Below are 111873 nucleotides of genomic sequence, written 5' to 3' on the forward strand. Positions count from 1 at the left end.
TGAGCTTCTTCGCCGCGGTCGTGGAGATGCCGAGGACGGTGCCGAGCTCGGCGACGCAGAACTCGGCGACCAGGGGACACCCGTCGCCGGCGATGGGTTCCTCGTGCTCGGTGCCGCGGACCTCGAACGCGGCGGCGGTGTGGGTCGACTCCGGTGGGTGGAGGTCGGCCCACCGTGCGGCGAGGTCGAGCTGACGGGCGGCAGCCGCGTTCTCAACTGCACGTTCGCTCCGGATCGAGTCGAGCAGGTCGGAGGCGGTGGGGGCGTCTGCCTCACCCGCTTCGAATCCTGCCAGCGCATCGATCATGTGTTCGATTCTAGACGAGAGCACCGACATCCGGGTCGATCTCCACAAGGGAGCTCGACGCATGCTGCGGAGGTGGGACTCGACGCGACGTCGTCGCTCGTCCACCAACCAAAGAGCCGGAGTTCCGGCGTCACCCCCCGTGCGGAGAGGTGCCCGCCTCGATCAGCGCCAGCACCTCAGCCGTCGGACGTACGTCGCCGTAGGAGCGGTAGACGACGTGGAGCGTCGCGTTGTGGTCGCGGTCGCGGGTGGCGGCGCAGGCGTCGGCGACCAGGATGACGCGGAGGCCGGCGGCGCTGGCGCCGCGGACCGTGTCCTCGACGCAGACGTTGGTGACCGTGCCCGTGACGATGACCGTGTCGACATTGCCCGCGGCCAGGAGCGACGGGAGCTCGGAGGAGCCGGGTGTCCAGGCGCTCCGTGCGGTCTTCTCGACCGCGAGGTCGGACGGAGCCACGTCCAGTCCTGACGCGAGGCGCGACCTCACCGGCCCGGACCCTCCCGACCCGGCGTAGAGCGCGGCCACCTCGTCGCCGAAGAACTCGCGGTCCTTGTCGCTGGGCACGGTGTACCCCGGCACGACCCACGCCACCGTGCCGCCAGCCGACCGCACGGACGCGGCCAGGGCGTTGACCCGCGGCACGATCCCGCGGACGTACGCCGACTCGAGCGCGAAAAACGGCACGATGTCGACGACCACGAGCGCGGTCCGGCGGGGATCGAGGTGCTCGAAGGCGTACCGGCGCCCTCGTCGGGCCTCGTGGCGGGCGTACTCCCGCTCCTCGATCCGCCAGTCGTGGTCGGCGACGTCCGAGGGCGAGGTCATCGGGCGAGGCTACTGTCCAGCCATGCCACCGTCGGTGCTGCGCGCGATGCGAGTCGAGGACGTGCCCGCCGTGATGGCGGTGCAGGAGCCCGCGTCGATCGCCGGTCTGTCCTTGGTGTTCCCGCAGGACTCCCACCCCTTCCCTCTGGACGTGCTGGCCGACCGGTGGCGCGCGGAGATCGCTGACCCGGCCGTCGACTGCTTCGTGATCGTCCGCGAGGCCGAGGTCGCCGGGTTCGCCGCGACCTCCGGAGCGGAGCTGAAGCACTTCGGCGTCGCGGTGGAGGAGTGGGGGAGCGGCCTGGCGCGGGCGGCGCAGGACGAGCTCGTCGTGCGCATGGCGGATGCGGGGTACGAGCGGCCGTGGCTCCGTGTCTACGCCGCCAACCCACGCGGGCGCGCCTTCTGGGAGAAGGTCGGTTGGTCCGACACCGGCAAGCGGGAAACCGGGGCCATGCCGCCGCACGCGGAGCAGCTCATCTACGCCTACGACCCCGCATCGTCCGGAACCGCGCCTAACGTCACGCCATGACCTACGAGACCCGGCTGCTGACCCCTGACACCTGGGACGACTTCGCCGAGCTCGTCGAGGCCAACAACGGGGTGTGGGGCGGCTGCTGGTGCATCGGCTTCCACCCCGAGGGGCTCGGCGGCACCCGGCAGGACCACCGCGACGCCAAGGAGCGCCACACGCGCGAGGGCACCGTCCACCAGGTGCTGGTGTACGACGGCGGCAGCTGCGTCGGGTGGTGCCAGTTCGGGACGCCCGACGAGCTGCCGAACATCAAGAACATCAAGGCCTACGAGAAGGAGCTCGTCGAGCTGCCGCGGTGGCGCATCGGCTGCATCTTCACTGGTGGCAAGCACCGCGGGAAGGGCGTCGCTCGCGCCGCGGTGACGGCGGTCCTCGAGGAGATCCGCAAGGCCGGCGGGGGCGTCGTCGAGGCGTACCCGGAGCAGGTCGACGGCCGCAAGCCCCAGCGCGGGGCGTACCTCCACACCGGTCCCGAGACGCTGTACGCCGACCTCGGGTTCGTCCGCGACCGGCAGGTCGCCACGTGGCGCTGGGTCATGCGCCGCACGGTCGAGGCGTGAGAGGCGCCGATAGGCTGCACCCTCCGACCCCACGACCCGAAGGATCGCCCATGGCCGGTGGACTGTTCGCCCTTCTCGACGACGTCGCCGCCCTCGCGCGCATCGCCGCAGCCAGCGTGGACGACGTGGGTGCCGCCGCGGCGCGGGCGAGCGCGAAGGCCGCGGGCGTCGTGGTGGACGACACGGCCGTGACGCCGCAGTACCTCCACGGGTCGGCCGCGGACCGCGAGCTGCCGATCATCAAGAAGATCGCCCTCGGGTCGCTGCGCAACAAGCTCCTCTTCATCCTGCCCGCGGCGGTGCTGCTGGGTCAGTTCCTGCCGTCCCTGCTGCCGGTGATCCTGATCTTCGGTGGCGCGTTCCTCGCCTACGAGGGCGCGCACAAGGTCCACGAGAAGCTGACCGGGCACGGTGGTGCCGAGGCCGAGGTCTCGGACGCCGGCGAGTTCACCCCCGAGCACGAGCAGCGGACCGTCGCCAACGCGATCCGCACCGACTTCATCCTGAGCGCCGAGATCATGGTCATCGCGCTCAAGGAGGTCGTCGGCTCCGACGCCGACGCCAGCATCTGGATGCGGGCCATCGTGCTGGCCGTGGTCGCGGTGCTGATCACGGTGCTCGTATACGGGGTGGTCGCGCTCATCGTGAAGATGGACGACGTCGGGCTGCGCCTCGCCGAGAAGCCGTCGAAGGGTTCGCAGCGCCTCGGCCTCGCGCTCGTCTCGGCGATGCCGCGGCTGCTCGCGGCGATTTCGTTCATCGGCACGCTCGCGATGCTCTGGGTCGGTGGCCACATCTTCCTGGTGAGCCTCTACGAGATCGGCGGCCACGACGGCCTGCTCGAGGGCACCGCGATCGGCGACGCCCTGCACGCGCCGTACGACCTCGTGCACCACTGGGAGGTGGACGTGCACGACGCCGTCGGCGGGGTCCTCGGCGCCCTCGCCGGCTGGCTCCTCAACACCGTGCTGTCTGCCATCGTGGGCCTCGTCGTCGGCGGCATCGTCCTCGCCGTGCTGAGGGCCGTGGGGGTGGGCGGCCACCGCGGCGAGCACGGGGTCGAGCACGGCGACGAGCACCCGTCGGACGGCTCCGGCGGTGACCACGGTGAGCCGGCTCACGAGGATTCTCCGAATCGCTGATCGCGGTTTTACGCTCTCTGGTGTCCGCGCGGGAGATCCCGACTACGCACAGATGTGCGGCGCAGACCGCCTCTTCCGCACCAGGAGAATCTGATGGACTTCAAGGTCGCTGACCTCACCCTCGCCGCCTACGGCCGCAAGGAGATCGAGCTCGCCGAGCACGAGATGCCGGGCCTGATGGCCATGCGCGAGCGCTACGGCAAGGAGCAGCCGCTCGCCGGCGCCCGCATCGCCGGCTCGCTCCACATGACGATCCAGACCGCCGTGCTGATCGAGACCCTCGCGGCTCTCGGCGCGGACATCCGCTGGGCCACCTGCAACATCTTCTCGACGCAGGACCACGCCGCCGCGGCGGTCGTCGTCGGCCCGCCCGCCAAGGGCGGCACCCCCGAAGACCCGAAGGGTGTCCCCGTCTTCGCGTGGAAGGGCGAGTCGCTCGCCGAGTACTGGGACGAGGCCGAGAAGGTCTTCGACTTCGCCGAGGGCGGCCCCAACATGCTCCTCGACGACGGCGGCGACATCACCATGCTGCTCCACCTCGGTGTCGAGTACGAGAAGGCCGGCGCCGTGCCGTCCCAGGACTCCACCGACAACGAGGAGTTCAAGGAGGTGCTGCGCGTCCTGGCCCGTTCGCTGGAGAACGACCCGCAGCGCTGGACCAAGCGCGCCCCGATGGTCAAGGGCGTCTCGGAGGAGACCACCACCGGTGTCCTGCGCCTCTACGAGCGCTTCAAGGAGGGCACGCTCCTCTTCCCGGCGATCAACGTCAACGACTCGGTCACCAAGTCGAAGTTCGACAACAAGTACGGCTGCCGCCACTCGCTCGTCGACGGCATCAACCGCGCCACCGACGTCATGATCGGCGGCAAGGTCGCGGTCGTCTGCGGCTACGGCGACGTCGGCAAGGGCTCGGCCGAGTCGCTGCGCGGCCAGGGTGCCCGCGTCATCGTCACCGAGATCGACCCGATCTGCGCGCTGCAGGCCGCGATGGACGGCTACGAGGTCAAGCGCCTCGAGTCGGTGGTCGAGACCGCCGACATCTTCATCACGACGACCGGCAACTTCGACATCATCACCGTCGAGCACTTCCACAAGATGAAGCACCAGGCGATCGTCGGCAACATCGGTCACTTCGACAACGAGATCAACATGGCCGGTCTGGCCAAGATCCCCGGCATCGTCAAGGACGAGATCAAGCCGCAGGTCCACCAGTGGATCTTCGAGGACGGCAAGAAGATCATCGTCCTGTCGGAGGGCCGCCTGCTCAACCTCGGCAACGCGACGGGCCACCCGTCGTTCGTCATGTCGAACTCCTTCACCAACCAGGTGCTGGCCCAGATCGAGCTGTTCTCGAAGGCCGACGACTACGAGCTGGGCGTCCACGTGCTGCCCAAGCACCTCGACGAGGAGGTCGCCCGCCTGCACCTCGACGCCCTCGGTGTCGAGCTGACCGAGCTCACCAAGGAGCAGGCCGCCTACCTCGGCGTCCCGATCGAGGGCCCCTACAAGTCGGACCACTACCGCTACTGAGCGACCCGTCGGACCTGGCCTGACCCGCGGACCCCTGTCCGTAGACTGGACACCATGACGGACCTTGCCGAACCGGCGCGCGGCAGCGTGCTCGTCGTCGACGACGACGCCTCCCTGGCGGAGATGCTCTCCATCGTCCTCCGCCAGGAGGGGTTCGACAGCCGGATCGTCGGGCGCGGCGACGTCGCGCTCGATGCCTTCCGTGACTACAAGCCCGACCTGGTGCTGCTCGACCTGATGCTGCCCGGCAAGGACGGCATCGACGTCTGCAAGGAGATCCGCGCCGAGTCCGGCGTGCCGATCGTGATGCTGACGGCGAAGGGCGACACGGTCGACGTCGTGGTCGGCCTCGAGTCCGGCGCCGACGACTACATCGTCAAGCCCTTCAAGCCCAAGGAGCTCGTCGCCCGGGTCCGGGCGCGCGTACGACGCAACGACGTCGCCAACGACGAGGGCCTGACGATCGGTGACGTGTCCATCGACGTGGCCGGGCACTCGGTCACGCGGGGCGGAGACCCGATCAACCTGACGCCGCTCGAGTTCGACCTGCTCGTCTGCCTGGCGCGCAAGCCCTGGCAGGTGTTCACCCGCGAGGTGCTGCTCGAGCAGGTCTGGGGCTACCGGCACAGTGCCGACACCCGCCTGGTCAACGTCCACGTGCAGCGGCTGCGCTCCAAGGTCGAGCACGACCCGGAGAACCCGGAGGTCGTGGTGACCGTGCGCGGCGTGGGTTACAAGGCCGGCAAGTCCTAGGCAGCCCGCGACCGATGAGCACCTGATGAGCAGCCGATGAGCAACGGCTGGCGCGACCGGCTGCCGCCGGTCCTCCGTCACGGGCCGACCTTCTGGCGGCGGTCCGTGCAGGCCCGGGTGGTGGTGAGCACGATGCTGCTCAGCGCCCTCGTGGTCGGGGTCGTCGGTGCGTTCCTCATCCACCAGACCCGCGACGGCCTGCTCAACAGCCGCGTCGACGCGGTGGTGCAGGAGGCCGAGGGCGAGACCGAGACGGCGCGCCAGCAGCTCGCGGCCGCGCCGCCACTCGACCTCGACGAGTCCGCCCAGCAGCAGGCCCTCGTGGAGCCGATCATCGCCCGCGGGTCGAGCCGCGGGTTCGCGGTGGTGCTGTCGCCCCCCATCGCCGAGGGCGTGCGCCTGGCCGACGGGGGCGCGAAGTTCACCGAGGGCCTCGATCTCGCGAGCGTGCCGGAGTCCCTCCAGGCCCGCTTCGAGTCGGTGTCCTCGACGGCATGGACCTACACCGACATCAAGACCACCGCGGAGATCAGCGGCCTGCCCGCCGGCCCCGGCGTCGTGGTCGGCAGCCAGGTGCGACTCCCGGCCGACAACCGGACCTACACGCTCTACTACCTCTACTCCCTCGACGAGCAGCAGCGCACGCTCGCGCTCGTGTCCCGCGCGATGCTCGTCGCGGGCGTCCCGCTGCTGCTCCTCGTCGCCGGCCTCACCTGGCTGGTGACCCGCCAGGTGGTGACGCCGATCCGGATGGCTCGACGCGTCGCCGAGCGGCTCGCGGCAGGACAGCTGCAGGAGCGGCTCCGCGTGCGGGGCGAGGACGACCTCGCCCGCCTCGCGACGTCGTTCAACCAGATGGCGTCCAACCTGCAGAAGCAGATCCGCCAGCTCGAGGAGCTGAGCCGGCTCCAGCGGCGGTTCGTCTCCGACGTCTCCCACGAGCTGCGCACGCCGATCACGACGGTGCGGATGGCCAGCGACGTCATCCACGACGCGCGGCCGTTCCTCGACCCCGTCACGGGACGCGCGGCCGAGCTGCTGCAGAAGGAGCTCGACCGCTTCGAGACGCTGCTCGCCGACCTGCTCGAGATCAGCCGCTTCGACGCCGGTGCCGCGGTGCTCGAGGCCGAGGACGTGGACCTCGTCGACGTCGCCCGCCGGGTCGTCGACATGACCTCGGCGCTCGCCGCGCAGCGCGACACCCGCGTCATCGTGCACGACCCCGGGGTGCCCTGCGTCGCGGAGGCCGACGTACGCCGCGTGGAGCGCATCGTCCGCAACCTGGTCACCAATGCGATCGACCACGCCGAGTCGCGCGACGTGGAGATCTTCGTCGGCGCCGACAGCCAGTCGGCGGCGATCGCCGTGCGCGACCACGGCATCGGGCTGGGCCCGGGGGAGTCGGCCATGGTCTTCAACCGGTTCTGGCGGGCCGACCCCGCCCGCGCCCGCACCAGCGGCGGCACCGGGCTGGGCCTGTCGATCTCCCTGGAGGACACCCACCTGCACGGCGGCTGGCTCCAGGCCTGGGGCCGCCCCGGTGAGGGCGCGCAGTTCCGGCTCACGCTCCCGCGCCACCTCACCTCGCAGCTGCGCCACTCGCCGCTGCCGCTCGTCCCCGACGACGCCCGGGAGACGGCATGACCTCACGTCTCGGGCGTGCGCTTGCATCCGTGACCGGCTGCGCCCTCCTCGCGGCATGCACCTCCATGCCGACCGACGGGCCGGTGCGCGAGCCGCAGGTCTCCACCGCGACCGATGACGCCCCCGGCATCTCGTTCGACCCTCGCCCGCCGCAGGCGGGTGAGTCGCCGACCGACATCGTCGAGGGCTTCCTCGAGGCGATGAAGGCGACCCCGATCACCACGACGGTTGCGCGCCAGTTCCTGACCAGCGACGCGGCCGACGCCTGGGCACCCGAGGAGCAGGTCATCACCTACGCCGAGCCCGGGCCGCCGTCGGGCGAGGCCTTCGTGCAGGTGCCGCTGACCGACATCAACTTCTACGACGACCGCGGCGCGTGGCAGCGCTCGAGTCCCGGCCGCACCCTCGAGCTGGGGCTGGTCCAGGAGGACGGCGAGTGGCGCATCGATGCGCTGCCGGACGCGTTGATCGTGCCCGAGTCGTGGTTCGGCGACCAGTACCAGCGGGAGTCGCTCTACTACCTCGACCCGACGGCGGAGGTCCTGGTCGCCGAGCCCGTCTACGTGCCGCGAGGCGACCGCTCGGCCTCGTCGCTGGTCCGTGGCCTGGTGACCCCGCTGCCGGCCGAGCTCACCGGCGTTGCCACCACCTTCTTCCCGGCGGGCACCCGCGACGGTCTCTCGGTGCCGATCATCGGCGGGATCGCCGTGGTCGACCTGTCGGGTGACCCCGCTGCGGTCGACGAGGAGACCGGCCGACGCATGCTCGCGCAGCTGGCCTGGACCCTGCGCCAGGACCCGCGGGTGCGGGCGATCCAGCTCAGCGTCGGCGACCGCGCGATCACCGTCCCCGAGGGGTCCTCCGAGGGAGGGCTCGACGCCGGCAACCCGTTCGACCCGGACGGCCAGCGGCCGGACCCCGACCTGTACGCCCTCGAGGACGGCCGCGTCGTGAGCGGCACGATCGACGCGTTGGCGGGCACCCTCGGCCCGCTCGGCGGCGACGGCTACGACGTGCGCTCGATCGGCGTGAGCATCTCGGGGTCGCACGTGGCGGCGGTCTCCACCAGCGGCACCGACCTCCTCCTCGCGCCCACCCAGGCGCCCGACGGCGAGGTGTCCACGCCCGTCCAGGGGGCGACGGACCTCGACACGCCCCACTGGGACTACCGCGACCGCATCTGGGTGCTCGACCGCGGTGCCGGCCGGGCCCGGGTCCTCGTCGTCACCGACGGGGTGGCGGGCGAGGTGACGGTGCCGGGGGTCACGGGCCGGTCCGTGAAGAAGATCCTCGTCTCGCGCGACGGCAGCAGGCTGGTCGCCGTCGTCCGCGGGCGCGCGGCCGACCGCGTGGTGTCGACCCGGATCCTGCACGACGCCACCGGGACCGTCCTCGGCGCCACCCCGCTCCAGCAGCTCCCGCTGCCCGCCGAGGCCAGCCCCCGCGTCCGTGACGTCGGCTGGCGCTCGCCCACGTCGATCGCCGTGCTGCGCAAGATCAACGCGGACTTCTCGCTCGTGCGCACGGTCGCCGTCGAGGGGGCGCCCGGCGACGTCGAGACCGGGGGCGCCAACCTGGTCCGCGGCCCGACCCGCAGCCTCGTCTCGGCGCCGGTCGAGGGCAGCGACGTGTACGCCCTCGGGCCGAACCTGTTCGCCAACGTGGTCCGCCCCGAGCGGCCGGTCCCGACGCTGCCCGAGGGCCTGTCCGCCCTGACCTACGTCGGCTGATCCACAGGTCGCACCCGCCCGGTTGCCGTCGTACGTCCGTGGCTGCTGGCATGGTGAGGTGCTCGACGCCGCGCTCGACCTGTTCCTCGGGAGCCGGTGCGTCGGCTGCGACCAGCCCGGCCGGATGCTCTGCGGCCGCTGCCGCTCGGCCTTGTCCACCAGCGCACGCGTCGCCTGGCCGACCCCGGTCCCTGACGGCCTCGTGACGCCGTGGGCGACCGAGGTGTACGACGGTGCCGTCCGTGCGCTCGTCGTCGGGCACAAGGACCGTGGCCAGTGGGGCCACCGCCGGGTGCTCGGCGACCTGCTCGCCACGGCGGTGCTGGGAGCGACCGCCGCCCTCGACCCCGACGTCCCCGTGCTGCTCGTCCCGGTGCCGTCGCGGCCCGGCGCCGGGCGCCAGCGCGGTTACGAGGCGACCGCGGCCATGGTGCGTGCCGCGGCGGACGTCGTACGACGACAGCGGCCGGTCGCGGTCGCCCCGCTGCTCGTCTCCCGCGGCGCGGCCGACCAGGCCGGGCTCGACGCGGGTGGCCGGGCGGCCAACGTCGGGCACTCGATGACGTGCCCGGCGACGTCACTGGCACGCGCCGCCCGGCGCTGGCCGCGCGGTCACGTGGTGGTCTGCGACGACGTCGTCACCACGGGATCGACCGCCCGAGAGGCGCAGCGCGCGCTCGAGGCGGTGGGCCTGTGGCCCGTCGCCGTCGCGGCCGTCGCGGCCACCAGGCGGAGAGGTCGGGAGGTGGGGCCGGAGGTGGGTCGAGGCGTGGTCCCGACGGTTGGCCCGGGGGCCCGGAACGGCTAGCGTCATGTCATGGAGTCCGCCTGGGTCCGTGGTTGCGTCGCGAGGAGCTGTTCCTCGCGGCAAGCCGATGCCAGTCGCAGGCGAAACGGTCCACGTAAGTCCCTCGCGGGACGATCACGGTGCGGCTTAGAAGTAAGTCCTGCCTCGTCGTCGGCGTCATATGCGCCGGCAGCCGGGAGAAGGCCAGTAGTGGCGGAGAAGCTGCGAACGCCTCAGCAGGCGGTTGTGGGGTCGAAGACCAGGTCGGCCGGGCGGGCTCCATCCCACCCTGCCCCGGCGTACGCCCTCGCTGGGTGTGCGTCCGGGACCAATGGAGGGGTGCGGACGTTCGCTAGTTGAGGAGGTTCACATGGAGGTTGTGGTCACGGGACGGCACTGCGAGGTGTCCGATCGCTTCCGCGAACATGTCTCGGAGAAGCTCAGTCGTCTGGAGAAGCACGACCACCGCATCATGCGGGTCCAGGTGGAGGTGGAGCTCGAGAAGAACCCCCGTCAGCACGACCGCGCGACGAAGGTCGAGCTCACCGCCTTCTCCAAGGGGCCGGTGATCCGGGCCGAGGCGGCCGCCGAGGACAAGATGGGCGCGCTGGACCTCGCCGTCGACAAGATGCAGGCCCAGATGCGCCGGGCGGCGGACCGACGCCGCGTCCACAAGGGTCGCAACGCCCACGTCGCCCTCGGCGAGGCGCTCGCGGGCATGCCCGAGGTGGAGGACGCCGCCGAGGACGACGGCGTCGTCGAGCGCCAGGTCGGCCCGATCACCGTCACCGGTGACGGCCCCCTCGTCGTCCGCGAGAAGTCGCACGGGGCGAGCCCGATGACCCTCGACCAGGCCCTCTACGAGATGGAGCTCGTGGGGCACGACTTCTACCTCTTCGTCGACAAGGAGAGCGAGCGCCCGTCGGTGGTCTACCGCCGCCGCGGCTACGACTACGGCGTCATCTCGCTGGACGTCGACGGCGATTCGCCCGCCTGAGGCCAGCGTTCCTGCCACGCCCTGGTCACGCGCGCATGACATGATGCGCGCGTGACCGAGGCACAAGGAACACCGTCAGGCACCGAACCCGTCCGCGTCCTGGTCGTCGACGACCAGGAGCTGTTCCGCCGCGGCCTGATCATGCTGCTGAGCGGTGACACCGACATCGAGGTCGTCGGCGAGGCGTCCGACGGCATCACCGCCACCGAGCTGGCGGTCAAGACCGCGCCGGACGTGATCCTCCTCGACGTCCGCATGCCGCGCCGCACCGGCGTGGAGGCCTGTCGCGGCATCAAGGAGGCCGTGCCGTCGGCCAAGATCATCATGCTCACCGTCTCCGACGAGGAGGCCGACCTCTACGAGTCGGTCAAGAACGGCGCCTCGGGCTACCTGCTGAAGGACTCCTCGATCGAGGAGGTCGCGCAGGCGATCCGCGTCGTCAACGAGGGCCAGTCGCTGATCAGCCCGTCGATGGCGGTCAAGCTGATCGACGAGTTCAAGCAGATGTCGAAGCCCGAGCGCGAGCAGGGACCGGCGCTGCGCCTCACCGACCGCGAGCTCGAGGTGCTGCGACTGGTGGCCAAGGGGCTCAACAACCGCGAGGTGGCCAAGGAGCTCTTCATCTCCGAGAACACCGTGAAGAACCACGTGCGCAACATCCTGGAGAAGCTCCAGCTCCACTCGCGCATGGAGGCCGTCATGTACGCCATGCGCGAGAAGCTCCTCGACCTGCCCTGAGGTCCTCGTGGACCAGCTGACCCGGCGCCAGGCCCGCCGCATCGCGCTCGCCGCGCAGGGCTTCACCGACCGTGCGCACGCCACGCCGGCGGCGAGGACGCTCGAGCGTACGGTCGCGCGCACCGGTGTGCTCCAGGTCGATTCGGTCAACGTGCTGCAGCGCGCCCACTACATGCCGCTCTACTCGCGGATGGGTCCCTACGACGTCGACCTCCTGCGTCGCGCCTCCACCACGGGCGGGCGGCGTGCGCGCCACCTCGTGGAGTACTGGGCGCACGTCCAGGCGCTGATGCCGGTCGAGCTGTGGCCGCTCATGCGCCACCGGATGGAGAAGTACCGCGCCGAGCGCGGCAAGTGGGGCTTCGTGGCCTCCGACCCCGGCCTCGAGCGGCGGGTGCTCGACGCCGTACGCGACCGCGGTCCGGTGACGGCCCGCGACCTCGAGGACGAGTTCAGCACCGGCCCGCGGACCAAGGAGCACTGGGGCTGGAACTGGTCGGAGGCCCGCAAGGTCCTCGACTACCTCTTCCTCGTCGGTGACGTCGCGATCGGCGGGCGCACCAGCCAGTTCGAGGTGGTCTACGACCTGCCCGAGCGCGTCCTGCCCGCCGCGGTGCTCGACGCCCCGACCCCGTCGCCGCAGGACGCCGTCACCGAGCTGGTCCGCCGGGCGGCCCGCTCGCACGGCGTGGCGAGCGGCGCCGACCTCGCCGACTACTACCGCCTGCGCCTCCAGCCCGCCCCCGGCAAGCCGAGCACCAAGGTCGCGATCGATGAGCTGGTGGAGTCCGGGGAGCTGGTGCCGGTCAAGGTGCAGGGCTGGAAGCGGCAGGGCTACCTCCACCGTGACGCCCGGCTGCCACGCCGCGTGGGCGCCCGCACGCTGCTCAGCCCGTTCGACCCGGTCGTGTGGGAGCGCGAGCGCACCGAGGCGCTGTTCGACTTCTTCTACCGCATCGAGATCTACGTCCCCGCCGACAAGCGGGTCCACGGCTACTACGTGCTGCCCTTCCTCCTGGGCGACGAGCTCGTGGCCCGGGTCGACCTCAAGGCGGACCGGGCGGCCCGGGTGCTCCTGGTCCCGGGGGCGTTCGCCGAGGACGGTGCGCCCGCCGACACCGCCGAGGAGCTGGCGGCCGAGCTGCACCGGCTGGCCGGGTGGCTGGATCTCGACGACGTGGTCGTCGGGGGCCGCGGTGACCTCGCGGAGCCCCTGCGGCACGCATTGGGAGCCGCGTTGAGGCGGTAGGTACAGTTACCACTCGTGCCTGCCATCATCGACAAGCTGCTCCGCATCGGCGAGGGCAAGATCCTCCGAGAGCTCGACGCCATCGTCAAGGCGGTCAACGCCATCGAGGACGACTTCGTCAAGATGAGCGACGACGAGCTCCGCGGGATGACCGCCGAGTTCAAGGAGCGCCTCGAGGCCGGCGAGACCCTCGACGACATCATGCCCGAGGCCTTCGCCACCGTCCGCGAGGCGAGCAAGCGCGTGCTCGGGATGCGTCCATTCGACGTGCAGGTCATGGGTGCGGCCGCGCTCCACCTCGGCAACATCGCCGAGATGAAGACCGGTGAGGGCAAGACCCTCGTCGCGGTCCTCCCGTCCTACCTCAACGCGCTGGCCGGCAAGGGCGTCCACGTCGTCACGGTCAACGACTACCTCGCCAAGTTCCAGTCCGAGCAGATGGGCCGCGTGCACCACTTCCTCGGCCTGACCGTCGGCGTGATCCTGCCGTCGATGCGTCCCGCGGAGCGCCGTGAGGCCTACGCCTGCGACATCACGTACGGCACCAACAACGAGCTCGGCTTCGACTACCTGCGCGACAACATGGCCGACTCCGTCGAGGAGTGCGTGCAGCGCGGCCACTTCTTCGCGATCGTCGACGAGGTCGACTCGATCCTCATCGACGAGGCCCGCACCCCGCTCATCATCAGCGGCCCGACGCAGGACGAGGTGAAGTGGTACGCCGAGTTCGCCAAGCTCACGCGCCACCTCGTCAAGGACGTCGACTACGAGGTCGACGAGAAGAAGCGGACGATCTCGGTGCTCGAGCCGGGCATCACCAAGGTCGAGGACCACCTCGGGATCGACAACCTCTACGACTCGGTCAACACCCCGCTCATCTCGTTCCTGAACAACTCGATCAAGGCCAAGGAGCTGTTCCGCAACGACAAGGAGTACGTCGTCATGGACGGCGAGGTGCTCATCGTCGACGAGCACACCGGCCGCATCCTCGCGGGTCGCCGCTACAACGACGGCCTGCACCAGGCCATCGAGGCCAAGGAGAGCGTGACCGTCCGCGAGGAGTACCAGACCCTCGCCACGATCACGCTCCAGAACTACTTCCGTCTCTACGAGAAGCTCTCCGGCATGACCGGTACGGCCATGACCGAGGCCTCGGAGTTCGACAAGATCTACAAGCTCGGCGTCGTCCCGATCCCGACCAACCGCCCGATGCAGCGAGTCGACAACGTCGACCTCGTCTACCGGACCGAGGAGGCGAAGTACGAGGCCGTCGCGGACGACATCGCCGAGCGCCACGAGAAGGGCCAGCCGATCCTCGTCGGCACCGTCTCGGTGGAGAAGTCGGAGTACCTCTCCAACCTCCTGCGCAAGCGCGGCATCCCGCACACCGTCCTCAACGCCAAGCAGCACGCCGACGAGGCCAAGGTCGTCGCGCTCGCCGGCCACAAGGGTGCGGTCACGGTCGCCACCAACATGGCCGGTCGAGGCACCGACATCATGCTCGGTGGCTCGGTCGACTTCCTGGCCGACCAGGAGCTCCGCAAGCAGGGGCTCGACCCGGTCGAGACCCAGGAGGAGTACGACGCCGCCTGGCCCGCCATGGTCGAGCGGATCAAGGCCCAGGTCGCCGCCGAGCACGACGAGGTCCGCGACCTCGGCGGGCTCTACGTCATCGGCACCGAGCGCCACGAGTCGCGTCGCATCGACAACCAGCTGCGTGGTCGTTCCGGCCGTCAGGGCGACCCGGGTGAGTCCCGGTTCTACCTGTCGCTGCAGGACGAGATGATGCGGCTGTTCAAGTCGGAGTGGGTCGACCGCATCCTCACCGTGCTCAAGGTCCCCGACGACGTGCCGATCGACGCCAAGCGCGTCAGCAACGCCATCGCCGGCGCCCAGGCCAACATCGAGTCGCAGAACTTCGAGTCGCGCAAGAACGTCCTCAAGTACGACGACGTGATGAGCCGCCAGCGCGAGGTCATCTACGCCGAGCGCCGTCGCGTCCTCGAGGGGGCCGACCTCGGCGAGCAGATCCGCGGCTTCATCGACGACGTGATCACCGGCTACGTCCGCGGTGCCACCGAGGGCTACGCCGAGGACTGGGACCTCGACGCGCTGTTCACGGCGCTCGGCCAGCTCTACCCGGTCGGGCTGACCAAGGAGGGCGTGATCAAGGAGGCCGGCGGCCTCGAGAACATCAGCCGGGACAAGCTCATCGAGGACCTGCAGAAGGACGTGCAGGAGGCCTACGACCGCCGCGAGGACGAGATGGGCGAGGAGGTCCAGCGCGAGCTCGAACGTCGCGTGGTCCTGTCCGTGCTCGACCGCAAGTGGCGCGAGCACCTCTACGAGATGGACTACCTCCGCGAGGGCATCTACCTGCGGGCCTACTCGCAGCGCGACCCCCTCGTCGAGTACCAGCGCGAGGGCTTCGACATGTTCGCCGCGATGATGGACGGCATCAAGGAGGAGTCGGTCGGCTTCCTGTTCAACCTCCAGGTCGAGGTCGAGGACGACGAGCCCGACACCGCCGAGGCCGAGGAGGTCCCGGCAGCGCCGGTGACCCCGCAGGTCTCCGCGGCCACCCCTCAGATCGACTTCGCCCAGGCGCAGGCGCACGCCCACCCGCAGATCCGGGCCAAGGGCCTCGAGAAGCAGAAGCGTCCGCAGAACCTGTCCTACAGCGCGCCGTCCGAGGACGGCGACGCCGAGGTGCGCGCCGCCGCGACCGAGGTGGACGACGAGTTCGCCGGCATCGGACGCAACTCGCTGTGCCCCTGCGGGTCGGGACTGAAGTTCAAGCGCTGCCACGGCGCCCCCGGCGGGGCCTCCGGCCGCGCCACCATGGGCGGATAGGTCAGCCCCAGGCGATCGCGACGCACTGCCAGCGGTCCCGCACGACCTCGAAGCGTGCGGCGACCGCCCGCGAGCGGCGGCCGTAGCGCACGTGGGCGCTCGCCTCGACGGCGTCGGTGCGGACCATCGCGGTGCGTACGCCGACCACGACGGGGCGGGCCGGGTGGGGTCCTCGGACCTGACCGGGGGCCGTGCCGAGGGCGGTCGTGATCGCGCGCGAGCGCGCCGTGAGGTCGTCGTACACCTCGGGGACGCAGTGGCGCAGCACCTGCGCGACCGGCCGGTCGCCTGCGGCGATCTCGACGGTCGCCTGGAGGTAGCGCCCGACGAACGCGTCGACGTGGCTTCGCTCGGCGGCCGCGACGGGCACCAGGTCGAGGGTGCGGGTGCTGCGCACCCGCAGGCGTGGGGGAGCGGTGCGCGGGGTGAGGTCGAGTGCGAGCGATCCCTGCACGCTCGTCATCGGTGCGGGCGTGCGCAGCGGGATCACCCGTGCGTGCTCGCAGTGCGTGTCGCTCATGGTCGGTCTCCGTCCTGGTCGATCGAGGTGTGGGTGGGTCCGGGCAGGCGGAGCACCTGTCCCGGGAGGATGAGGTCGGGGTCGTCGCCCACGACGTCCCGGTTGGCTCGCCAGATGAGGCGCCACCGCTCGTCGAGCGAGCCGGTGCCGGGGTGGGCCAGCGCGATGGAGGAGAGCGAGTCGCCGGGGCGTACGACGTAGGTGGCGCCGGTCGCCGGTGACGCTGCCTGCTGCGGTGGCGGCCGAGGTGACGTGCGGTGACGCGCGGGGGCGGCCGCTCGCTCGGGGAGCGGTAGGCCGGCCAGCAGCTCGCTCCCGTCCCCTCCGGCCGCCATCGCGGGCACGCTGGTGCCGGCCACGACCGCCACGCCGCACGCGACGAGCACCAGGCGCCTCGTCGCCCCGCCGGCCGACACCCGGCCGCGGAGCAGGTCGACGACCGTGGCCGTCGTGACGAGCCACAGCCAGCCGAGTGCGAGCGCCAATGCGGTCGCGCACGCGGCGACCACGACCTCGTCGACCTCGGCGACCCCGTCGACCGCCGCGGCCGAGCGGGTCGCCGCCCACGCGCCGGGCACAGTGGCGACCGCGAGCACGGCCGCGCCGCTGACGGCCAGCCAGACGGCGAGCGGTCGGAAGAGCGGAGCCGGGACCCGAGACATCACACGAACCTTTCGTTTGCGTGTGTTTGCCTCATTCAACGTGCTTTAGCGACAGCCGTCAACGGCTTGCCGGAGGCTGTGGATGGACGCGCCACGGCCGCCTCCGCCAGTGCCGTGTTGACGACCGGGGGATCATCTGTGACAATAGAACGCATGTTCGATTAGCGAGGAGGCGAGATGGCGAACAGGTCGAACAGCGTGGGCGAGCTCCACGCAGTTGCCGACCTCCTGGCGACGCTCGTTCCCTCGGGCGACGGCGGTGTCGACCTCCTCGACCAGCTCGACGCCCTCGAGCGCGTCAAGTCGGCGGCCGCGGCGGCCCAGGTCGTCGTGACGGCCGCCTTCGCCGATGCCGCGGACACCGAGGCAGAGACGGTTCCCGGTCGACGTACGCCACCGCGGGCGATGTCGATCGGCGCCGAGGTCGCGCTCGCCACGCTGGCCAGCCCCTACTCCGGCGAGCAACGAGTTCTCCTCTCGCGTCGCCTGCGCGACGACCTCCCCCTCGCCTTGGCCGCACTCCGGCGAGGCGAGCTGACCGAGGACCGAGCCTTCGCGATCGCTCGCGAGGTCGCACACCTCGATCCCGAGCAGCGGCGTCGTGTCGACCACGACCTCGGTCCGCAGCTTCCCGGCCTCGGCGACCTCCGGCTCCGGCAGGCCGTACGCCGCTCCTGCCTGACGGTCGCGGCCGACGCCGAGACTCGTCGATACCGCCGCGCCCGCGCCGACCGTCGCGTGGGGAGCCGCCAGCTCGATGACGGCACGGGACAGCTCGTCGCCACGCTCCCGCTCGAAGACCTCGCCGCCGTGCGTGCCGCGCTCGACGCCGCCGCGGCGAAGGCCCGGGCAGACGCCGACGAGCGCACCGCCGGGCAGGTCCGCGCCGACACCCTTGTCGCCCGCATCACCGGGACCGATCCCGCCACCGACGTCGCCTCGGTGCGGGTCAACCTCGTCATCGGAGTCGAGTCACTGCTCGGCGCCGGCACCGAACCCGGACTCCTCCCGGGTGTGGGGCCTCTGCCGGCCGCTCTCTGCACCGACCTGGTCCGCAGCGCCAGCGCCGCGGCGAAGGCCACCCTGCGCAGGCTGTTCGTGGCGCCTGGCGAGCGTGCCCTGGTGGCAATGGAGTCGACCAGCCGCACCTTCGACGGCCTCCTCGCCGAGTTCCTCGACCTCCGCGACGGCGGCACCTGTCGCACCCCGGGCTGCAACGCAGCGATCCGCCACCACGACCACGTCGCCCGCGCCGCCGACGGCGGACGCACCACGTCCGACAACGGCCAGGGGTTGTGCGAGCGCTGCAACTACGTCAAGGAGACCCCCGGCTGGACCTCCTGGGTCGTCCACCCCGGCCACGCCGGCCTCCACGAGGTCCACGGGGTCACCGAGCACCTCCGGATCATCAGGTCCACCTCGCCACCGCTACCCGGCGGTGCCGCGGGGGCGCCCGCCTACTCGCCCGCCGAGCTGCAGCTCGCCAGCACGCTCACGCTGGTGGCCTGATCGGGACGACTCGGTCGCACACGTCAGTCGTGTGTCCCGCCCGCCTGTCGGCGCACCCTCGCGGTCATGGCGGCAGATCCGGATGTTCTCCGCTTCGACTGGGACACTCATCTCATGTCCAAGTATCAAGTGGGCTCGCGCGTTCAGGCGATACAAGACCCGGACTTCGGGCCAGGACCTTGGCCTGCGGAGCCCACCGGAGAGATCACGTCGTCGCCTGATGGTTCGGCCTTCACCGAGGTTGACACGAGACAGGGCACCGAGCGGATGTGGTGGGTCACGTTTGATGAGCCACAGCATGACGCTGACGGCGACGGTCCGTACAAGTCAGCGCAAGTTCTTGAGCGGTATCTACGCCCTGCCTGACATCGCTGGAGTCCGGGAGGATGATCGCGGCAGAACCGGATGCTTAGGTCGCGCTGGCGGGGTCGGCTCCGAGGAGGCGCACGAGACCGCTTCGATTGGCGTCACGCTGCTCGACGTATATGACGAAGGTCTGTTGCGACCGCGCCCTGTCTCTTGCCCAGTCGACGACCTCGATGACGTCAGCCACGTTGCTCAACCGGTACTCGTCGCAGTGCCACATCGCATGCTCTGGCGCGACGCCCGGAGGTGCGGGCGGCCGATGCCAGAAGTAGACGCGGTAGACCGGTCGGTCGTCTACCCACTCAGTGTCCCGAGGATCGACGCGTTCGACTTCCATGTGACCGAACCTAAGGGCGGGGACATCCGCTCATCGGCACGATGAGCCGATGCATCTCGGCATATCCACACATTCGGCCAGTCCGGAACAGCGCGCAGTTCACTCCAGTTCCGGACATCGTAAGCGCCAAGGTCCTGGCGGTGGCTCACATCGAGCGGCCGCCGCACCGGATGCGCGCACGACGTGGGCGTGCTGCGTCACTGGGGGCGGCGCATGTCGAACCGGTTGCTGGTGTCGATGCCGAAGTACGCCGACGGCCCACCGGCCCGCATGATCGGCTCCGCACGGGCGGTGTCGTAGATGCCGTCCACGAGCAGGTCCTCGTCGATGTGCACGCCGACCACCTCGCCGACCGTGAACCACGCGCCGCTTGCCTCGCCCGACGCCGTCTGCAACTCGATGATCTGGGTGACGCGGCACTCGAACGTGACCGGCGCGGCGGCGACCCTCGGTGCCGAGACCTCCCGCGAGGCGGCGGCCTCGAGCCCCGCCGCCTCGAACTCGTCGAGGTCCTGGGTGGTCGAGGTGGCGTTCATCTGCTCGGCCAGGGACCGGGTGACCAGGTTCCAGGTGAACTCGCGCGTCGCCTCTGCATTGGCCACGGTCCCCTTCCAGCCGTTGCTGGAGAACCCCACCAGCGGTGGGACGTAGTTGAGCGCGTTGAAGAAGCTGTACGGCGCGAGGTTGCGGCGGCCCTCTGCGTCGAGTGTCGCGATCCAGCCGATCGGGCGGGGGGCCACGATGGAGTTGAAGGGGTCGTGCGGCAGCCGATGGCCGTCCGCGGGGCGATAGAAGTGTTCACTCACCCCTGCATCACAGCAGACCGCCCCGCATAGGCTCGGCCCATGTCCTGGGAGCACGACCTCTTCGCGCTGTTCGACGACCTCGAGGGGCAGGCGGCCGCGGCGTGGGAGGAGGAGAGGGAGGCCGAGCTCGCGGACCGGGCGCGGGCGGAGTACGGCTCGGTCACCTTCGCCAGCCGGCTGATGGCCTCGCGCGGTCGCCAGGTCGCGCTCGAGCTGCCGCACGTCGGCCGTGTCGAGGGGACCCTCGACCGCGTCGGCGACGGCTGGTGCCTGGTGGGTGGCGCGGGTCAGGACTGGATCGTGCCGGTCCACGCGATCGCGGTCGTGCACGGGGCGAGCGGGCGCTCGGTGCCCGAGGTCGCCTGGTCGGCGATCGACCGGCTCGGCCTGCGCTCCGCGCTACGGCGGCTGGCCGACGCCGACGAGCGCTGCCTGGTCCACCTCACCGACGGCACCCGCCTCGAGGCGTACGTCCAGCGCGTCGGCGCCGACTTCCTCGAGGCGCGCGGACCGGTGGGGGAGCGGCTGCTCCTGCCGTACGCCGCCCTCGTCGCGATCCAGCGTCGCGACGACTGACTGCCCGGTGTGACGCTCAGGTGGCCTCGACGTCGTAGGGCGGAACCTGGCCAGGAGGCAGCTTCTCCTCCTCGGCGGCCTGGGCCTGCTCGCGGTCCACCTCGGCCATCGCCTCGGAGATGTGCTTGCGGACGATCGCGCGCGGGTCGAGGTCGCGCAGCTGGAGGTCGGCGTACTCCGGGCCGAGCTCGGTGCGCAGCTCGTCGCGGGCGTTGGTGGCCATCCCGCGCAGCCGGTGGAGCAGCTGGGCGGCCTGGCGGGCGAGGTCGGGCAGGCGCTCGGGTCCCAGCACGACGACCGCCACCAGGGCGATGACGGCGATCTCGAGGAACCCGATGTCGAACATGCCCTAGAACCTACTGGTCAGAACCTGCTCGAGGGGGTGAGCCCGAGCTGCATCCCGGCGAGTCCGCGACCACGGCCCGAGAGCGTGCGGGCGACGCGGGTGAGCTCGCGGGCGGCCAGCGAGGTCGGGTCAGCCTCCACGATGGGCTTGCCGACGTCGCCGCCCTCGCGCAGCGAGATGTCGAGCGGGACCTGCGCCAGCACCGGTACGTCGTACCCGAACCGCTCGGAGAGCGTGGCCGCGACCCGCGCGCCGCCGCCGGTGCCGAACACCTCGAGGCGGTGGTCGTCCTCGGCGGGGCAGTGGGGGCAGGGGAGGTAGCTCATGTTCTCGACGACGCCGACGACCCGCTGGTGCATCATCGAGGCCATCGTGCCGGCGCGCTCGGCGACCTCGGCCGCCGCCTCCTGCGGGGTCGTGACGACGACGACCTCCGCGCTGGGCAGGTGCTGGCCGAGCGAGATGGCGACGTCGCCGGTGCCGGGCGGCAGGTCGAGCAGGAGGGCGTCGAGGTCGCCCCAGTAGACGTCGGCCAGCATCTGGACCAGCGCCCGGTCCAGCATGGGGCCGCGCCAGGCGACGACCTGGTCGCGGCGGGGCTTGAGCATCCCGATCGAGATCACCGAGACGCCGCTCGGGGTGGGCACGGGCATGATCAGGTCGTCGACCTGCGTGGGACGGGTGTCCGCCACGCCGAGCATCGCGGGCACCGAGTGCCCGTAGATGTCGGCGTCGACGATGCCGACCTTCAGGCCCTCGGCGGCGAGTGCGAGGGCGAGGTTGACGGTGACCGACGACTTGCCGACCCCGCCCTTGCCGCTGGCGATCGCGTAGACCTTGGTGAGCGAGCCGGGCTGGGCGAAGGGGATCTCGCGCTGGGCGCGGCCGTCGCTGAGGATCTCCTTGAGGCCGGCGCGCTGCTCGGCGGTCATCACGCCGAGGCTGAGGTCGACGGCCGTGACGCCCTCGACGGCGGTCACGGCGGTCGTCACGTCACGGTCGATCGTGTCCTTGAGTGGGCACCCTGCCACCGTCAGCAGCACGTGGACGGCGACCGAGCCGTCGCCCGCGACCTCGACGGAGTCCACCATCCCGAGCTCGGTGATCGGACGCTTGATCTCCGGGTCGTTGACGGTCGCCAGGGCGTCCATCACCTGCTGCTGCGTGGGGGTGCTCATGATCCCTGAGTCTACGAGCAGCCCTGTGGGACTAGGTCCCCGACCGGGGACCGGGCTCGTCCGGTGTGGGCGGCGTCTCGTCGGACGCCTCGTCGCGGGGATCGTGCTGCATCTGCTCGATGTCGTTGAGCAGGCCGCGCAGCTCGGAGCGGAGGAAGTCGCGGGTGGCGACCTCGCCGACCGACATGCGCAGGGAGGCCACCTCGCGGGCGAGGAACTCCATGTCGGCATGGGCCCGCGCGTTGGCCTGCCGGTCCTGCTCGGCGACCACCTTGTCGCGCTGCTCCTGCCGGTTCTGCGCGAGCAGGATGAGGGGTGCGGCGTAGGACGCCTGCAGGCTGAGCATCAGCGTCAGGAAGATGAACGGGAACTTGTCGAACCGCAGCTCACGAGGCGCCAGCACGTTCCAGCAGATCCAGATCGCGACGAACGCGGTCATCCAGAGCAGGAACTTCGCGGTGCCCATGTAGCGCGCGAACGACTCGGCGAAGACGCCGAACGCGTCGGCGTCCACCGTCGGTCGCCGCACGATCTGGCGCCGGGTGTCACGCGGGGTGTCGAGGCGCTCCCGCCGGGCGTCGCTCATCCGGCCCGCCCTGCCGTGGGCCCGCCGTTGATGGAGCCGGGCCGGGGGGCCCGGTCACGCCAGTTCTCGGGGAGCATGTGGTCGAGCAGGTCGTCGACAGTGACGGCACCGAGCAGGCGGCCCTCGTCGTCGACGACGGGCGCCGCGACCAGGTTGTAGGTCGCGAGGTGCGCGGCCACCTCGTCCATCGACGCGTCCGGGCGCAGCGGGTCCATGGAGTCGTCGAGCGCCGCAGCGACGAGCGTCGACGGCGGCTCGCGCAGCAGCCGCTGGATGTGTGCGGCGCCGAGCAGCTTGCCGGTCGGGGTCTCCAGCGGCTGGCGGCAGACGTAGACGAGCGCGGCGAGCGCCGGGGTGAGCTCGGGGTTGCGCACGTGGGCGAGGGCGTCGGCGATGGTCGCGTCGGGGGACAGTATCACCGGCTCGGGCGTCATCATCGCGCCCGCCGTGTTGTCGTCGTACGACATCAGGCGGCGCACGTCCTCCGCCTCTTCGGGCTCCATCAGCCCGAGCAGGGTGGCCGCGGTCTCGGGATTGAGGTCGGCGATCAGGTCGGCTGCGTCGTCGGCCGACATCTCCTCGAGGATGTCGGCCGCGCGCTCGGAGTCGAGGTGCTCGAGGATCTCGACCTGGTCCTCCTCGGGCAGCTCCTCCAGCACGTCGGCGAGCCGCTCGTCGTCGAGCGCCGCCACGACCGCCGTACGGCGCTCTGCCGGCAGGTCGTGGATCATGTTGGCCGCGTCGGCCGGGCGCATGTCGTTGAGCGCGGCGATGAGGTGCGTGGCGCCCTGGGTGGGCTCGTGCCTGGTGAGCCCGGTGACGTCGCGCCACTCGACGACGTGCGTCTGGCCGCGTCGTCGGAAGCCCTTGCTGGGCTCCTGCAGGGCCACCCGGGAGAGCACCCAGTCGCGGTTGCGGGCCTGCTCCATCGCGACGTCGTAGACCACGCCGGTGACGCCGCCGTCGCGGGCGGAGTCCTTGATGGTCACGGTGCGGTCGAGCATCTGGCCCATCACCAGGGTCTCGGTCGAGCGCTGCTCGAACCGGCGCATGTTGAGCAACCCCGTGGTGTGCACCTGGCCGCTGTCGATCGCGGTGATCCGGGTCATCGGCACGAAGATCCGTCGCCGGCCGAAGACCTCCGCGACCATGCCGAGCACGCGCGGCTGGCTCGTCTCGGTCCGCATCGCGACGACCAGGTCGCGCACCTTCGCCACCTGGTCACCCTGGGGGTCGAAGATCGGGAGTCCGACGAGCCGGGCCACGAAGACGCGGGTCGGGGTGGTGCTCACGACGGCAACGGTAGCGTGCGCCTCGTCCGCAGCACGGCGGGCGCGCAGCCTTCCGGAAGGACGGTTCGCAGGGGGGTGGTTGGTGTACCCTCGAAGCGCAGGAGTCACTCCTGTCACATCGATCGGGTTCGGGGCACACGCTCGAGGGGCCGCGGTCGCACCCCTCCACGACGCCAAGACTTCCCCGTACGACGACTTGTGAGGCCGCCGCCATGCCCGCCAGCACCACCACGTCCTGGAACTCACGCCTGATGCTGCGCGTGGGTGCGATCTCTGCCGCTCTGGCGGTCGCCGCCACGGTCGCCGTGGCCTCCGGTTCCGATCCCGTGGGCCCCGCAGCGCCCGCTGCGGCCACGACCGTCGCCTCACCGACGGCGACCCCGACGACGTCCAGCACGTCGACGACGACTGCCGCTCCCAGGCAGGCCGCGCTCACGGTGCCGCAGACCACGCCCGCGACGTTCTTCCGACCGGCGACCTTCAACGTGCTCGGTGCCGACCACACCGCGCCCGGCGGCAACCGCAAGGGCTGGGACTCGGGTGTCGTACGTATCGAGCGGGTCGTCCAGATCATCCAGCAGAACTCCGTCGACGTCGTCGGCTTCCAGGAGTTCCAGCCGCCGCAGGCCCTGCGCTTCCAGGAGCTCACCGGCACGTCGTGGCAGACCTACCCAGGAGCGAACAACGCGGCCGGTCCGTCGGTGAACTCGATCGCGTGGCGCACCGACGTCTGGCAGCTGCTCGAGTCCCGCACGCTCCCGATCCCCTACTTCGACGGCGTCCCGAGCCGCATGCCAGCCGTCCTCCTGCAGAACATCGAGACCGGCCGCCGGGTCTGGTTCTTCAACACGCACAACCCTGCCGACGTGCGCGGCCCGGCGCAGCAGTGGCGCGACGCCGGCTTCGCGATGGAGGCGGCGCTCGCCAACGAGCTGCGCACGACCTACCCCGACGCCCCCTTCATCTCCTTCGGCGACAAGAACGACCGGGCGCGCTACTACTGCTCCGTCGCCCCCGTCGCGGACATGTGGTCGGCGAGCGGCGGCTACGTCGACGGCGGGACCTGCTCGGCCCCGACCGGTGGCGCGATCGACTGGATCATGGGCACCAAGAACGTCTTCTTCAACGGCTACACCCGCTACTGGAACGACTTCGTCGCCCAGACCAGCGACCACCCCCTCTACTACGCCAACGCCGTCGTTCCCGCGTCGCGTCCCGCCGGCGTCGACCACGTGGTCGTCGTTGCGGTCCCGGGCCTGACCTCGACGGTCGTGCGCAAGATGGGCACGCAGCTCAGCGAGCTCGACCGGATGGTCCAGGGCGGAGCGTCGACGCGCAACGCCCGCACTGCTGCGGAGTCCACCTCGCCGGATGCGGGCATCGTGTCGCTGCTCACCGGTCGGCGGGTTTTCCCGAAGCGCGGCGGCCACGGCGTCGGCTCGAAGCCCACCCTCCCGAGGACCGTCCACGACTCGGCGGGGCAGTACGTCTCGAGCGTCTTCGACCTCGCGCACAACATGTCGCGCCGCACGAGCTTCGTCTCGAGCCGGCCGCAGAGCAAGCTCGTGCGCGAGAGCTGGAACAAGAAGTCCGGCGGCAAGGACCCCTACGGCGTCGACGACGGCACCGCCAAGTTCGACCAGGTCAAGACGCTGCGCGACGACGCCGCGGTCGTGGGCTGGTGGAAGGGCAAGATGTCGAGCAGCCCCGCCGCGCTCAGCGTGGTCGAGCTGTCCGGTGCCGAGCGCGCCGGGACGGCGTCCGGCTGGACGAGCGACACCTACGAGAAGGCGGTCAAGAAGGTGTCCCGCCGGGTGGCGGCGATCCGTCGCGGCATCCAGCGCCAGCCGGAGATGAACGGCACCACGCTGCTGGTCGTCACGGGCACCAGCGGAGCCCAGAAGACGAAGGGCTCCTCCCGGACGTGGGTGGAGAGCTACCGGGTGCCGATGTTCATCACCGGCCCGGGCGTCCCGGCCGGTGCCGACCTCTACGGCCTCAACCCGTCGCGGGCCTACCCGGGCAAGGCGCAGGTCGGCTACTCCGGCCCGCAGCCGATCCGCCTCGGCGACCTGGCCAACCTGGTCGACCGGACGCTCGGCCTGCCCCCGGTCCCGGGATCGACCCACGACCCCGAGCAGCTGTTCCAGGTCTTCGATCCACTCTCCGTGCCGGGATCCTGATCGCCGGTTAGGCTTGGCCTCCCCCGAGCCACCCGTCGAACAGTCCTCGGTGCACGTCGGCTCCCGTTCCTCCCGAAGGTGGCCGTGAACCCCAACCAGCGCCCGACCCGCCCGCGCGCCCTCCCGGTGCCGCGCGTGGCGGTGGCGGTCGTGGTCGCCGTGCTCGTCGGCCTGCTCGCCGTCGCCGCCACCTGGGCGGTCACTGACGACGGTGACGCCACCTCAGGCACCGCGCCCGAGGCGCAGGGGCAGCCGACCGGTGCGTACGACGGGTCCGGGACGGACGCCTCGGACGACGACGGCGACGGTGGCACGACCGACGACGAGGGCACGGGTGACGACGGCGGGACGACCGGCGCCAAGGGTGACCGAGGCTCCGGCTCCGGCACGGCGGGCGCGAACCGCGACGAGAAGCTCGAGAAGTCCGTACGCCGCTTCCGCGCCGCCCAGCGCAGGCTCGCGCAGCGGGTGGCCAAGCAGCTGACCCGCCGCATGGCGACCGTGGAGCTCAACGTGGCGTCGTTCAACGTGCTCGGCGCCTCCCACACCGGCGCCGGTGGCAACAAGCCGGCGTACTACCCGGACGCCTCCGCCCGCATGAACATGGCCATCGGCGTGCTGCGCTCCCAGGCCATCGACGTGGTCGGGTTCCAGGAGTTCGAGGCCTCGCAGTACGGCATGTTCGCGGCGCGGGCGGGGGAGTACTCGCTCTACCCGGGGCTCTCGCTGGGCGACAAGTCGGTGCGGTTCAACATCGCGTGGCGCTCGAGCGCGTTCCAGCTGGTCGAGGCGCACACCCTGTCCATCCCCTACGCCGGCGGCAGCCGCATCGAGATGCCGGTCGTGCTGCTGGAGTCGACCACCACCGGGCGCCGGGCCTGGTTCGCCAACTTCCACAACCCGGCCGACACCCCCAGCCTCGGCAACAACGCCCGCTGGCGCGCCGAGGCGGCGGGCATCGAGATCGCCCACCTGACCGCGCTGCACCAGCAGGACGGCACGCCCGTCATCGTCACCGGCGACTTCAACGAGCGCGCGGAGATCTTCTGCCGCTTCACCGCCTCGGGCGTCTTCGCGGCGGCCGCGGGTGGGAGCGGCGTCGGGGGGTGCGCCCCGCCGCCGAGCATGCAGGTCGACTGGATCTTCGGGTCCAGCGGCGTGACCTTCGACAGCTACGGCGTGATCCCCACCGGCCGGGCCAGCGACCACAGCATGGTGCGGGCCCGTGCGACGCTGGTCGCCGTCGAGTGAGCCGGGTCCCCCTCGATATAGTGCGCGCCGTGAAAGCCCTGTCCCAGCTGCGACGATCCGGCCCGCTGGACGTCCGCCGGGTGGGGGTCGACGGACTGGTGATCGGGCCGCAGCGCGACCGCCTGGTCGACGTGGCGTTCGACGGTCGCCGCATCTGGAGCTTCTGGCTGATGCGCGACGGCGAGGAGACCGACGACGGGGTTCTCCTGACCTGGCCCAAGCCGCTGCGGCCCTTCCTCGACGGGGTCACCGACCTGACCCTCACCGACCCCGGCACCGAGGACGTGCTCCACGCCGAGACCGTCCGGTTCGGAGAGGGCACCGGGCGCATCGACGTCGTCAACGCCGCGGGCCGTCCGCTCGCCATCGACAAGTCGCTCAAGCTCGTCGAGACCTTCGACACCCGCGACGCCGCGCAGGTCGAGCCGCTGCTCGACGCGATCGAGGAGGTCCTCGGCGCGCTCGACAAGGTCGGCGTCCGCGCCTTCCTGGCGTACGGCACCGCGCTGGGCGCCATCCGCGACGGGGGCCTGATCGGCCACGACAGCGACGCCGACCTCGGCTACGTCAGCGACCACGACCACCCGGTCGACGTGATCCGCGAGTCCTTCCGGATCCAGCGCGCGCTGACCGACATGGGCTACCGGGTCACCCGCTACTCCGCCATCGCGCTCAAGGTGCACGTCACGGAGAGCGACGGTCTCGACCGCGGGCTCGACGTCTTCGGCGGGTTCATGCGCGACGGCAGGCTCTACCTCATGGGCGAGATCGCCGTCCCGTTCGAGCGGTCGTGGATCTACCCCCTCGGCTCGGCCACCCTGGAGGGTCGCGAGCTCCCGGTGCCGGCCGACAAGGACCGGTTCCTGACCGCCACCTACGGGCCCGGCTGGCGCACGCCCGACCCGGCCTACAAGTTCACGACCCCCGCCAGCACGATCGAGCTCTTCAACGGCTGGTTCCGGGGGATGCGCACGGGCCGCGCGGGGTGGCACGGCTACCACAAGCGCACGGCCGACCACGCGCGCGCGGTGTCAGCCGTCGCGCGCGAGGTGGCCGAGCGGCACCCCGACCTGGCGACGTACGTCGACATCGGCTGCGGCCGCGGCACGGACGTGGCGTGGTTCGCCGACCGGGGCACCTCCGCGGTCGGGCTGGACTTCCAGCCATACGCCTACGAGCCCGAGGCCGAGCGCCGCGCCGACGACCCGCGCGTCACCTTCCAGCTCTTCAACCTGCTCGAGCTGCGACACGTGCTCGCCGTATCGGCCTGGGTCGCGCGCATGCCGGGCCCGCGCGCCGTCGGCTGCGTCCACGTGATCGAGCGGCTCGGCCACCGCGGGCGGCTCAACATGCTGCGTGCCGCGAGGATGATGGTCGCCGGGACCTCGGGGACGCTGCACCTGCAGTTCCTGAGCGAGAAGGGACGCGACAGCTACGCCCGGCGCACCGGCGCCCGCAAGCCGCTGTCGCCCGAGGTCGTGCTGGCGGAGGTCGCCGAGTCCGGCGGTCACGTGCTGGAGCTGGTGCGCGAGCACGTGTCCGACGACCCGCAGAGCTCGCAGGTGTGTCGCATGACGATCGACTTCCAACCACACTGATTTCTGGCACCCGGAAGGGTAGGGACATCCACATGTTCGGACGACGCACCACGCAGGCCCACGGCGACGACCTCGCGGCGCGGGTCACCGCGCTCGAGGAGGCCGTGCAGGAGAACCGCGCGCTCAACGTGAGGCTGGCCGAGCTCACCGACGTCGTCACCGAGCTGCTGCTGCCCGTCGCCGCCCGCGACGAGCAGAAGCTGGAGGCGCTCCTCGAGAAGTACCGCGGGGACTTCTCGTGAGCCCGGGCCGGGTGCTGCTGCACATCGGCCTACCGAAGACCGGCACCACCTACCTCCAGCAGGTCGTGTGGCGCAACCGGGACCGACTGGCGACCGACGGCGTCCACCTCCCCGGGTTCGGGCACCGTGAGCACCTGTGGGCCGCGCTCGACCTGCAGGAGCGTCCGCGCCTGGCCAAGCGGCACCGCGACGCCCCCGGCGCGTGGGGCCGCCTCGTCGAAGAGGCCAACGGGCAGTCGCGCGACGTGCTCCTGACCCACGAGTTCCTCTGCGGGGCGACCGCGGAGCAGGCGGCCCGCGCGATCGAGGCCTTCCCCGGGTCCGAGGTGCACCTCGTCGTCACCGCCCGCGACGCCGCGAGCGTGGTGTCCGCGGGGTGGCAGGAGTCGGTCAAGAACGGCGGCACCGTCGACCTGCCGGCGGTGCTCGCCGGCAAGTCGGCGGGAGGACCCGAGTTCAGCATGCGCACCTGGGACCTCGCCGGGGTGCTGGAGCGGTGGACGCCCGCCCTGCCGTCGGACCGCGTCCATGTCCTGGTGATGCCCGGCAGCGGTCAGCCGCACGACCAGCACTGGCGCCACTTCGCCGACGTGCTCGGGGTGGACCCGGACGCCTACGACCTGCCCACCGACGCGGTCAACCCCGCCCTCGGGATCGTGCAGATCGAGATGCTGCGGCAGGTCAACGCCCACCTGCCGTCGTACTCCGCCCATGACCGTGGCGTGTGGATCCGCGGCTACCTCGCCGAGGACCTGCTCGCCCGGCAGCCGCGCGAGCGCGGGGCGATGCCGGCCGAGCACCGCGCGCGGTTCGCCGAGCTCGACCGGGCGGCCACCGAGCTGATCACCGAGCGTGGCTTCCACGTCCTCGGCGACCTGTCCGGACTGTCCCCGCAGCAGTCGTCGAGCGCGGGGCGCGAGCCGGGGACGGTCTCGGCGGACGAGCTCGTCGAGTCGGCGGCGCGACTGGTCGCGGACATGGTCGCGGACGTCCGCGCAAGCTCGGGGGACGTGCCGCCGCGCTCGGGTCGGTGAGTCCCGGCCCGCTCAGCCCTCCTGCGTGGGTGCGTCCTCCGCCGGGATGAGGGACTTGGCCAGCTCGGTGACGGTGTCCTGGTCGGCACCCTGCAGGACGACCGTGCTGCCCTTGAGCTCGTGCGTGAGCACCGTCGCGCCGTCGTTGTCCCACGCCGACCAGGTGCCGATGCCCCAGGCGGAGAGGTCGACGTCGCCGGACGACGCGAGGTCGGGCTGGTCGGCGAGCACCGCGTCCGTGTCGCCCGGGAACTGGTCGAGCGTGACGTCTCCGCTGGGCGCGGTGTACTCCATGTGCCACCACTGCGGCTTCGCCCGGTAGCCGCCGCCCGCCGTGGTCCAGCCGTCGGGGAGCGTGGAGGGCACCATCGTGATGAGGTCGTCGGCGACGGCCCGCAGCGCGGCGTTCTTGTACTGCGCCTTCACCGCCGGCTCGTCACCGAAGTCGATGAGCATCGCCGCTGCGGGGGTCTCGGTGGTCGTCTCGCTGGGCGTCTCCGACGGCGTGGTCGAGGTTGAGGCGTCCGCGGACGGGTCCTCGGCGCGGGACGAGTCGTCGCCGCATCCCCCCACGAGCAGGACGAGCGATGCCCCGAGGGCCGGAACGGTCAGGCGGGTGGCTCGCATGCACTCCAGTGTCTCACGCGCGCCCCCACCGGGGTGTGACAACAGTCTCGGAGCCGGACCCTGCCCAGGTGAACGACCGATAACTAGACTCCCCGGGAGCTCGACCCCGCGTCCGCGACTGCACAGGAGCCCGCCCATGCCTCGCCTCTGCCAGACCGACGGCCTCACCGAGGACCAGACCGACATCCTCAAGGCGGTCCGCCAGTTCGTGGACGAGAAGATCATCCCGGTCGCCACGGAGCTCGAGCACGCCGACGAGTACCCGACCGAGATCGTCGAGGGCCTCAAGGAGCTCGGCATCTTCGGGCTGATGATCCCCGAGGAGTACGACGGCCTCGGCGAGTCGCTGCTGACGTACGCGCTGTGCGTCGAGGAGATCGCCCGCGGCTGGATGAGCGTCTCCGGCGTCATCAACACCCACTTCATCGTTGCCTACATGCTGATGCAGCACGGCACGGAGGAGCAGAAGAAGAAGTACCTCCCGCGGATGGCCGCCGGCGAGGTCCGCGGTGCCTTCTCGATGTCGGAGCCGGGCCTCGGGTCGGACGTCTCCGCGATCTCGACCAAGGCCGTCAAGGACGGCGACGACTACGTCATCAACGGCCAGAAGATGTGGCTGACCAACGGTGGCTCGTCGACCCTGATCGCCGTGCTGACCAGGACCGACGAGGGCGCCGAGTCGGTCTACAGGAACATGACGACCTTCCTGGTGGAGAAGGAGCCCGGCTTCGGCGAGACCGCTCCGGGGCTCACGATCCCCGGCAAGATCGACAAGATGGGCTACAAGGGCGTCGACACGACCGAGGCCGTCTTCGACAACCACCGCATCTCGGCCGAGCAGGTCCTCGGTGGTGAGCCCGGCAAGGGCTTCTACCAGATGATGGACGGCGTCGAGGTGGGCCGGGTCAACGTCGCGGCCCGCGCCTGTGGCATCGCCAACCGGGCCTTCGAGCTCGGCATCGCCTACGCCCAGCAGCGCGAGACCTTCGGCAAGCCGATCGCCGAGCACCAGGCGGTGCTGTTCCGCCTCGCCGAGATGGCCACGAAGGTCGAGACCGCCCACACGATGATGGTGAAGGCCGCGCGCCTCAAGGACTCCGGCCAGCGGATGGACGTCGAGGCCGGCATGGCGAAGATGCTCGCCAGCGAGTACTGCAACGAGGTCGTCGAGGCGTCGTTCCGCATCCACGGCGGCTACGGCTACTCCAAGGAGTACGAGATCGAGCGCCTCTACCGCGAGTCGGCCTTCATGCTCATCGGCGAGGGCACCTCCGACATCCAGAAGATGATCATCGGCCGGAGCCTGCTGAAGGACTACGCCCTGCGCTGAGGTCGTACCTCAGGCGCGCTCGGCCGCGGCGTCCGCCGCGGCCAGGGCCTCGCTGGCCGCCTCGACGACGTCGGGGGAGAGGACGTGCTCGATCGCCATGGCCGAGGCGCCCAGCACGGCCGCCTCGGCGCCCGCGCGCGAGGTGACGATGCGCAGGTGCTCGGTGGCGAGCGGCAGCGAGCGCTGGTAGACCGACTCGCGGATCCCCGCGAGCAGGTGCTCGCCGGCACCGGCGAGCTGGCCGCCGATGACCACGACGGACGGGTTGATCAGGTTGGTCATGGTGGCGACGACCTCGCCGATGTCACGACCGGCCTGCCGTACGACGGACATCGCCACGAGGCTGCCCGCGCGCACGAGGTCGACCACGTCGCCGCCCGACTTCGCGTCCTCGCCCTGCGCGCGGACGGCGGCGGCCAGGGCGGGCCCGGCCGCGACGGCCTCGAGGCACCCGGTGTTGCCGCACCGGCACAGCGCCTCGTCGTTGTCCCGGACGCGCACGTGCCCGAGGTCGCCCGCCGTGCCACGGGCGCCGCGCTGCAGCACCCCGCCCGACACGATGCCGGCGCCGATGCCCGTGGCGACCTTGATCAGCACCAGGTCGTCCACGTCGCGCAGGAAGGCGCGGCGCTCGCCCAGCGCCATGATGTTCACGTCGTTGTCCACGAGCACGGGGACGGGGTAGTCGGCGCGCAGGCGGGCCGGCACGTCGTAGCGGTCCCAGCCCGGCATGATCGGGGGGTTGATCGGCAGCCCGGTCGAGTGCTCGACCGGTCCGGGGAGCCCGATGCCGATCGCCGCGAGGTCCGCGATGTCGCGCCCGCTTCCCTCCACGAGCTCGCGCACGGTCTCCACGACCCAGCCGAGCACCGGCTCCGGTCCGGCCGCCACCTCGAGCTGGGCGTCGGTCTCGCCGAGGATCTTGCCGTCGAGGTCGGTCAGCGCGACCCGCGCGTGCGTCGCGCCGATGTCGGCACCGATGACCATCTTGGCGCTCGGGTTGAGCGCGAAGAGGGCCGGCGGACGGCCACCGGTGGACCGCGCGCCGCCGTAGGGAGCGACCAGGCCGAGCCGGATCAGCGTGTCGATGCGCATGGTCACGGTGGACCGGGCGAGGCCGGTCGCTTCGGCCAGCTGGGCGCGCGTCCACGGCCTTCCGTCACGGAGGAGGTCGAAGAGCTCGCCGGTTCGCACGAACGGAGTGTGACACATTCCCCTACTTTCCACACTGCCTCAGAAACTTTTGTCCGGTGCTCGACAAAAGTGCGTGACGCGTGCCACAGTTCCCCCCGTGAACTCCCAGCCGACCTCGGCACCGCTCCTCGAGATGCGCGGCATCGTCAAGCGTTTCCCCGGCGTGCTCGCGCTCGGTGGCGTCGACCTCGACGTCCGTCCCGGCGAGGTGCACTGCCTCCTCGGCCAGAACGGCGCCGGCAAGTCGACCCTGATCAAGGTGCTCTCCGCGAGCTACCAGCCCGACGAGGGCGAGATCCTCTGGGAGGGCGAGCCCGTCGCCCTCGGCACGCCGCAGGCGGCGATGAAGCTCGGGATCTCGACGATCTACCAGGAGCTGGACCTCGTGCCCGGCCTCTCGGTGGCGGAGAACATCTTCCTCGGCCACGAGCTGTCGTCGGCGGGGGTGAGCCAGCGCGGTCGCACCAACCGCGAGGCCGCCGCGCTGCTGGCCCGGCTCGGCCACAGCGAGATCTCCCCGACCCGCGAGGTCGGACGGCTCACGCCGGCCGCCCAGCAGGTCGTGAGCATGGCGCGCGCGCTCTCGCAGAACACCCGCCTCCTCGTCCTCGACGAGCCGTCGGCCGTGCTCGACCAGGGTGAGGTCGACAACCTCTTCCGGGTCATCGCCGACCTGACCGCCGAGGGCGTGGCCATCGTCTACATCTCCCACCGCCTCGAGGAGATCCGGCAGATCGGCGACCGGATCACCGTGCTCAAGGACGGCAGCACCGTCGCCACCGGCCTCGCCGTGGCCGACACGCCGACCGCCGAGCTCATCAAGCTGATGACCGGCCGCTCGATCGAGTACGTCTTCCCGCCCCGCGGCGACGCAGCAACCACCCCCCGCGAGCCCGTCCTCGAGGTCAGCGGCCTCGAGCTGCCCGGCGTGTTCTCCGGCGTCGACCTGACGGTCCACGCGGGGGAGATCGTCGGGCTGGCCGGGCTCGTCGGCGCCGGCCGCTCCGAGATCATCGAGACGGTCTACGGCGCACGTCGCCCGACCGCGGGCGTCGTACGGGTCAACGGCAAGGAGCTGCGCCGCGGATCGGTCACCGCCGCGGTGAAGGCCGGCCTCGGCCTGGCCCCCGAGGAGCGCAAGAGCCAAGGCCTCCTGCTCGACCAGGCCATCTACAGCAACATCACGGTCTCGACGATGGGCCGCTTCGCGCGCCTGGGCTTCCTCGACCGCGGCGAGGAGCGCCGCAGGTCCCGGGAGATCACCGAGTCCCTCGACGTCCGTCCGGCAGGGGTCGACCGCCTCGTGCGCCTCCTGTCGGGCGGAAACCAGCAGAAGGTCGTCCTGGCCCGCTGGCTGCTCCGCGAGTGCAAGGTGCTCCTGCTCGACGAACCCACCCGCGGCGTCGACGTGGGCGCCCGCGCCGAGATCTACACCGTCGTACGCGCCCTGGCCGACTCCGGCGTCGCCATCGTCGTCGTGTCCAGCGAGGTCGAGGAGGTGCTCGGTCTCGCCGACCGGGTGCTGGTGGTCCGTGAGGGCCGCGTCGTGCACGAAGGACCCGCCACAGAGATCGACGAGTCGCGAGTCCTCGACCTCGTCATGGAAGGAAGCGCCGCATGAGCGAGCACAGCACCACCCCGGGAACGGGTCCGGACCTGACCGGTGTGGAGAACACCGTCGGCCCCACGAGCGACACCGTCAAGGTGGAGCAGGCGGCCGCTGAGTCCGAGCGGACCTCGCACGGGGGCGGCCTGATGAGCGGCGCCTTCGGGCGCAACATCGGCCTCGTCGTCGCCCTGCTCGTGATCTGCGTGGTCGGCGTCGCGACGGCCGGCGACCGGTTCGCCAGCGTCGACAACCTGGTCACGATCCTGCGCCTCGCCTCGATCGTCGGCGTGGTCAGCATCGGGATGACCTTCGTGATCATCTCCGGCGGCATCGACCTGTCCGTCGGCGCGATCGTCGCCCTCGCGTCCGTCTGGGCCAGCACCTACGCGACCCAGAACATGGCCGAGGACACGTCCTGGCTGGTCATGGTGTTCGTGGCGCTCGCGGTGGGTGGCGCCTGCGGCCTCGTCAACGGTGTCTTGATCGCCTACGGCAACGTCGTCCCGTTCATCATGACGCTCGCGATGCTGGCCTCGGCGCGAGGCCTCGCGGAGATCATCTCCGAGCGGCGCACGCAGATCGTGCGGGTGGAGGGCTTCAAGGACTTCTGGTCGGCCGACGTCCTGGGCATCCCGCTGCTCGTGGTGATCTTCGCCCTGGTCGCGGTCGCCGGCTGGCTCCTGCTGAACCGGACGACGTTCGGGCGCCGCACCCTCGCGGTCGGCGGCAACCCGGAGGCAGCTCGCCTGGCCGGCATCAACGTCAAGCGCCACACCACCCTCGTCTACGTCCTCGTCGGCGTCTGCTGCGGCCTCGCCGCGCTGATGTACCTCGCCCGTACGTCGACCGGGAGCTCGACCCACGGCACCCTGCTCGAGCTCGACGCGATCGCCGCCGTCGTCATCGGCGGCACCCTGCTGACCGGCGGCCGCGGCACGATCGTCGGCACCGTGTTCGGCGTGCTGATCTTCAGCACGTTGAGCAACGTCTTCGTCCTCAACAACCAGGACAGCTCGACCCAGGCCGTGGCGAAGGGCCTGATCATCGTCGTCGCCGTGCTGCTCCAGCAGCGCCTGGCCCGGCGCTCGGTCTCGACCTGAGCCCACCCCGTACTCGGAATCGCACCACCCGCACATCCCGCACACCACGAAACGCAGCCCCAAGAACAAGGAGCACAACCCATGCGACTGCGCACCACCACCTCACGGCAGAAGAGCCGCCGCTACCCCGGCCTCGTGGTCGGCGCGGTCGCCGTCCTGGCACTCACCGCCTGCACCGGGAGCGCCGAGGACGCCGCCAACGACGACAACGACAGCTCGTCGGACGCTGCTCCCGCGGCTGCCGCCGGCAGCAACGACGAGTCCGGCGACACGGTGACCATCGGCTTCTCGGCCCCGGCCGCGGACCACGGCTGGATGGCGGCCATCACCAACAACGTCCGCGACCTCGCCGACCAGTACGACGACCTCGACCTGCAGATCGCCGAGGGCACCAACGACGTCAACCTGCAGATCAGCCAGGTCGAGACCTTCATCAACGACGGTGTCGACGCGATCGTGCTGCTGCCCTTCGACGGCGCCGCGATGACGCCGGTCGCGCTCAAGGCGATGGAGGCCGGCATCCCGGTCATCAACGTCGACCGCGAGTTCGACGACCCCAACGCCGCCCGTGTCACCGTCCTCGGTGACAACTACGGCATGGGCGTCTCGGCCGGCCAGTACGTCTGCGAGCAGGCCGACGGCAACACCGACGCCGTCGTCGCCGAGATCGCCGGCATCGACTCGCTGCCCCTGACCCAGGACCGCAGCCAGGGCTTCGAGGACGCGCTCGCCGAGTGCGGTCTCGACGTCGACGCCCGCCAGGCCGCCGAGTTCACCGTCGAGAGCGGCGAGGAGGTCGCGTCCAACCTCCTGCAGGCCGAGAAGAAGATCGACTTCCTGTGGAACCACGACGACGACCAGGGCGTCGGCGTCCTGGCCGCGATCGAGAGCGCCGGACGCGACGAGTTCACCATGATCGGTGGTGCCGGCTCGGCCAACGCCATGCGCGAGATCCAGGACGGCAGCGGCGTGCTCAAGGCGACGGTCATCTACCCGTCGACCCAGGGCGCCGACGGCGTCAAGCTCGCCCGCCTGCTCGTGCAGCAGAAGGCGATGAGCGACCTGGTCGAGGTCGAGGTCCCGCGCGAGGTGCAGCTCTTCGCACCCGTCGTGACCGCCGACAATGTCGACCAGTACATCGACAGCGCGTTCGAGTCCTGAGCCGCTGACCCGGCCGGCGCCCCCGCGGGGGCGCCGGCCGGGTGCGTGCCGTTCCAGACCACCTCGTCTCCAGCCGGGCCGACCACAGAACAGGAATCCCAGATGACCGCAGAGCACGACACCCTGTCCGTGGGGATGGCGGGCTACGCCTTCATGGGCGCCGCCCACTCCCAGGCCTGGCGCAACGCGCCCCGCTTCTTCGACCTCCCGCTCAAGGTGCGGATGGCCGCCGTCGCCGGGCGCGACGAGGCGAAGGTCAAGGCCGCCGCCGAGCAGCTCGGGTGGGACTCCACCGAGACGTCGTGGCGCGCACTCGTCGATCGCGACGACGTCGACCTGATCGACGTCTGCACGCCGGGGGACACGCACGCCGAGATCGCCATCGCGGCCCTCGAGGCGGGCAAGCACGTGCTGTGCGAGAAGCCGCTCGCCAACACCGTCGAGGAGGCGGAGGCCATGGTGGCCGCCGCCGAGAAGGCCCGGGCCAACGGCGTCCGGTCGATGGTGGGCTTCACCTACCGCCGCGTGCCGGCCATCGGGCTGGCCCGCCAGCTCGTCGCCGAGGGGCGCCTCGGCACCATCCACCACGTCCGTGCGCAGTACTTGCAGGACTGGATCATCGACCCCCAGGCCCCGCTGTCGTGGCGCCTGGACAAGTCGAAGGCCGGCTCCGGCGCGCTCGGCGACATCGGCGCGCACATCGTCGACCTCACGCAGTACATCACCGGCGACACCATCGCCACCGTCACCGGCCGGCTCGAGACCTTCGTCAAGGAGCGTCCGCTCCCGAGCGAGCACTCCGGGCTCTCCGGCACCGCGGGCAGTGGCACCGGTCCCGTGACCGTCGACGACGCCGCCGCCTTCCTCGCCCAGTTCCGCGGCGGGGCGATGGGCGTCTTCGAGGCGACCCGCTTCGCCAACGGGCGCAAGAACGCCATCCGCATCGAGATCAACGGCTCGCGCGGCAGCCTGGCGTTCGACTTCGAGGACATGAACGTCCTCCACTTCTTCGACGGCGACGACTCGTCGACGACCGCCGGCTTCCGCCGGATCCTGGCCACCGAGGCCGACCACCCCTACGTCGCCGCGTGGTGGCCCCCTGGCCACCTCCTCGGCTACGAGCACGGCTTCACCCACCAGGTCGTCGACCTCGTGACCGACATCGCGAAGGGTGCCGACCCCGCACCGTCCTTCGCCGACGGCCTCCAGGTCCAGCGCGTCCTGGCCGCCGTCGAGGCGAGCTCCCAGAGCTCGTCCTGGCAGGACATCCCTGCCTGACCGCCCGACTCATCCGATCCACCGACGAAGGGACCCCTGATGCCTCGCCCTGTCACCCTGTTCACCGGCCAGTGGGCCGACCTGCCCTTCGAGGAGATGTGCAAGCTCGCCTCCGGGTGGGGCTACGACGGCCTCGAGCTCGCCTGCTGGGGCGACCACTTCGACCCGTGGGCCGCAGTGGAGGACGAGTCCTACGTCCCGGCCAAGCTGGAGATGCTGAAGAAGTACGACCTCCAGGTCTTCGCGATCAGCAACCACCTCAAGGGCCAGGCCGTCTGTGACGACCCGATCGACGAGCGCCACCGCGGGATCCTCCCCGACAAGATCTGGGGCGACGGCGACGCCGAGGGCGTGCGTACGCGTGCCGCCGAGGAGATGAAGATGACCGCCCGCGCGGCGCGCAAGCTCGGCGTCGACGTGGTGGTCGGGTTCACCGGCTCCTCGATCTGGAAGTACGTCGCGATGTTCCCGCCGGCCACCCAGGACATGGTCGACGCCGGCTACCAGGACTTCGCCGACCGCTGGAACCCGATCCTCGACGTCTTCGACAGCGAGGGCGTGAAGTTCGCCCACGAGGTGCACCCCTCGGAGATCGCCTACGACTACTGGACGACCGTCCGCGCGCTGGAGGCCGTGGACCACCGCGAGGCCTTCGGCCTCAACTGGGACCCGAGCCACTTCGTCTGGCAGGACCTCGACCCGGTCGGGTTCCTGTGGGACTTCAAGGACCGGATCTACCACGTCGACTGCAAGGACGCGAAGAAGCAGGTCGGCAACGGCCGCAACGGCCGCATGGGCTCCCACCTGCCGTGGGCCGACCCGCGCCGCGGCTGGGACTTCGTCTCGACCGGCCACGGCGACGTGCCGTGGGAGCAGTCCTTCCGGATGCTCAACACGATCGGCTACGACGGCCCGATCTCCGTCGAGTGGGAGGACGCCGGGATGGACCGCCTGATCGGTGCGCCCGAGGCCCTCGAGTTCGTCCGCCGGTTGGCGTTCGACGCTCCCGATGCCGCCTTCGACGCCGCGTTCAGCACCACCGACTGACGGGCCTTTCCCGCCCTAGACTCCCGGCATGAGGGGATTCCGGGCCAAGGACGAGGACCGTGACCGCTTCGTCGAGCTGATCGAGGCGGCCTACGTCGACGGGCAGCTCAACTCCGCCGACCGGGACCTCCGCGTCGGCCGGGCGCTGTCCGCAGAGACGCTCGACGAGCTCCAGACGCTCACCCGTGACCTCCAGCCGCCACCGGGCGCCGTGACCACCACAGTGCCCGGTGTGCGCGCCCCGGGACCGCGCATGCCACTCCTCGCGAGGCTGGTCGGCGGGTTCGTCGCGTTCAGCTTCGTCGGCGTCGCGCTCGTCATCGGGCTCATCGTGGTGACGATGTTCGTCGCCTTGGGTGACGGGTCCACGTCGTCGGAGAGCGGTTCCGGACCCGTTTTCGAGTCGGGGCTCGCCGACCCGGAGGTCGTCTCGGAGGACCCGCCGGCCACGCCGACGTTCGAGATGACTCCCGGCCAGGTCCGGGCGTTCATGCGCGCCTACGAGGAGCAGTTCGGCACGCTCGAGGTCTACGAGGCCGGGTTCTACCCCCATCGGGTCGGTGTCCAGGTGCCGGTGCGTGGCTCGCGTCCACGGATGGAGCGCTGGTCGTGGACCGGCGAGTGGACGCAGGACACCGACGCGTCCGCGGTCACCGGTCCCACCGAACGGGTCGACCTCGGCACGGTCGACGTCCGTCGGATGTTCGCCAACATCGAGACGGCCAGGAAGACCCTGAACGTCGAGCGCGGCAGGCTCACCCACGTGCTGGTGAACCGCTGGTTCGACGACCAGCCGTCGGTGAACATCTACATCGGCAACCAGTTCAACGAGAGCGGCTACCTCAAGACCGCACCCGCCGGTGACGTGGTGCGCGCGTTCCCGTACGAGACCTGAGGCGTGGACCTAGACTCCGCGTCGTGGGGGGATACCGCGCCAGGGACGCCGACCGTGAGCGCTACGTCGACGTCATCCAGACGGCGTACGTCGACGGGCAGCTCGGTGAGGCGGACCGCGAGCTGCGGGTCAGCCGCGCGCTGGTCGCCGAGACCCTCGACGAGCTCGACCTGCTCACCCGCGACCTGCAGAACCAGCCAGCACCCGTCGTGGTCCAGCCGCCGGCGCCCCGTGTCGTCGTGCCGGAGCAGGTGGCGCTCCCCGAGCCCGTCCCGTGGCCGGTCCCGCCGAGGCGCCGCTCGGAGACGGCGTTCCTCGGCTGGGTCGCGGCCGCGATCGTGGTCATGGCGATCGCCGGGTTGGTGATGGCTCCGGCGGACGAGCCGGAGTCGATCTACGGCGGGGGAACGTTCTCGGTCGACGCGGGCGTCCCAGCGGCGGACTACGAGCTGACGGACGCGGGCGTGCGGCGATTCATCCGCCGATACGGGGCGAAGTTCGGCACGACGGAGGCCTACCGCGTCACCTTCGTCTCGTACCGCGTCGTCGTGCACGTCCCCGTCGAGCAGGCACGCTACGAGGTGTGGACGTGGGACGGTGACTGGGTGCGCGAGGGGAGGCCGCTCGACGTCGACGGCCCGACTGCCATGGTCGACCTCGGCACCCTCGACGTGGTGAGGCTGTTCGACAACCTCCGGGTCGCCAGACGGGAGCTCGGGGTGCCGGACGCCGACGTCCAGCGCGTGGAGGTCCTCCCGGAGTCCGACGGGGGCGGGACCGTCGAGATCCACGTCCGCAACGGCAGGTCGGACCGGGCGGTGCTCGAGACGACCCTGCAGGGCGACCCCGCGTGACACGTCCTGCGTGACACATCCCACGTGAGCAGCCGGACCGCGCCGGGCCCGGCTGCGGCACGATGGCCGGCATGACTGCGGCCAAGACGAACCCCGGCAACTTCTTCGAGGACTTCGCCGTCGGGCAGGTCATCGACCACGCCACGCCCCGCACCATCACCGAGGGCGACCGCGCGTTGTACGGGGCGATCTACCCGACGCGCTTCGCGGTCCCGTCGTCCGCCGAGTTCGCCGCCTCGGTCGGCTTGGCGCCGCACCCCGTGGAGGAGCTCGTCGGCTTCCACGTCGCCTTCGGCAAGACCGTGCCGGACGTCTCGCTCAACGCCGTCGCCAACCTGGGCTACGCCGAGTGCCGCTTCCACCTGCCGGTCGTGCCCGGCGACACGCTGAGCACGCGCTCGGAGGTCATCGGCCTCAAGCAGAACTCGAACGGGAGGACCGGCGTCGTCTGGGTGCGGTCCACGGCGACCAACCAGCGGGGCGAGGTGGCGATCGACTGGGCGCGCTGGGTGATGGTGCACAAGCGCAGTGCCGTCGAAGGGGGAGCGGAGTCACCTGCCCCGGAGACCGTCGTGCCCGCGCTGGCTCCTGCCGTCGAGGCGGGAGACCTGGTCGTGCCGGCGGGCCTCGACTTCTCGTCGTACGACGACGCGGCGGCCGGCTCGCCGCACCGGCTCGGCGACTACGAGGTGGGGGAGCGGATCGACCACGTCGACGGCGTCACCCTCACCGACGCCGAGCACATGATGGCCACGCGGCTGTGGCAGAACACGGCGAAGGTGCACTTCTCCACCGACGCCCGCCCCGACGGCCGCCGACTGGTCTACGGCGGGCACGTGATCTCGCTGGCGCGGGCGCTGTCGTTCAACGGCCTGGCCAACGCACAGCTGATCGCGGCCATCAACGCGGGTGCGCACGTGTCCCCGGCCTTCGCCGACGACACCGTCCACGCGTGGTCGGAGGTGATCGACGTCGCCGAGCTCGATGCGCCCGGCGTAGGGGCGCTGCGGCTGCGGCTGGTGGCGACCCGCGGTCGCGACGAGTCGATGACGCTGCGCACGGAGGACGGAAAGTACGCCGACGGCGTCCTGCTCGACCTCGACTACTGGGCCCTCATCCCGCGCTGAGCAGGTGCCCGGCGAGGTCGGTGAGCGCCGCGTCGAGCGATCCCGCGGGCGGCAGGCCCAGCCGGTCCAGCACCACCTCGGCGGCAGCGAGCAGCTCGGTGTCGGTGACCTGGTCGGGCGTGCGACCGTCGGTGGCCACGAAGGGCTCCAGGTCCCGGAGGTCGCCGACGACGTCGTAGGAGCCCTCACGGAGCGCCACGACGACGCCCTCGGCCGCCTCCTCGATCCACGCCACGTGGTTGTCCGGGACGGCGAAGGAGTCGCGCGGCGCACTGCCGACGAGGGCCGTCGGCACGAAGGTGCGCTTGACGCGGCGTGAGTACGCCAGGTCGCGCCGCTCGCGCGGCACGGCGTCGTTGACCCGCCGCAGCAGCTCGGCCTCGACGACACCGAGGGAGTCGTTGGCGCGCTGCGCCTCGATGTCGAGCCCGGTGACGTCGATGCCCAGCACCGACGCCGTACGGGTCCAGAGCTCGTCGCGCGGCGCCCCCGGTGCCGGTACGACGACCACGTGCACGCGCCCTCCGGGAAGGCCGGCGGACCAGATGCGGAGGATGGCGGGCACGTCCTGGTAGCGCCAGAACTTCTGGTCGCCGTCCTCGCGTCGCACGCTGCCGAGGAACTTCCGGTAGGGCATCCGGGCGCCCATCTTGACCCGCTGCTGCCACGCCGAGGGGAGCACCCGGCCGAGGTCGCGCGCGGTGACCAGGACGTGTACCTCGTCGGCGGCGGACGCGAGGTCCGACAGCGCTGCCACTGCCGCCTCTGCGGGGGTGTCGGCGAAGTGCTCGTTGCTGACGAGGACATCCCCGTCCCACGTGCGCGTCTCGTCGACGAGCCGGCTCCAGACCTCACGGTCGCGCTGGTCGAGGTCGTCGACGACGGCGGTCATCCCCTTGACGAGCGCGGCGGCGGTGAAGTGGTCGCGCCGTCCGCGACCGGGCAGCAGGAGCCCCTGCGCCTGCAGCTCGTCACGGTGCCGCCACCAGAGGTCCTGGAGGTAGCTGGTGCCCGACTTGGCGGTCCCGACGTGGAGGAACGCGCGGCGGGCCATGCGGGGGACCCTACTCAGGGCAGACTCACGCTGTGGCCTGGGACCGAGACTTCCTCTACGACCGCTACCCGCGGCTCGAGGAGGCGTTCGCGGCGCGCCTCGACGAGAGCCTGTCCCCGCGCGGGCCGTCGATGCTGCTGCAGGTGGTGCGCGAGCTCGACCTGCCGCCTGACAGCCGCGTGGTCGACGTCGGCTGTGGCGGGGGTGCGCACGCGTTCCGGCTCGCGACGCACTTCGGCTTCCGCGTCCTCGGGATCGATCCCGTGCAGCGCCACCTCGACCTCGCCCGCGAGGCCCGCCGGTCGGAGGTGCCCGAGATCGCGTCGCGGGTCTCGTTCGAGCGCGGCACCGCGACGCGGATCCCCGTGCCCGACGCCTCGATCGACCTGGTCTGGTGCCGTGACGTGATGGTGCACGTCGAGGACCCGGCGGAGGCGATGCTCGAGCACGCCCGCGTGCTGCGCCCAGGCGCGTACGTCGTCGCCCACCAGGTGGTCGCCACCGACCTGCTCGCCCCCGAGGAGGCCGACGAGCTCTTCGACGTGAGGGGAGTGGTGCCGGCCTCGGCCGACCCGCGGGTGCTCGACGACGCGATCGCGGCGTCCGGGCTCGAGGTCGTCGGGACCATCGACCTGGCCGGCGAGTGGGCCGAGTGGGCCGAGGAGCACGACGGCCAGGGCGGCCGGGCACTGCTCCGCCTGGCGCGGCTCCTGCGCGACCCGGAGCGCTACCGCGCCGAGTTCGGCGACGCGGCGTACGACGTCATGGTGAGCGACTGCCGCTGGCACGTCTTCCAGATGTCCGGGAAGCTGGCCGGACGGATCGACGTCCTGCGGCGACGCCGGTAAACGCCTCGACCGGGGGTGGACGTGTTTGGCAGGGTGGCAGGGCACACGAGAGAAGCGACCGCTCGGATCCAGGAGGACCCATGGCTGACCAGGACCCCAACGCAGACCTCAAGGCGAAGATGCGCGAGGCCCTCGACCGCAAGAAGGGCCACCGGCACCCGGACGACAGCGCGGGCTCGCGCGAGAAGGCGCACGGCTCGGAGGTCAACGACAAGAACGTCGCCAAGCCGATGCACCGCCGCAAGGCGGGCGGTGGCGGCGTCTAGGACCGGTCGTGAGCGCCGGCGGACAGCTCGTCCGCCGGCGCGAACGCCGTCGCCAGCCAGAACAGGGCCAGCACCAGCACGAGTGGGACGGCGAAGCCGATGCGCAGCGAGCTCGCACCCACCGCGCCCGTCATCACGGCGCCGAGCAGCGCGCCGGCGTAGTTGAACTGGTTGAACCGCGCCACCACCGCGTCCACCCGCGCCCGCCGCGTCGCCGGGTCGGCGTCGCGTCCGGCGAGTGCCGCGGCTGCGGAGAAGCTCAGCGGGGCGACGACCGCGACCCCGCAGCCGAGCAGCGTGAAGCCAAGGACCGCGACCGGCCATGACGGCGCCGCGACCACGACGGCCAGGGACACGAAGGCGACCAGTGCCCCGACCCGCAGCAGCCTTACGGCCCCGACCTGCTCGGTGAGCCGGTCGCCCACCAGCCGCACCAGTCCGCTCGCCACGAGGTAGGGGAGCGTGGCCAGCGCGACGAGCTCCTCGGGAGCGGCGAACACGTCGTCCAGGTAGACCGGTCCCCAGGTCGCTGCCGCGGTGTCGACCGTGTAGAAAACGACGAGCGCCAGCCCCACCATCACGATCGCCCGCCACGGCACGTCGGTCTCGGTGGCCGTGGCCGCTTCGCCGTGGTCGCGCGCGAGGTAGGGCGCGGCCGCCGCGAGCAGCGGCAGGACGGCCACCAGCGCGATGGCCGGCCACGGCACGTCGGTGGTGGCGAGCGTGATGAGCGCGCCGATGACCCCGCCGAGCGTCCATGCGCCGTGGCACGACGGCAGCACCACCCGGCCGAGCCGGTGCTCGAGGGCGACGGCCTGCATGTTGCCGGTCGCGTCGACCAACCCGAGGCCGAGGCCGTACGCCGCGAGGCCGAGCACGAAGACCGCGGTGACGGGGGCGAGGATGGCGACGGCGATCGACACCGCGATCACCAGCAGCCCGCCGCGGAGCACCACAGCGCTGTCCAGGCGCGGTGCGAGGCGCTCGGCGACGAGCGAGCCCGCCCCGGCGAGCAGGACGATCATCAGCAGGACGCCGGACAGGGCGAGCTCGCCGAGGTCCCAGCGGTCCTGGATGCGCGGCAGCCGGGTGGTGAGGCTGATGAAGACGAGACCCTGGGTGAAGAACGCGGCCGCGATGGCCAGCCGGGACCTCCAGAGGTGGACGCCGGGGTCTGCACTCATGGCGAGCATCGTGGCAGGCCGGCCGTCGGCCCGTGGCAGACTCGCGGCATGTCGTCGGGAACCCATCGGGAGCTGTGGATCGTCCGGCACGGGGAGACCGAGTGGAGCCGCGACGGCAGGCACACCTCGACCACCGACCTTCCCCTCACCGACGTCGGCGAGGAGGCCGCCCGGTCGCTGGCGCCCCGGCTGGCCGACGTGGCGTTCGACCTCGTGCTGACGAGCCCGCGCCAGCGCGCCCGTCGTACGGCCGAGCTGGCGGGCTTCCCCGATGCGCAGGTCGACGACGACCTGGCCGAGTGGGCCTACGGCGACTACGAGGGCATCACCACCGACGAGATCCGGGAGACCGTGCCCGGCTGGTCGGTGTGGACCCACCCGTCGCCGGGCGGCGAGACGGCCGAGGAGGTCTCGGCGCGGCTGGACCGCGTCGTCGAGCGCGCACAGGACCACGACCGCACCATCGTCTTCGCCCACGGCCACTCGCTGCGGGTGCTGACCGCGCGCTGGCTCGAGCAGCCGGCGGAGGAGGGACGGTTCTTCAAGCTCGACACCTCGACGGTGTCGGTGCTCGGCTTCGAGCGCGAGACGCCGGTGCTGCTGAAGTGGAACCACTGACGTGCGCATCGACCTCCACACCCACAGCTCCGCCAGTGACGGCACGGACACCCCCGCCCAGCTGATGCGCGAGGCGGCGGCCGCCGGGCTCGACGTCGTGGCGCTGACCGACCACGACGCGATGTCCGGCTGGGCAGAGGCGCAGCAAGCGGCCGACGAGGTCGGCATCACGCTCGTGCCGGGTCTCGAGGTGAGCACCAAGCTCGAGCATCGCGGGGTGCACCTGCTCGGCTACCTGCCGGACCCGTCGTACCCGCCCCTGCTGGCCGAGCTCGACAAGATACTGTCGGGTCGCTCGTCGCGGACGCCCGGCATCGTGGCCGCACTGCGACAGTCGGGCGTCGACATCACCGAGGAGGACGTCCGCCGCGAGTCCGGCGGGTCCGTCGCCGCCGGCCGCCCGCACGTGGCCGACGCCCTCGTCCGGCTGGGGCTGGTGGCCGACCGGACGACGGCCTTCGCCGAGTTCCTCAACCCCGGGCGGCCGGGATACGTCAACCGCTACGCGACGCCGCTGGAGGAGATGATCCCGCTCATCGTCGCCGCCGGCGGTGTGCCCGTCATCGCGCACCCGTGGGGCCGGCGGGGGATGACCGTGCTGGACGCGGCCGCCCTCGCCTCGCTGAAGGACCTGGGGCTCGCCGGCATCGAGGTGGACCACCAGGACCATCCGCCGGAGCTCCGCGAGCGGCTGAGGGCGATCGCCGCCGACCTCGACCTCATCGTGACGGGCAGCAGCGACCACCACGGCCTCGGGAAGATCGACCACGACCTCGGGGTCAACACCACCGACCCCGAGCAGTACGAGCGGCTGCTCTCCCTGGCGGCGCGTTCCCTCGGTGGTTGAGGTGCGAGCGCAGCGAGCCTCGACACCACACACCCTCCCCGACAGAGTCCTCGTCTACGGCGTCACCGGCAGCGGCAAGAGCACGGCCGCCACGCGGATCGGCGCGATCACCGGCCATCCGGTGACCCTCGTCGACGAGCTGACCTGGCTGCCCGGCTGGGTGCCGGTCGAGGAGGAGCGCCAGCGCGAGATCATCGGCGGGATCCTCGCGGGGGAGCGGTGGCTGCTCGACTCGGCGTACGGCGCCTGGCGCAAGGTCGTCGCCCGCGACTCGATCATCCGCTGGCACTTCCAGTCGTTCGCCCGCAAGCGGTTGCGGATGCGCGAGTGGGCGGCCTCGCCCGACGGGCCCGAGGTGCTGCTCTTCAGGCGCCCGCGCGAGCTCGACGCGTGGATCGAGTCCTTTCGGCGGTCATGACCTCCGGAACAGACCGGCCACGACGAGCACGATTCCGAGGAGGATCAGGATCCCGCCCATGAGGTCGACGAGCAAGGAGATCGCATGCACGGTCTCATCGTCCGATCCGCCGAGAGCCACGCTGACGACGACCACCAGGATCCCCACCCCGAAGGCACGCAGCCCTCGCTTCGTCACGACGGTCATGGGGGGACCCTAAGGCAGTCGAGGGTCGAGCGGCGTCCACCGCCTTCCTCTCCGTTCCGGATGCGCGAGGGACCGCCCGAACGCGCACCTGTGTTCGCCCTGAGCGAGCCGGGACGTCATACGGTCGGGACTACCGCTCGTCCCTTCCGTATGACGTCCCGCGCGGGGAGCGTCTACCGCCGGCCCATCGACTGTGTCAGGCGGAGGGCACGGTTGGGGATGAGCTTGGTGAGCGCGATGATCGTCTTGTACTGCGCGCCGGGGATCGAGTAGGCGCGGCCCTTGTCGAAGTCCTCGAGGGACTCGCGGACCAGGAACTCGACGTCGAGCCACATGAAGCCGTCGCCCCGCTTGACCTGCATCCGCTCGTGGAACTCGGTCTTGGTGAAGCCCGGGCACAGCGCCATCACCTTCACGCCGCGGGGGCCGTACTCGAGGTGGGCCCACTCGCTGAAGGAGTTCACCCACGCCTTGGCGGCGGAGTAGGAGCCGCGGGGGAGGAAGGCGGCCACGCTCGAGACGTTGATGATCCCGCCGTGCCCCCGCTCGGCCATCGCCCGGAGCGCGGCGTGGCTCAGCCGGAGCACCGCGGTGACCAGCACCTCGAGCATCGCGGTCTCCTCGTCGGCGGTGTTGTCGAGGAAGCGCTTCTTCAGCCCGAAGCCGGCGTTGTTGACCAGGAGGTCGACCGGCCGGTCGTGGTCGGCGAGCCGTTCCTCGACGCGGGCCAGCGCCTCGCGGTCGACGAGGTCGGCGACGAGCACCTCGACCTCGACCTGGTGGGCGCGGCGCAGCTCGTCGGCCACCTCCTCGAGCCGAGCGGCGTCGCGGGCGACGAGGACGAGGTCGTGGCCGCGCGCGGCCAGCTGGACGGCGTACTCGTGGCCGATGCCGGCGGTGGCGCCGGTGACGAGGGCGGTGCTGCGAGAGGGAACGGGGGAGGAGGACATGGACCCAGCATTTCAGGACACCGGGAACGACCGCGACCCCGTCCTGCACAATGGCCACGATGAGCACCCAGACCCCGGCCCCCGTCACGCTGGCCGTCGCGAACCAGAAGGGCGGCGTCGCCAAGACGACGTCCGTCGCCTCGATCGGCGCCGCGCTCGCCGAGCTCGGCCACCGCGTGCTGCTGGTCGACCTCGATCCGCAGGCGTGCCTGACCTTCTCCCTCGGCATCGACCCCGAGGACCTCGAGACGTCGGTGCACCACGTGCTGACGCAGGGTGTCGACCCGACCGAGGTCATCATCGAGACCGAGGACGGCGTCGACCTGCTGCCGGCAACCATAGAGCTGGCGCGCGCCGAGGCCGACCTGCTGACCCGCACCGGTCGCGAGCACGTGATCAAGGGCGCCCTCGAGCAGCTCGCCGACGACCTGGCGGACACCGAGGAGGGTGCCTACGACTGGGTGCTGCTCGACTGCCCGCCGTCCCTCGGCGTGCTGACGGTCGCCGCGCTCACCGCCGCCGACGGCGTGCTCGTGCCGCTGCAGTGCGAGACGCTGTCGCACCGCGGGGTCGGCCAGCTGCTCGACACCGTCCACGACGTACGACGCTTCACCAACCGCGGCCTCGAGGTGTGGGGCGTGCTGCCGACGCTGTACGACGGCCGCACCAACCATGCGCGCACCGTGCTGGAGACCATCAGCGAGACCTACGACCTCGAGGTCGTCGAGCCGCCGATCCCCAAGACGATCAAGTTCGCCGAGGCGCCCGCCGCCGGCCGCTCGATCCTCGCGACCAGCCGAACCAACAAGGGCGCGCAGGCCTACCGCGAGGTGGCCGGGAACCTCGTCGAGCGGGCCTCCCGGCCCAGGAAGAAGGCGAAGAAGCCCGCTCGGGCGAAGAAGTAGCCCTCGGTCAGGACTTGGGCGCCTCGACCGACGAGCCGCCGCGCGTACGACGGCGGTTGCGGTTGCGGCGACGCGGGGCGTCGCCCGACGTCTCCGACATGCCCGAGTCGGAGCGCTTCGAGTCCGAGCGGCCCGAGTCCGAGCGGCCGCGGCCACCGGAGCGCTCGCGCGGGGTCCGCTCGGCCTTGGGCGCCGGCGGGGCCGGGTCGACGACGCGCCCCTTGGTGCCCTCGGGGATGCCCTGGTCGTGGAACAGGTGCGGGGACGTGGAGTACGTCTCCTCGGGCGAGTCGAAGGGCAGGTCGAGCGCCTTGTTGATCATCTTCCAGCGGTGGAGGTCCGCCCAGTCGACGAAGGTGATCGCGGTGCCCGACGCTCCGGCACGGCCGGTGCGGCCGATGCGGTGGACGTAGGTCTTGTCGTCCTCGGGGCAGGTGTAGTTGACGACGTGGGAGACGCCGCGCACGTCGATGCCGCGGGCGGCGACGTCGGTGCAGACGAGGACCTGGATCTTGTCCTCGCGGAACCGCGCCAGCGCCTTCTCACGCGCCACCTGGGCCATGTCGCCGTGCAGTGGCGAGGCCTTGAAGCCGCGCTCCTGCAGGTCCTCGGCCACCCGCTGCGCCTGCCGCTTGGTGCGGGTGAAGACGATCATCTTGTCGGCGTCCTCGGCCTGCAGGACCTTGCCGATGATCTCGGTCTTGTCGAGGTCGTGGGCCTGGTAGATGAACTGCGCCGTGGCGGGGACCGTCGCGTTCTCGTAGGACGACTCCGCACGGATGTTCATCGGGTGGCGCATGTGGGTGCGGGCCAGGGCGACGATCGCGGACGGCATGGTCGCCGAGAACAGCATCGTCTGCCGGGTCTCCGGCGTCTTGGAGATCAACGTGATGACGTCGGGCAGGAAGCCTAGGTCGAGCATCTCGTCGGCCTCGTCGAGCACGAGCGCGTGGACGTGGGAGAGGTCGAGGGCGCGACGGTTGGCCAGGTCGATCAGGCGACCCGGGGTGCCGACGACGATGTCGACACCGGCCTCGAGGGCCTCGAGCTGCGGCTCGTAGCCGACGCCGCCGTAGACGGTGAGGACACGGAGGCCCAGGTCGGCGCTGGCGAGCGCGAGGTCGTTGGACACCTGGAGCGCGAGCTCACGGGTCGGGGCGACGATGAGGGCCTGCGGCTTGCCCTGCGGCATGTCGGCGTAGGCCGGGTCGGTCGGGGCGACGCTGCGCTGCAGCACCGGGATGCCGAAGGCGAGGGTCTTGCCGGTGCCCGTGCGGGCCTGGCCGATGAGGTCGGTGCCGAGCAGGGCGACCGAGAGGGTCATCTCCTGGATGGCGAAGGGGGTGGTGATGCCGGCGCGCTCGAGCGCGTCGCAGATCTGGGCGTGCACGCCCAGCTCACGGAAGGTGGTGGTCACGAAGAGGTCGCTTTCGAAGAGTGTCTGGTTGTCCCACGCGTTTGCGGTCAGCCACTCGAAAGGGCCCCTCAGGGGCTCTGCCGACCGCGCACATACAGGCGGCCACCGGCGGGTGTCACCGGGGCTCGGTCACCATGATGCTATCGCTAGGCTGCGAACATGCCCGCATCGCCCGACGAGGACTACCGCCGCGCCGCCGTCGACCTCCTCGGTGCGATCGCCTACGGCGAGCTCTCGGCGTTCGAGCGGCTCGTCGAGGACGCGAAGATGGCGCCCGGCATCGACGACAAGATCGCCATCGGCGCGATGGCCACCGCGGAGTTCGCCCACCTGCAGAAGCTGGTCGGCCGGCTCGAGGAGCTCGGCGCCGACCCCGCCGAGGCGATGCAGGCCTTCCGGGCGAGCTTCGACGGGTTCCACGCCCACACGGCACCGTCGGACTACTACGAGGGGCTGATCAAGGCCTACGTCGGCGACGGCCTGGCCGCCGACTTCTACCGCGAGATCGCCGCCTACCTCGACCCGGAGACCCGCGAGGTGATCATCAGCTCGCTCGAGGACTCGGGGCAGACCGCGTTCATCGTCGAGCGGGTGCGCGCGGGCATCCGGCAGGACCACCGGCTGGGCGGACGGCTCGCGCTCTGGGGTCGTCGGCTGATGGGCGAGGCGCTGACCCAGGCCCAGCGCGTCGCCGGCGACCGCGACTCGCTCACCGCGCTGCTGGCCGGGGGAGTGGACCGGCCGGGCCTCGACCTCGCCGCGCTCGGTCGCATGTTCACCCGGCTCACCGAGCGGCACGCCGCCCGGATGGCCGAGCTCGGGCTCGAGGCCTGAGCCCGACGCCACACGTGACGAGGCCCCGCACCCGGAGTGGGTGCGGGGCCTCGCGCGGCGCTGCGTGGGCTGGGCCGGGTCAGACGCGGGTGCGGCTGCCCGTGTTGCGTCCGGTGACGGTCGAGGCGATCACGACCAGCACGGCCGAGACGATGATGGCGACGATCCAGCGGACCCAGTCGACACCGCGCGAGCCGTCCCCGCCGAACAGCGAGTAGATCCAGTAGCCGATGAGCACCCCGCCGATGCCGCACAGGATGGTCAGCCAGATCGGGATGTTGTCCTTGTCGCCCGGCGCGACGAGCTTGCCGAGAAGGCCGATGATTGCGCCGACGATGATCAGGACGATGAGGTCAACGACCATGATGCGCCACCTTTCTTTGCCACGGGTCCCGTGAGCTGGGGCCGGCAGGGATGTGCCGGCCCCTCCATGATGTCGCTCGCCGAGAGCGCGAGCAAACACCGCGCCCCCTGAAGGGTGAAGGTGTCAATGGCCCGTTCGGGCCATCTCGTCGGACCCGGATCAGCGCGGGATCAGCGGAAGCCGACGGTGCTCGAGGTGGGGGAGCCCAGCTCGACGTAGGCGATCTTGTCGGCCGGTACGACGACGGTGCGGCCCTTGACGTCGGAGAGGCGCAGGACGCCGTTGCCGGCGATCGCCTCGGTGAGCCGCTGCTCGATGTCGTCGGGCGTGCTGTCGGTGTCGACGACCAGCTCGCGCTGGGCGTTCTGCACGCCGATCTTGACCTCCACGGTGGTGCTCCTTGCTGGGTCGGTGCTGCTGGTGGTTGGTGTCTCAGTGGTCGTCGGTGCGCGGATACCCGCGGATCCCGCGCCAGGCGAGACCCGCGATCAGGGCCGCGGCGTCGTCCTGCGGGATGTCGCCGCCGCCTGCGAGCCAGAACCGCGCGGACACCTGCGCCATTCCCACGAGCGAGACGGCGAGCAGCTGGGACGGCTCGTCGGGAAGGCCGGTGTCGGTGCGGATCACGTCGGCGATCATCGAGGCGCACTCGGTGGTCACCCGGTCCACGCGCTCGCGCACGTCGGGCTCGCTGGTGAGGTCGGACTCGAAGACCAGCCGGAACGCGCCCTCCTCGGACGCGACGTAGCTGTAGAAGACCTGCATCGTGGCAGCGACGCGGTCCTTGTTGTCGGTCGTCGAGGCCAGTGCCGCGCGGCAGTTGTCGATGATCAGGTCGCAGGAGGTGTCGAGCAGCGCGAGGTAGAGGTCGAGCTTGCCGGGGAAGTGCTGGTAGAGCACGGGCTTGGACACGCCGGCTCGCTCGGCGATGTCGTCCATCGCCGCGGCGTGGTAGCCCTGCGCGACGAACACCTCGAGGGCCGAGTCGAGGAGCTGGGCGCGCCGCTCGCGCCGGGGCATCCTGCCGCCGCGCGGGCGCGGGGCCCCGGTGTCGGTGTCGGTGCCGCCTACGGTCACGTGCTGCTCCTGCTGCTGGGTACTGCTGAGTAGTGAGGGTCCGAGCCTATCGGCCCCGCCGGACGCGGAGAGGGACCCCGGGTGTCCCGGGGTCCCTCCCTGCGTGTCGTGCTGGGTGCGTCAGCTCACCGGGTGGGTCACGGGGTGGCCTTCGCCGCCGGGTTGGAGACCGCGACGGTCAGGAACCCGCCGTCGTTGCCCGTGACGGTGGCCTTGACGCCGACCCCGGCGACCCGCACCGAGTTCTGCGGCGCGGCCGCGTCGTAGTACGCGTCGGGGTCGCTGTCGTCGAACGTGGCGAGCTGCGGCGTCCCGCCGCTCGTCGCACACGCCTCCGCCACCGTGACGGTCGGCGCCTTCTTGGTGCCGCCCGCGACCTCCTTGTGCAGGCAGACCGGGTCGACGGTGTCGAGGCCGAAGGTCGCGTCAAAAGGCTCGCGTCGGTTGCTCGGGCTGGTGCCGTCCGGGTAGGTCAGCGAGTTCGGGAACGCGTCGACCACCATCGAGGCGCCGGCGCCGGGGTGCGCCGAGACGTTGTTGTCGGTGTAGGAGCTGTCGACGTACCAGACCAGCATGCCGTCCTGGAACGGGAAGAACTCGACCCAGTCGGGCTTCGTGATGCCGTTGGAGAACTGGTAGGGCCCCTCGGCAAGGGTCTTGTCGTAGCCGACGTACTGGCGGTTCTCGAGCAGGTAGTAGCGCTCCGCCTCGATCGAGCCGCTGCCGGTGGACGCCGTCCAGCCGTCGAGCGTCCAGCCGTTGTCGCCGCTCTCGGCGCCGTCGGTGAAGGTGCCCGCGCTGCTCTTGATCGCGATGTCGTCGAGGAAGGCGCCGTACTCGTTGTAGCCGCCGTCGGTCTTGTAGAGGAACCGGAACTGCGACTCCTTGCCGCCCGGCTTGTAGCTGTAGCGCAGGCCGACCCACTTGCCGTTCGACGAGCCGTCGACGGCCTTGCCGACGTTGGTCCACGTCGTGCCGCCGTCGACCGAGAACTGCGCGTAGAGGTAGTCGTAGCCCGCCTCGATCGAGTAGTTGGCCTTGGCCGTGACCGTCACCGAGGACGAGGCCGGGACGGTCCTCGTCATCGAGTTCGACAGGTCGTCACCGCGGCCGGACCACCAGGCGTGCGTGCCCTCGATCGGGGTGGCGTAGTCGTAGGGCGTGTCGGAGTTCGGCAGGTTCACCTTGATGGCCTGGTCGGCACCGTCGTAGGTGTGCTGCGACGGGCCGAGCGTGAAGGTCCCGCTCTGTCCCGCGTCGACCGTGCTGTAGTCGAGCCAGCCGAGGTAGCGCTTCTCCTCCGGGCCCATCAGGCCGGGGACAGTGCCGATGCCCTCGCCGCCTGCCGGGGCGTTCGCCCCGTGGCTGAGCCAGGAGCCGGACGACATGAGCGTCCAGAACGCGGTGCCGTTCTCGCCGCCGGCGGTGTCGTAGTAGTCGGGCAGGCCGAGGTCGTGGCCGAACTCGTGGGCGAAGACGCCGAGGCCGCCGTTCTCGGGCTCGACGGTGTAGTCGCCGATGTAGTACTTGGAGTCACCGATCCGGGCACCGCCGCCGAGGTTGTTCTGCGACCCGACCGCCGGGCCGGTCGTGCCGTAGCCGGTGCTGACGTACCAGCGGTGCGACCAGATCGCGTCCGCGTCGGCGCCGGCCTCCTCGCCCTCGCCGGCGTGCACGGCCTGGAAGTGGTCGATGTAGCCGTCGGCCTCGTTGAAGTTGCCGTCGCCGTCGAAGTCGTAGCGGTCCCACTGGTCGAACTGGGACAGGTAGTCGTTGATCTCGGCCGTCGACATCGTCGCGCTGGCCTTGGCGAACCACGCGTCCGCGGAGTCGTCGATGAACTTCCAGGAGCCGCCGTCGTCCTCGACGCTGTTGTCGCCGTAGGTCGAGGCGTTGCCCGGCACCTTCACCCAGTCGCTCACGGTGTTGACCGCCGTGTAGCGACCGGAGGACAGCTGCTTGTAGTAGTTCTTGAACGACTCGCCGTCGCCGTTGAACATCTCCTCGTAGTGCGCCTTGTCGAAGTTCTGGACCCAGTAGGTCGAGTTGTCCGTCGCGCGGTCAGGCTCGGGGATCTGGTTGTGCAGCGGCCCCGGGGTGGTGCCGAGCTTGCCGGAGCCGGTGTCGCCGAACTCCGAGAGGATCGTGAAGATCTTGTCGGTCTTCTCGACGGGGAACTCGACGAACTCGCCGTTGCCGAGCGCCACGGTCGCGCCTTCCGCGCGCTGCCGCAGCTTGGCGGAGCCGTTGTCGAGCATCGCCAGCGCCTTCTCGCGCAGCCGGTCCTGCTTCTTCGTCATGGGTCCCGGACGGTTGTCCGGCTTGACCCTCGTCGCGTCACGCGCGGTGGGGGTGTCGTTCGAGGGGACGGCCACGGCGGGGGACAGGGCAGACATGCCCAGCGCCAGCGTGGCGGTTCCGGCGATGATGCCGGGTACCAGCTTCTTCACGAGGGATTACTCCAGGTGTGAGGGGGATTCCGAGTGCGGTGGTCGGCTCCGGGACGAACGGCCACAGGAGCAGTGATCTGGCCACCAGCAGGTCACTTCACCCCAACCGCCATCGAAAAGGCAAGGATCTCCGTGTAAATCCTGCGTTTCCCGCAGGACGTCCGCCGCCTGGAGGCGGAATCGCGCGCGGCGACCGGCAGTCCGGATGCCGGGACGTCGTACGGCGACGGGGCGGGCGCGTCGGACGATGGGAACACACCGGGTCGCCGAGGCGTTCCACCGGCAGCCACGACCCAGACGAAGGAGTCCCACCGTGTCGTACCCGCCGCTCGTCGAGCCGGCCGCAGAGCTCACCACCGACGAGGTGCGCCGCTACAGCCGCCACCTGATCATCCCCGACGTCGGGATGAGCGGGCAGAAGCGGCTGAAGAACGCCAAGGTGCTCGTCATCGGCGCCGGCGGCCTCGGCTCGCCCGCCCTCCTCTACCTCGCCGCGGCCGGTGTCGGCACGCTGGGCATCGCCGAGTTCGACACGGTCGACGAGTCCAACCTGCAGCGCCAGGTCATCCACGGGGTCAGCGACATCGACAAGCCGAAGGGCCTCTCGGCCAAGGAGTCCATCGCCGAGATCAACCCCTACGTCCAGGTCGTCCTCCACGAGGACCGGCTCGACAACGACAACGTCATGGACGTGTTCCGCGGCTACGACCTGATCGTCGACGGCACGGACAACTTCGCGACCCGCTACATGGTCAACGACGCGGCGTACTTCCTCGGCATCCCCTACGTGTGGGGCTCGATCTACCGCTTCGACGGGCAGGCCAGCGTGTTCGCGCCGTCGCTCGGCGAGGACCTGCCCTGCTACCGCTGCCTCTACCCGGAGCCCCCGCCGCCCGGCATGGTCCCGAGCTGCGCCGAGGGCGGCGTGCTCGGCGTCCTGTGCGCGTCGATCGGCTCCATCCAGGTCAACGAGGCGATCAAGCTGCTGACCGGCATCGGCGAGCCCATCGCCGGCAAGCTGATGATCTACGACGCCCTCGAGATGGAGTACCGCAAGCTGAAGGTCCGCAAGGACCCGAGCTGCGCACTCTGCGGCGAGAACGCCACCGTCACCGAGCTGATCGACTACGACGCCTTCTGCGGCGCGGTGTCCGACGAGGCCGCCGAGGCCGCCGCCGGCTCGACGATATCGGTCGTCCAGCTCGAGCACATGCTCAAGGAGCGCGACAACGGCGAGCGGGACTTCGTCCTCGTCGACGTCCGCGAGCCCAACGAGGCGGAGATCAACCACATCCCCGGCTCGATCCTGATCCCCAAGGGCGAGTTCCTCAACGGCAACGCGCTGTCGCAGCTGCCCAGCGACAAGCAGATCGTCATGCACTGCAAGTCGGGCGTCCGCTCGGCCGAGACGCTGGCGATCGTCAAGGGAGCCGGGTACGCCGACGCGGTCCACGTCGGTGGTGGCGTCGTCGCGTGGGTCAACCAGATCGACCCGAGCCAGCCGTCGTACTGACGCCCAGCCCTCGCACGGCGCGACCCCGCTGACCTAGGGTCGCGCCATGCGCGCGCTCCGGGACGTCTCGCCTGCCGTCCGTGCGGTGGTGACGGTGGCGGCGACCAGCCTGTTCCTGGTGCTGGTGGCGTGGGCGACGCTGATCGGGCCCGACGAGGCGTTCACCGGGCCCGGACCGCGCCCTGCTCCCGCCGCCCCGCGCACCGAGTCGTGCATCCCGCTGCCCGTGCGCACGGCGGCCGACGGCACCACGACCGTCGTGATCCCCGACGACTACAACCAGCGCGACTACTGCGAGCCGCCTGCTGACACGCTCCAGGACAACCGCGACTTCGTGGAGCAGCACCCGCCGCCGTTCTGGGTGAACGTGCTCGTCACCGTCCTCCTCCTCGCCCTGTTGGTGGTCATCGTCCTGGGAGCGCTGTGGCTCGTCGTGGTCGCGGCGAGGTCGGTCCGCCGGCGCCGGGAGCCACGCGAGCGCGCCGACGTCGGCTTCGAGGTCCTCGCCGAGCCCCAGCGGGTGGGCGAGGCGGTCGTCGCGGACGCAGGAGAGCAGGAGGAGGTGCTGCGTGCCGGTGACCCGCGCAACGCGATCGTCGCGACGTGGCACCGGTTCGAGGTCCAGGGGGAGAGGGCCGGCGTGCCCCGTCGCGCGTCCGAGACGTCGTCCGAGTACGCGCTGAGGATCCTCGACCTGGCCGACGCCGACGTCGCGCCCGTGAACCGGCTCGCCGAGCTCTACCGCGAGGCCCGCTTCTCCGACCACGAGATCACCGAGCGGCACCGGGCCGAGGCGCTCGACGCCCTCCACGCGATCCGCGCCAGCCTGGGGGCGCGGGCATGAGGACGACCTCGGGCAGGTTGCTCGGCCGGCTGGCCGGCGGCGTGGTCGTCGCGGCGATCGGCTACGTGTGCGCGATCTGGCTCGACTTCGACCCCCAGCCGCTGCCGTACGTCGTCTGGGCCGCCATCGCGATCGCGATGGTCTTCCTCGCGGTGGACTCCGTCGACGCCCCCATCGCCTACTGGCAGTCTCCCGTCCAGCCACGGCAGGACCGCACGGGCGAGGTGACCTCCGACCTGCGGGTGCTGACCAGCAACCAGCAGGCCGACCACCCCTCTCAGGCCCTCGCCGACCGGCTGGTCGCGCTGGCGCGGGGGCGCGACCCGGCCCTCGCCGACGAGCTCCGGCGCGAGCTGGCCGGCACGAGCCGCATCGCACCCGCCGACATCGACCGCATCCTGACCCGAATCGAGGAGTCCCGTGACCGACGCTGACCACCCCGCCGACAGCGGTACCGCACCGTCCGGACCTGCCGAGGTCTCCCGGTTCGCCGAGCGCGTGCTGGACGAGGTCGGCCGGGCTGTCGTGGGCAAGCGCGAGGTCCTGGCGCTGGTCCTGGCCGGGATCCTCGCCAAGGGCCACGTGCTGCTCGAGGACTTCCCGGGTCTCGGCAAGACGCTCGCCGCACGGTCGTTCGCCGGCGCTCTCGGGCTGGACTTCTCGCGCGCCCAGTTCACCCCGGACCTGCTGCCGGCCGACCTCACCGGGTCCTACGTCTTCGACCAGCGCCGTGCCGAGTTCGACTTCCGGCCCGGGCCGATCTTCGCCGGGCTGCTGCTCGCCGACGAGATCAACCGGACGCCGCCCAAGACGCAGGCGGCGCTGCTCGAGGCGATGCAGGAGGGTCAGGTCACGGTCGAGGGGCAGACGCACGTGCTGCCACGCCCGTTCCACGTGCTCGCGACCGCCAACCCGGTCGAGTACGAGGGCACGTACCCGCTGCCCGAGGCGCAGCTCGACCGCTTCCTGATGCGGGTGACCTTCGGCTACCCGACCGCCGCGGAGGAGTACGACGTGCTCCGCCGCCGCCTCGACCGGCGGCGCGAGGAGGTCGACGTCGAGCAGGTGACGGACGCCGCCGGGCTGGCCGCCGTCCAGGACACCGTCGAGCGGATCGTCGTGGACGAGTCGGTCGCGCGCTACTGCGTCGAGCTGGTCGCCGCCACCCGCTCGCACTCCGACGTGCTCACCGGGGCCTCGCCTCGCGGTAGCCTCGGGCTCGTCCTCACCGCCCGCGCCTGGGCGGCGATCCGCGGTCGTGACTACGTCGTGCCCGAGGACGTCAAGGTCGTCGCGCGGGCAGTCCTCGCCCACCGGATCACGGTCAAGCCAGACCTCTGGATGACCCAGGCCTCCGGCGCCCGGGTGGTCGACGCCGTCCTGGCCTCGGTCGAGACGCCGCGCACCCTCGAGTCCCGGGCCTCCTCGGCGGGCGCACGCCGGTGACGTCCTGGCGGCCCACCCCCTCGCTCGTCCGGTCCTGCCTGCTCGCCCTCGGCGGCGTGACGGGTGGGGTCGTGCTCGGCCAGGAGGTGCTGGTCGTCCTGGCCGCGCCGTTCGCCGTGCTCGCCGCCATGGGTCTGCTCAGCCGGCCGCGCACCTCACCGCACGTCTCGGCGAGCCTCGACCACGTGCGGCTGCACGAGGGCCAGGGCACCACCTCCCGACTGCTGGTCGACGACCTCACCGGCGTCGAGCACGTCAGCCGCGCCACGGCCCGGGCGACGCACGTCGTCACCCGGCCCGTGCACGGAGCGGCGGGCTCGCTGGTCGAGGACGGCCTGCCGGTCGTCCACTCCAGCCCCCGGCGGTGGGGACGTCGCGTCGTGGGCGCCGAGCGGGTCGCACTGACCTCCCCCTGGGCCGGGTGGCGGTGGGGACCGCACGACCTGCCCGAGCGCGGGTTCAACGTCCTGCCGCAGACGGCGCCGTACGACACCCGCGCGGAGGTGCCCCAGCCCGACGGCCTCGTCGGCCGGCACCGGTCGCGGCGCATCGGGAGTGGCACGGAGTTCGAGGGGATCCGGCCCTTCGCGACGGGCGACCGGCTCAAGCGGATCAACTGGCCGGTGTCGCTGCGCACCGGCGACCTGCACGTGGTCACCACGCGCGCCGAGCAGGACGCGTCGGTGTGGATCGTGGTCGACGGCCTGAGCGACATCGGGGCCTCGGGCGGGATCGACGGGGCCGCCAGCACGCTCGACCTCACGGTCCGGGCGGCCTCCGCCCTCGCCGAGCACCACGTGCGCACCGGCGACCGCGTCGGTCTGCTCGTCGTCGCCGCCGACGCCACCCGGGTGCCGCTCGGGTCCGGCTCGCGCCACCTCCACCGCCTCCAGGGCACCCTCGCCCGGATCCGCACCGAGACCCGGAGCGTGGCGCCGGACCGCCTCGACCTGGGTGCGGGTGCCGGCAGCGTGGTCTACGTCCTGTCGCCGATGTTCTTCACCCCGCTCGTCACCGCGACCGTCAGCCTGCAGCGCAGCGGCGGGACCGTCGTGGTCATCGACACCATCGGCGACACGATGGCCGACACGATGGCCGACCAACCGGGGGACCGGCTCGCCCTGCCGTCGCTGGCGGCCCGGATGCAGCGGATCGAGCGCGACGACCGCGTGCGGCGGCTCGCCGAGCTGGGCACCCCGGTCGTCCCGTGGCGGGGCCCTGGCACCCTCGACACCGTCCTGCGCCAGCTCGCCCGCCGCGGCCGGGTGCCGAAGGTGCGTGCGTGATGGCGACGTCGTTCCGCCTCGCCGCTCCGGGCGTGACCACCCCGGTCGTCGCGCTGCGCGCTCTGGTGGTCCTGCTCCCGTGCGCCGCCCTCGCCCTCGCCCTGCCCGAGGTGCCGCACTGGTTCGTCCTCGTCGTCGTGCCCGTCACCGCCGTGATGTGGGCCCGCGCGCCCGACCATGGCGTGGGGATCATCCCGCTGGTCCTGGTCGCCGGGTGGTGGGCCGCGCACGGCGTCGTCGACTGGCGGGTCCTGGTGGTCGCGGTGCTGCTGCTCGGCGCGCACGTCGCCGCCACCCTGCTGTCCTACGGCCCGCCGACGCTCGCGGTCGACCCGCACCTCGTCCGGGTCTGGGTCGTCCGCGCGCTGCTGGCCGTCGTACCGGTGCCGGTGGCCTGGCTCGCCGTCCGCGGCCTCGATCCGCGGCAGGCGCCGGCCTGGCTGTGGCTGGCGACCGCTGCGCTGACGGGGGTCCTGCTGCTGGTGACCACGAGGCTCACCCGGTCCGAGTCGGCCCGATGAGGATCGATGAGGATGCGGTGAGATGACGACCCAGGAGGAGCGCGAGCTCTACGCCGAGCTGGTGCTGCAGTGCGCCGAGTCGGTGCCGCGCGGCCGGGTGACGACGTACGGCGCCATCGCCGACGTGGTCGGCCACCGGCTTGGTCGCGGCGGCCCGCGGCTGGTCGGCAACGTGATGGCCTCCCACGGCGCGGCCGTCGCGTGGTGGCGGGTGGTGCGAGCCGACGGGTCGCTGCCGCCGTCGCACGACGAGGAAGCGCGCCAGGCCTACCTCGAGGAGGGCACACCGCTGCGCCCGAACGGCTCGGTCGATCTGGGACGGGCGTTCCACCAGCCGACCCTCCGGGCATGATGACCCCATGCTCTACACGGTCGCGCACGGAGTCATCCCGCCGGTCGCCCGAGCCGTGTGGCGCCCGAAGGTCGAGGGGCTGCACCACGTGCCGACCTCCGGCCCCGTGATCGTCGCCAGCAACCACCTGTCCTTCTTCGACAGCGTCGTCATCCCGGTCGTGGTGCCGCGCAAGGTCGTCTTCCTCGCCAAGTCCGACTACTTCACCGGCACCGGCGTCAAGGGCGCGCTGTCACGGGCGTGGTTCGAGGGGCTCGGCATGCTGCCCGTCGACCGCGACGACACCAAGGCCGCGATCGCGAGCCTCGACACCGCGCTCGAGGTGCTCGGCAAGGGCGAGGCCTTCGGGATCTACCCCGAGGGCACGCGGTCTCGCGACGGCCGGCTCTACCGCGGCCGTACCGGGGTCGCGCACCTCGCGCTCACCTCCGGCGCCCCGGTCGTCCCCGTCGGGCTCACCGGCACCGAGGACATCCAGCCCGTCGGCGCCACCCGGCCCCGGCTCGGTCGCGTGGACGTCACCGTCCGCTTCGGCGAGCCGATCCGCGTCGCCGGGGAGTACGACGGCGTGCCCAGCGGGCGCGCCCGCCGCGACCTCACCGACCGCATCATGGGCGCGATCGCCGGGCTCACCGGCCAGGAGCTCGCCGGCGCCTACAACGAGCGTCCGGCCGACGCCTAGCTCGCCGGCACCCTCGCCGCCAGGGCGGCGAGGGCCTTCGGGAAGATCTCCGCGGGCGGGGTGACGAGGCCGGCCCCGACCTGCCCGACGCCGGCGACCGCACCGGCCATGCCGGTGTTGATCTGCGGCAGGATCCCGGTCCGGCACACCTTGGTGACGTCGATGCCGGTCGGGGTGCCCTGGAACTCGAGGACCGGCACGGACCAGCGCGGGTTCTCGGCGAGGGTGATCTCGTGCATGCGGCGCGTCGTGGCGAGCGCGTCCGGCACGGAGCCGCCGACCAGGCGGACGATCGCCGGCGCGGTCGCCATCGCGAACCCGCCGATCCCGGCCGTCTCGGTGATCGCGGAGTCGCCGATGTCGGGGTTGGCGTCGTCGGGGCCGTAGTCGCCGAGGAACAGGCCTTCCGCGACCTGCGCGGGGCCGGTGAACCACTCGTCGCCGGTGCCGGAGACCTGGATGCCGAAGTCGGTGCCGTTGCGGGCCATCGCGACGACCATCGTCGAGCCCGGCACGTCCCGGCCGGCGTCGAGGGCGAGCTTGCAGGCCGGCATCGCGAGGTTGAGGAAGAAGTGGTCGTTGCCGCCGACGAAGCGCAGCACGTCGGCGACGTCCTTGCCGTCGAAGCCGGCCGTGACCATCGCCGGGGAGAGGTCGCGCAGCAGCATGAGCGTGCCGGCGCGGTTGCGGTTGTGTGCCTCGTCGCCCATCTGGAGCATCTGCGTGAGGATGCCGGTGACGTCCGACGCCTCGGCGGTCCCGCGGACCGCGGCCTGGAGGAGTGGCCCCAGCACGTCGCCCATCCAGCGCAGGCGGGTGAGCACCTCGTCGTTGTAGGCGCCGTAGCGCAGCACCTTGCCGAGGCCCTCGTTGAGGGAGCAGTACGTCCGCCTGCCGGTGGCGCGGTCCTCGAGGACCCACATCCACATGGACGGCGTGACGACGCCGGCCATCGGGCCGACGGCGCTGCGGTGGTGGCACGGCTCGAGGCTGACGTTGCTGCCGGACTCGAAGAGCGCGGCGGCGCCCTCCGGGTCGTCGACCAGGCCCTCGAGGGCGGCACCGCCCATCAGGGCACCGCGCAGCGGGCCGGAGGTGCGGGCCCACTCGATCGGCGGCCCGGCGTGGAGGAACTGCCCCTTCTCCAGCCCGAGGACCTCGGAGGCGGGGGCGACGTCGACGAGGTGGGCGGTCACCCCGAGCATCGCCTCGACGGCCCGCCGGTTGGCCTCGGTGCGACGGGGGTCGGTGGCGACGCGCGCGAGGTCTGCCTCGGTGCCGGGCATCGGCGGGCGCCAGTCGACGCGCTCGACCTCGACGGCCTGGTCGGCGACGGCGTCGGCGAACATGTCGGCGCCGCAGGCGACGACCGTGGGGGTGGTGGCGCCGACGCTCATCACACGGGTCTCGCTCATGCCTGTGATCCGATCAGGTCGAGGGCGCGCCGGGTGGCGGCCGCGTTGGAGAGGTGCACCTCGGCTCCGGCCGCGACAAGGGCGTCGCACTGGGCGTCGAGGCCCTGGGGGTCGAGGTCGGTGCCGACCAGGCTCACGATGACCGGGACCGGGCGGTCGGAGCGGGCGGCGGCGATGGCGGGAGCGAGCAGGGCGGCCGGGTCGGGCTCGGCGCCGTGGCCGAGGACCAGGTCGAGCAGGACGACCCCGGTCGACGGGTCGGCCGCGGCGCGGGCGAGCTGCTCGTTGCGGAGCGTCGGGTCGATCATCGGATGGGCGCGGCCCTGGGTGAGGGCGTCGTCACCGAAGTCCACGAACGAGTGGCCGTCGCCGAGCAGGTCTCCACGCTCGTTCGGGGCGAGGGCGAGGTCCGGGGAGAGCGGGATGTTGGACCGGACCGGGCTCAGGACGTCGGTGGCCATCAGCATGGACTCGTCGCACAGGGTGCCGCCGACGAACAGGCCGCGCAGCAGCGGACCGGTCGCGGGGCCGGTGTTGTGGGCGCCGTGGACCGGCCACTGCGGTGCGTCGTGGCCGAGGCGGGCGAGCACGGCCTCGGCCACCGCGGTCAGGTCGCGCTGACCGCGACCCAGCAGGCCGAGCTCGACCGGGGTGCCGAGCGTGTCGACGTACGACGTCAGGTCGCTCGCCACCTCGGGAGCCGGGGGCTTGGAGACGACGACGACCAGGTCGACGTCGGGGTCGGCGTCGAGGCGGCGCAGCGCCTCGCGGGTCGACGTACCGCCGACGGCGGACGAGAGGTCGCGGCCGCCGACGCCCAGCGCCCAGCGGACGCCGACCTCGTCGTGCGTGGCCCCCGCGTGGTGGAGCAGTGCGAGGAGCTGCTGGCAGCCGGTGCCCGAGGCGGCGACGATGCCGATCCGGCCGGGTCGTACGGCGTTGGCGAAGCCCAGCCCCACGCCGTCGACGACCGCAGTCCCGCAGTCCGGTCCCATGACGAGGGCGCCGCGGCCGGCGGCGTAGGTCTTGAGGGCGACCTCCTCGGCCACCGGGACGTTGTCGCTGAAGACCATCACGTCGTGCCCGGCCTCGAGGGCGTCCATCGCCTCGACGGTGGCGCTCGCTCCGGGCACGGACACGAGGGCGATCGCGCCCGAGCCGCTGCGGCGCAGGGCCGAGCCGGTCGTGCGCGGCGGCGCGACGGTGGTGTCGCCGGACGTCGGACGGGTGGGGGTGAGGGCGGCGTCGACCGCGGCCAGGGCGGCGGCCACGTCGGCGTCGTCGTCGAGGCGGAGCGCGACGACCATGTCGTTGGGGGAGGAGTCGGGCACGTCGAAGCCCATCCCCTCGAGCACCTCGAGGTTGAGGCCGGTGGCCATCGCCACCTGCGCGGCCAGCACTCCGGGCGTCGCCTGCACGGCGCGGCTGACCTGCAGCAGCGTCACCGAGTCGGCGTACGCACCGGAGCGGAGCTCGACGTGGTCCTTCATCACGGGGTCCCTTCGGCGTTGTTCGGAGGAGCGAAGCGGGGGAGAAGAACGTCGAGGGGTGTGGTCATGCGGCCCTCCCGGGGATGTCGGTGGAGACGGAGGCCAGCGCCAGGGAGGCGCCGGTGAGCAGCCCGGCGCCGGACGTGGCGCCGACCGCGAGCAGGGCGCGGCGGGTGGCGGGCGACGGGTCGGCCAGCCAGGCGGTGAGCTGGGGCAGCGCCTCGCCGCGGATCGCGCAGTCGAGCAACGTCGCGGAGAGCAGCGTGGTGACACCGAGGCGACGTCGGACGGCACCGGCGAGCGAGGCGTCCGGGGCGCCGAGCGCGGCCCGGGTGGTGAACCAGCCGGCAAGCACGTCGTCGCCGAGCGGGGTCAGTCCGGGGCCGCGGCCGAGCAGGCGGTCCAGATGAACCGCGGTGAGTCGTCCGTCAGCAGGCAGGTCGAAGGCGGACGTCATGGGAACGGCGCTCGCCGACGGCTCATGACGTCCGACCGCGGTGGAGCGGGGGTCGCTGAGCCGGGTGACGCGCATCCGGTCGCGGCCGACGTGCAGGCTCCCGTCGCGGACAGCGACCGCGCTGCGGGCGTACGGCGTCAGGTCCGGGAGCGTCGACCACAGGGCGCAGGGCACGCGGGTCGCGGTCGCGGAGACGAGCCCGAGGCACCAGCCGTCGAGGTCGACGTAGATCGCCGTGGCACTCGCGTGGAGCACCTCGCGCGGTCCGTCAGCGGCGTCGAGGAGCCGCTGGTGCACGCGCGAGGGTGCGGCCACCGGCACCTGGCGCGGGACCGGGCGGGGGATCACTCGTCAGACGCTAGCGGCCCGTGTCACACTCCTCCGATGTGAGTTTGTGACAGGGAAGAGGCACAAGTGGGCCAAGACTTGATAAGTGACCCCGAGGCCGTCGCCGCGCTGGAGCGGGCGGACGCCCTCCACACCGCGCTCACCCACATCGTGCTCGAGGGCGGCGACCTCGCCGCGATCGCCGGGGCCGTGGGCGACGCGCTGGGCTGCGGCGTGGTGTTCACCTCGACCGATGGCCGGGAGCGCGCGGCACACCTCGACGAGGCCCAGCGCGCGGCCCTTGCAGAGGCCGACATGCTCGACCCGTCGGGCCGGGTGCGGGTCGAGCGGATCGACCCCGAGGGCTCCCCGGTGGGCCAGGGCGAGGCGCTCGTACGTCGCGTGGTCGCGGCCGGCGTCGACCTCGCGCGGCTGGTGGCGGTGCGCCTCGACGGCCGGATCCACTCCTCCGACGTGCACGCGCTCGAGCGTGCGGCGATCGTGGCCGCGCTGCTCGTGACCCGCGTCGAGGCGATCACCGCGGTGGAGAACAAGTACCGCGGTGACTTCCTGCGCGACGTGTTCCTCGGCCGTGCCGGCGAGGACGACGACATCGCCGAGCACGCCCAGGCCTTCGGCTGGCACCTCGACCGTCCCGTGGTGGTCGTCGTGGCGGTCCTCGACCCGGATGCGATCGCCGCCCTGGCGCCCGGGCCCACCGAGCGGCGGGCGTGGCAGGACCGGTTCGCCAACGCCTGGCGACAGGTCGCGGCGACGGTGGACGAGAGCATCGCGTCGGTGGCCTTCAGCCGCGAGGTCGTGACGCTCGTGCCGATCGAGCCGGGGGCGAGCGCCGCCGCGAGCCAGGCCGCCGTCGACCGGATCGTGCAGGCGGTGCGCGGCGACCGCGGCGGCGGCCGGATCGCGTTCTCGGCCGGCGTGAGCCGGGTGGCCCACGACCTGAGCGAGCTCCCGGAGGCCTTCCGGCAGGCGCAGCGCTCGGTGGAGATCGGCCGCCGCGTGCACGGCGGGGGATCGGTGACGCGGTTCGACCAGCTCGGCCTGCACCGGCTGCTCGCCCTGGTGCCGGACGGCGCCGAGCTGACGGCGTTCGCCTCCGACGTGCTCGGCCCGCTCGCCGAGCGGACCCCGGAGGCGGCCGACCTGCGCGAGACGCTGCAGGTGCTGCTCGACACGAACTTCAACGTCGCGGAGGCCGCCCGCGCGCAGTTCTTCCACTACAACACGATGCGCTACCGGGTCGGCAAGCTGCAGCGCCTGCTGGGGCCGGTCGCCACCGACCCGCACCTCCGCCTCGACGTCGCCGTGGCCCTGCGCGCGCTGGAGATCGTCGGCTAGGTCAGGCACGTGTCGCCGGACGTCATACGGACGGGACCAGCGTTGGGCCCGTCCGCATGACGTCCCGCGTCGAGGTCACATCGGCGCGGGAGTCTCCGTGGCCGGAGGCTGGGCGGCCTCGCAGGCGGTCAGGCGCTCGGTGGCCTTGGCGAGGCGCATCTGCTGGGCGCGCTTGGTCACCTTGGTCTCGGCCGTGGCCTTGCGAGCGGCGGCGAGGGCCTTCTTCGCGGCGGCCTTCTCGCGACCGGGGGCGGCCTTCTCGACGGCTTCGGCCTTGGCCTCGACGCGCTCCTGCTGACGGGCGAAGACCGCGGTCACGCGCTCGAGTGCGGTGGTGGCCTTGTCGACCTGCGCCTGCTGCGTGGCACAGGGCTCGGTCGCCGGGTCCGTGGTCGTGTCGTCGGCGGTGGCCGGCATGCTGAAGCAGGCGAGGGTGATCGCGGCCGACGCGGCAGCGCCGGCGATACGGGTGGTGAGGGTCATGGGCTGCTCCCGGGTGGTGGTGGTGCGGCTCGTCCGCCACACCTCGTCACACGTTCAGCGGCGAGGCCGACGCTGCCGTTACGGCACCCTAGGACAAATCTTCGATGTTCCTTGACGATTCGCGGATCGCTGGCCGCCAGGGGGCCGTACGCCGAACCACTGCTCGGCGCCGAACTCCTCGAACCGCGCGAGCTCGGTGAACCCGAGCCGTCCGGCGAGCGCCAGCGACGGCTCGTTGGCGACCTGCGTGCACACGATCACCGGCTCGGCGAGGACCGTGTCGGCCCAGGCGAGGACGGCGGCGGCCGCCTCGGTGGCGTAGCCGTGGCCCCAGGCGGAGCGGGAGGTGACCCAGCTGATCTCCAGGTCCGGGTGCCCGGCCCCGGGGCGCGACGGGTCGCGGCGACCCAGGCCGACCCAGCCGACGAGCTCCCCGTCGTGATCGACCACGAACTGGCCGGGTCGGTCTGCCGGCACCTCGGGCAGCTCGGCGTCGAGCTCGGCGCGGTCGCGACCACCACCGAGGTGGCGGTTGACCTCGGGGTCGGAGCCGAGGTCGAGGAAGGCGTCGCGGTCGCGCGCCTCCGGCGGCCTCAGCACGAGCCGGGCGGTGCGGATCGGCGCCACCGGCCAGTCGTCGACGGTGAGAGGCGCGGCCATGCACGCAGGCTAGTGGCGCGGCCGAACCGCCCAAGAACTTGTCATCCGCACCGGCGTTCCTTCGGCAGATGTCGCCAGTGAGGGTGTGAGATGTGGCGCACTAGTTTGTGGCTTCTCGGGTAACCACCCCTGCGAATCTGGAGGCCTGCACATGTCGATGTTCAAGTGGGACGTGGTCGATCCCGGACCGGGTGAGGCGGTGCTCCCGCACCAGCGCCTGCCGTGGGGCAAGACCATCGGTCTGGGTGCCCAGCACGTCGTGGCCATGTTCGGCGCGACCTTCGTCTTCCCGCTCGTCATGGGGCTCGACGCCAACCTCGCGATCATGTTCTCGGGTCTCTGCACGATCCTCTTCCTGCTCATCGTGCAGAACCGCGTGCCCAGCTACCTCGGCACGAGCGCGTCGTTCGTGGCCTCCGTCGCGGCGATCCGCGCGCTCGACGAGGGCAACGACTCGTCGTACGTCACCGGCGCCATCCTCGTCGGCGGCCTCGTGCTCGCCGCGGTCGGGGTGCTCGTCCACTTCGCAGGCGCCGAGCTGATCCACAAGGTGCTGCCACCGGCCGTCACCGGCGCGGTGGTCATGCTCATCGGCTTCAACCTCGCGCCGGTCGTCGCCGGCATCTACTGGCCCCAGGACCAGTGGGTCGCGTTGCTGACCGCCGCCTTCATGGTGTTCGCCGCCGTGGCGCTGCCCGGCTTCTGGTCGCGCATCGCGGTGTTCCTGGCGCTCATCTTCGGCTACCTGCTGTCGTGGTTCGCCGACCTCGTCTTCGGCCCGATCACCTCGGTCCTGGGCGGCGCGACCGAGGCGACCGAGCACGACCGTGTCTCGTGGGCGGGTGTGAAGGCCGCCGACTGGATCGGTCTGCCGAGCGGCACCCTCTCCGACGGTGTCTCCGTCGTCCACGGTCCGTCGTTCTCGCTGACCGCCATCCTCCTCGTCCTCCCCGGCGTGATCGCGCTCGTCGCGGAGAACACCGGTCACGTGAAGGCCGTGGCAGAGATGACGGGAGAGAACCTCGACCCCTACATGGGCCGTGCCATCGGAGCGGACGGCATCGCGACCGCCTTCGCCAGCGCCTTCGGTGGCTCGCCCACCACGACCTACGCCGAGAACATCGGGGTCATGGGCGCGACGCGGGTCTACTCGACCGCGGCCTACTACGTCGCCGCGGCCGTGGCCATCCTGCTGGGGCTCTGCCCGAAGTTCGGCGCGATCGTCAACGCGACGCCCGGCGGCGTCCTCGGCGGGATCACGGTTGTCCTCTACGGGATGATCGGCCTCGTGGGCGCGAAGATCTGGGTCGAGAACAACGTCGACTTCGGCAACCCGGTGAACATGGTCGGCCTCGCCGGCGGCATCATCGCCGGCATCGGCGGCGTGACGCTCACCTTCGGTGACGACTTCCAGCTCGGGGGCATCGCGCTCGGCACGATCCTGGTCATCGTCTTCTTCCACCTGGTGAACGGCCGCGGTGCCGCGACCTCGGGCGCCGTCACCCGCAACCTCAGCCACCCCGAGGGTGACCACGGCACGACCGGCACGCACAAGAACACCGACGGGACCCGGTAGACCGTGAAGCCAGCACCCTTCGCCTTCCGGCGACCAGCAACTCTCGACGAGGCCCTCGCGGCCCTCGCGGGGGAGCCGGGGGCGAAGGTGCTGGCAGGCGGTCAGTCGCTCGTCCCGCTGCTGTCCATGCGGCTCGCGGCTCCGTCGATGCTCGTCGACATCAACGCCCTGCCGGACCTCGACCACGTCACGGCCTCCTCCGAGGGGGACGAGGCCGGGGTCCGGATAGGCGCCCTCGCCCGCCACGCCCACGTCCTCGCGTCCGCCGAGGCGGCGCAGGTCCAGCCCCTGCTCGCGCTGGCGCTGTCCCACGTGGCACATCCGACGATCCGCAACCGCGGGACCACCGTCGGCTCGATCGTGCACGCCGACGCCGCGGCCGAGATGCCGATGGTGCTGCGGCTGCTGGAGGGATCGGTGGACGTCGCGTCGGTGCGCGGTCGTCGTACGGTCCCCGCGGCCGAGCTGTTCGCCGGTCCCCTCGAGTCCACGCTCGCCCACGACGAGATCGCCCTCGAGGCGTTCTTCCCTTCCCTGCCCGACGGCGGCGGGGTCGCCTTCCAGGAGATCGCACGCCGCCACGGCGACTACGCGCTGGTCGGCGTCGCCGCGGTCGTGCAGACCGAAGGCGGTGAGGTCACCGGCGCCCGCCTGGGCTACGTCTCGGTCAGCGACGTGCCCGTCGTCGTCGACGTCACCGACGCCCTCGACGACCCGGCCGCGGCGGCGCTCGCGGAGCTCGAGCCCACCGACGACATCCACGCCACGGCGGCCTACCGCGCCCACCTGGTCAAGGTCCTGACCCCCCGCGTCCTCGCCGACGCGATCCACCACGCCCGCGAGCGATCGGCCCAGAGGAAGAAGCAGTGAGCACCCCCGAAGAGCTCCACGACGTCCGGCTGCACGTCAACGGCTCCGTGCACGAGGTGCAGGTGCCGGCCCGGCGGCTGCTCTCCGACGCGCTGCGCCACGACTGCGGCCTGACCGGCACGCACGTCGGCTGCGAGCACGGCGTGTGCGGCGCGTGCACCGTGCTGGTCGACGGCCAGCCGGTGCGGTCCTGCCTGATGTTCGCCGTGTCCGCGGTCGACGCCGAGATCACGACGGTCGAAGGACTCACCGAGCCGGACGGCTCGCTGTCCCCGGTGCAGCAGGGCTTCTCCGACTGCCACGGCCTCCAGTGCGGGTTCTGCACGCCGGGGTTCCTCACCACGATCACCGCGGGGCTGCGTGACAACCCCGACCCGACCGAGGACGAGGCGCGCGAGATGATCGCCGGCAACCTCTGCCGCTGCACGGGCTACCAGAACATCGTGAGGTCGGTGTTGCGGGCCGCGGAGATCGGTTTCGAGGCTCGCTCCGCTCACACCTCAACCAGCGACGGAGGGCAGCAGTGACCACCAAGCTGTTCGGGGCCAAGGTCCCGCGGGTCGAGGACCAGCGCTTCCTGCGCGGCCAGGGCCGCTACGTCGACGACCTGCTGCACGACGACCCGCGGCTGCTGCACTCCGCGGTGCTCCGCTCGCCGCACGCGCACGCCCGCATCCTCGACATCGACGTCTCCGACGTGCTCGACGTCGACGGTGTCGTCGCGGTGTGGACCTACGACGACCTGGCCGGTGCGATGGCCGAGCCGCTGCCGCTGCTGATCCCGCACCCGACGCTGACGCACGGCCGTACGCAGTACGCGCTGGCGAAGGACGAGGTCAACTACGTCGGGGAGGCGATCGCGTTCGTCGTCGCGGTCGACCGCTACGTCGCGGAGGACGCGGTCGCGCGGATCCGTGTCGACTACGAGCAGCTCGAGCCGGTGGTCGGCATCGCCGCGGCCCGGGCGGCCGCCCGCGTCGTGCACGACGACGTACCGGACAACGTGGGTGCGCGGATGGAGCAGGAGAACGGCGACGCCCGTGCCGCGATCGCCGCCGCCCCGCACACGCTGACCCTGGAGCTCGACGTCGAGCGCTCGGCCTGCACGCCGATGGAGGGCCGCGGCACGGTGGCCAGGTGGGACCCCGACACGTCCCGCCTGACGGTGTGGTCGTCGACGCAGACGTCGACCGGCGTGCGCGGCTGCGTCGCCGCCAAGCTCGGCCTGGACCTGGCGAAGGTCGACGTGGTGACGCCCGACGTCGGTGGCGGCTTCGGCGTGAAGATCAACCACCCGTGGCCCGAGGAGCTGCTCGTCCCGCTGGCGGCGATGACGCTCGGCCGACCGGTGAAGTTCACCGAGGACCGTCGCGAGCACTTCATCTCCTCCGCCCACGAGCGCGCACAGCAGCACCACGTCGAGGTCGGCTTCGACGACGACGGCCGCGTGCTCGGGCTCAATGTCGAGTTCTGGCACGACCACGGCGCCTACACGCCCTACGGGCTGATCGTCCCGATCATCACCTCGACGCAGCTGCTCGGCCCCTACAAGCCGCAGAACTACCGCGTCGCCTTCGAGTCGCTCTACACCAACACGGTGATCGTCACGCCCTACCGCGGCGCTGGCCGGCCGCAGGGCTGCTTCGTGATGGAGCGGACGATGGACGCGATCGCGGCCTACCTCGGCAAGGACCGCACCGAGGTGCGCAGCACGAACTTCATCCAGCCCGACGAGTTCCCCTACGAGCACGGGCTCGTCTTCCAGGACGGGCGCGAGCTCACCTACGACTCGGGCGACTACCCGGCGTCGCTGGCCAAGCTCAAGCAGCTGGTCGGCTGGGACGAGTTCGAGGACTTTCGCGCCGAGATGGCCGCGCAGGGGAGGCGGGTCGGCATCGGCCTGGCCTGCTACGTCGAGGGCACCGGCGTCGGCCCCTACGAGGGCGCCCACGTGCACGTCGAGACCTCCGGGAAGGTCAAGGTCGCGACCGGTCTGACCACCCAGGGCCAGGGCCACCAGACCGCGTTCGCGCAGATCGTCGCCGACACCCTCGGCGTGCGCTTCGAGGACGTCGAGATCACCACCGGCGACACCCGCAAGATGCCGTACGCCGTGGGCACCTTCGCCTCCCGCGCGGCGGTGATGAGCGGTTCGGCGATCCACCTCGCCGCCCTGCGTGCCAAGGAGAAGGCGCTGCGGATCGCCGCCGAGGCGCTCGAGGCGTCGGAGGACGACCTCGAGATCGTCGACGGCGTCGTCAGCGTCCGCGGCACCGACGCCTCGATCGACCTCGGCACCGTCGCGGTGCTGTCCAACCCGCTGCGCTACGCCTTCGACGAGGCGTCCAAGGCCGCCACCCAGTTCTCGGTCGGCGATCCCGGCAAGCCGCCGGTCGCCGAGGACGACGAGCCCGGCCTCGAGGGCAAGGACTTCTACTCGCCCGCGCGCTCGACCTTCGCCAACGGCATGCACGCCGTCATCGTCGAGACCGATCCGGACACCGCCGAGATCACGATCCTCAAGTACGCAGTCGTCCACGACTGCGGCCACCTGATCAACCCGATGATCGTCGAGGGCCAGATCCACGGCGGCGTCGCCCAGGGCGTCGGCGGCGCGCTCTACGAGCGGATGGCGTACGACGACTCGGGCCAGCTGCTCAACGCCTCGTTCATGGACTTCCTGATGCCCTACGTCACCGAGGTCCCGACGACCATCGACATCGACCACCTCGAGACCCCGTCGCCGCTCAACCCGCTCGGCATCAAGGGCGCCGGCGAGGCGGGCGTGATCCCGTCGGCCGCGGTCTTCGCGGCGGCCATCGAGGACGCAGAAGGCTTCCCGATCACGGCGATGCCGATCTCGCCCTCCGAGCTCTTCGAGCTGCGCCTCGCGCACGCAAACGATGCACTCGGTGGTTGAGGTGCGAGCGCAGCGAGCCTCGAAACCACACTTCTTGACTGAGGAGACCCGATGAAGTTCACCGGAGAGAACGTCCTGGACGCCCCCGTCGACCGGGCGTGGGACGCCCTCCTCGACCCGGCCGTGCTGGTCCGCACGATCCCCGGCTGCGAGCGGCTCGAGGCGACCGGTGAGAACGCCTACGCCATGACCGTCACCGCCGGTGTCGCGTCGATCAAGGGGACCTACGCCGGCTCGTGCGAGCTGCGCGACCTCGTCGAGCACGAGTCGCTGGTGATGAAGCTCGACGGCGCAGGTGCGCCCGGCACGATCGGCGCGACCGTCAACGTGCGCTTCACCCCCGAGGGCTCCTCGACGCGGGTCTCCTACGACGCCGACGCCGTCGTCGGCGGCATGATCGGCGGCGTCGGCCAGCGGATGCTGACGTCGGTCTCGCGGCGGATGGCGGGGGAGTTCTTCGGCAACGTCGACGCCGTGATCAAGGGGAGCGGGGCAGCCGCTCCGCTGGTCGAGGAGGGCGCGCAGCGCCCGTCACGAGACCCCGAGCCCGGGCAGGTCTTCACCGCTCCGGCTCCCACGCCGGCCGCCGGGTCGCGGCAGGAGTTCCTGACGGGTGTCGCGGTCGGTGCCGGGCTGGTGGTGCTCGGCGTCGTCGTCGGCGGCATCTTCGGCCGTCGGCGCTGAGCCGGTGAGCGACCTCACCGTCGACTCCACCGCCCGGGACCAGGCCGCGGCCGTCCGGTCCGGCGCGATCTCGGCCGCGGAGCTGCTCGAGCTGCACCTCGACCGGATCGGCGAGCGCAACCCCGAGCTCAACGCGATCGTGTCGCTTGACGCCGAGCGCGCCCGCGCGGCGGCGGCCGTCGCCGACCAGGCGCAGGCGTCCGGCGAGGAGCTCGGCCCGCTGCACGGCCTGCCGTTCGCCGTGAAGGACACCCACGCGCTCGACGGGTGGCGGACGACGTACGGCTCACCGATCTTCGCCGACGCCGTGGCCGACCACGACGACCTGCTCGTCGAGCGGATCCGCCAGGCAGGGGCGGTCTTCGTCGGCAAGACCAACGTGCCGGAGTTCGCGGCGGGGTCCCACACGTTCAACACCGTCTTCGGCGTCACCCGCAACCCGATCGACCCGTCGCGCTCGGCGGGTGGCTCCAGCGGGGGAGCGGCGTGCGCGCTCGCCTCCGGGATGGTCCCGCTGGCCGACGGCTCGGACATGGGGGGGTCGCTGCGCAACCCGGCGTCCTTCTGCGGCGTGGTGGGGATGCGGCCGTCGCTGGGCCGCGTGCCGGAGTGGCCGCTCTACAACCAGTGGGAGACGACGTCGGTCGGCGGACCGATGGCGCGCAACGTCGGCGACCTCGCCCTGTTGCTCTCCGTGGTCGCCGGACCCGACCCGCGCGCCCCCCTGGCGCTCGGTGACCCGGGCACGTCGGTCGCCCCGCCGCTCGCGCCGGCTTCGGTCGCCGGGCTGCGCGTGGCGACGAGCGTCGACCTCGGCGGCTCCTTCGTGGTCGACCACGAGGTCGCGGACGTCGTACGGGCCACGGCGTCGCGGCTGTCCGACGGCGGTGCCTCGGTCGTGGGGACCCACCCCGACCTCTCGCTCGCCGACGACACCTTCCGCACCCTGCGGGCGTGGCACTTCCAGGCCAAGCTGGGCCGGCTCCTCGCCGAGCACCCGACGTCGTTCAAGCCGTCGCTCGAGGCCAACATCCGCGCCGGCGAGCCGCTCACCGGCGCCGACGTCGCCCGCGCCTACACCCAGCGGACGGCCCTCGCGGAGACCATGCGGCTCTTCTTCGGCGACCACGACGTGCTGCTGCTGCCGACCTCCCAGGTGCCGCCGTTCCCGGTGGAGCAAGAGTTCCCGGAGACCATCAACGGCGAGCAGATGCCGGACTACCTCGCGTGGATGCGGTCGGCGTACTTCATCACCGTCACCGGCTGCCCCGCGATCTCGGTGCCTGCGGGCCGTACGTCGGACGGGTTGCCCGTGGGCGTCCAGCTCGTCGCCCGGCACGGGGCCGACCGGCAGCTGCTCGAGGTGGCGGCCGCCGTCGAGGAGCTCCTCGCCTGACCGGCTCCTGTGGACGGAGGTGTGGAGAACTGCGTCCGGGCTGGGGATGAACCACGCCTGATCTGTGCAGGACGCGCCGGAACCCGAGGTATGTGGAAATACCTTCCCGCAAGCTCTTGCGTGGCTGTCGCCGCGGGCATAGAACTCTCCTACGCAACCCCGCAAGGGGAGGCGGGATGGCTCCGGAAGGACGATCCGCACGACGACGAACCAGCTCGCTGGGGAGGCGTCGCAGACACCGGGTGATGTGGTGACTGGGATCCGACGGAGGGAGCGATCGATCAGGACATCACCAGAGAGATCACCCGATGACCCGGACGCTTCGGCGACCTGGACATCACGAAGGGCCCTTGACGCTCATACCGCCAAGGGCCCTTCGGCCATTTCGGGCGCGTCCGGGGTCGGCCGGGGTCCGGGACTGGCACCATCCGCCCATGAGCACGACGGTGGACGCGCCCCCGACGCCGGGCTGGCCGGCCGTGCCGACCAGCGCGTGGGCGCTCGCCTGGTCCTTCGTGGCAGGGCAGGTCATCGCGCTGGCGGAGCGTGGCCCGCAGGACGACTCGGCGTGGCCGCTCTCGATCCTGGCCGGCGTGGTCGTGGTGACGTTCGTGTCCCACGGCGTCATGCGGGCGCGATGGGTGCGCTTCTGGCTCGTCGTCCTGCTCCTGGTGGCGAGCGCCGTGGCCGCGCTCTTCGACCTCGTCAACGACGGCTGGACCGCGGCCGGCGCCGCCCTCCTGGGACTGTCGCTGCTCCAGCTCCTCCTGCTCGACCGCTTCTCGCGCACCGAGTGGTTCTCGTGGCATGCCGCGCGTCGCCCCGACCCGCCTCCGCTCACGAGCATCCTCCTCGTGGCGGCGCTGGTCGGCGTGCTCGGAGGCGTCCTCGGCGCCTCGCCGGACGGCATCGGCGCGCACCTCGACCTGTGACGGATCTGCTGACGGGCCTGCTGACGGTCCCGCGATCGAACTGCCACGCCGAGCCGCAGGGTTTGCCGACGGATCCGGGTTTCGTCGGCAATGTCTGCCGTGGTCGCCGCCACGCCGGACTCGGTTGAATCGTCCCCATGGCGCAGCGGCGGATCAGGATCGGGATCGACACCGGGGGCACGTTCACCGACGTCGTGGCCTTCGACGAGGACTCGGGCGAGCTGGTCACCACCAAGACCCCGAGCACGCCGGGCAACCCGGCCGACGGCTTCATCGCCGGCATCGAGAAGATCCTGGAGATCGTCGGCGCGGAGGGCAGCGACATCACCGCCGTCTCGCACGGCACCACGGTCGCGACCAACAAGCTGCTCGAGGGCAAGGTCGAGGCGCTCGGCTTCATCACCACCGAGGGCTACGAGTTCATGCTCGAGATCGCTCGCCAGTCGGTGCCGGACGGTTACGGCAACTCCTACTTCTGGGTGAAGCCCGACCGGATCGTGCCGGCCGACCGGGTCCGCACCGTCGGGGGCCGACTCGACTTCACCGGCGCCGAGGTGCGACCCTTCGACGAGGACGCCGCGGTCGCCGCGGCGCGCTGGTTCCGCGAGCAGGGCATCACCACGATCGGCGTCTGCCTGCTCCACGCCTACGCCAACGACGAGCACGAGCTGCGGATGCGCGAGATCCTGCGCCGCGAGCACCCCGAGGCGGTCGTGTCGATCTCGAGCGAGGTGCTGCGCGAGTACCGTGAGTACGAGCGGTCGATGACCACGCTCGTCGACGCGGCCGTGAAGCCCAACGTCAGCCGTTACGTCACCAACATCTCGCAGCGGCTCGTGACCTTCACCGGTGGGGACAGAACCGGCAACGTCATCCCGTTCTACGTGATGAAGTCCAACGGCGGCGTGCTGTCGGCCGACGAGGTCGTGCACCAGCCGATCACCACCGTGCTCTCCGGCCCGGCGGCCGGCGCGCTCGGCGCCGCCCTGATCGCCAAGGTCGCCGGCTTCCCGAGGATCCTCACCTGCGACGGCGGCGGTACGTCGACCGACGTGTCCGTCGTCCTCGACGGCGAGCCGACCCTCACCACCGAGGGCACCGTCGGCGCCTACCCGAGCAAGATCCCGATGATCGACGTCGTCACCGTCGGTGCGGGCGGGGGCTCGATCGCCTGGCTCTCGCCCGAGGGCTCGCTCAAGGTCGGCCCCCACTCGGCCGGCGCCGACCCCGGTCCGCTCTGCTACGCCAAGGGCGGCACCCAGCCGACGATCACCGACGCCCACGTCACGCTCGGCCGGATCCCTCCCCACCTGCTCGGTGGCGAGATCCCGCTCGACGTCGAGGCGGCCCGCACCGGCATCCAGCAGCTCGCCGACCAGCTCGGCCTCGACTTCGAGCGCTGCGCCACCGGCATCCTGGAGATCTCCGCGTGGAACCAGGCCAACGCGCTGCGCCAGGTCTCGGTCAAGCGCGGCCTCGACGTGCGCGACTTCATGCTGACCACCTTCGGCGGCTCCGGCTCGCTGCTGGCCTGCCGGCTCGTCGACATCCTCGACCTGGCCGGGGTCGTCGTACCTCCCAACCCGGGCAACGTCTCCGCGTTCGGGCTGCTGACCGTCGACGTGAAGAACGACTACGTGCAGACCCACGTCGCGAAGGAGTCGGTGCTCGACCACGCGGCCGTGCAGGGGATCCTCGACGACCTCACCGACCGCGCGCGTGAGGCGCTGGCCAAGGAGGGCTTCGCGCCCGAGGACCACCGCTTCCAGCGGACCATCGACGTGCGCTACGTCGGGCAGGCCTTCGAGGTGCGCGTCGCCGCACCCGAGGCCATGGACGGGCAGAGCGTCGACGCGGCGTACGTCGACCAGGTGGCCGAGGCCTTCCACGCCGAGCACCACCAGCTCTACGGCTACGACTTCCGCGGCGACGCGACCCAGCAGGTCGAGTGGGTCAACCTCCGCGTCACCGGAATCGGGCCGATCACGCGTCCGGAGATCCCGACGCTGGGCAAGGCCGACGGCGGCATCGACCGCGCGGTCCGGGGGAGCAGGCGCGTCTGCTTCGACCCCGACGCGGGCTACGTCGACACCCCGGTCATATGGCGCACCGACCTCGGTGCCGGTGACACCTTCAGCGGCCCCGCCATCGTCGAGGAGTTCGGCTCGACGATCCCCGTCCACCCCGGCTTCGAGGTCGTGGTCGACGACTGGGCCAACCTCGTGATCCGGAAGGTCGCCATGAAGAAGGAGCTGGCGTGATGGCCGCAGTCGACCCCGCCTACGTCACCGCCAAGCCGGTCAACCCGGCCGGCCTGCCGACGTCCTACGAGCACGGCGGCCGCCTTACTCCCGAGGGCTCGAGCGTCGACCCGATCCTCGTCGAGATCGTCCAGGGCACGCTCGCGAGCGTCGAGATGGAGGTCGAGACCGCGATCGGGCGGACCTCGCGCAGCCCGATGATCCGTGACGCGCACGACTTCCGCGCCGGCATCCACGACCGCCAGCTGCGCAAGCTCACTGGTCGCTCCTACAGCGCGCTCGTGCACCCGATCGTGCGCGACTACCCGATCGAGGAGATGCGCGAGGGCGACGTCTTCTTCCACAACGACGTCTACGAGTCCGAGGGCGGCATCGGCCACCTGCCCGACCTCTGCGTGACCGTGCCGGTCTTCCACGAGGGCGAGGTCGTCGCGTTCGTGCAGGCCTTCGGCCACCACGACGACATCGGCGGTGCGGTGCCGGGCTCCATGCCCAGCATCGCGACCACGGTCTACGAGGAGGGGCTTGCCGTCCCGCCGATCAAGCTGTGGGACGCCGGCGTACCGAACAGGTCGGCGCTGCGGATCATGACGCGCAACTCGCGGATGCCCGACAGCCTCGCCGCCGACCTCGACGCGGAGTGCTCGGCCTGCCTGATGGGCGCGCGCCGGCTCGGCGAGCTGTTCGAGCGCTACGGGCGTGAGGCGATCGAGACGTCGTTCGACGCGATCCTCGACACCACCACCGAGACCTACCGGCGCGAGATCCTGTCGAAGATCCCCGACGGCACCTATGTCTGGGAGGACTACGCCGAGCACGACGGCGTCGACGAGCCGCAGCTGCACACCCAGCGGATCACGCTGACCAAGGTGAGCGACGCCCCGGCCGATCCCGAGAACGGTCGCCCCGCCGGGCCGCGGCTGATCATCGACTTCACCGGCACCAGTGCGCAGGCCAAGGGCCCGATCAACCACTGCGGCGACTACGTCGGCGGCAACTTCCTCAAGAAGTGGCTCGCGCCCATCCTGCGCAACCTCGCCGACACCCCTGAGCGGATGGCCGAGCTGGACGTCAACGAGGGCATCGTGCCGCTGATCGAGATGCGCTTCCCCGAGAAGGGCACGCTGCTCACGCCGATCCACCCCGGCCCGACCAACGCCCGCACGTTCGTGATCCTGCGGCTGCTCGGCGTCCTCGCCGGGGTCGTGGCCAAGGCGGTCGACGGCAAGATGCCGGCCGACCAGGAGACGATCCGCTACACCGGCGTCTACGGCAAGGACCTCGACGGCAACGACTACCTCATGCGCGAGGTGCTCGGCGGCGGCTCCGGTGGCCGCTACTACGCCGACGGTGAGGACACCATCCACGTCGTGCCCGACTCCCGGAACCTGCCGACCGAGTTCACGGAGTCGCGGTTCCCGTTCATCGTCGAGCGCCTCGGCCTGGCCGTGGACTCCGGCGGCGCGGGGGAGTTCCGCGGCGGCCTCGGCTACGAGAAGCACATCCGGATGCTCAAGGACGGGCACTTCATGTCCATCGCGGACCGCTCGATCCTGGCCTGCTGGGGCGTGCGCGGCGGCAAGGCGGGCGCGCCGTTCCAGGTCGTCATCGACCCGGGCGGCCGCGACGAGCGGGAGGTGGACGCCCTCGCCGACGCCGAGGAGATCAAGGCCGGACAGGTCGTCCGCATCCGTACGACGGGTGGCGGCGGCTGGGGCGACCCGCTGGCCCGCGACCCCGAGCTCGTCGTCCGCGACGTCGTCTGGGGCAAGGTCTCGGCGGAGGCCGCGCTGCGCGACTACGGCGTCGTGCTGACCGGCTCGCGGGATGCCGGCGACCTGGCGTACGACGCCGACGCGACGACCGCCGAACGTGGCTCACGGCCGGCGTGGAGCAAGGAGGACGACGCGTTCTTCGACCGCGGCCCCGGCTACTCGTCGCTCGCCGACGGAGCCGCGTTCGCCGAGGTCGACAAGGTCGACAAGGTCTGAGCATGCAGGTCGCGGTCGTCGGTGGGCACGGCAAGACGGGTCGTGCGGTGGGCGCGGCCCTCGCCGACCGCGGTGCCGCGGCAGTGCCGCTCGGACGCGCCGACTGGGCCGACCTGTCCTCGGCGGTGGCCCGGTGCGAGGCGTCGTACGTCATCGCGCCGAACCTGCACCCCGACGAGCCGGCCTACGTCGCCGACGTCCTGCGCGCGCTCGGCGAGGCCGGGGTCGGGCGGGTCGTCTACCACTCGGTCGCCTCGCCCTACGTCCCGGCGATGCCCCACCACGTGGGCAAGGCCGTCAGCGAGGACCTCGTCCGGCGCTCCGGGCTCGACTGGACGATCCTCCAGCCGGGCGCCTACCTGCAGAACCTCGACCTCACCGGCCAGGTCGAGGTGCCCTACTCCCTGGACGTGCCGTTCGGGTTCCTCGACCTCGCCGACCTCGGCAGGGTCGCAGCCCTCGTGCTGACGGAGGACGGCCACGTCGGCGCGACCTACGAGCTCGCCACCCGCCTCGCAACGGTGCGCGAGCTCGCCGCCGAGGCGGGCATCCCGGCGCGTCAGGTCGACGACCCCGGCCTGCATCCCTGGCTGTCGGCGATGTTCGTCTACTACGACCAGCACGGACTGCCCGTCGGCACGCGTGTCCTGCGGGGCCTCCTCGGCCTGCCATGATCGGCTCGTGACCGAGCGAGCCCTGACCTTCGGATCGGTCGCGGCCGACTACGAGCGCTACCGACCCGGTTACCCGGACGACGTGGTGGCGGAGGTGCTGGCCTTCGCCGGGCGACCCGTCGCGACCGCGCTGGAGATCGGCGCCGGCACGGGCAAGGCGACGCGCGTGTTCGCTGCGCACGGCCTGCGGGTCACGGCGAGCGACCCGGACGCCGCCATGCTCGCCGAGCTGGTGCGGCACGTGCCCGGCACGGTGCGGAGGGTGCAGGCGCCGTTCGAGGAGCTCCCGCTGGGCACGACCTACGACCTGGTCTACGCGGCGGCCGCGCTGCACTGGACCCGGCCCGAGGGCCGGTGGGAGCGGATGGCCGCCCTGCTGGAGCCGGGCGGGGTGTTCGCGTCGTTCGGGGCGCCGCGGGACCTCGCGGACCCGGCCGTCGGCGACGCCCTGCGCGAGGCGCAGTCGCCGTGGGTGGGCGACATCGTGGTGCCGCCGCCGGACGGCACGCCTGCCGACAGCGAGCTGCAGTGGCCCAGCACCGAGCTGTCGGCCTCACCGCTGTTCACCGACGTCACCCAGGTCGTGCTGGAGGTCCGTACGTCGGTGCCCGCCGAGGACTACGTCGGGCTGATGTCGACGGTCTCCGCCTTCCTGGTGCTGCCCCCGGACACCCGGAGGATCGCCCTCGACCGGGTCCGGGCCGCGCTGCCCGACGAGGTCGAGGTGGTGGGTGACATCCGGCTGCACCTCGCTCGCAAGGCCTGAGCAGGCGATGATCGGCGCATGACCGCTCCCGAGACGTACGGCGACCTCGGCGAAGCGGCGTGGCGCTGGGTGCTCGACCAGGTGAGGTGGGACGACGGCGGTCCGTGGATCCCGGTGTCCGTGCCGCACGAGGGCGGCCCGCCCGAGGACGACCGCGACGGGATGCACAGCGGCATCGGAGGGCTGGCCCACGTGCTGGCCGAGGTGCGCGAGGCCAGGCCGTGGACCGAGGAGGAGCACCGGCTCGCCGACGGCATCGCGACGCGGATCCGGGGCAACCTCGCCACCACGACGACCTACTCCTACTTCGACGGCCTGGTCAGCGACCTCGGCGTCCTCTCCGCGCTGCGGGTCGACGGAGCCGCGGACGCGATCGCCCGGCTCGACGAGCTGATGGAGGACGACGGCTGGGAGCAGCCGTGGATGGTGCCTCCGCGGTTCGCGCCCCACACCCGGATCAACGACGCGACCCTCGGCACGGCCGGCAACCTGCTCGGCGCCGTCTGGGCTCACCGCAGCGGCACACCGGGTGCGGCCGACCTCGCCCACCGGACCGCCGACCTGCTGCTGCGGGAGGGCGAGGCGACCGCGGCCGGGACGGACTGGCCCTTCGTCCCGTACCGGTTCACCGAGGCCGTCCGCGCCGAGCGCGGCGACCAGCAGATGCCGAACTGGTCGCACGGCCTGGCCGGGATCGCCGCGTCCCTCGCGGTCGCCGGCGCCGTGCTCGACCGGTCCGACCTCGTCGAGGCCGCCCGGTCGGGTGCCGAGCACCTCGTGACCCTCGGCGACACGAGCGGTGGCGGCTTCGTGCTGCCCCACGTCATTCCGCGCGACCCCGACCGCGACGAGGTCACCTACAGCTGGTGCCACGGCCCGACCGGTACCTCGCTGCTCTTCACCGCGCTCGAGTGTGCCGGTGTCGGCGAGGTCGCGGGCGAGTCGCCTGAGCGGTGGCAGCGTCGCTGCCTGCACAGCCTGCACACCTCCGGGATCCCGGAGCGGCTGCGCCCGGGGTTCTGGGACAACGACGGCCGCTGCTGCGGCACCGCGGGGGTGGGCGACGTCGTCCTCGACGCGTGGCAGCTGCGCGGCGTCGACGACGACCTCGTCTTCGCGCAGGTGCTCGGCGACGCCCTCGTGGAGCGCGCGATCGTCGTACGGGAGGGCGACGGCGACCGGGCGTGCTGGCGGTTCACCGAGCACCGCAACGATGACCCGCTCCTGCCGCCCGGCGTGGGCTGGATGCAGGGCGCCGCCGGCATCGCGGCGTACCTCCTCCGCCTCGCCCGCGTGCTCCGCGAGGGCCGTGGGACGCCCGCCGTCGCGCGCCTCGACACCTGGTGGAACCTGCCGTGAGGTAGACACCTCCCATGCGCACCCTCGTCACCGGCGGCACCCGCGGCATCGGCGCGGCCGTCGCCCGGCGGCTCGCCGCCAGCGGCCACGACCTCGTGCTCGGCTACGCCCGCGACGACGCGGCGGCAGCGCGTACGGCGACCGGGTGCCGCGAGCTCGGCGTCTCCTGCGCGACGGTCCGGGCCGACGTCACCACCGACGACGGCATCGAGTCCCTGTTCGCCGCCGCGGGTGACCTCACGGCCGTGGTCAACAACGCCGGCGCGACGCTGCACATCGGTCCGCTCGCGGACACCCCGCCGGACGTCGTCCGCGCCACGGTCGACCTCAACCTCACCTCGGCGCTGCTCGTGGCCCGCGCGGCCGTCCGCGTGCTAGGCCGCTCGCGTGGGGGCTCCGGAGGTGTCCTGGTCAACATCAGCTCGGGTGCCGCGACGCTCGGGTCGCCGGGGGAGTACGTCCAGTACGCCGCCGCCAAGGCCGGCGTCGACGCGCTCACGGTCGGCCTCGCGCAGGAGGTCGCGCGCGACGGGGTGCGGGTCGTGGGGGTCGCTCCCGGGATCATCGACACCACGATCCACGGCGACGCCGGCGAACCCGGGCGGGTGGAACGGGTCGGCCCCTTGGTCCCGCTCGGTCGCGCCGGGCACGTCGACGAGGTCGCCCACGCCGTGGCGTGGCTGCTGTCCGACGAGGCGTCCTACGTCACCGGTACGACGCTGCGGGTGGCCGGCGGCCGCTAGCGGGTGAGCCGCTCGATCTCGTCGACGACCTCGGCGAGCGGCCGGGTCGAGTCGATCGGGACGCCGTCGGCGGGGATGTCCTCCCGGGTCTCGTGGAGGCGCAGCACGAGCGCCGTCTCCTCCGGCGCCGCACCCCACTCGTCGGCCGGGCGCGCCCTGAGGCGCTCGAGGAGCGTCGCGCGGTCGAGCTCCAGCACGAACACCTCGTCGAAGAGCCTGATGAAGCGGGCGAAGTTCCGCAACCCACCGCAGAAGAACGTCCGCGGCGTGGCGTGGTCGGCGACGATGCGCCGCACCTCGGCGACGTCCCAGACGTGGTGCTCGTGGGCGTGGCCGTCGACCGGCTCACCGGTCACCGGGTCGCCGCGGTAGGCGAGGACGCGGTCGCCGTGCACGACGTGGTGCCCACGGCGCTCGAGCTCGGTCGCGACCGTCGTCTTGCCGGCGCACGAGACCCCTTCGACGAGGTAGTTGCGGACGCCCACCCGCCCAGTATCGGCGACCGGGCGTCGGCGTCGTCAAGAACTGCCCGCCACTCGGCACCAGCCTGACAACTGTTGCCGGTGGGGGGAGGTGTCCGTGGTCACTACGGTTGCGCCATGAGGGTCCTGCTCGCGCTCGGCGGCAACGCCATGACGAACGCCGACGGGCGGGCGCGTCCCGAGGACCAGATCGCCGCCGCCCAGGTGGCGATGGCCGCCGTCGCCGGTCTCCTCGAGCACGACCACGACGTCGTCATCACCCACGGCAACGGACCCCAGGTCGGCAACCTCCTGGTGAAGAACGAGCTCGCCGCGGGCGTCGTACCCCCCGTCCCGCTGGACTGGTGCGGCGCCCAGACGCAGGCCACCCTCGGCTTCGTCCTGATGGACGCCCTCGACCGCGAGCTCGCGACCCGGTCGCTCGACCGGCGCAGCGCGGCCCTCGTGACCCGCACGCTCGTCGACGCCGACGACGAGGGCTTCACCACCCCCACCAAGCCGATCGGCCGCCACCTCCCCGAAGCCGAGGCGAAGGTCCTGATGGGCCACGGCGAGACCTGGGAGGACCGCGGCGACAAGGGCTGGCGCCGTGTCGTCGCCTCGCCCGAGCCGCGCGAGATCCTCGACGCCCCGGCCGTCCTCGCGCTGATCGAGGCCGGCTTCGTGGTGGTCGCCAACGGTGGTGGCGGCATCCCGCACGTACGACGTCCCGACGGCTCGCTCGCCGGGGTCGAGGCCGTCATCGACAAGGACCTCGGTGCCGCGCTCCTCGCCGACACCACCGGCGCCGACGTCCTCGTCATCGCCACCGACGTGCCCAACGCGGTCGTCCGCTGGGGGGAGCCCGACGCCGAGCCGCTCGGCCGGGTGAGCGTCGCCGAGCTGCGCGCGTACGCCGACGAGGGCCACTTCGCGTCCGGCTCGATGGGACCCAAGGTGGACGCCGTCTGCCGCTTCGTCGAGTCCACCGGCCGCACCGGCGTCATCACCAGCCTCGACCAGATCACCGCAGCGGTCGCCGGGGACGCCGGCACCGTCGTCGTACCCGCCGCCTCTCTCGGTGGTTGAGGTGCGAGCGCAGCGAGCCTCGAAACCCACCCTGAAAGGAAACAGCTGACATGCCCAGCGCCATCGAAGTCCGCAAGGTCCCGATCCACTCGGTCGCCGACGCCTCCGAGCTCACCAGGCTCATCGACGAGGGCACCATCGCGGCCGACCGCGTCTTCGCCATCATCGGCAAGACCGAGGGCAACGGCGGCGTCAACGACTACACGCGCATCATCGCCGACCGCGCCTTCCGCGAGGCGCTCGTCGCCAAGGGCGCCGACCCCGAGCAGGTCAAGGGCATCCCGATCGTCTGGTCGGGCGGCACCGACGGCGTGATCAGCCCCCACGCCACGATCTTCGCGACCACCGACGTCCCCGAGGACGACCCGTCGCGCGACGAGCTGCGGCTCACCGCCGGCTTCGCGATGAGCGAGGCGATCCTGCCCGAGGAGATCGGCTACGTCGCGATGATCGAGAAGGTCGCCGCCGGCGTGAAGGTCGCCATGGAGCGCGCCGGGATCACCGACCCCGCGGACGTGCACTACGTCCAGACCAAGACCCCGCTGCTGACGATCCACACGATCCGCGACGCCAAGTCGCGCGGCAAGACCGTGTGGACCGAGCACACCCACGAGTCGATGGACCTCTCCAACGGCACCACCGGTCTCGGCATCGCCGTCGCCCTCGGCGAGATCGAGATGCCCACCGACGAGGACGTCATGCACAACCGCGACCTCTTCTCCTCGGTGGCCTCCTGCTCCTCGGGCGTCGAGCTCGACCAGGCGCAGATCGTCGTCGTCGGCAACGCGAAGGGCGTCGGCGGCAAGTACCGCATCGGTCACTCGGTGATGAAGGACGCGCTCGACGCCGACGGCATCTGGGAGGCCATCGGCTCGGCCGGCCTCGACCTGCCCGAGCGGCCGCGCACCAGCGACCTCGACGGACGCCTCGTCAACGTCTTCCTCAAGTGCGAGGCCAGCCAGGACGGCATGGTCCGTGGTCGCCGCAACGCGATGCTCGACGACTCCGACGTGCACTGGCACCGCCAGATCAAGTCCTGCGTCGGCGGCGTGACCGCCGCCGTCACCGGCGACCCGGCGGTCTTCGTGTCGGTGTCCGCGGCCCACCAGGGTCCCGAGGGCGGCGGCCCGGTCGCCGCCATCGTCGACCTGTCCTGAGTCGCCCCCAGCCGCTCGGACGTCATACGGACGGGGCAACCGCTCGTCCCGTCCGTATGACGTCGTGGCGCCGCCCGCACGGTGTCGGTGGTCCGTGATGGGGTAGCACCCGTGAGTACGACGACCCGCTACCGGCTGGTGGCCCCCGACCGCGCGGTCGTGGTGCCCGAGCTCGACGAGCACCAGCAGCGCGTGGTCGACCACGAGGGCGGTCCGCTGCTCGTGCTGGCCGGTCCCGGCACCGGCAAGACGACGACGCTCGTCGAGGCGATCGTCGACCGCATCGAGCACCGCGGCGCCTCGCCCGACTCGGTGCTCGCGCTCACCTTCTCCCGCAAGGCCGCCGAGCAGCTGCGCGACCGGGTCACCGCGCGCGTGGCCCGCACCACGTCGGCCGGCTCGTGCTCGACCTTCCACTCCTTCGCCTACGCGCTGGTCCGCAAGTACGCACCCGCCGAGCTCTACGAGGGCGCCATCCGGCTGCTGTCCGCCCCCGAGGCCGACGTCGTGCTGCGCGAGCTGCTGCGCGACAACCCGGAGTCGGTCGTCTGGCCCGAGCCGCTACGTCGTGCCGTCGGCACGCGCGGCTTCGTCCGCGAGGTGCAGGCCGTCCTCGCCCGTGCCCGCGAGAAGGGGCTCGACCCGGCCGGTCTCCGCGCGCTCGGGATCGAGCACGACCTGCCCGAGCTGATCGCCGCAGGCCTGTTCCTCGAGCAGTACCTCACGGTCCTGGACAACCTCGGCGCCACCGACTACTCCGACCTCATCCGCCGCGCGGTCATCGAGGCGGAGGCCCACCGTGACGAGCTCCGCGCCCGCTGGTCGCACGTCTTCGTGGACGAGTACCAGGACACCGACCCCGGGCAGGTCGCCCTCCTGCGTGCGCTGGCGGGCGACGGCCGCAACCTGACCGTCGTGGGCGACCCGCACCAGTCGATCTACGGCTTCCGCGGCGCCGACGTGCGCGGCATCCTCGACTTCCCGGCGTCGTTCCCGACGGCGTCCGGTGCGCCTGCCCCGGTCGTCGTGCTGCGCCGCACGCGACGATTCGGTCCTCGCCTCCTGCTGGCGGCCGGTCGCGTCGCGAGCCGGCTGACGCTGACCGGCAGCATCGACGCCGACGCCCGCGAGGCCTTCCTGTCACCCGAGGCCGTCCCCGGGCCGCAGGGCGACGGACGCGTCGAGGTCGTCACCTACGACACCGAGCGCGCCGAGGCCGAGCGCCTCGCCGACCTGCTCCGCCGCGCGCACCTCGAGGACGGCATCGCGTGGGAGCGGATGGCGGTCCTCGTCCGCTCCGGTCGCACCAGCATCCCGCCGCTGCGCCGCGCCCTGGCCGCGGCCGGCGTGCCCGTCGAGGTCGCCTCCGACGACCTGCCGCTGGTCCGCGACCCCGCCGTCGTCCCGCTGCTCGACGCGCTGCGCGCGGTGGTCAACCTCGACAACGACGACCCCGACTCACCCGACTACCTCGACCCGGGACGGGCGGAGTCGCTGCTGCTCTCGCCACTCGGCGGGCTCGACGCGTCCGACCTCCGGGCCCTCGTGCGACGGCTCCGCACCCGCGAGAAGGAGGTGGCCGACCCCGACGCCCGGCGCACGTCCCGCGAGCTGCTGCGGCTGGCCGTGGTCGAGCACGGCTTCCTCGACGGGCTGGAGGGGCCCGACGTCGATCGGGCGGCGGCCCTCGCGACGCTCCTGGCCGACGGCGCGCGGATGCTCGCCGAGCGCGCTGGCGTCGAGGACCTGCTCTGGCACCTCTGGTCCTCGACGTCGTGGCCCGAGCGGCTGCGCCGGCAGGTCGACCTCGCCGGCGCCGGTGCCCGCCGCGCGCACCGTGACCTCGACGCGATCGTCGCCCTCTTCGACCTCGCGTCGCGGGCCGTCGACCAGCGCGACCACGTCGGCGTCGCGGCCTTCTTCGCGAGCGTCGTCGCCCAGCAGCTCCCCGCCGACACGCTCGCCGAGCGTGGCGTCCGTGGCTCGGCCGTGCGGCTGCTGACCGCCCACCGGTCGAAGGGCCTCGAGTGGGACCTCGTCGTGGTCGCCCACGTGCAGCAGGAGGGCTGGCCCGACCTGCGCCGCCGTACGACGCTGCTCGGCGCCGACCGCATCGGGGTCGACGCCGCCGGCCACCCCGACCTCGTCCCGCCCGTGACCTCCCGTGCGCTGCTCATGGAGGAGCGCCGCCTGTTCTACGTCGCCTGCACGCGCGCACGTCGCCGGCTGGTGGTCAGCGCCGTGAAGTCGCCGGACGACGACGGCGAGCAGCCGTCGCGGTTCCTCGAGGAGCTCGGGGTGAAGATCGAGCACCGCGACGGCCGGCCGCCGCGGCCGCTGTCGCTGGGTGGTCTCGTCGCCGAGCTGCGCCGCAACGCCGCGGACCCGGGCGTCACCCCGGCGCTGCGCGAGGCCGCCGCGCGGCGGCTCGCCGCCCTCGCGGCCGAGGAGGTCGACGGTCGTCAGCTCGTGCCGACCGCGGACCCCTCGACGTGGTGGGGCACCCGCAGTGCCACCCGGTCGGTCGAGCCGATCCGCGACCCGGAGCGACCGGTGCCGATCTCGGCCAGCATGCTCGACTCGATCCTCCTGTGCCCGGCGCAGTGGTTCTTCGAGCGCGAGGCTGGCGGTGTCTCGGCCGTCCACCAGTCCGCCAACCTCGGTCAGGTCCTCCACGCCCTCGCCGAGCGTGTGGCCCACGGTGAGCTGCCCGCCGAGGTGGAGCCCCTCATGGCCGAGGTCGAGGCCATCTGGGACCGGCTCGCGTTCCGCACGCCCTGGTCGCGCCAGCGCGAGCTCGCGCGGATCCGCAAGGCGGTCGGTCGGTTCGTGCTGTGGCACACCTCCAACCCGCGCGAGGTCCTCGCCGCCGAGCAGCGCTTCCAGAGCGTCGTCGACGTCGACGGCCGTCCGGTCATGCTGACGGGCTTCGCGGACCGGCTGGAGATCGACGACTCCGGCCGGGTGGTCGTCGTCGACTTCAAGAGCGCCCGCACGGCCCCGACCGGTCCTCAGGTGGCCGGCAACCTCCAGCTCGCCCTCTACCAGTACGCCGTCGACGCGGGCGCCGTCGACGAGGCCGCCGGCCGGTCGATGGTCTCTGGCGGCGCGGAGCTGGTGCAGCTCGGCATCGACGACGACTCGACCGTCCCGAAGGTCCAGGCGCAGCCGGTGCACTCGGCCGACGGGGCCGAGCGCACGGCCCTCCGCACCGGACTGGCCCGTGCCGCCCAGCTGGTCCGCGACGAGACGTTCCCGGCCGTGGCGGGGCAGCACTGCCGCGACTGCCCGTTCACCGCCATCTGCCCCGCCAAGGGCGCCGGGAGCGTGACCGTCCAGTGACCGAGCAGACCTTCACGCCCGTGCGGATCGACACCCCGGAGGACCTCCGGGCGCTCATGGGCGCCGAGCACGCCGCCAGCGACGAGCAGTGGGCGGCCATCACCGCACCCCTCCGACCGACGGTCGTGGTCGCCGGCGCGGGCAGCGGCAAGACGACACTGATGGCGCAGCGCGTCGTGTGGCTCGTGGCCACCGGCAAGGTGCGCCCCGAGGAGGTCCTCGGACTGACGTTCACCACCAAGGCCGCAGCCGAGCTCCGCCACCGCGTCACTGCCGCGCTCGGGGCCGCGGGGCTGCTCGACCGGTCCGTGGTCGCCGACGGGGAGGACGTCCTCGAGCCGACCGTGGCGACCTACCACGCCTACGCCGCGACCCTGCTGAGCGACCACGGCCTGCGGATCGGCCACGAGCCCGACACGCGCGTCGTCTCGGATGCCTCTCGCTACCAGCTCGGCGCCCGCGTGATCGAGCGGTTCACCGGCCACATCGAGCTGCTGACCGACCACCCGGCGACGGCCATCCAGAACCTCCTCGCCCTCGACGGCGCGATGAGCGAGCACCTCGTCGACGAGGACGACGTGCGCCGCACCGACGACGAGGCGCGTCGCGGCTTCGAGCGCGCGCTGGCCGAGGAGCAGGCCGGCAAGGCCCGGTCGACCTACCTCGGGCCTCCCGCCAAGGCCATCAACGCGATCGACCGGCGGGCCGAGCTGCTCCAGCTCGTCCGTGGCTACCGCACGCTGAAGTCCGACCTCGGGCTGATGGACTTCGGCGACCAGATCGCCCTCGCGGCCCGGCTCGTCGACGACCAGCCGGAGGTCGGCGAGATCGAGCGTGGGCGGTTCAAGGTCGTGATGCTGGACGAGTACCAGGACACCTCGGTCGCCCAGGCCACGATGCTCGCCCGGCTCTTCGGCGGCGGGCACCCGGTCATGGCGGTCGGTGACCCCAACCAGGCGATCTACGGCTGGCGCGGGGCCTCGGTGTCCAACATCCTCAACTTCGCCGACACCTTCCCGGCCGCCGACGGCGAGGCCGGTCGGTTGCCGCTGACCGTCAACCGCCGCTCCGACCGACGCATCCTCGCGGTCGCCAACCGGCTGGCCGAGCCGCTGCTCGAGGCCTACGGCGACAAGGTCGCCCGGCTCCGGGCGTCCGAGATCGCGGGAGAAGGCAGGGTCGAGACCCGGGTGTTCGAGCGCGCCTCCGACGAGCTCGCGTGGCTGGCCTCGGCGGTCCGGGGGGTGCACGAGGCGGGGACGGCATGGTCCGACATCGGCGTGCTGACCCGGGACAATGCGCAGGGCGAGGAGGTCTACGACACGCTCACCTCCGCAGGCATCCCCGTCGAGATCGTCGGTCTCTCCGGCCTGATCCGGTTGCCGGAGGTCGCGGAGGTGGTCGCCACCCTCACCCTGATGCACGACGTCACGGCCAACCCCTCGATGCTCACCCTCCTCACCGGGCCGCGATGGGCGATCGGTCCGCGCGACCTGCGGCTGCTCGCGCTCCGTGCCGCCGAGATCGCGGGCGTACGCGGTCGTACGGAGGCCGCGTCGGTCGCCGACCAGCTGCTGCAGATCGCCGACGGCATCGACGCCTCGGAGCTGCCCGCCCTCAGCGACGCCGTCGAGTCGCCCGGCGAGGCGTCGTACTCCGCCGAGGCGCTCGACCGGTTCGGCCTCCTCGCCACCGAGCTGCGGCGGTTGCGCGCCCACGTCGGCGACCCGCTGCTCGACGTGGTCCGCCGCATCATCGACACCACCGGCGTCGACGTCGAGCTGGCCTCGGCGACCTCACCGGCCGCGGCCGCGCGCCGCGACAACCTCGACCTCTTCGTCAAGGCGGTCGCGGAGTTCCAGTCGGTCGACGGCGACGTCACGCTCCCGGCCCTGCTGGCCTACCTCACCGCCGAGGACGACCAGGGCAACGGCCTCGACGTCGCGACCCCGACCGCCGCCGACTCGGTCAAGCTGCTGACCGTCCACCGCGCCAAGGGTCTCGAGTGGTCGTCGGTGTTCTGCGTCGGGGTGGGGGAGACCCGCTTCCCGAGCAACCGCTCGCGCACCCTGTGGACCTCGTCGCCCGCGGTCCTGCCCGCACCGCTGCGCGGCGACCGCGCCGACCAGCCGCAGCTCGCCGGGCACGACAAGGCTGCCCTCGACGCCTACCGTGCCGCCACCAAGGCGCACGACGCCGAGGAGGAGCTGCGCCTGGGCTACGTCGCCTTCACCCGCGCCGCCCACCACCTCGCCGTGACGTCCTACGTCTGGGGCCAGCGTGCGACGCCGTTCGGCCCCTCCGACTACCAGCGGGTGGTGCGTGAGCAGCTCGAGGACTGGGGCGATCCGGTCGAGCACTGGCTGGAGAAGCCGCCGCCCAAGTCGCCCAACCCCAACGACGACGTCGATCCCTCCCGCCCGTGGCCGGTGCCCGGTCCGGGGGAGGAGGCCGCGCGCCGGCTGGCTGCCGCCGAGCTCGTCCGCAGCGTCGACCCGACCGCACCCGACCACGGCCTCGACATGGTCGAGACGGCGCTGGTCGCGGAGTGGGACGACGACCTGGCCCAGCTGCTCGCCGAGGCGCGTGCGGAGCGGGCGGCCGTGGTCGACCTCGAGCTGCCCGGAAGCCTGTCGGCCACCTCCGTCGTGCGCCTGCGGGACGACCCTGAGGCCTTCGCCCGCGACCTCGCCCGCCCGATGCCGCGCCCGCCCGCGCCGGCGGCTCGCTTCGGCACGGCCTTCCACGCCTGGGTCGAGCACCGGTTCGGCCAGCAGGCCCTGATCGAGCCCGACGAGCTGCCCGGCCGCGCCGATGCCGGCATCGACGACGAGGCCGACCTCGGCGAGGTGGTCAAGCGGTTCGAGGACGGCCCGTTCGGCGACCGCGCGCCCCACGCCGTCGAGGCCCCCTTCGCCCTGGTCCTCGCGGGTCAGGTCGTCCGCGGTCGCATCGACGCCGTCTACGCCGAGCCCGCCGACGCCGGCGGTGGCTTCCTCGTCGTCGACTGGAAGACCGGCCGCCACGAGACCTCCGACCCGCTCCAGCTCGCCCTCTACCGCCTCGCGTGGTCCGAGCTCACCGGCACGCCGCTCGAGGACGTCCGCGCGGCCTTCCACTACGTCCGCACGGGCCGCACGGTGATGGTCGACGACCTCCCCGACCGCGCCGCCCTCGAGGACCTCTTCGCCCTCTGAGGCCGGCTCTCCCGACGTCCACCCGAGCGGCGCGTGAGGAGGGATCGCGGGCTCCGGAATCCTCCTCACCCACCGCTCAGCGAGCGAAAGGCGGCGGTACGTCAGCGCAGCGCTGCGGTGAGCGCGATCTCGACCATCTCGCCGAAGGTCTGCTCCCGCTCCTGCGAGGTCGTCTCCTCGCCGGTGACGATGTGGTCGGAGACGGTGCAGATCGCGAGGGCCTTCCGGCCGTGCTTCGCGGCGAGCGTGTAGAGCCCGCTGGCCTCCATCTCGACGCCGAGGACGCCGTACTTCACCATCTCGCCCATCAGCTCGGGGCGGGCGGGGTAGAACGAGTCGCTCGAGAAGATCAGCCCGACGTGGAACGGCGAGCCGCCCTCGCGGGCCTCGGCCGCCTCGACCGCGCCGCGCAACAGCCCGAAGTCGGCGACCGGGGCGTAGTCGAGCCCGTGGAAGGCGATGCGGTTCATCGAGGAGTCGGTGCAGGCGCCGGAGGCGATGATGACGTCGCGGACGGCGACGTCCTCGGTCACGGCACCGCAGGAGCCGACCCGCACGATCGACTGGACGTCGTAGTCGGTGAACAGCTCGTTGACGTAGATCGCCATCGACGGCTGGCCCATGCCGGAGCCCTGGACGGAGACCGGCCGGCCGTTCCACGTGCCCGTGAAGCCGTACATCCCGCGCACCTCGCTGTAGCAGCGCGCGTCGTCGAGAAACGTCTCCGCGATCCACTTCGCCCGCAGCGGGTCGCCGGGCAGCAGGACGGTGGGGGCGATGTCGCCGGGCTGGGCGCCGATGTGCGTGCTCACGCCGCGCACGCTACCGACTAGCGTGGGAAAGCGTGAGCTCCGAGCGCCTCCTCCCGCACGCCGCACTGTCCGCCCACGCGCACAACCGGATCGGCCTCCGCCGCACGGACTCCGAGTGGCTCGACGCGCGGATGGCCGATCCCGCGACCAAGGTGCTCGTCGTCGCCGGCAACCGGCTGCGGCCGGTCGACGGCGCGATCGCGTGGGTCGCCCCGGCCGAGGCCCCCGACGGCATCCTCGTGCTGCTCGGCGAGCGCGACGACGCGGTGCACGTGGCCGTGATCGTCGCGCCGGAGGACGCACCGGGCGAGGCCGGCGACTGGGTGCCGCTGCGCGACGTCCTCACGCTGCTCGCAGAGGGTACGGCGGACCAGGCGCCGCTCGTGATGCATGCGATCGGGCTCGCCGAGTGGCACCACGCGACGAGGTTCTGCCCGCGCTGCGGCGGCACGTTGGTGAGCCGCGCGGCCGGCCACGAGCTGCGCTGCACGCAGTGCGATCGTGCCCAGTTCCCCCGCACGGACCCCGCGGTGATCATGGCGATCACCTACGGCGACGGCGACGACGAGGCGATCCTGCTCGGCCGCAACCGTGCCTGGCCGGCGAACCGCTGGTCCACGCTCGCCGGCTTCTGCGAGCCGGGGGAGACCCTTGAGGACGCCGTACGACGCGAGGTGGACGAGGAGGTCGGGGTGCGGGTCGGCGAGGTGAGCTACTTCGGCAGCCAGCCGTGGCCGCTCCCCGCGAGCCTCATGCTCGGCTTCACCGGACGCGCACTCACCACCGAGATCGACGTCGACGGCGCGGAGATCGAGGAGGCGCGGTGGTGGACGCGCGCCGATTTCGAGGCAGCGGCGCGCTCGGGCGAGATGGTCGTGCCGCGCGGCATCTCGATCTCGTCGTCCCTCATCGAGACGTGGTTCGGCCGCCCGCTCGACGGGCCGGGGTGGGACTGACGCCGGACGGCGCTGGTCAGTCGCAGTTGTCGCAGATGCCCGTCGCCGGGAGGGCGAGGAAGCAGGTCGGGCACAGCTTGTCGACGCGGTCGCTCGCGGCGACGCGCGGGCGGGACGTCGTCGTCGACCGCGCGGTGGTCGCTCGCGGTGCGCGGGGCGTGGTCGACCGGGTGCCCGGGACCCGCTGCGGCGGGGGAGGGGAGTCGTCGCGGACGTCGAAGCCCAGCCGGACCAGCGCCTTGGTGGCGCCAGCGCCCCCGCCCGGGATCTCCGCCGGGGTCAGCGTGTTGCCCGTCGCCAGGCCGTGCGCGATGCCGACGATCGCCGCGGCGTCGTACTCGCGACCGCCGTGCAGCAGCACGTGGGTCGAGACCCCACCGCGGACCAGCATGTAGTTGGACCCGCCGGCCTGGTCCCAGGTCTCGATCGCGGTCAGGACGTGGGGGCGGTCGATCGAGTTCAGCAGTGACACGACGTCAGGTTAACGCTGGAAGTCGCCCGGCCTCAGGCCAGGGCTGCCAGCTTCTCCTTGACCGCGGCCACCGACGGGTTCGTCAGCGTGCTGCCGTCCGAGAACAGCAGCGTCGGCACGGTCTGGTTGCCGCCGTTGGCCTTCTCGACGGTCAGCGCCGCCTCGGGCTCCTGCTCGATGTCGACGATCGAGAACTCGATGCCTTCCCGGTCGAGCTGGCTCTTGAGGCGGTGGCAGTAGCCACACCACGGCGTGGTGAACATCGTGAACTCGGACATGACAGTCGCAACGACGCACCCGTCGCCGTCATTCCCGCTCGCGCCGCCTACGGGCAGCGGTCCTCCGGGTCGATCCGTCCCAGGACGGTCTCCCCGATGCGGCGCAACGCCGCGAGGTCCTCCGCCGGTACGGCGTCCACGAGCAGGTCCCTGACCCGCGCGACGTGCCCCGGCGCGGCCGCGACGACCTTCGCGAAGCCCGCGTCGGTGAGCACCGCGTTCGTACGACGTCCCGCACCCGGCACGCGCTCGCGGCGCACCAGGCCCTGCGCCTCGAGGCGCTTGACCACGTGGGACAGGCGAGAGAGCGACGAGGAGGTCGCGGCGGCGATGTCGCTCATCTGCAGCGTCCGGTCCTCCCGCTCGGACAGCACCGCCAGGACCATGTACTCGAAGAAGGTGAGCCCGTGATCGGCCTGCAGCTGGGCGTCGAGAGCGGCGGGGAGCCTGATGAGCACCGCCGACGCCGCCAGCCACGCCGCGCGCTCGTCCTCGGTCAGCCACTGCGGCTCGTCGGCGGTCATCTCGTCGAGCCTAGCGGAATAACTTGACGGATCAAGTTCTTCGTACGATGGTAGTTGTTGACCTCTCAAGTTGGAATCGGAGCACCCCATGAACATCGTCCTGTGGATCATCGCCATCGTCCTCGCCGTCGCCTTCGCGGCGGCCGGCTTCATGAAGGCGACAGCGCCCAAGGAGAAGCTCGCGGAGAACATGGACTGGGTCGAGGACTTCTCCGAGCGCACGATCAAGCTGATCGGCGTGCTGGAGATCCTCGGAGCGATCGGGCTCGTCCTTCCCGCGGCACTCGACATCGCCCCCGTCCTCACTCCGCTCGCCGCGACCGGACTGGCCGTCCTGATGGCCCTGGCCGCGGTCACCCACGCCCGCCGCAAGGAGTACCCGATGATCGGGGTCAACGTGGTCCTCGGCGGCCTCGCCCTGTTCGTCGCGATCATGCGGTTCGGGTCGCAGTCCTTCTGACCTGAGCTGGGCGGTCCCTGTTGACGGCCGTCGGCGGCTGTCGGAACGGGCGCATAGGGTTCGTCCTGCCCGACCGACAGCCGTCGGAGGGTCCGCCACACGCCCGCCAGGAGCCGACCTTGCTCGAAGCGCTCGACCCCGAGCAGCGACAGGTCGCCGAGACGCTGCGCGGCCCCGTCCGGGTGCTGGCTGGGGCGGGGACGGGCAAGACGCGAGCCGTGACGCACCGCATCGCCCACGGTGTCGCCACCGGTGTCTACGCGCCCACCGAGGTCCTCGCACTGTCGTTCACCACGCGTGCGGCCGGCGAGATGCGCGAGCGCCTTCGCGCGCTCGGCGCACCGGGCGTCCAGGCCCGGACCTTCCACTCCGCCGCGCTGCGCCAGCTCCGCTACTTCTGGCCGCGGGTCCACCAGCGTGAGCTCCCCGAGCTCACGCAGTCCAAGCTCGGGATGCTCGCGCTCGCCGCGCGCCGCCAGCGGCTCGCGACCGACCAGGCCACCCTCCGTGACCTCGCGAGCGAGGTCGAGTGGGCCAAGGTCAGCAACGTGTCCCCGGAGTCCTACGCCGCCCTCGCCCGGTCACGGGGTCGCTCGGTCGCCGGGCTCGACCCCGAGGTGGTGGCACGGGCGTTCGGGTCCTACGAGGAGGTCAAGCGCGACCAGGGGCGCATGGACATGGAGGACGTCCTCCTGTTCGGCGCCGGCCTGCTCGCGGACAACGAGGCCGTCGCCGCCCAGGTGCGCCGGCAGTACAAGTGGTTCGTCGTCGACGAGTTCCAGGACGTCTCGCCGCTCCAGCACGCCCTCCTCGACCTGTGGCTCGGCGGCCGCGACGAGCTGTGCGTCGTCGGCGACCCGGCCCAGACCATCTACTCCTTCGCGGGCGCCGACGCGCGCTACCTGCGCGAGTTCACGCAGCGGTTCCCCTCCGCGACCAGCGTCGAGCTGGTCCGCAACTACCGCTCGACCCCCGAGGTGGTGGCCGCTGCCAACACCCTCCTCGCCGGGACCGCGAGCCAGGGGGTCGCGCTCGTCGCCCAGCGTCCGTCCGGTGCGCGGATCACCTTCCGCGAGGCCCCCGACGAGGTGGCCGAGGCGGACGCGGTCGCCGACCGGATCGCCATGCTCCGCGCGCAGGGCACCCCGGCGAGCCGGATGGCGGTGCTGCTGCGGATCAACGCCCAGTCCGAGCGCTTCGAGGAGGCCCTCGCCGCGCGCGGCCTGCCCTACGTCGTACGCGGGGCAGCGCGCTTCTTCGACCGGCCCGAGGTGCGGCAGGCGATCACCCTCGTCCGTGGCTCCGCCCGCAGCGGTGAAGGCGCCGGACCGGTCACTGACGCCGTCCTCGCCGTCCTGTCCCAGATGGGGCACACCCTCCAGCCTCCCGAGGGCCGGGGAGAGGTCCGCAACCGCTGGGAGTCGTTGCAGGCCCTCGTCGACCTCTCCGTCGACTTCACGCGCGAGCAGCCCGACGCCACCCTCGGCGACTTCGTCGACGACCTCGACCGCCGCGCCGGCGAGCAGCACGCGCCGGTGGCGGACGCGGTCACCCTGGCCACCATCCACTCGGCCAAGGGCCTCGAGTGGGACGCCGTCTTCGTGGCCGGCATGCACGAGAAGATGATGCCGATCGCGCAGGCACAGGCCCCGGCCGAGGTCGAGGAGGAGCGGCGCCTGCTCTACGTCGCGATGACCCGCGCCCGCGACGAGCTCACGGTGTCCTGGGCGGTCGCCCGTGAGCCGGGCGGTCGTGGCAACCGCGGGGCGTCGCCGTTCCTCGCACCGCTGCTCGACGGCGTGCCCGGCGTCGCGGCGCAACGACGCGAGCGCGCGAAGCGCAACCGTGCGGCGATGCACTGCCGTGAGTGCGGGCGCCCGCTCTCCACCGCGCAGGAGAAGAAGACCGGGCGGTGCGGCGACTGCCCGGCCTCCTACGACGAGGCGCTCTTCGAGCGGCTGCGCGAGTGGCGGCTCGCGCGGGCGACGCAGGACAGCGTGCCGGCCTTCGTGATCTTCACCGACGCGACGCTGCAGCTGATCGCCGAGCACTCCCCGGCCGACGAGAAGGGACTCCGCGCGATCAGCGGAGTGGGTCCCAGCAAGCTCACGAAGTACGGCGACGAGGTGCTCGCGCTCGTCGCGGGTGCGACCAAGGGATGATCCCGAAAAGAAATCCAGGTAATACCCACAAAATCGTTTGCCCCTGACGCAGCGCAGGGTCTAGCGTTCCTCTCACCAACCCATGCGCACTGGGATCCCTGACAAGGATCCGCGCCCGATGCCCCGAAGGAGGTGGCCCCCATGGAGAACTACACGAAGACGATGACGGCTTGGACGCCGTCCTTCGGCATGTCCACCCTCGGCCGCCCCTGCGCGCACACGCGCGCCTTCGGTGCTGTCGCGATGGCTGCCCAGGTCGTCCAGGGCGACGCCGCCATCGTGCGCATCAAGGGCGATTTCCCGGGTTCTCCTGCCTGGAGTCCGTCGACATAGGTGACTTACCTACATCGGCAGCCTCCAGGCCGCGGAACCCGACACCGGGATCCGCGGCCTTTCTGTTTGTCCAGCACCGCAATGTCCAGTTCCAGACCCGCGATCAGGTCAACGAGTAGGAGGTGAATACACATGACCATCAGCGTTCTCGACCGCAACCGCGCTGCCGATGTCGAGCCCCAGGCACCCCTGGGAGCCCTGCACGACGCAGCCGCCGGAGTGGATGAGGAGTTGCTGCCCTGCCGCGTCAACGACGCCGAGCTGTGGTTTGCCGAGTCCCCCGCGGACGTGGAGCACGCCAAGGCCCTCTGCGTCGACTGCCCCGTGCAGGCGCTGTGCCTCGACGGAGCCCTTGAGCGGCGCGAGCCGTGGGGCGTCTGGGGAGGCGAGCTCTTCCTCCAGGGCGTGGTGATCCCGCGCAAGCGGCCGCGAGGCCGGCCCCGCAAGTCCGACCAGGTTGCTCACGCGGCCGAGCAGAAGCAGAAGGACGGGGCCGCCGCGTAGGCGCCACCGCGTACTCACTCCCACTCAGGAAACACAAGGAAACACCACCCACATGAAGACCTACCGAAACGGAAGCAACGACATGAATCTCATGCATGAAGAACTCGCACGCGCGCAAATGTCCGCGCGCCTGGGAGAGGCGCACGAGCTGCGTCGTGGCCACCACCTGGCCATGGCGCGTCGGATGAGCCGCAAGGCGGAGCAGGCCGCGCAGCAGGCGCGTCTCGCCCTCGCCCGCGCGATCTGATCCACTCACCTGATCGCGGGTGGGCACAGCACGAGCCGGTACGTCGTCACGGTGACGACGTACCGGCTCGTCGGTCATTTCGGGAGGGGTGGGGGAGTAGCGTCGCTCGCGTGGGCATGGACGACGAGGAGACCGTCACCTGCAGCTACTGCGGGACGCAGGCGTCGGCGAGCGACGCGCTGGCCTGGACGACGGCAGTGGAGCGCGGTCGGCAGCAGCGGTTCTGCGTCACGTGCTCGCGGGCGAACCTGCGGGCGATGGAGGGCAAGCTCGACAGCGAGTGGTGGTGACGCTCCCTCACGCGGTGTCGAACCAGGCGCAGCCGCAGTAGGGATGGCGCGCCCAGCGCCGCTGCGTCGGGAGCTGCTGGTGGTCGTGGCGCCACGAGGTGAGCCAGGTGTACGGCGTCTCGCCGGCAGCCCAGGCGGCCAGGTCGCGCGCAGCGGTGCCGACAGCCAGCGCGAGGAGCGGTCGCGGCACCTCGGCGGCGAGCGCCTCCGGCCGGTCGTCGAGGACGGATGCGGCGACGCACCGCGCGCACGGGCCGAGCCCGGGCGCGGCCCACGGTCCGACCTCGACCGACCACGGAGTGACTGCGACGAGGAGGTGGGGCAGCGAGGCGACGCTCCAGTCGTCGACGGTCGCCGACACCGCGCGACCGGGCGAGACGCCGATGCCGACCGCGGCGGTGTCGTCGACGGTGACCCCGGCGACCGCGAGGGCGGCGAGTGCCTGCGTGCGCCATGCGTCCGGACAGTCGAGCTGGGCACGCAGCCCGGCGGCGTACGGGCTCCGGGTGGGCACGAGCGGCATGCCACGCACGTTGCCACGTCACCCGACCTGCGTGGCCGCCCTCCACAGGGGAAATGCAGCGGCGGCGCCACCCGAGGGGTGACGCCGCCGCTGGTGGCTCAAGGGGTGAGTCTCACGCCTTGCCGAGGATGCGGTTCAGGTTGGTACCGCAGACCGGGCAGACGCCCTTGGCCATCTTGGTGCCCTTGTCGTTGACCTTGATCTCGCCCTCCGCCTCGCGCTTCTCCTTGCACTTGACGCAGTAGAACTCACCGCTCCAGGTCTCCGCCATGACGGCCTCCTTGCTTGTTTCTTCTTGGTCGTCGCGACGGGGTTGTCGTAGGGGGAAGCCCGCCGGGGAACGTGGCGGTCGCCAGCGCTCCGCCGATGACCCTACGCCACGCGTGGGCCACGCTCACGCACCACACGCGCTGAGCGTGAATCCGGGTCGGTCCACGCTCAGCGGCATCAGTACCCTCGGGCCATGCCCGAGACCCCGGCCGACGCCCTCCCGCAGCTGTCCCACCTCCGCCTCGAGCGGCCCTCCGAGGGGGTCGCGCTGCTGACCCTCGACAACCCCGACATGCGCAACGCGATGAGCGACGAGATGACGTCGTCGTGGGTCCGGGCCGTCGACCACCTCGCCGCCGACCCGACCGTCCGGGCCGTCGTCGTGACCGGCGAGGGCAGCGCCTTCTGCTCCGGCGGCAACACGTCCTGGATCGCCAGCGAGCCCGACGCGAGCGTCGACCGGCTGCGCACCCGGATGCTGCCGTTCTACCGGGCCTGGCTCTCCATCCGCCGGCTCGAGGTCCCGACCATCGCCGCGGTCAACGGTGCCGCGATCGGTGCCGGGCTGTGCCTCGCCCTGGCCTGCGACATCCGGTACGCCGCCGAGGGTGCGAAGCTCGGGCTGCCGTTCAACAAGCTCGGCATGCACGCCGGCATGGCCGGCACCTGGCTGCTGCCCAACGTGGTCGGACCGGCTCACGCCCGCGACCTGCTGCTCACCGGACGAGTCGTCGAGGCCGACGAGGCCCTCCGGCTCGGGCTGGTCTCACGGGTGGTCGAGAGCGGCGCGTTCCTCGAGGAGGTGCTCGCGACGGCGGCCGGGATCGCCGCGACCGCGCCGATCGCGAGCAGGCTGACGAAGATCGCCCTCGCGGACGGAGGCCACCCCGACTTCGAGTCCGCCCTGCAGTGGGAGGCGCTCGCGCAGCCGCTCACGCTGGCGACCGCCGACCTGCAGGAGGGCATCGCCGCCGCCCGGGAGAAGCGGGCTCCGGAGTTCCGCGGCGAGTAGCCGAGCGCCGCAGAGGAGTCGGAGACGAAGAAGGGGCCCCGCAGCCCACCGACGCCTGCCTTCCCCTGCTGACGTCGAGGAGCCGTGGGGCCCTTCTGGGGAGCACGCTAGGAGGCGTCGCACGCCCGGTCAACGCCATGGCGTCCACGCCTGTGGACAGAGCTGTGGAGGCGGTGTGCACGGTGGTCCGGCCCTCGTGGACGGTGGGCTCGCGCGTGGGGAGAGCCCTGTGGGCGACACGCCCGGCGGGGCGTCGTACTGTGCCCGTGACCAGCGCGTACGCCGCGATCCGGGGTGTGGAGGAGAAATAGTGAGCGACGAGTCGGCGGCCGGCGAGGCCCGGGGTCCCGTCGCGACCCTGCGCCGGATCGCGTTCCTGATGGAGCGCAAGCGCGAGGAGAGCCGACGGATCGAGGCCTTCCGCAACGCCGCGCGCACGATCCTCCCGTTGCCCGAGGACGAGGTGCGCGCCCGCGCCGCGGCCGGCACGCTCACCGAGCTCCCGGGGATCGGCCCGAGCACCGCCGCCGTGATCACCGACGCCTGCAACGGCGTCGTACCGGAGCGGCTGGTGAAGCTCGAGAAGACCGCCGGCCCGCTCGCGACCGGCGGCGAGGAGCTCCGCGCCCGGCTGCGCGGCGACCTCCACTCCCACAGCGACTGGTCCGACGGCGGTTCCCCGCTCGAGGAGATGGCCATGACGGCCATGGAGCTCGGCCACGACTACCTCGTGCTGACCGACCACAGCCCGCGGCTGCGGGTGGCCAACGGCCTGAGCGCCGAGCGGCTCGGGCGCCAGCTCGGTGTGGTCGACGCCGTCAACGAGCACCTCGGCGGCGCCTTCACGCTGCTCAAGGGGATCGAGGTCGACATCCTCGACGACGGCTCGCTGGACCAGACCGACGAGATGCTCGGTCGGCTCGACGTCCGGGTCGCCTCGGTGCACTCGAAGCTGCGGATGGACGCCGTACCGATGACCAAGCGGATGATCGGCGCGGTGCGCAATCCGTACACCAACGTCCTCGGGCACTGCACGGGTCGGCTCGTCACGGGCAACCGGGGTCAGCGGCCGCAGAGCCAGTTCGACGCGAAGGCCGTCTTCACCGCGTGCGCCGAGGAGGGGGTGGCGGTCGAGATCAACTCACGACCCGAGCGGCGCGACCCCCCGACCAGGCTGCTCGAGCTCGCCCGCGACCTCGGCTGCCTGTTCTCGATCGACTCCGACGCCCATGCTCCGGGCCAGCTCGACATGCTCGACCACGGCGCCGCCCGCGCGACGGAGGCCGGCATCGACCCCGACCGCATCGTCACCACCTGGGAGCGCGACCGGTTGCTGGAGTGGGCGTCCGCGCGGCTGTGACCCCGCGCGTCCCGGCTGGTCCTGTCGGTGGGGAGGGCTAGGTTCGGGAGCATGAGCTCGCCGTCACCCACCGCTGAGGTGGAGGTACGCCGTTCGCGCCGCCGCCGGCGCACGGTGTCGGCCTACCGCGACGGCGACCGCATCGTGGTGCTGATCCCGGCGACCATGAGCAAGCGCGACGAGGCGACCTGGGTCGCCGACATGGTGAAGCGGATCGAGCGCCAGGAGAAGCGCAAGCTGCGCTCCGACGACGACCTCGTCACCCGTGCGGCCACGCTCAACGACCTCTACCTCGGCGGGCTCGCGGTCCCGGCCTCCGTGCGCTGGGTGACCAACCAGAATGCGCGGTGGGGCTCCTGCACGCCGGGCGACCGGACGATCCGGCTCAGCGACCGGCTGCAGCAGATGCCCGGCTGGGTGGTCGACTACGTGCTCGTCCACGAGCTGGCCCACCTGCTCGAGGCGGGACACACCCCGGAGTTCTGGGCCTGGGTGGACCGCTATCCCAAGGCCGAGAAGGCCAAGGGCTACCTCGAGGGGTTCTCCACCGGCGCACGCCTCGAGCCGCCGCCGGGCGCCGAGGACTGATCCACCCCCTCCGGGGGGTTCGGTGCACGACTGTTCCTGAAGGTTTACCGTTGAAGCACCTTCGCGTGGGGGAATTGGATCGATCAGATTTCTAGGCTGTACGGACCGTCAATCCGGGGGGCCGTGACTTCCCGACCACGTGGGGAAGTCCGCCGTGACCGAGATCAAGCCGAGCCGCCGTCAGGTGGTGCGCGCCGGCGCCTGGACCGTCCCCGCGATCGCCGTGGCCGTTGCGGCGCCCGCCTTCGCGACCTCGGGCGCCGACCTCCGCCCTAGCACCATCACGAGTGCCAGTAGAACGGGTCAGGGCAACACACCGACACTCACCGTGGTGATTCACATCGAGAACGGTGGGACGAGCGAGACCACGGGTCTGAACGTCTCGTTCTCGGCTCCCTCGCTGTCGACCAGCCAGCCGCCGCTGCAAAACGGTTGGTCGCTCGTCAGTGCGACCATCACCACCGTGGTCTACAAGGCTCCCGCACAGTACGCTGCTGGCACGTTCCAAGATCTCACCTTCGTGCTCAACAGGACCGCCAACGGGACCGGCGACCTCGTGGTCGGCTTCAACACCTCCCCGGGCATCAGCGACTCAGAGACGAAGTCGTTCACCTGATCAACGGGTGGTCAGCCGCGCCACCGCGTCGCCGATCAACCGGCGCATGTCGGGGTAGATCTCCGGCAGGTCGTCGACGGGCCACCAGCGCACGTCGAGCGACTCGTCGCTGACGGCGTGCGAGCCGTCGCGTCGCGCGGTGGCGACGAACCGTACGTCGAGGTGGTGCACCGCCGTGCCGGGTGAGCAGAACAGCACCTCGTGCTCGTCGAGGTCGAGGGGGACCGGGTCGAAGTCGAGGTCGGCCAGACCGGACTCCTCGTGTGCCTCCCGCAGCGCCACCCCGGCCAGGGTGGTGTCCGTGGGCTCGCAGTGACCGCCGAAGGCGAGCCACACCTTGGCCTTCGCGTGGTGGTTGAGGAGCACCGCGTCGGCTTCCGGCGTGAGCACGATCGTGCCGGCGGTGAGGTGGTCGGGCAGGCACGCGCGCGTCGTGCCGTCCGGGTGGGCGTCGAGGTGAGCGACGAACCGGTCGCGGAGCTCGGCGTCACGGGCGCTCGGCGGCACCCACCCGGCCAGCACGGCGCGGGCGTCGGAGTGGAGGGTCACCTCTCGGCGGGCCCGTCGGTGGCGTCGCCTCCGTCGAGCAGGTTGCGCAGCTCGGCGTCGAACTGGTCCTCGGACAGCTCGTCGGGGGCGACCGAGTCCTCGCGGAACCCCAGCGGGTCGTCGAGGTCGGCCGCGGTCGGGAGCAGGTGGGGCGACATCCAGACGCCGTCGCGGGCCTCCACACCCTGGCGCGTGCGCAGCGAACCCCACAGCACGGAGGCGTCGCGCAGCCGGCGCGGTCGCAGCTCGAGGCCGACGAGCGTGGCGAAGGTCTGCTCGGCCGGGCCGCCGGCGGCACGCCGACGACGTACGGTCTCCTGCAGCTTGGCCGCCGCGGGCATCCGCTCGGCGGTCGCCTGGCCGACGACCTCGTCGACCCAGCCCTCGACGAGGGCGAGCGTCACCTCGAGCTTCTCGAGGGCGACCTTCTGGGCGGGCGAGGGCTCGGGATCGAAGAGCCCACCGGAGAGCGCCTCCTGCATCGCGGCCGGGTTGGAGACGTCGATGTCGCGGAGCTTGGACTCCATACCGGAGGTGTCGAAGTCCATGCCGGCGCCGTACTCGGCGACCGCGCTGATCAGGTGGTCGCGCAGCCACGGCACGCCGGCGAAGAGCCGCTGGTGGGCGGCCTCGCGCAGCGCGAGGTAGAGCAGCACGTCGTCGGCCGTCACGTCGGGCACCTCGGCCGCGAACGCCTCGACGTTGGTCGGCAGGAGCGCGGCCTTGCCGATCGGGCCGAGCGGGAGCCCGATGTCGGAGGCGCTGAGCACGTCACCCGCGAGGGCGCCGAGGCCGCTGCCGACCTGGTTGGCGACCATCGCGCCGCTGGCCTTGCCGAGCATCGCGATCAGCGGACCGGCGAGCTGGCGCATCTCCTCGGGCATCGCCTGGCTCAGTGCGGCGGTGGCGGAGCCGGCGATCGGCTCGACGAGCACCCTCCAGACGTCGATCGTCTCGACGATCCACTCCGCACGCGACCAGGCGGCCGTCGTGGTGACGCCGGAGGGGAACTCGGTGGTGGCGTCGAGCCAGTGGTCTGCTAGCCGCACTGCGTCCGCGACCGCGTTGGACTGCGCCGACGACACCGTGGGGTCGGGCTCCTGGGCAGCCGTACGACGAGCGAGGTCGGTGACGGTCTGCCAGTTGATCGGGCCGTCGTGGGGCGCGAAGAAGGACTGCATCTGCGCCATCAGGGCGCCGAGGTCGGGCATGCCGCCGCCCGCACCGCCGAGGCCGCCCATCTGCGAGAAGATCTGCTCGAAGGGCGTGCCCTTGAACGGGTTGTCGGAGGGGTTGTCGTCGTCGGGGCCCTGACCGGGCGATCCGGGGCCTCCGGGGGTGTCACTCATGGCATCAACCGTACCGACCGCGCCCAGCGGGCGGGACCGGCCGGACCTAGACTCCACGACGTGACCGACGCCCCTGCCGATGCTCGCCCCGACCCCCTCCGACTCGTCGACATCCGGGACACCCCGCTCGACGTGACGGAGGTCGTCGACGCGCTCGGCGACGACGGTGCCGGCGGGCTCACCCTCTTCATCGGGCAGGTGCGCGACCACGACGGCGGGAAGGGCGTCACCGCGCTCGACTACTCCGCCCACCCGACCGCGCTCGAGCGGCTCGAGGAGGTGTGCCGCCGGGTGGCCGCGGAGCACGACGTCCGCGGGGTGGCCGCCGTGCACCGCGTGGGTGAGCTGCGCATCGGCGACCTCGCGGTCGTGGTCGCCACCACCGCCGCCCACCGCGGCGACGCCTTCGCCGCCTCCAGGGCGCTGATCGACACCCTCAAGGCCGAGGTGCCGATCTGGAAGCACCAGGTCTTCGACGACCAGAGCGAGGAGTGGGTCGGCACGCCGTGACGCCTGCCGCGGGTGACCGCGTCCGGCGCCTAGGCTCGCGTCGTGGAGGTCCTGCTCTGGCTCGCGCCCGCCGTCGTCGTGACGGTGCTGGCGATGGCGTGGGTCTCGTGGGTCGGCCGTGACGGCCACGGCGAGGTCGACCGCGACGTCGCCGTCGAGCGGATGGGCAGGGCGCTCGGCAAGGAGCTGCCGGCCGGCACGCGGCGTACGTCCGCACCGGCGCGTGACCGGAGCACCGGCATCGCCGTACGCCCGAGCCACACCCGCCGCCCCTGACCGTGCAGCCTGAGTGTGCGGCCAGTTGCGTGCATTTGAGAGAGTTGCGCCCATGAGTCAGCGGACCAGGGCGGGCCTGCTCGCACTGAGCCTGCTGGCCGTGCTGTGGGGAGTCGCCTTCTTCGTGCCGCTGCCCTACGTCATCTACCAGCCCGGACCGACCGTCGACATCCTCGCGAAGACCGACGGACAGGAGACCGTGCAGGTGACGGGGCACAAGTCCTACTACGACGACGGCGAGCTCCGGATGACCACCGTCTACGTCAGCACGCCGGAGGAAGCCGTCAACCTGCCGGAGCTGCTCCGGGCCTACTTCGCGCCTGACGACGCCGTGTGGCCGAAGTCCTCGGTCTACGCGCCCGAGGAGACCGACGAGTCCAACGACCGCGAGTCCGCGGGCGCGATGGTCTCCTCCCAGGACACCGCCATCGCCGCCGCGCTCACCGAGCTGGGCGAGAAGCTCGACCCGATCGTCGACATCGTCGACGTCACCCCCGGCATGCCCGCCGAGGGCAAGCTGAAGGTGCGCGACGTGCTGGTCCGCGTCGGCGACACCGAGATCACCGAGGCCCAGGACGTCCTCGACGCGATCGAGGGTGCGCCGCGCGGCGAGCCGGTGCCGTTCGTCGTGCTCCGCGACGGCAAGCGGCTGACCGTCGACGTCACCCCGCGCGAGATGGACGACGGCGCCTACCGCGTGGGATTCACCCCAGGCGTGGGGTTCGACTTCCCGTTCCAGGTCCGCGTGGACATCCCCGACAGCATCGGTGGTCCCAGCGCCGGTCTGATGATGTCGCTGGCCATCTACGACACCCTCACGCCGGGATCGTTGACCGACGGCGCCGACATCGCGGGCACCGGGACCGTCACGCCGTCCGGCGAGGTCGGGCCGATCGGTGGCATCCAGCAGAAGATCGCGGCCGCTCGCGACGCCGGCGCGCAGCTGTTCCTCGTCCCCGCCGACAACTGCGACGGCATCGGGGGTGTGGACACCGGCGACATGCGGCTCGCGAAGGCCACCACCATGCACCGGGCCGTCGAGACCGTCTCGGACTGGGCCGCCGACCACGACGCATCGCTCCCGACCTGCAAGGACACCGCCTCATGACGACCGACGCACCCGACCCCTCCGGCGCCGACGCCCTGCCGGAGGACCCCGCGCTGGCCGCGGCGGTGCTGGAGATCGAGGCGCACGTCGCGCAGGACGGCTGGGACCAGCCGGCCCGGCTCTACGCCCTCGTCGACACCGCCGCGCTCGTCGAGCAGGAGCCCGCGCTCGCTGCCGCGATGGCCATCGACGGCCCGTCCGACGACGGGTCGTTCACCTCGATCGAGCAGGACGGGCTGCCGCCCGGCCAGCCCCTCGAGGAGGCGCTCCACACGATCGCGTGGCCCGACAGCGTGTCCGGCTGCGCCGCGGTCATCGAGCGGCTCGTGCTCCCGCCCGACGTCGACGACGACATCCCGGACGACCCGACCGCGGCGGAGCTGTTCGCCCGCGAGCACCCGGACCGCCAGGAGGTACGGATGGTGGCGGGCGTGACCCGCGCCGGCGCGTCGTACTGCGCGCTGAGGTTGCGAGCGCACGACGACGAGCAGTCCGTGGTCAACGGCACCGAGCTCGTGCCGGGCCTCCTCGAGCTCCTCCACGCGACCTTCACCGACACCACCCATGACACCGCCGAGCAGGGGCAGGCATGAGCAATCCCTTCGACCGACCGAGCGCCGGCAACGGCCCCGACGGGCCGCAGCGGCCGACCGGCCAGCGGCCGCCGACGGGTTCACGCCGTCCGGGCGCGCTGGTGATCACCGCGATCATCCTGGTCCTCGCCTTCATGCTGCTCAGTGGCTTCGCGTCGTTCTGGACCGAGCGCCTGTGGTTCAAGTCGGTCGACTACGGCGAGGTCTTCACGACGCTGCTGCTGACCCGGATCGGGCTGTTCTTCGTCTTCGCCGGCCTGATGGCAGCGACCGTCGCGGTCTCGATGGCGATGGCGTACCGCTTCCGGCCGGTGCTGTGGCCGGGCATGCCGGGCATGCCCGACGACGGGATGGACCGCTACCGCGAGCTGCTCGCGCCGAGGATGACCTGGGTGATCGCCGGCGCGGCGATCGTGATGGGCCTCTTCGCCGGCGGTTCGGCGACCGGCCAGTGGCGCAGCTACTCGCTGTGGCGCCACGGCACTAGCTTCGGCACGAAGGACCCCTACTTCAACAAGGACGTCGGGTTCTACGTCTTCGACCTGCCGTTCTGGCACTACGTCGTCGACTTCGTGATGGCCCTGGCCGTCGTCGGGCTGCTCGCTGCGATCCTCGTCAACTACGTGTTCGGTGGGATCCGGCTGTCCGCCCGCCCGGGCGAGCGGCTGACGAGCGCCGCGCAGATCCAGGTGTCGGTGCTGCTCGCCGTCTTCGTGCTCGCCAAGGCCGTCGACTACTGGCTCGACCGCTTCGACCTGGTGTCCAAGTCGGGCTCGATCTTCACCGGCATGGACTACACGGGCGACAAGGCCGTGCTGCCCGCGAAGGAGATCCTCGCCGGCATCGCCGTCGTCTGTGCCGTGCTGTTCGTCGCCAACGTCTGGCGCCGCACCTGGCTGCTGCCCTCGGTCGGTGTCGCGCTCTTCGCGCTGTCGGCGATCATCCTCGGGCTCATCGTGCCGTCGGTCGTCCAGGCGATCCGGGTGAACCCCAACGTGCCGGACCGGCAGGGGCCCTACCTGGAGAAGAACATCGACGCCACGCGTCAGGCGTTCATGCTGGACCAGATCGAGGAGGAGAGCTTCACCGGTACGCCGATCGGCACGGACGGCCGCCTGCAGCAGCTCGACGGGATCACCTCCTCGGTCCCGCTCGTCGACCCCAAGGTCGTCAGCCAGACCTTCCAGCTCCAGCAGCAGGTGCGTCCCTACTACTCGGTCGGTGACGTCCTCGACGTCGACCGCTACGAGCTCGACGGCACGCAACGCGCGATCGTGCTCGGTGTCCGCGAGCTCGACCAGGACGGGATCGCGCAGGACAACCAGACGTGGGCCAACCTCCACACGGTCTACACGCACGGCAACGGCGTCATCGCGGCGTACGCGAACCAGCGCCCGGAGGACGACGAGCGCCAGGCGACCAGCGTGCAGTGGGCCGAGGGCCAGGAGGCCAACCAGGACGCGCTCTCCAGCCTGTCGTCCGACGGCTACGAGTCCCGCGTCTACTACGGCGAGATGAGCCCGACCTACAGCATCGTGGGCAGCCGCGATGGAGCGAACCCGATCGAGCTCGACCTCGCCACCGACTCCGGCACCGACGCGGGGGAGGAGGAGGACCGGCTCACGACCTACACCGGCGACGGTGGCGTCCCGATCGGCAACGTGTTCAACAAGCTGCTCTACGCCGTGAAGTACTCCGAGCCCAACCTCCTGCTCTCCGGGCGCGTGCACAGCGACTCCAAGATCCTCTACGACCGCCAGCCGCGCGACATGGTCGAGAAGGTCGCCCCGTGGCTGACCGTCGACTCCGACCCCTACCCGGCCGTGATCGACGGCAAGATCGTGTGGATCCTCGACGGCTACACGACGACCGACAAGTACCCCGGGTCGCAGCGTGAGTCCTTCGAGACCATGACCGAGGACGCGCTCCAGCAGGACAGCGCGTTCGCCACGCTGCCGACCGACGAGGTCAACTACGTGCGCAACTCGGTCAAGGCGACCGTCGACGCGTACGACGGCACCGTGACGCTCTACCAGTGGGACGAGGACGAC

Annotated in this window: 111 protein-coding genes and 1 pseudogene (1 of these 112 only partly in view); 77 read left to right on the forward strand and 35 right to left on the reverse strand. The window is 71.7% G+C overall.

Translation table 11 applies throughout. The features are described from left to right. Together L2K70_RS19385 and L2K70_RS19390 are read right to left on the reverse strand one after the other, a co-directional pair. A pseudogene (locus L2K70_RS19385) lies at positions 1-307 on the reverse strand (hypothetical protein); the annotation flags it as partial. A gap of 130 nt (positions 308-437) precedes the next feature. After that, positions 438-1133: a cysteine hydrolase family protein gene (locus L2K70_RS19390; protein WP_236404971.1), complete on the reverse strand. Its 696-nt coding sequence runs from the start codon at positions 1131-1133 to the stop codon at positions 438-440. A gap of 22 nt (positions 1134-1155) precedes the next feature. Here L2K70_RS19390 and L2K70_RS19395 point away from each other — a divergent pair, with 22 nt between their 5' ends. The 12 genes from L2K70_RS19395 (at position 1156) to secA (ending at position 15651) form a co-directional block, all read left to right on the forward strand. Continuing rightward, positions 1156-1665 carry a GNAT family N-acetyltransferase gene (locus L2K70_RS19395; protein ID WP_236404972.1) on the forward strand — a complete coding sequence of 170 codons (510 nt, stop codon included), beginning with the start codon at positions 1156-1158 and terminating at the stop codon, positions 1663-1665. Next, positions 1662-2228 (forward strand): GNAT family N-acetyltransferase, encoded by a 567-nt coding sequence (locus L2K70_RS19400; protein WP_236404974.1) that lies wholly within the window; start codon positions 1662-1664, stop codon positions 2226-2228. The genes L2K70_RS19395 and L2K70_RS19400 overlap by 4 nt, the downstream gene beginning before the upstream one ends. Before the next feature lie 50 nt (positions 2229-2278). Further along, positions 2279-3370: a DUF808 domain-containing protein gene (locus tag L2K70_RS19405; RefSeq protein ID WP_236404975.1), complete on the forward strand. Its 1092-nt coding sequence runs from the start codon at positions 2279-2281 to the stop codon at positions 3368-3370. Positions 3371-3463: 93 nt separating this feature from the next. Beyond that, positions 3464-4900 carry an adenosylhomocysteinase gene (gene ahcY, locus L2K70_RS19410; protein WP_236404976.1) on the forward strand — a complete coding sequence of 479 codons (1437 nt, stop codon included), beginning with the start codon at positions 3464-3466 and terminating at the stop codon, positions 4898-4900. A 54-nt stretch (positions 4901-4954) separates the two neighbouring features. Beyond that, the gene (gene mtrA / locus L2K70_RS19415) at positions 4955-5653 is read left to right on the forward strand and encodes an MtrAB system response regulator MtrA (RefSeq protein WP_236404977.1); all 699 of its coding nucleotides are present in this window, start codon (positions 4955-4957) and stop codon (positions 5651-5653) included. A gap of 36 nt (positions 5654-5689) precedes the next feature. After that, complete coding sequence (mtrB, locus tag L2K70_RS19420) at positions 5690-7297, forward strand: MtrAB system histidine kinase MtrB (protein WP_236404978.1); 1608 nt, start codon at positions 5690-5692, stop codon at positions 7295-7297. Then, on the forward strand, positions 7294-9027 hold the full coding sequence (locus tag L2K70_RS19425) for an LpqB family beta-propeller domain-containing protein (RefSeq protein ID WP_236404979.1): 1734 nt from the start codon (positions 7294-7296) through the stop codon (positions 9025-9027). The genes mtrB and L2K70_RS19425 overlap by 4 nt, the downstream gene beginning before the upstream one ends. A 58-nt stretch (positions 9028-9085) precedes the next feature. Continuing rightward, entirely contained in the window at positions 9086-9835 is a 750-nt protein-coding gene (locus tag L2K70_RS19430) for a ComF family protein (RefSeq protein WP_236404980.1), read from the forward strand. A 349-nt stretch (positions 9836-10184) separates the two neighbouring features. Continuing rightward, positions 10185-10811 (forward strand): ribosome hibernation-promoting factor, HPF/YfiA family, encoded by a 627-nt coding sequence (hpf, locus tag L2K70_RS19435; protein WP_236404981.1) that lies wholly within the window; start codon positions 10185-10187, stop codon positions 10809-10811. A 51-nt stretch (positions 10812-10862) separates the two neighbouring features. After that, positions 10863-11549 (forward strand): response regulator, encoded by a 687-nt coding sequence (locus tag L2K70_RS19440; RefSeq protein ID WP_236404982.1) that lies wholly within the window; start codon positions 10863-10865, stop codon positions 11547-11549. 7 nt (positions 11550-11556) lie between these two features. Then, complete coding sequence (locus L2K70_RS19445) at positions 11557-12798, forward strand: winged helix-turn-helix domain-containing protein (RefSeq protein ID WP_236404984.1); 1242 nt, start codon at positions 11557-11559, stop codon at positions 12796-12798. Positions 12799-12813: 15 nt separating this feature from the next. Next, positions 12814-15651, forward strand: a complete 2838-nt coding sequence (gene secA / locus L2K70_RS19450; RefSeq protein ID WP_236404985.1) for a preprotein translocase subunit SecA — start codon at positions 12814-12816, stop codon at positions 15649-15651. 1 nt (position 15652) lies between these two features. On the opposite strand, the gene L2K70_RS19455 is transcribed toward secA, so the two are convergent. Continuing rightward, positions 15653-16171 carry an Rv3235 family protein gene (locus L2K70_RS19455; RefSeq protein WP_236404986.1) on the reverse strand — a complete coding sequence of 173 codons (519 nt, stop codon included), beginning with the start codon at positions 16169-16171 and terminating at the stop codon, positions 15653-15655. After that, complete coding sequence (locus L2K70_RS19460; RefSeq protein WP_236404987.1) at positions 16168-16833, reverse strand: LysM peptidoglycan-binding domain-containing protein; 666 nt, start codon at positions 16831-16833, stop codon at positions 16168-16170. The genes L2K70_RS19455 and L2K70_RS19460 overlap by 4 nt, the downstream gene beginning before the upstream one ends. 177 nt (positions 16834-17010) lie before the next feature. Here L2K70_RS19460 and L2K70_RS19465 point away from each other — a divergent pair, with 177 nt between their 5' ends. Next, positions 17011-18342, forward strand: coding sequence for an HNH endonuclease (locus tag L2K70_RS19465; protein WP_236404988.1), 1332 nt, complete (start codon positions 17011-17013; stop codon positions 18340-18342). Positions 18343-18751: 409 nt separating this feature from the next. Here L2K70_RS19465 and L2K70_RS19470 read toward each other — a convergent pair whose 3' ends face one another. Both L2K70_RS19470 and L2K70_RS19475 read right to left on the reverse strand, forming a co-directional pair. Further along, a complete protein-coding gene (locus L2K70_RS19470; protein WP_236404989.1) occupies positions 18752-19045 on the reverse strand; it encodes a hypothetical protein in 294 nt (97 codons plus the stop codon). A 197-nt stretch (positions 19046-19242) separates the two neighbouring features. After that, complete coding sequence (locus L2K70_RS19475) at positions 19243-19851, reverse strand: flavin reductase family protein (protein ID WP_236404990.1); 609 nt, start codon at positions 19849-19851, stop codon at positions 19243-19245. A 39-nt stretch (positions 19852-19890) separates the two neighbouring features. On the opposite strand from L2K70_RS19475, the gene L2K70_RS19480 reads away from it, so the two are divergent. Then, on the forward strand, positions 19891-20427 hold the full coding sequence (locus L2K70_RS19480; RefSeq protein WP_236404991.1) for a hypothetical protein: 537 nt from the start codon (positions 19891-19893) through the stop codon (positions 20425-20427). Between the two features lie 16 nt (positions 20428-20443). On the opposite strand, the gene L2K70_RS19485 is transcribed toward L2K70_RS19480, so the two are convergent. The 4 genes from L2K70_RS19485 to L2K70_RS19500 are packed head-to-tail and all read right to left on the reverse strand — an operon-like array spanning position 20444 to position 23829. Continuing rightward, positions 20444-20773 (reverse strand): sec-independent translocase, encoded by a 330-nt coding sequence (locus L2K70_RS19485; RefSeq protein ID WP_236404992.1) that lies wholly within the window; start codon positions 20771-20773, stop codon positions 20444-20446. Between the two features lie 17 nt (positions 20774-20790). Then, positions 20791-21951, reverse strand: a complete 1161-nt coding sequence (locus L2K70_RS19490; RefSeq protein ID WP_236404993.1) for an Mrp/NBP35 family ATP-binding protein — start codon at positions 21949-21951, stop codon at positions 20791-20793. Positions 21952-21982: 31 nt separating this feature from the next. Beyond that, positions 21983-22537, reverse strand: a complete 555-nt coding sequence (locus L2K70_RS19495) for a DUF1003 domain-containing protein (protein ID WP_236404994.1) — start codon at positions 22535-22537, stop codon at positions 21983-21985. Beyond that, the gene (locus L2K70_RS19500; RefSeq protein ID WP_236404995.1) at positions 22534-23829 is read right to left on the reverse strand and encodes a magnesium transporter MgtE N-terminal domain-containing protein; all 1296 of its coding nucleotides are present in this window, start codon (positions 23827-23829) and stop codon (positions 22534-22536) included. Before L2K70_RS19500 ends, L2K70_RS19495 begins: the two co-directional genes overlap by 4 nt. 212 nt (positions 23830-24041) lie before the next feature. Between L2K70_RS19500 and L2K70_RS19505 the strand changes: the two genes are divergently transcribed. The 5 genes from L2K70_RS19505 to L2K70_RS19525 all read left to right on the forward strand — a co-directional run bounded on the left by L2K70_RS19505 (position 24042) and on the right by L2K70_RS19525 (position 30137). Continuing rightward, complete coding sequence (locus L2K70_RS19505) at positions 24042-26012, forward strand: alkaline phosphatase family protein (protein ID WP_236404996.1); 1971 nt, start codon at positions 24042-24044, stop codon at positions 26010-26012. A gap of 84 nt (positions 26013-26096) precedes the next feature. Continuing rightward, positions 26097-27263 (forward strand): endonuclease/exonuclease/phosphatase family protein, encoded by a 1167-nt coding sequence (locus L2K70_RS19510; protein ID WP_236404997.1) that lies wholly within the window; start codon positions 26097-26099, stop codon positions 27261-27263. A gap of 29 nt (positions 27264-27292) precedes the next feature. Beyond that, complete coding sequence (locus tag L2K70_RS19515) at positions 27293-28861, forward strand: class I SAM-dependent methyltransferase (RefSeq protein WP_236404998.1); 1569 nt, start codon at positions 27293-27295, stop codon at positions 28859-28861. A gap of 32 nt (positions 28862-28893) precedes the next feature. Beyond that, positions 28894-29103, forward strand: coding sequence for a DUF6752 domain-containing protein (locus L2K70_RS19520; protein ID WP_236404999.1), 210 nt, complete (start codon positions 28894-28896; stop codon positions 29101-29103). Continuing rightward, on the forward strand, positions 29100-30137 hold the full coding sequence (locus tag L2K70_RS19525; protein ID WP_236405001.1) for a hypothetical protein: 1038 nt from the start codon (positions 29100-29102) through the stop codon (positions 30135-30137). Before L2K70_RS19520 ends, L2K70_RS19525 begins: the two co-directional genes overlap by 4 nt. Before the next feature lie 12 nt (positions 30138-30149). Here the strand turns inward: L2K70_RS19525 and L2K70_RS19530 are convergent, their stop codons facing one another. Beyond that, positions 30150-30764: a hypothetical protein gene (locus L2K70_RS19530; protein WP_236405003.1), complete on the reverse strand. Its 615-nt coding sequence runs from the start codon at positions 30762-30764 to the stop codon at positions 30150-30152. A 136-nt stretch (positions 30765-30900) separates the two neighbouring features. On the opposite strand from L2K70_RS19530, the gene L2K70_RS19535 reads away from it, so the two are divergent. After that, positions 30901-32094, forward strand: a complete 1194-nt coding sequence (locus tag L2K70_RS19535) for an acyl-CoA dehydrogenase family protein (RefSeq protein ID WP_236405005.1) — start codon at positions 30901-30903, stop codon at positions 32092-32094. A gap of 9 nt (positions 32095-32103) precedes the next feature. Here L2K70_RS19535 and L2K70_RS19540 read toward each other — a convergent pair whose 3' ends face one another. Further along, complete coding sequence (locus tag L2K70_RS19540) at positions 32104-33288, reverse strand: ROK family transcriptional regulator (RefSeq protein ID WP_236405008.1); 1185 nt, start codon at positions 33286-33288, stop codon at positions 32104-32106. A 97-nt stretch (positions 33289-33385) separates the two neighbouring features. Between L2K70_RS19540 and L2K70_RS19545 the strand changes: the two genes are divergently transcribed. The 8 genes from L2K70_RS19545 to L2K70_RS19580 all read left to right on the forward strand — a co-directional run bounded on the left by L2K70_RS19545 (position 33386) and on the right by L2K70_RS19580 (position 42359). Then, positions 33386-34909 (forward strand): sugar ABC transporter ATP-binding protein, encoded by a 1524-nt coding sequence (locus tag L2K70_RS19545; protein ID WP_236405010.1) that lies wholly within the window; start codon positions 33386-33388, stop codon positions 34907-34909. Further along, on the forward strand, positions 34906-35997 hold the full coding sequence (locus tag L2K70_RS19550; RefSeq protein WP_236405011.1) for an ABC transporter permease: 1092 nt from the start codon (positions 34906-34908) through the stop codon (positions 35995-35997). Before L2K70_RS19545 ends, L2K70_RS19550 begins: the two co-directional genes overlap by 4 nt. 81 nt (positions 35998-36078) lie before the next feature. Then, a complete protein-coding gene (locus tag L2K70_RS19555) occupies positions 36079-37158 on the forward strand; it encodes a substrate-binding domain-containing protein (RefSeq protein ID WP_236405012.1) in 1080 nt (359 codons plus the stop codon). Positions 37159-37260: 102 nt separating this feature from the next. Next, a complete protein-coding gene (locus L2K70_RS19560; RefSeq protein WP_236405013.1) occupies positions 37261-38436 on the forward strand; it encodes a Gfo/Idh/MocA family protein in 1176 nt (391 codons plus the stop codon). A gap of 39 nt (positions 38437-38475) precedes the next feature. Continuing rightward, positions 38476-39483, forward strand: a complete 1008-nt coding sequence (locus tag L2K70_RS19565; RefSeq protein WP_236405014.1) for a sugar phosphate isomerase/epimerase family protein — start codon at positions 38476-38478, stop codon at positions 39481-39483. A 28-nt stretch (positions 39484-39511) separates the two neighbouring features. Then, the gene (locus tag L2K70_RS19570; RefSeq protein WP_236405015.1) at positions 39512-40378 is read left to right on the forward strand and encodes a DUF1707 SHOCT-like domain-containing protein; all 867 of its coding nucleotides are present in this window, start codon (positions 39512-39514) and stop codon (positions 40376-40378) included. 23 nt (positions 40379-40401) lie between these two features. Then, complete coding sequence (locus tag L2K70_RS19575) at positions 40402-41232, forward strand: DUF1707 SHOCT-like domain-containing protein (RefSeq protein ID WP_236405016.1); 831 nt, start codon at positions 40402-40404, stop codon at positions 41230-41232. A 71-nt stretch (positions 41233-41303) separates the two neighbouring features. Next, positions 41304-42359 (forward strand): MaoC family dehydratase, encoded by a 1056-nt coding sequence (locus L2K70_RS19580; protein ID WP_236405017.1) that lies wholly within the window; start codon positions 41304-41306, stop codon positions 42357-42359. Here the strand turns inward: L2K70_RS19580 and L2K70_RS19585 are convergent. Continuing rightward, positions 42346-43413, reverse strand: coding sequence for a hypothetical protein (locus L2K70_RS19585; protein ID WP_236405018.1), 1068 nt, complete (start codon positions 43411-43413; stop codon positions 42346-42348). The two genes, L2K70_RS19580 and L2K70_RS19585, sit on opposite strands and share 14 nt — an antisense overlap. A 32-nt stretch (positions 43414-43445) precedes the next feature. On the opposite strand from L2K70_RS19585, the gene L2K70_RS19590 reads away from it, so the two are divergent. Both L2K70_RS19590 and L2K70_RS19595 read left to right on the forward strand, forming a co-directional pair. Next, positions 43446-44261 carry a class I SAM-dependent methyltransferase gene (locus tag L2K70_RS19590; RefSeq protein WP_236405019.1) on the forward strand — a complete coding sequence of 272 codons (816 nt, stop codon included), beginning with the start codon at positions 43446-43448 and terminating at the stop codon, positions 44259-44261. Between the two features lie 80 nt (positions 44262-44341). Continuing rightward, on the forward strand, positions 44342-44527 hold the full coding sequence (locus L2K70_RS19595; RefSeq protein ID WP_236405021.1) for a DUF5302 domain-containing protein: 186 nt from the start codon (positions 44342-44344) through the stop codon (positions 44525-44527). On the opposite strand, the gene L2K70_RS19600 is transcribed toward L2K70_RS19595, so the two are convergent. Then, positions 44524-45711 (reverse strand): MFS transporter, encoded by a 1188-nt coding sequence (locus L2K70_RS19600; RefSeq protein WP_236405023.1) that lies wholly within the window; start codon positions 45709-45711, stop codon positions 44524-44526. The genes L2K70_RS19595 and L2K70_RS19600 overlap by 4 nt on opposite strands. A 48-nt stretch (positions 45712-45759) precedes the next feature. Between L2K70_RS19600 and L2K70_RS19605 the strand changes: the two genes are divergently transcribed. The 3 genes from L2K70_RS19605 to L2K70_RS19615 are packed head-to-tail and all read left to right on the forward strand — an operon-like array spanning position 45760 to position 47594. Next, a complete protein-coding gene (locus L2K70_RS19605; protein ID WP_236405025.1) occupies positions 45760-46329 on the forward strand; it encodes a histidine phosphatase family protein in 570 nt (189 codons plus the stop codon). A 1-nt stretch (position 46330) separates the two neighbouring features. Beyond that, the gene (locus tag L2K70_RS19610) at positions 46331-47176 is read left to right on the forward strand and encodes a PHP domain-containing protein (RefSeq protein ID WP_236405028.1); all 846 of its coding nucleotides are present in this window, start codon (positions 46331-46333) and stop codon (positions 47174-47176) included. A gap of 1 nt (position 47177) precedes the next feature. Then, positions 47178-47594, forward strand: coding sequence for a P-loop NTPase family protein (locus L2K70_RS19615; protein WP_236405029.1), 417 nt, complete (start codon positions 47178-47180; stop codon positions 47592-47594). Here L2K70_RS19615 and L2K70_RS19620 read toward each other — a convergent pair. Together L2K70_RS19620 and L2K70_RS19625 are read right to left on the reverse strand one after the other, a co-directional pair. Next, a complete protein-coding gene (locus tag L2K70_RS19620; protein ID WP_236405030.1) occupies positions 47589-47780 on the reverse strand; it encodes a hypothetical protein in 192 nt (63 codons plus the stop codon). The two genes, L2K70_RS19615 and L2K70_RS19620, sit on opposite strands and share 6 nt — an antisense overlap. A 173-nt stretch (positions 47781-47953) precedes the next feature. Further along, complete coding sequence (locus tag L2K70_RS19625) at positions 47954-48730, reverse strand: SDR family NAD(P)-dependent oxidoreductase (protein WP_236405031.1); 777 nt, start codon at positions 48728-48730, stop codon at positions 47954-47956. A gap of 59 nt (positions 48731-48789) precedes the next feature. Here L2K70_RS19625 and L2K70_RS19630 point away from each other — a divergent pair, with 59 nt between their 5' ends. Beyond that, positions 48790-49635: a ParA family protein gene (locus L2K70_RS19630; RefSeq protein ID WP_308195856.1), complete on the forward strand. Its 846-nt coding sequence runs from the start codon at positions 48790-48792 to the stop codon at positions 49633-49635. A gap of 7 nt (positions 49636-49642) precedes the next feature. Here the strand turns inward: L2K70_RS19630 and L2K70_RS19635 are convergent, their stop codons facing one another. After that, the gene (locus L2K70_RS19635; protein WP_372477494.1) at positions 49643-51103 is read right to left on the reverse strand and encodes a DEAD/DEAH box helicase; all 1461 of its coding nucleotides are present in this window, start codon (positions 51101-51103) and stop codon (positions 49643-49645) included. 108 nt (positions 51104-51211) lie between these two features. On the opposite strand from L2K70_RS19635, the gene L2K70_RS19640 reads away from it, so the two are divergent. After that, the gene (locus L2K70_RS19640; protein ID WP_236405033.1) at positions 51212-51886 is read left to right on the forward strand and encodes a ferritin-like fold-containing protein; all 675 of its coding nucleotides are present in this window, start codon (positions 51212-51214) and stop codon (positions 51884-51886) included. 79 nt (positions 51887-51965) lie between these two features. Here L2K70_RS19640 and L2K70_RS19645 read toward each other — a convergent pair whose 3' ends face one another. The 4 genes from L2K70_RS19645 to L2K70_RS19660 form a co-directional block, all read right to left on the reverse strand. Continuing rightward, on the reverse strand, positions 51966-52250 hold the full coding sequence (locus tag L2K70_RS19645) for a GlsB/YeaQ/YmgE family stress response membrane protein (RefSeq protein WP_236405034.1): 285 nt from the start codon (positions 52248-52250) through the stop codon (positions 51966-51968). Positions 52251-52420: 170 nt separating this feature from the next. After that, entirely contained in the window at positions 52421-52639 is a 219-nt protein-coding gene (locus L2K70_RS19650; protein ID WP_236405035.1) for a DUF3107 domain-containing protein, read from the reverse strand. Between the two features lie 43 nt (positions 52640-52682). After that, positions 52683-53270, reverse strand: coding sequence for a TetR/AcrR family transcriptional regulator (locus L2K70_RS19655; RefSeq protein ID WP_236405216.1), 588 nt, complete (start codon positions 53268-53270; stop codon positions 52683-52685). A gap of 194 nt (positions 53271-53464) precedes the next feature. Continuing rightward, positions 53465-55777, reverse strand: coding sequence for an immune inhibitor A domain-containing protein (locus tag L2K70_RS19660; RefSeq protein WP_236405036.1), 2313 nt, complete (start codon positions 55775-55777; stop codon positions 53465-53467). A gap of 313 nt (positions 55778-56090) precedes the next feature. Here L2K70_RS19660 and moeZ point away from each other — a divergent pair, with 313 nt between their 5' ends. From moeZ to L2K70_RS21390, 8 genes are read left to right on the forward strand one after another with little or no spacing between them, the layout of a single operon-like run. Further along, positions 56091-57290 (forward strand): adenylyltransferase/sulfurtransferase MoeZ, encoded by a 1200-nt coding sequence (moeZ, locus tag L2K70_RS19665; protein ID WP_236405039.1) that lies wholly within the window; start codon positions 56091-56093, stop codon positions 57288-57290. 46 nt (positions 57291-57336) lie between these two features. After that, entirely contained in the window at positions 57337-58134 is a 798-nt protein-coding gene (locus tag L2K70_RS19670) for a DUF4129 domain-containing protein (RefSeq protein WP_236405041.1), read from the forward strand. Beyond that, entirely contained in the window at positions 58131-58568 is a 438-nt protein-coding gene (locus L2K70_RS19675) for a hypothetical protein (protein WP_236405042.1), read from the forward strand. Before L2K70_RS19670 ends, L2K70_RS19675 begins: the two co-directional genes overlap by 4 nt. Then, on the forward strand, positions 58555-59580 hold the full coding sequence (locus tag L2K70_RS19680) for an AAA family ATPase (RefSeq protein WP_236405043.1): 1026 nt from the start codon (positions 58555-58557) through the stop codon (positions 59578-59580). The genes L2K70_RS19675 and L2K70_RS19680 overlap by 14 nt, the downstream gene beginning before the upstream one ends. After that, positions 59577-60866 carry a DUF58 domain-containing protein gene (locus tag L2K70_RS19685; RefSeq protein ID WP_236405044.1) on the forward strand — a complete coding sequence of 430 codons (1290 nt, stop codon included), beginning with the start codon at positions 59577-59579 and terminating at the stop codon, positions 60864-60866. The genes L2K70_RS19680 and L2K70_RS19685 overlap by 4 nt, the downstream gene beginning before the upstream one ends. Further along, positions 60863-61387 (forward strand): hypothetical protein, encoded by a 525-nt coding sequence (locus L2K70_RS19690; protein WP_236405045.1) that lies wholly within the window; start codon positions 60863-60865, stop codon positions 61385-61387. Before L2K70_RS19685 ends, L2K70_RS19690 begins: the two co-directional genes overlap by 4 nt. Positions 61388-61409: 22 nt before the next feature. Then, a complete protein-coding gene (locus L2K70_RS19695) occupies positions 61410-61739 on the forward strand; it encodes an MGMT family protein (protein ID WP_236405046.1) in 330 nt (109 codons plus the stop codon). Between the two features lie 7 nt (positions 61740-61746). Next, positions 61747-62421 carry a lysophospholipid acyltransferase family protein gene (locus tag L2K70_RS21390; RefSeq protein WP_268930947.1) on the forward strand — a complete coding sequence of 225 codons (675 nt, stop codon included), beginning with the start codon at positions 61747-61749 and terminating at the stop codon, positions 62419-62421. On the opposite strand, the gene L2K70_RS19705 is transcribed toward L2K70_RS21390, so the two are convergent. The 3 genes from L2K70_RS19705 to L2K70_RS21825 all read right to left on the reverse strand — a co-directional run bounded on the left by L2K70_RS19705 (position 62418) and on the right by L2K70_RS21825 (position 66131). Next, positions 62418-63836 (reverse strand): YlbE family protein, encoded by a 1419-nt coding sequence (locus tag L2K70_RS19705; protein WP_236405047.1) that lies wholly within the window; start codon positions 63834-63836, stop codon positions 62418-62420. The genes L2K70_RS21390 and L2K70_RS19705 overlap by 4 nt on opposite strands. Beyond that, positions 63833-65326: an AllF/FdrA family protein gene (locus L2K70_RS19710; RefSeq protein WP_236405048.1), complete on the reverse strand. Its 1494-nt coding sequence runs from the start codon at positions 65324-65326 to the stop codon at positions 63833-63835. Before L2K70_RS19710 ends, L2K70_RS19705 begins: the two co-directional genes overlap by 4 nt. 64 nt (positions 65327-65390) lie before the next feature. Further along, complete coding sequence (locus L2K70_RS21825) at positions 65391-66131, reverse strand: oxamate carbamoyltransferase subunit AllH family protein (RefSeq protein WP_236405049.1); 741 nt, start codon at positions 66129-66131, stop codon at positions 65391-65393. A 78-nt stretch (positions 66132-66209) separates the two neighbouring features. On the opposite strand from L2K70_RS21825, the gene L2K70_RS19720 reads away from it, so the two are divergent. Next, a complete protein-coding gene (locus tag L2K70_RS19720; RefSeq protein ID WP_236405051.1) occupies positions 66210-67469 on the forward strand; it encodes a PucR family transcriptional regulator in 1260 nt (419 codons plus the stop codon). 75 nt (positions 67470-67544) lie between these two features. Here L2K70_RS19720 and L2K70_RS19725 read toward each other — a convergent pair whose 3' ends face one another. Both L2K70_RS19725 and L2K70_RS19730 read right to left on the reverse strand, forming a co-directional pair. After that, positions 67545-67952 (reverse strand): hypothetical protein, encoded by a 408-nt coding sequence (locus L2K70_RS19725; protein ID WP_236405053.1) that lies wholly within the window; start codon positions 67950-67952, stop codon positions 67545-67547. A gap of 78 nt (positions 67953-68030) precedes the next feature. After that, positions 68031-68612: a GNAT family N-acetyltransferase gene (locus L2K70_RS19730; RefSeq protein WP_236405055.1), complete on the reverse strand. Its 582-nt coding sequence runs from the start codon at positions 68610-68612 to the stop codon at positions 68031-68033. A 151-nt stretch (positions 68613-68763) separates the two neighbouring features. On the opposite strand from L2K70_RS19730, the gene L2K70_RS19735 reads away from it, so the two are divergent. The 13 genes from L2K70_RS19735 to L2K70_RS19795 all read left to right on the forward strand — a co-directional run bounded on the left by L2K70_RS19735 (position 68764) and on the right by L2K70_RS19795 (position 84784). Continuing rightward, on the forward strand, positions 68764-70188 hold the full coding sequence (locus tag L2K70_RS19735; protein ID WP_236405057.1) for a uracil-xanthine permease family protein: 1425 nt from the start codon (positions 68764-68766) through the stop codon (positions 70186-70188). A gap of 3 nt (positions 70189-70191) precedes the next feature. Continuing rightward, positions 70192-71058 carry an FAD binding domain-containing protein gene (locus tag L2K70_RS21830; protein WP_236405059.1) on the forward strand — a complete coding sequence of 289 codons (867 nt, stop codon included), beginning with the start codon at positions 70192-70194 and terminating at the stop codon, positions 71056-71058. Then, the gene (locus tag L2K70_RS19745) at positions 71055-71585 is read left to right on the forward strand and encodes a (2Fe-2S)-binding protein (protein ID WP_236405061.1); all 531 of its coding nucleotides are present in this window, start codon (positions 71055-71057) and stop codon (positions 71583-71585) included. The genes L2K70_RS21830 and L2K70_RS19745 overlap by 4 nt, the downstream gene beginning before the upstream one ends. Continuing rightward, on the forward strand, positions 71582-73978 hold the full coding sequence (gene cutA / locus L2K70_RS19750) for an aerobic carbon-monoxide dehydrogenase large subunit (RefSeq protein WP_236405063.1): 2397 nt from the start codon (positions 71582-71584) through the stop codon (positions 73976-73978). The genes L2K70_RS19745 and cutA overlap by 4 nt, the downstream gene beginning before the upstream one ends. Before the next feature lie 51 nt (positions 73979-74029). After that, positions 74030-74662, forward strand: coding sequence for an SRPBCC family protein (locus L2K70_RS19755; RefSeq protein ID WP_236405064.1), 633 nt, complete (start codon positions 74030-74032; stop codon positions 74660-74662). A gap of 4 nt (positions 74663-74666) precedes the next feature. Further along, a complete protein-coding gene (locus tag L2K70_RS19760; RefSeq protein WP_236405065.1) occupies positions 74667-76058 on the forward strand; it encodes an amidase in 1392 nt (463 codons plus the stop codon). A 434-nt stretch (positions 76059-76492) separates the two neighbouring features. After that, on the forward strand, positions 76493-76990 hold the full coding sequence (locus tag L2K70_RS19765; protein WP_236405066.1) for a hypothetical protein: 498 nt from the start codon (positions 76493-76495) through the stop codon (positions 76988-76990). Between the two features lie 137 nt (positions 76991-77127). Further along, on the forward strand, positions 77128-79251 hold the full coding sequence (locus L2K70_RS19770) for a hydantoinase/oxoprolinase family protein (protein WP_236405067.1): 2124 nt from the start codon (positions 77128-77130) through the stop codon (positions 79249-79251). Further along, a complete protein-coding gene (locus tag L2K70_RS19775) occupies positions 79251-81242 on the forward strand; it encodes a hydantoinase B/oxoprolinase family protein (protein ID WP_236405068.1) in 1992 nt (663 codons plus the stop codon). Before L2K70_RS19770 ends, L2K70_RS19775 begins: the two co-directional genes overlap by 1 nt. A 2-nt stretch (positions 81243-81244) precedes the next feature. Further along, on the forward strand, positions 81245-81916 hold the full coding sequence (locus L2K70_RS19780) for an SDR family oxidoreductase (protein WP_236405069.1): 672 nt from the start codon (positions 81245-81247) through the stop codon (positions 81914-81916). A 7-nt stretch (positions 81917-81923) separates the two neighbouring features. After that, positions 81924-82682, forward strand: coding sequence for a class I SAM-dependent methyltransferase (locus L2K70_RS19785; RefSeq protein ID WP_236405070.1), 759 nt, complete (start codon positions 81924-81926; stop codon positions 82680-82682). 18 nt (positions 82683-82700) lie between these two features. Then, positions 82701-84041, forward strand: coding sequence for a lanthionine synthetase LanC family protein (locus L2K70_RS19790; RefSeq protein WP_236405071.1), 1341 nt, complete (start codon positions 82701-82703; stop codon positions 84039-84041). A 14-nt stretch (positions 84042-84055) separates the two neighbouring features. Further along, a complete protein-coding gene (locus L2K70_RS19795; protein ID WP_236405072.1) occupies positions 84056-84784 on the forward strand; it encodes an SDR family oxidoreductase in 729 nt (242 codons plus the stop codon). Here the strand turns inward: L2K70_RS19795 and L2K70_RS19800 are convergent. Beyond that, complete coding sequence (locus L2K70_RS19800) at positions 84781-85269, reverse strand: AAA family ATPase (protein WP_236405074.1); 489 nt, start codon at positions 85267-85269, stop codon at positions 84781-84783. The genes L2K70_RS19795 and L2K70_RS19800 overlap by 4 nt on opposite strands. A 114-nt stretch (positions 85270-85383) precedes the next feature. Between L2K70_RS19800 and L2K70_RS19805 the strand changes: the two genes are divergently transcribed. The 4 genes from L2K70_RS19805 to L2K70_RS19820 all read left to right on the forward strand — a co-directional run bounded on the left by L2K70_RS19805 (position 85384) and on the right by L2K70_RS19820 (position 94030). Continuing rightward, positions 85384-86334 (forward strand): carbamate kinase, encoded by a 951-nt coding sequence (locus L2K70_RS19805; protein WP_236405076.1) that lies wholly within the window; start codon positions 85384-85386, stop codon positions 86332-86334. A gap of 50 nt (positions 86335-86384) precedes the next feature. Continuing rightward, positions 86385-87491 carry a barbiturase gene (gene bar / locus L2K70_RS19810; RefSeq protein ID WP_236405078.1) on the forward strand — a complete coding sequence of 369 codons (1107 nt, stop codon included), beginning with the start codon at positions 86385-86387 and terminating at the stop codon, positions 87489-87491. 111 nt (positions 87492-87602) lie between these two features. Continuing rightward, positions 87603-90833 (forward strand): ATP-dependent helicase, encoded by a 3231-nt coding sequence (locus L2K70_RS19815; protein ID WP_236405080.1) that lies wholly within the window; start codon positions 87603-87605, stop codon positions 90831-90833. Continuing rightward, on the forward strand, positions 90830-94030 hold the full coding sequence (locus L2K70_RS19820; RefSeq protein ID WP_236405082.1) for an ATP-dependent helicase: 3201 nt from the start codon (positions 90830-90832) through the stop codon (positions 94028-94030). Before L2K70_RS19815 ends, L2K70_RS19820 begins: the two co-directional genes overlap by 4 nt. Positions 94031-94131: 101 nt before the next feature. Here the strand turns inward: L2K70_RS19820 and deoD are convergent, their stop codons facing one another. Then, positions 94132-94842: a purine-nucleoside phosphorylase gene (gene deoD, locus L2K70_RS19825; RefSeq protein WP_236405083.1), complete on the reverse strand. Its 711-nt coding sequence runs from the start codon at positions 94840-94842 to the stop codon at positions 94132-94134. 32 nt (positions 94843-94874) lie between these two features. Here deoD and nudC point away from each other — a divergent pair, with 32 nt between their 5' ends. Next, on the forward strand, positions 94875-95798 hold the full coding sequence (nudC, locus tag L2K70_RS19830) for an NAD(+) diphosphatase (protein WP_236405085.1): 924 nt from the start codon (positions 94875-94877) through the stop codon (positions 95796-95798). 16 nt (positions 95799-95814) lie between these two features. Here the strand turns inward: nudC and L2K70_RS19835 are convergent, their stop codons facing one another. Genes L2K70_RS19835 through L2K70_RS19845 form a run of 3 tightly spaced genes read right to left on the reverse strand, consistent with a single transcriptional unit; the run spans position 95815 to position 97072 of the window. After that, positions 95815-96270 carry a ScoMcrA-related endonuclease gene (locus tag L2K70_RS19835; protein WP_236405086.1) on the reverse strand — a complete coding sequence of 152 codons (456 nt, stop codon included), beginning with the start codon at positions 96268-96270 and terminating at the stop codon, positions 95815-95817. Positions 96271-96302: 32 nt separating this feature from the next. Continuing rightward, complete coding sequence (locus L2K70_RS19840; protein WP_236405087.1) at positions 96303-96548, reverse strand: mycoredoxin; 246 nt, start codon at positions 96546-96548, stop codon at positions 96303-96305. A 47-nt stretch (positions 96549-96595) separates the two neighbouring features. Further along, positions 96596-97072: a MarR family winged helix-turn-helix transcriptional regulator gene (locus tag L2K70_RS19845; RefSeq protein ID WP_236405089.1), complete on the reverse strand. Its 477-nt coding sequence runs from the start codon at positions 97070-97072 to the stop codon at positions 96596-96598. Between the two features lie 88 nt (positions 97073-97160). On the opposite strand from L2K70_RS19845, the gene L2K70_RS19850 reads away from it, so the two are divergent. From L2K70_RS19850 to L2K70_RS19875, 6 genes are all read left to right on the forward strand, one after another. After that, complete coding sequence (locus tag L2K70_RS19850; RefSeq protein WP_236405091.1) at positions 97161-97532, forward strand: DoxX family protein; 372 nt, start codon at positions 97161-97163, stop codon at positions 97530-97532. A gap of 119 nt (positions 97533-97651) precedes the next feature. Next, positions 97652-99694 carry an ATP-dependent DNA helicase UvrD2 gene (locus tag L2K70_RS19855; protein WP_236405092.1) on the forward strand — a complete coding sequence of 681 codons (2043 nt, stop codon included), beginning with the start codon at positions 97652-97654 and terminating at the stop codon, positions 99692-99694. 141 nt (positions 99695-99835) lie between these two features. Beyond that, a complete protein-coding gene (locus L2K70_RS19860) occupies positions 99836-100027 on the forward strand; it encodes a hypothetical protein (RefSeq protein ID WP_236405094.1) in 192 nt (63 codons plus the stop codon). 132 nt (positions 100028-100159) lie between these two features. Next, positions 100160-100531: a WhiB family transcriptional regulator gene (locus L2K70_RS19865; protein WP_236405096.1), complete on the forward strand. Its 372-nt coding sequence runs from the start codon at positions 100160-100162 to the stop codon at positions 100529-100531. Between the two features lie 52 nt (positions 100532-100583). After that, entirely contained in the window at positions 100584-100778 is a 195-nt protein-coding gene (locus L2K70_RS19870) for a putative WhiB-interacting protein (RefSeq protein ID WP_236405098.1), read from the forward strand. Positions 100779-100888: 110 nt separating this feature from the next. After that, positions 100889-101068, forward strand: coding sequence for a hypothetical protein (locus tag L2K70_RS19875; RefSeq protein WP_236405221.1), 180 nt, complete (start codon positions 100889-100891; stop codon positions 101066-101068). Between the two features lie 7 nt (positions 101069-101075). Here the strand turns inward: L2K70_RS19875 and L2K70_RS19880 are convergent, their stop codons facing one another. Next, positions 101076-101591: a hypothetical protein gene (locus L2K70_RS19880; RefSeq protein ID WP_236405099.1), complete on the reverse strand. Its 516-nt coding sequence runs from the start codon at positions 101589-101591 to the stop codon at positions 101076-101078. A 112-nt stretch (positions 101592-101703) separates the two neighbouring features. Further along, positions 101704-101862, reverse strand: coding sequence for a DUF5679 domain-containing protein (locus tag L2K70_RS19885; protein WP_090969683.1), 159 nt, complete (start codon positions 101860-101862; stop codon positions 101704-101706). Between the two features lie 192 nt (positions 101863-102054). Here L2K70_RS19885 and L2K70_RS19890 point away from each other — a divergent pair, with 192 nt between their 5' ends. The 4 genes from L2K70_RS19890 (at position 102055) to L2K70_RS19905 (ending at position 105437) form a co-directional block, all read left to right on the forward strand. Continuing rightward, entirely contained in the window at positions 102055-102873 is an 819-nt protein-coding gene (locus tag L2K70_RS19890) for an enoyl-CoA hydratase/isomerase family protein (RefSeq protein ID WP_236405100.1), read from the forward strand. Between the two features lie 310 nt (positions 102874-103183). Next, positions 103184-104233, forward strand: a complete 1050-nt coding sequence (locus tag L2K70_RS19895) for a PHP domain-containing protein (protein ID WP_236405101.1) — start codon at positions 103184-103186, stop codon at positions 104231-104233. A 51-nt stretch (positions 104234-104284) separates the two neighbouring features. Continuing rightward, positions 104285-104821, forward strand: a complete 537-nt coding sequence (locus L2K70_RS19900; RefSeq protein WP_236405102.1) for a M48 metallopeptidase family protein — start codon at positions 104285-104287, stop codon at positions 104819-104821. Between the two features lie 154 nt (positions 104822-104975). Continuing rightward, positions 104976-105437, forward strand: a complete 462-nt coding sequence (locus L2K70_RS19905) for a hypothetical protein (RefSeq protein WP_236405103.1) — start codon at positions 104976-104978, stop codon at positions 105435-105437. Here the strand turns inward: L2K70_RS19905 and L2K70_RS19910 are convergent, their stop codons facing one another. Beyond that, the gene (locus L2K70_RS19910; RefSeq protein WP_236405104.1) at positions 105438-105986 is read right to left on the reverse strand and encodes an NUDIX hydrolase; all 549 of its coding nucleotides are present in this window, start codon (positions 105984-105986) and stop codon (positions 105438-105440) included. Further along, complete coding sequence (locus L2K70_RS19915; protein WP_236405106.1) at positions 105983-107335, reverse strand: zinc-dependent metalloprotease; 1353 nt, start codon at positions 107333-107335, stop codon at positions 105983-105985. Before L2K70_RS19915 ends, L2K70_RS19910 begins: the two co-directional genes overlap by 4 nt. A gap of 60 nt (positions 107336-107395) precedes the next feature. Here L2K70_RS19915 and L2K70_RS19920 point away from each other — a divergent pair, with 60 nt between their 5' ends. The 5 genes in view from L2K70_RS19920 to L2K70_RS19940 are tightly spaced (at most 52 nt apart) and all read left to right on the forward strand, a layout consistent with a single transcriptional unit that may run on beyond the window. Beyond that, positions 107396-107845: a molybdenum cofactor biosynthesis protein MoaE gene (locus L2K70_RS19920; RefSeq protein WP_236405107.1), complete on the forward strand. Its 450-nt coding sequence runs from the start codon at positions 107396-107398 to the stop codon at positions 107843-107845. 42 nt (positions 107846-107887) lie between these two features. After that, positions 107888-108121: a hypothetical protein gene (locus L2K70_RS19925; protein WP_236405108.1), complete on the forward strand. Its 234-nt coding sequence runs from the start codon at positions 107888-107890 to the stop codon at positions 108119-108121. Between the two features lie 52 nt (positions 108122-108173). After that, complete coding sequence (locus tag L2K70_RS19930) at positions 108174-109229, forward strand: YlbL family protein (protein WP_236405109.1); 1056 nt, start codon at positions 108174-108176, stop codon at positions 109227-109229. Then, a complete protein-coding gene (locus L2K70_RS19935) occupies positions 109226-109822 on the forward strand; it encodes a PPA1309 family protein (RefSeq protein WP_236405110.1) in 597 nt (198 codons plus the stop codon). Before L2K70_RS19930 ends, L2K70_RS19935 begins: the two co-directional genes overlap by 4 nt. Next, on the forward strand, positions 109819-111873 hold the 5' portion of the coding sequence (locus L2K70_RS19940; protein WP_236405111.1) for a UPF0182 family membrane protein. Its footprint extends 927 nt past the window's final position; only the first 2055 of its 2982 coding nucleotides appear in the window; the start codon lies at positions 109819-109821; the stop codon falls past the right edge of the window. Before L2K70_RS19935 ends, L2K70_RS19940 begins: the two co-directional genes overlap by 4 nt.

The sequence above is a fragment of the Nocardioides potassii genome, assembly GCF_021648885.1.
In the GTDB taxonomy this organism is placed as follows: Bacteria; Actinomycetota; Actinomycetes; order Propionibacteriales; family Nocardioidaceae; genus Nocardioides; species Nocardioides potassii.

What these genes read in the sequence shown, in the direction of transcription:
- L2K70_RS19390 (WP_236404971.1), bottom strand. Translation starts at nt 1,133, where the DNA reads ATGACCTCGCCCTCGGACGTCGCCGACCACGACTGGCGGATCGAGGAG.
- L2K70_RS19395 (WP_236404972.1), top strand. Translation starts at nt 1,156, where the DNA reads ATGCCACCGTCGGTGCTGCGCGCGATGCGAGTCGAGGACGTGCCCGCC.
- L2K70_RS19400 (WP_236404974.1), top strand. Translation starts at nt 1,662, where the DNA reads ATGACCTACGAGACCCGGCTGCTGACCCCTGACACCTGGGACGACTTC.
- L2K70_RS19405 (WP_236404975.1), top strand. Translation starts at nt 2,279, where the DNA reads ATGGCCGGTGGACTGTTCGCCCTTCTCGACGACGTCGCCGCCCTCGCG.
- ahcY (WP_236404976.1), top strand. Translation starts at nt 3,464, where the DNA reads ATGGACTTCAAGGTCGCTGACCTCACCCTCGCCGCCTACGGCCGCAAG.
- mtrA (WP_236404977.1), top strand. Translation starts at nt 4,955, where the DNA reads ATGACGGACCTTGCCGAACCGGCGCGCGGCAGCGTGCTCGTCGTCGAC.
- mtrB (WP_236404978.1), top strand. Translation starts at nt 5,690, where the DNA reads ATGAGCAACGGCTGGCGCGACCGGCTGCCGCCGGTCCTCCGTCACGGG.
- L2K70_RS19425 (WP_236404979.1), top strand. Translation starts at nt 7,294, where the DNA reads ATGACCTCACGTCTCGGGCGTGCGCTTGCATCCGTGACCGGCTGCGCC.
- hpf (WP_236404981.1), top strand. Translation starts at nt 10,185, where the DNA reads ATGGAGGTTGTGGTCACGGGACGGCACTGCGAGGTGTCCGATCGCTTC.
- L2K70_RS19455 (WP_236404986.1), bottom strand. Translation starts at nt 16,171, where the DNA reads ATGAGCGACACGCACTGCGAGCACGCACGGGTGATCCCGCTGCGCACG.
- L2K70_RS19460 (WP_236404987.1), bottom strand. Translation starts at nt 16,833, where the DNA reads ATGTCTCGGGTCCCGGCTCCGCTCTTCCGACCGCTCGCCGTCTGGCTG.
- L2K70_RS19465 (WP_236404988.1), top strand. Translation starts at nt 17,011, where the DNA reads ATGGCGAACAGGTCGAACAGCGTGGGCGAGCTCCACGCAGTTGCCGAC.
- L2K70_RS19470 (WP_236404989.1), bottom strand. Translation starts at nt 19,045, where the DNA reads ATGGAAGTCGAACGCGTCGATCCTCGGGACACTGAGTGGGTAGACGAC.
- L2K70_RS19480 (WP_236404991.1), top strand. Translation starts at nt 19,891, where the DNA reads ATGTCCTGGGAGCACGACCTCTTCGCGCTGTTCGACGACCTCGAGGGG.
- L2K70_RS19485 (WP_236404992.1), bottom strand. Translation starts at nt 20,773, where the DNA reads ATGTTCGACATCGGGTTCCTCGAGATCGCCGTCATCGCCCTGGTGGCG.
- L2K70_RS19490 (WP_236404993.1), bottom strand. Translation starts at nt 21,951, where the DNA reads ATGAGCACCCCCACGCAGCAGCAGGTGATGGACGCCCTGGCGACCGTC.
- L2K70_RS19495 (WP_236404994.1), bottom strand. Translation starts at nt 22,537, where the DNA reads ATGAGCGACGCCCGGCGGGAGCGCCTCGACACCCCGCGTGACACCCGG.
- L2K70_RS19505 (WP_236404996.1), top strand. Translation starts at nt 24,042, where the DNA reads ATGCCCGCCAGCACCACCACGTCCTGGAACTCACGCCTGATGCTGCGC.
- L2K70_RS19520 (WP_236404999.1), top strand. Translation starts at nt 28,894, where the DNA reads ATGTTCGGACGACGCACCACGCAGGCCCACGGCGACGACCTCGCGGCG.
- L2K70_RS19530 (WP_236405003.1), bottom strand. Translation starts at nt 30,764, where the DNA reads ATGCGAGCCACCCGCCTGACCGTTCCGGCCCTCGGGGCATCGCTCGTC.
- L2K70_RS19535 (WP_236405005.1), top strand. Translation starts at nt 30,901, where the DNA reads ATGCCTCGCCTCTGCCAGACCGACGGCCTCACCGAGGACCAGACCGAC.
- L2K70_RS19550 (WP_236405011.1), top strand. Translation starts at nt 34,906, where the DNA reads ATGAGCGAGCACAGCACCACCCCGGGAACGGGTCCGGACCTGACCGGT.
- L2K70_RS19555 (WP_236405012.1), top strand. Translation starts at nt 36,079, where the DNA reads ATGCGACTGCGCACCACCACCTCACGGCAGAAGAGCCGCCGCTACCCC.
- L2K70_RS19560 (WP_236405013.1), top strand. Translation starts at nt 37,261, where the DNA reads ATGACCGCAGAGCACGACACCCTGTCCGTGGGGATGGCGGGCTACGCC.
- L2K70_RS19565 (WP_236405014.1), top strand. Translation starts at nt 38,476, where the DNA reads ATGCCTCGCCCTGTCACCCTGTTCACCGGCCAGTGGGCCGACCTGCCC.
- L2K70_RS19570 (WP_236405015.1), top strand. Translation starts at nt 39,512, where the DNA reads ATGAGGGGATTCCGGGCCAAGGACGAGGACCGTGACCGCTTCGTCGAG.
- L2K70_RS19580 (WP_236405017.1), top strand. Translation starts at nt 41,304, where the DNA reads ATGACTGCGGCCAAGACGAACCCCGGCAACTTCTTCGAGGACTTCGCC.
- L2K70_RS19585 (WP_236405018.1), bottom strand. Translation starts at nt 43,413, where the DNA reads ATGGCCCGCCGCGCGTTCCTCCACGTCGGGACCGCCAAGTCGGGCACC.
- L2K70_RS19595 (WP_236405021.1), top strand. Translation starts at nt 44,342, where the DNA reads ATGGCTGACCAGGACCCCAACGCAGACCTCAAGGCGAAGATGCGCGAG.
- L2K70_RS19600 (WP_236405023.1), bottom strand. Translation starts at nt 45,711, where the DNA reads ATGAGTGCAGACCCCGGCGTCCACCTCTGGAGGTCCCGGCTGGCCATC.
- L2K70_RS19605 (WP_236405025.1), top strand. Translation starts at nt 45,760, where the DNA reads ATGTCGTCGGGAACCCATCGGGAGCTGTGGATCGTCCGGCACGGGGAG.
- L2K70_RS19620 (WP_236405030.1), bottom strand. Translation starts at nt 47,780, where the DNA reads ATGACCGTCGTGACGAAGCGAGGGCTGCGTGCCTTCGGGGTGGGGATC.
- L2K70_RS19625 (WP_236405031.1), bottom strand. Translation starts at nt 48,730, where the DNA reads ATGTCCTCCTCCCCCGTTCCCTCTCGCAGCACCGCCCTCGTCACCGGC.
- L2K70_RS19630 (WP_308195856.1), top strand. Translation starts at nt 48,790, where the DNA reads ATGAGCACCCAGACCCCGGCCCCCGTCACGCTGGCCGTCGCGAACCAG.
- L2K70_RS19640 (WP_236405033.1), top strand. Translation starts at nt 51,212, where the DNA reads ATGCCCGCATCGCCCGACGAGGACTACCGCCGCGCCGCCGTCGACCTC.
- L2K70_RS19645 (WP_236405034.1), bottom strand. Translation starts at nt 52,250, where the DNA reads ATGGTCGTTGACCTCATCGTCCTGATCATCGTCGGCGCAATCATCGGC.
- L2K70_RS19655 (WP_236405216.1), bottom strand. Translation starts at nt 53,270, where the DNA reads ATGCCCCGGCGCGAGCGGCGCGCCCAGCTCCTCGACTCGGCCCTCGAG.
- L2K70_RS19670 (WP_236405041.1), top strand. Translation starts at nt 57,337, where the DNA reads ATGCGCGCGCTCCGGGACGTCTCGCCTGCCGTCCGTGCGGTGGTGACG.
- L2K70_RS19675 (WP_236405042.1), top strand. Translation starts at nt 58,131, where the DNA reads ATGAGGACGACCTCGGGCAGGTTGCTCGGCCGGCTGGCCGGCGGCGTG.
- L2K70_RS19695 (WP_236405046.1), top strand. Translation starts at nt 61,410, where the DNA reads ATGACGACCCAGGAGGAGCGCGAGCTCTACGCCGAGCTGGTGCTGCAG.
- L2K70_RS21390 (WP_268930947.1), top strand. Translation starts at nt 61,747, where the DNA reads ATGCTCTACACGGTCGCGCACGGAGTCATCCCGCCGGTCGCCCGAGCC.
- L2K70_RS19705 (WP_236405047.1), bottom strand. Translation starts at nt 63,836, where the DNA reads ATGAGCGAGACCCGTGTGATGAGCGTCGGCGCCACCACCCCCACGGTC.
- L2K70_RS19710 (WP_236405048.1), bottom strand. Translation starts at nt 65,326, where the DNA reads ATGAAGGACCACGTCGAGCTCCGCTCCGGTGCGTACGCCGACTCGGTG.
- L2K70_RS19725 (WP_236405053.1), bottom strand. Translation starts at nt 67,952, where the DNA reads ATGACCCTCACCACCCGTATCGCCGGCGCTGCCGCGTCGGCCGCGATC.
- L2K70_RS19730 (WP_236405055.1), bottom strand. Translation starts at nt 68,612, where the DNA reads ATGGCCGCGCCTCTCACCGTCGACGACTGGCCGGTGGCGCCGATCCGC.
- L2K70_RS19735 (WP_236405057.1), top strand. Translation starts at nt 68,764, where the DNA reads ATGTCGATGTTCAAGTGGGACGTGGTCGATCCCGGACCGGGTGAGGCG.
- L2K70_RS19755 (WP_236405064.1), top strand. Translation starts at nt 74,030, where the DNA reads ATGAAGTTCACCGGAGAGAACGTCCTGGACGCCCCCGTCGACCGGGCG.
- L2K70_RS19765 (WP_236405066.1), top strand. Translation starts at nt 76,493, where the DNA reads ATGAGCACGACGGTGGACGCGCCCCCGACGCCGGGCTGGCCGGCCGTG.
- L2K70_RS19770 (WP_236405067.1), top strand. Translation starts at nt 77,128, where the DNA reads ATGGCGCAGCGGCGGATCAGGATCGGGATCGACACCGGGGGCACGTTC.
- L2K70_RS19775 (WP_236405068.1), top strand. Translation starts at nt 79,251, where the DNA reads ATGGCCGCAGTCGACCCCGCCTACGTCACCGCCAAGCCGGTCAACCCG.
- L2K70_RS19780 (WP_236405069.1), top strand. Translation starts at nt 81,245, where the DNA reads ATGCAGGTCGCGGTCGTCGGTGGGCACGGCAAGACGGGTCGTGCGGTG.
- L2K70_RS19790 (WP_236405071.1), top strand. Translation starts at nt 82,701, where the DNA reads ATGACCGCTCCCGAGACGTACGGCGACCTCGGCGAAGCGGCGTGGCGC.
- L2K70_RS19795 (WP_236405072.1), top strand. Translation starts at nt 84,056, where the DNA reads ATGCGCACCCTCGTCACCGGCGGCACCCGCGGCATCGGCGCGGCCGTC.
- L2K70_RS19805 (WP_236405076.1), top strand. Translation starts at nt 85,384, where the DNA reads ATGAGGGTCCTGCTCGCGCTCGGCGGCAACGCCATGACGAACGCCGAC.
- bar (WP_236405078.1), top strand. Translation starts at nt 86,385, where the DNA reads ATGCCCAGCGCCATCGAAGTCCGCAAGGTCCCGATCCACTCGGTCGCC.
- L2K70_RS19840 (WP_236405087.1), bottom strand. Translation starts at nt 96,548, where the DNA reads ATGTCCGAGTTCACGATGTTCACCACGCCGTGGTGTGGCTACTGCCAC.
- L2K70_RS19845 (WP_236405089.1), bottom strand. Translation starts at nt 97,072, where the DNA reads ATGACCGCCGACGAGCCGCAGTGGCTGACCGAGGACGAGCGCGCGGCG.
- L2K70_RS19850 (WP_236405091.1), top strand. Translation starts at nt 97,161, where the DNA reads ATGAACATCGTCCTGTGGATCATCGCCATCGTCCTCGCCGTCGCCTTC.
- L2K70_RS19860 (WP_236405094.1), top strand. Translation starts at nt 99,836, where the DNA reads ATGGAGAACTACACGAAGACGATGACGGCTTGGACGCCGTCCTTCGGC.
- L2K70_RS19865 (WP_236405096.1), top strand. Translation starts at nt 100,160, where the DNA reads ATGACCATCAGCGTTCTCGACCGCAACCGCGCTGCCGATGTCGAGCCC.
- L2K70_RS19870 (WP_236405098.1), top strand. Translation starts at nt 100,584, where the DNA reads ATGAAGACCTACCGAAACGGAAGCAACGACATGAATCTCATGCATGAA.
- L2K70_RS19880 (WP_236405099.1), bottom strand. Translation starts at nt 101,591, where the DNA reads ATGCCGCTCGTGCCCACCCGGAGCCCGTACGCCGCCGGGCTGCGTGCC.
- L2K70_RS19885 (WP_090969683.1), bottom strand. Translation starts at nt 101,862, where the DNA reads ATGGCGGAGACCTGGAGCGGTGAGTTCTACTGCGTCAAGTGCAAGGAG.
- L2K70_RS19890 (WP_236405100.1), top strand. Translation starts at nt 102,055, where the DNA reads ATGCCCGAGACCCCGGCCGACGCCCTCCCGCAGCTGTCCCACCTCCGC.
- L2K70_RS19900 (WP_236405102.1), top strand. Translation starts at nt 104,285, where the DNA reads ATGAGCTCGCCGTCACCCACCGCTGAGGTGGAGGTACGCCGTTCGCGC.
- L2K70_RS19915 (WP_236405106.1), bottom strand. Translation starts at nt 107,335, where the DNA reads ATGAGTGACACCCCCGGAGGCCCCGGATCGCCCGGTCAGGGCCCCGAC.
- L2K70_RS19930 (WP_236405109.1), top strand. Translation starts at nt 108,174, where the DNA reads ATGAGTCAGCGGACCAGGGCGGGCCTGCTCGCACTGAGCCTGCTGGCC.
- L2K70_RS19935 (WP_236405110.1), top strand. Translation starts at nt 109,226, where the DNA reads ATGACGACCGACGCACCCGACCCCTCCGGCGCCGACGCCCTGCCGGAG.